Genomic DNA, 90,376 nt, shown 5'->3' on the forward strand with positions numbered 1-90,376 from the left:
TCCTTTGTACTCACCCTCTCGGGCTTTCCTCCGGGCTTCCCTTCGGTCTTGCGTTTCCGACTCTATCAGACCGTTTTCCGATCCGATTTCCTCGGCGCTTTCCAGGTTTCCGCTCTCGCGTTTCCCTTTCCGGCGGCTCCGACTCTATCAGATCCTTTCGGCGTCCGATTCCCGGTCGGCGGGATTGTCTGAGGCTTTCCGGCTTTCGCCTGTCGGCCTTTCGACATTCACTACGTTAGCCGATTCCCAGCGAGACTCATAATCGAGTTCCATGAGTTCGAATTCGGGCATGCGGGCATGACGAATTCGACCCCGCCAAGGGAAGTCGTAGTAGTGGGTGGCCGCTTCCGGCTGCTGGCGAATGCCGTACCCGGTTCAAGCGGCTCGGGCTACGTTACGCACCTTCCAGGGACGCGTCAACTTGAGCGGCGCCGGGGCGCATGGGCCCTATAGGGGCTGACCGTCGGGTCATCGGCAATCCAGTACCGCCAGGGATGGACGTCGCCATTGCCTCCCTCGCCGGCGACTCCGGTGCGTGGACCGTTCCGGACCTGGTCGGGAGGCACGGGGGTGCCGGTCAGCATCCGCAGGGGTGTCTCGCCGGCGGCGCACGCGTCCGTGCCGTCCAGGGCCCGGTCGACGCCCAGGGCAGTGGCCAGGCGGGCCGGGCCTTTGGCCAGTTCTCTGTCATATCGGGCCGAAAGCCGACGTTTGCGTGCGAGCTCGGCGCCCTCGACGATCTCGCCAGCGCGGAGCAGGACCGCACTCGCCCTGCCCTCTGGGCCACAGACGAGGTTCATGCAGAACCACATGCCGTAGGTGAAGTAGACGTACACGTGTCCGGGTGGACCGAACATCACCCCGTTGCGGGGTGTGTGGCCGCGATAGGCGTGCGACCCCGGGTCGTTCGGGCCGTCGTACGCCTCCACCTCCGTGAGGCGCACCGCGATCGGACCGTCCGGGGTGGTGCGGAGGAGGATGCGGCCGAGGAGGTCGGGGGCGACCTCCAGTACAGGGCGGTCGAAGAAGTCCCTGGGGAGTGGCGTACGGTCCGGGGGCGCGATCATGGCGTCCGAGCCTAGTCCAGGCCGGGCGTGCCAAGGGGTGGTCAAGGATTCGTCTCCTTGCCAGGGTGTGGGCCGGAACCGGTCGCGGCCGGATCGCGTTTGTAGGGATCAAGGGTCCGTACGTAAAGGGAGAGTCATGGGGTTCAAGAAGCTGCTCGCGAGCCTGGGGGCCGGTGGGGCTTCCGTCGAGACGGTGCTCACCGAGGTCAACGTCGTGCCGGGCGGTGTCGTCCAGGGCGAGGTGCGGATCCAGGGCGGCTCGGTGAACCAGGAGATCCAGGGGCTGTGCGTGGGTCTTCAGGCGCGGGTCGAGGTGGAGCGCGGCGACGAGGAGTACAAGCAGAACGTCGACTTCGGCAAGGTGCGGCTCGGCGGTGCCTTCGAGCTTCAGGCCGGGGCGGTGCACGCGGTGCCGTTCGGGCTGGAGATCCCGTGGGAGACGCCGGTCACGATGATCGACGGGCAGGCGCTGCGCGGGATGCACATCGGGGTGACCACCGAGCTGGAGATCGCGCGTGCCGTGGACTCCGGTGACCTGGACCCGATCAACGTGCACCCGCTGCCGGCGCAGAAGGCGGTCCTGGACGCCTTCATCCAGCTGGGCTTCCGCTTCAAGAACGCGGACCTGGAGCAAGGTCACATCCGGGGGACCCGGCAGACGCTGCCGTTCTACCAGGAGGTCGAGTTCCACCCGCCGTCCCAGTACCGGGGTCTGCACCAGGTCGAGCTGAGCTTCGTGGCGGACGAGCACGCCATGGACGTCATCCTCGAAATGGACAAGAAGCCGGGGCTCTTCAGCGAGGGCAGTGACACCTTCCGGTCGTTCCAGGTGGGTCTGCACGACTTCCAGGGGACCGACTGGGCGGCTTATCTCAACCAGTGGCTGTCCGAGGTCGGCAGCAAGCGCAACTGGTTCTAGGCTCGGGAACCACGGAGTCCGTTACGGCTTCCGTAAGCGATCAGTATCGATCAGGAGGTACCGAGGTGACCGAGCTCAAGCGGCGGCCTCTCCCCCATGACTTCCACCCGCCCGTCCCGTCGTTCACGGTGACGAGCGAGGACGTCGAGGAAGGGGCGACGCTCAAGGACGCTCAGGTCTACGCGAAGGGCAACACCTCGCCGCAGCTGCGGTGGGAGGGCTTCCCGGCCGGGACCAAGAGCTTCGCCGTGACCTGCTACGACCCGGACGCCCCGACAGGGAGCGGGTTCTGGCACTGGACCGTGTTCGACATTCCGGCCTCGGTGACCGAGCTGCCGGCAGGCGCGGGCAGCGGGAAGTTCGAGGGCCTGCCCGAGGGCGCCGTACAGGTGCGCAACGACTACGGGTCGAAGGACTTCGGCGGTGCCGCGCCGCCGCCCGGGGACGGCCCGCACCGGTACGTCTTCACGGTGTACGCGGTGGACCAGGAGAAGCTCGGCCCGGACGCCGATGTGTCGCCTGCCGTCGTCGGGTTCAATCTCCGGTTCCACGCGATCGCCCGCGCGCAGTTGATCGGCGAGTACGAGAACCCCGAGAAGGGCTGACGCACCACGCGAAATCAGCCAAGCGTTCATTGAACGTTTGCCCGTCCCTGGTCTTGGAAGTGATCAGGGGCGGGCAGTTTTTATTGCGTTGTCCATCTCGGCGCGCCCGTCCAGAGTTGATCCAAGCCCGCCGGGGGTGGGCACGGTGCACATGGGAGGTGGGCTGGATGCGTGACACGCTGGTGCTGAACGCGAGCTTCGAGCCGCTGTCTACGGTGACTTTGAACCGAGCCGTCGTCCTGGTGCTCCAGGACAAGGCCGTCGTCGAGCAGGCCCACCCCGAACTGCGCATGCGCGGTGCCGATGTGGACATACCTGCGCCTCGGGTGATCAGGCTCTGCAGGTATGTACGGGTGCCGTTCCGGAGACAGGCGCCCTGGTCGCGGCGTGGGGTGCTGGTCAGGGACCGGCACCGGTGTGCCTACTGCGGGCGGCGGGCGACGACCGTCGACCACGTGGTGCCGCGGGCCCAGGGCGGTCAGGACTCCTGGCTGAACACGGTGGCCTCGTGCGCGGAGGACAATCACCGCAAGGCGGACCGGACGCCTGAGCAGGCGGGGATGCCGTTGCTTCGGAGGCCGTTCGAGCCTTCGCCGCAGGATGCGATGCTGCTGGCGATGGGGGCGGAGGATTTGGCGGCGCTTCCTGAGTGGCTGTCCGGAGATGTTGCGGCCTAGTCGTCTGCCTGGCTGAGTCCGGCGGGCGGCCTCAGGTCGTTCGTGGCTGCTCGCGCAGTTCCCCGCGCCCCTGAAAAGGTGGGCACGGGGAACGTTTGTCTTCAGGAACCGTCAGTCGATGTTCGGCTTCTCGCGGCGTTCCTGGGCCGGGACGCTGCCGCTGCCGCTGCCGCCCGAACCGCCGCCCAGGTTGCCGAAGTTGCCCATCGCGCCGGACAGGCCCTTGAGGGCGTCGCCGATCTCGCTGGGGACGATCCAGAGCTTGTTGGCGTCGCCCTCGGCGATCTTCGGGAGCATCTGGAGGTACTGGTAGGAGAGGAGCTTCTGGTCCGGGTCGCCGGCGTGGATCGCCTCGAAGACCGTGCGGACCGCCTGGGCCTCACCCTCGGCGCGCAGGGCGGCCGCCTTGGCCTCACCCTCGGCGCGCAGGATCTGGGACTGCTTCTCACCTTCGGCGGTGAGGATCGCGGCCTGCCGCGTACCTTCCGCGGTGAGGATCGCGGCGCGCTTGTCACGGTCGGCGCGCATCTGCTTCTCCATCGAGTCCTGGATGGAGGTCGGCGGCTCGATCGCCTTGAGTTCGACGCGGTTGACGCGGATGCCCCACTTGCCGGTGGCCTCGTCGAGGACGCCGCGCAGGGCCGCGTTGATCTCCTCGCGGGAGGTCAGGGTGCGCTCCAGGTCCATGCCGCCGATGATGTTGCGGAGCGTGGTGACCGTGAGCTGCTCGATGGCCTGGATGTAGCTGGCGACCTCGTAGGTGGCCGCTCGCGCGTCGGTGACCTGGTAGTAGATGACCGTGTCGATGTTCACGACCAGGTTGTCCTGGGTGATCACCGGCTGGGGCGGGAACGGTACGACCTGTTCACGCAGGTCGATGCGGTTGCGGATGGTGTCTATGAACGGCACCACGATGTTCAGACCCGCGTTCAGGGTCCGCGTGTAGCGGCCGAAGCGCTCCACGATGGCGGCGCTTGCCTGTGGGATGACTTGGATCGTCTTGATCAAGGCGATGAAGACCAACACCACCAGAATGACCAGGACGATGATGACCGGTTCCATCGTCGCTCCCCGTACCCTTCTCCGCCTCGGCGCTCGGCAGATCTTATGGTTGTTGAAGATCTTGCTGGACGAGCATGACAGACCCTCGCCCAACTCGGGAGTCCTTCCGCTGAGTTGCGTCGTACGAGGTCAGATGACGATGGCCGTGGCCCCCTCGATCTCCACGACATCCACTTCCTCTCCGGCTTCGTAGGCGCGCCCGGTGTCGAGCGAGCGTGCCGACCAGACCTCGCCGGCCAGCTTGATCCGGCCGCCGGAGCCGTCGACGCGTTCCAGTACGACGGCCTGCTTGCCCTTCAACGCGTCTATGCCCGTGGCGAGTTGGGGTCGCTGGGCGGCGTGCCTGGCCGCGATGGGCCGTACGACGGCGATCAGGGCGACGGAGACGACGACGAAGACGAAGACCTGGAGCACGACGCCCGCGCCGAGTCCGGCGGTGGCCGCGGCGGCCAGCGCGCCGACCGCGAACATGCCGAATTCCGGCATCGCGGTCACCACGAGCGGGATTCCGAGCGCCGCCGCGCCGACGAGCCACCACACCCATGCGTCGATGCTGTTCACATTGTCATGGTAGGGCCGCGGGTGCCGACCCCGACAGGGCGCTTTCCCGGGGCGGAACGCCCGTCAGGACCCGTCAAGGCCCCTCAGGACAGGGGGAGTCCGTGGGCCGTCCAGCGGTCGCCGAGCTGTTCGACGACGAGCGGGAGGCCGAAGCAGAGGGAGAGGTTGCGGGAGGAGAGTTCGAGCTCCAGGGGGCCGGCGGTGAGGACCTTGCCCTGGCGGATCATCAGGACGTGGGTGAAGCCGGGGGCGATCTCCTCGACATGGTGGGTGACCATGATCATGGAGGGGGCGATCGGGTCGCGGGCGAGCCGGCCGAGGCGGCGGACCAGGTCCTCGCGGCCGCCGAGGTCGAGGCCGGCGGCGGGCTCGTCGAGCAGCAGCAGCTCGGGGTCGGTCATCAGGGCGCGGGCGATCAGGGTGCGCTTGCGCTCGCCCTCGGAGAGGGTGCCGAACTTCCGGTCCACGTAGTCGGTCATGCCGAGGCGGTCGAGGAAGGCGCGGGCGCGCTGCTCGTCGACCTCGTCGTACTCCTCCTGCCAGTGGGCGGTCATGCCGTAGGCGGCGGTGAGTACGGTCTCCAGGACGGTCTGACGCTTGGGGAGCTTCTCGGCCATGGCGATGCCGGCCACGCCGATGCGGGGGCGCAGGTCGAAGACGTCGACCTTGCCGAGGGTGTCGCCGAGGATGGTGGCGGTGCCCTTGCTGGGGAAGAGGTAGCTGGAGGCGATGTTCAGGAGGGTGGTCTTGCCGGCGCCGTTGGGGCCGAGGATGACCCAGCGCTCGCCCTCCTTCACCGACCAGGAGACCTGGTCCACCAGAGCCCGGCCCTCCCGGACCACGGATACGTCCTGAAGCTCCAGAACATCGCTCATGAGCGCGTTGTCTCCCCTTGCAGTGTGGCCGGTCTCGGCTGGCGCGTACGCCTGTGGCTCGGGCGGCGGCGCCGGTGGGCGCGGCCCTTATGAAATCTACGCCACGAGTGCGTCGCTCCATTCCATCGGTCCGGTCCTTAGGGTGGAGGCATGCTTTCGGAACCGCGTTCAGGACGCCTTGCAGCTTGGGGAAATGCCCTGTTGGCCGGACTTGTCTCCCCGGATGACGCCGTGCTCGCCATCGTCGGCGAGGACACGGTGCATCGGGTGGAGGGGCTGCCCGGGGAGTCCGCTCCGGTCGGACTCACGCTGGCGCTGGGGCGGCTGCGGTCGCTGGGGGCGACCGGGCTGCGGGTCGCACTGCCGGCGTCGGGGCATCCGCTGGGGCTGAGTGGTCCGCCGGAGTTCAACGCGCGGGCACTGGAGGCCGAGGAGGCCGTGATCGGTTACGGCACCGCGTTCGGGCTGGTGCCGGAGGTGTACGAGGCCGGTCCCGCCGGTGATGTGCATGTCGAGGTGGTCTGGCATGTGCTGCCGGTGCGGGAGGCGCCGCCCGCGGACGTGCCCTCGCTGGGCGAGGCCGAGCGGGAGCTGGCGGAGGCGCTCAGGGACGCGACGGAGATGCTGTCGAAGCTGGATGTGGCCGGGTCGGGTCCGGTGGCGGAGGCGGCGATCGACGCGTACCGGGCGCGGGCCGAGCGGGGGCGGGAGGTACTGGCTCCCGGGTATCCCCCTCGGGCGGTGCGGGTCCTCGAGTTGGCGCAGCGGGTCGGATTGCTGATCTCGCTGGCCTACGAGAACGGGCACGGGGGCGCGGTGAGCGCGTCGGAGATGGCGGCGCGGTCGCTGGCCCTGCGGCCGGTGGAGCGGACGGCCCGGCGGGCGCAGGTGGCGGCGTACAACTCGGTGGTGGAGGAGCGCGAGCGGGGGCGTTAGAACGCCCGAGGGCTACGCCGGACGGCGTAGCCCTCGACGGTGGCGCCGGTCCTACTTGTTGACCGCGGTGTTGCCGAACGCGGGGTTCAGGAGGCCGACCACGTTGGCGGAGAGACCGCTGACGTTGACCGGGACGTTGGCCGGGATCTGGGCGACCAGGCCGGAAGCGACGCCCGGGGAGGCGACAGCGTCGCCGTCGGCAACCGCGTCGGCGACGGCGGCACCGGCGGAGGCGCCCGCTGCGATACCGGCGACGGTGAGGGCGACGGCGGCCTTCTTGGCGATGTTCATGGGAAGGGTTCCTCCTGCGTGTGCGTGTCCGACCCGGCCCTGGGCCGCGCGCTGATCAACGCCGGAGGGGTCCTCGGTGGTACGGGGCGCCGGACCCTGACTGCCCATTCGGATCATTGGCCGTAAGAGTCGTTGGAAGTAAAAGCCGACCGGCCTTCCGGGGGCGCCCGGAAGGCCGGAGGTCGATGCCGCCGTGCGGCGCGGTCTCAGTGGTTGAGGCCGAGGTTGCCGAAGGCGGGGTTCAGCACGCCGATGACGTTGACGCTGTTGCCGACGGCGTTGACCGGGATGTGTACCGGGGCCTGGATGACGTTGCCCGAGACGACGCCCGGAGAGCCCTGGGCCTGGCCGTCGGCGTGCGAGCCACCGGTGTGGGCGGAGGCCATCCCCGCGCCCGCGGCCATGATCCCGCCGGCCACCATCGTCACGGCCGCTGCCTTCTTCAGGTTCTTCACTTCTTGAGCCCTCCTTGGCGATCGCCGCGGCGATCGCCGCGGCACGCACTGAAGAACGCCGGTGGCCGGGAGAGGATGCGCCGTCCGGGTGACATTCCCACGACGGTATGAATCTCAGCCCGTAGGACGACCCTTCATGTTGCCGTCGGTGAAGCGTTACGGAGGACGTTTCAGCCGGTCACGCCATGGCGTACGGCCCACAGGGCGGCCTGGGTGCGGTCGGCGAGGTCGAGTTTCATCAGGATGTTCGAGACGTGCGTCTTGACGGTCTTCTCGGAGAGCACCAGGGCGCGGGCTATCTCGCGGTTGGAGCGGCCGTCGGCGATCAGCCCGAGCACCTCGCGCTCCCGCTCGGTGAGCGAACCGCCCCTGCCCTGGCCGGAGTTGGCCTCCTCCTGGGAGAGCAGGGCGCCGGCCACCTCGGGCTGGAGCAGGACGTGTCCGGCGTACACCGAGCGGATGGCGGTGGCGAGCGCGTCGGGATCGACGTCCTTGTAGACGTACCCGGCGGCGCCGGCGCGCAGGGCCGGGACCACCGTGCGCTGCTCGGTGAAGCTGGTGACGATGAGCACGCGCGCGGGGTTGTCGAGTTCGCGGAGTTTGCGCAGGGCCTCCACGCCGTCCATGCCGGGCATCTTGACGTCCATGAGGACGACGTCGGGGCTCAGCTCCTGGGCGCGCTCGACCCCTTCGGCGCCGTCGGCGGCCTCGCCGACGACCTCTATGTCGTCCTGGACCTCCAGGAAGGTGCGCAGGCCCCGCCGGACGACCTGGTGGTCGTCCACGAGCAGGACCCTGATCGTGTCAGCCACCGGGGGCCTCCATCTCGATCGTGGTGCCCTTGCCGGGCGCCGATTCCACGGTCAGCGTGCCGCCGACCCCGCTCGCCCGGTCCCGCATGGAGACCAGGCCGAGGTGGCGTCCGGCACTGCGGGTGAGGTGCGGGTCGAAGCCGCTGCCGTCGTCCGTGACCCGCAGCACGGCCCCGGCGCCGCGCCGGTTCACGGTCACGTCGACGTGCTCGGCACCGGAGTGCCGCAGGGCGTTGTGCAGGGCTTCCTGGGCCACCCGGAGCAGTGCCTCCTCCTGGGCCGCGGGCAGGGCGCGGAAGCCGCTGGCGGCGAAGGTCACGCGCGCGCCGTGGGCGCGGTCGAGGACCTGGACCTGGGTGCGGAGGGTGGCGACCAGGCCGTCCTCGTCGAGGGCGGCGGGGCGCAGCTCCACGACGGCCGCGCGCAGTTCGTCGGTGGCCTCGGCGGCGAGCGCGGCCACCTGCTGCATCTCGCCCTTGGCGCGGGAGGGGTCGCGGTCGACCAGGGCGGCGGCGGCCTGGGCGGTCAGGCGCAGGGAGAACAGTTTCTGGCTCACCGCGTCGTGCAGCTCGTGGGCGAGCCGGGAGCGTTCCTCGGCGATGGTCAGCTCGCGGCTGCGCTCGTAGAGGCGGGCGTTGGTGAGGGCGATCGCGGCGTGCTGGGCGAGGATGGAGAGCAGTTCCTCGTCCTCCGCGGTGAAGCCGCACCTGCCCTCGGGCTCGGGGCACGGGGGGTGTGGGGAGCCTGCCTCCACCGGGCGCACCTTGTTCGCCAGGAACAGCGCGCCGATGATCTCGTCGCCGTCCCGGATCGGCAGGCCCAGGAAATCGGACATCTCGGGGTGGGCCGAGGGCCAGCCCTCGAAGCGGGGGTCCTTGCGGACGTCGGCCAGCCGCTCGACCTTCGCCTCGTGGAGCATCGCGGCGAGGATGCCGTGCTGGCGCGGGAGCGGGCCGATGGCCTTCCACTGGGCGTCGGTGACGCCGTCGACGACGAACTGGGCGAAGCCGCCGTGGTCGTCGGGGACCCCGAGCGCGGCGTACTGCGCGTCGAGCAGCTCACGGGCGGAGGCGACGATCGTCTTGAGGACGTCGCGCACCTCCAGGTGCCTGCTCATGGCCAGCAGCGCGGAGCTGACCGCGGCGAGGCCGGACCGGGGACCTTGACTCATGCCCTCACGGTACCGGCGGGGTGTGACAGCGCGGATCGGCCGATGGTGGCGGGACCCGGGCCGATGGCCGTAGGACCCGGGTCCTAGGGCGCAGGCCCCGGACCGGCGGCGTAGTCCGAAGGGCCCCGCCGGATTGCGGCCCGCGTCCGAGGCGGCCGGGGCGGTGCGGTTCCTAGGTTGAGTTCACCGCCGACGGAGGCGGACGGAGCCGAGGGGACGGTTGTCATGCCGGTAGCGATCATCACGGGGGCGTCGAAGGGGCTGGGGCGGGCGCTGGCGGAGGCGCTGGCCGCGCGCGGCTGGGACCTGGTGCTGGACGCCAGGGGCGCCGGGGCTCTGAAGGAGGCGGCGGAGGCCGTCGCGGGGCCGGGGACACGGGTGGCGGCGCTGCCCGGCGATGTCACGGACGCCGGGCACCGGGCCGAGCTGGTGGCGGCCGCGCGTCGGCTGGGCGGCCTTGACCTGCTGGTGAGCAATGCCAGCGCGCTGGGTGCCGAGCCGCTGGTGCGCCTCGGTGAGCTGCCCCTTGCGGGGCTGCGCCGGGCGCTGGAGGTGAATGTGGTGGCCGCGCTGGGCCTGGTCCAGGAGGCGCTGCCGCTGCTGCGGGAGTCGGCGGCGGGGGCGGTGATCGCGGTGAGCTCGGACGCGGGCGCGGAGGCGTACGAGACGTGGGGCGGCTACGGCGCCTCGAAGGCGGCCCTGGACCAGCTGGCGGCCGTGCTCGGCGTGGAGGAGCCGGGGCTGCGGGTGTGGGCGGTGGATCCCGGGGACATGGCGACCGGCCTGTACGCGGCGGCGGTACCGGACGACGACGATCCACGGCCGGCACCGGAGAGCGTCGTACCGGCGTTCCTGCGGTTGCTCGACGAGCGGCCGGCGAGCGGGCGGTACGGGGCGCCGGCTCTGGTGGCGGGGCGATGACGACGGCTCTGCGGGTGCCGGAGGAACTGTCCGCGCGGGTGCCGGCCGAGCAGCGCGGGCCGGGTCTTGAGCGGGATGCCGTACGGCTGCTGGTGTCGCGCGGGACGGCGGTGTCGCATCACGCCTTCGCCGAGCTGCCGGTGCTGCTGCGGGCCGGGGACCTGCTGGTGGTGAACACCTCGCCGACGCTGGCGGCCGCCGTGGACGGGCGGATCGGGCACGCGCGCGTGGTGGTGCACTTCTCCACGCGCGGGGACGACGGCCGCTGGGCGGTCGAGCTGCGGGAGCCGGACGACACGGGGACGACACGCGCGCGTGCGGGCGCGTACGCGGGGAGCGAGGTACGGCTGCCCGGGGGCGGGCGGCTGGTCCTGGCGGAGCCGCTGAGTGCGCGGGGCGAGCGGCTGTGGTGGGCGCGGGTCTCGGGGAACGTGCCGGGGATGCTGCGGGAGCACGGGCGGCCCATTCGTTACTCCTATACGGAGCGGGACCAGCCGTTGTCGGTGTACCAGACGGTGTTCGCGCTGCCCTCGGCCGACGGGTCCGGGAGTGCGGAGATGCCGAGTGCGGCACGGCCCTTCACCGCGCGGCTGGTGGCGGAGCTGGTGAGCCGGGGTGTGCAGTTCGCGCCGATCACGCTGCACACGGGGGTGTCGTCGGCGGAGGCGCACGAGCCGCCGTACGCGGAACGTTTCGCCGTGCCGGCGGCGTCGGCGCGGCTGATCAACGCGGCCAGGGCGGGTGGCCGGCGGGTCGTCGCCGTCGGGACGACCGCCGTGCGGGCCGTGGAGTCGGCCGCGGGCGCCGACGGGGTGGTGCGGGCGGCCGAGGGGTGGACGGAGCTCGTCGTGACGCCCGAGCGCGGGGTGCGGGTGGTGGACGGGCTGCTGACCGGGCTGCACGAGCCGGAGGCCTCGCATCTGCTGATGCTGGAGGCGGTCGCGGGACGGGCCGCCGTCGACCGCAGCTACGAGGAGGCGCTGCGCGGGCTCTACCTGTGGCACGAGTTCGGGGACGTGCACCTCATCCTCCCGGAGGAGGAGCCTCACACAGAGCATTGCGCCAGCAACTCCGGGTGAGATTCATATGCGGCCGATGTGAGGCCGCACATAGGGCGCACATCACGTACGAACGGACATAGGAGATAAAGGCTCCCACGATGAACGGGGCAGACTGCCTAGTCTGTCCCGTTTTGCCCTTCCGGGCGCTACTACCGGGGATCGTACGTCACACCTTTGCCAGGGAATTTTGCGGCCGCTAACAATGGCTCCCGTCGCTCGGCACCGCGGGTTCCCCCCGCGGTGTTCGTGCAGGAGGAGCCGGTCTCCCCCACGGACAACGAGCGACCTCCGCGCTATTCGAAGAGGTCCACTGCTATGCCCAAGCACTCTCACAGTCCCACGCTGACCAAGCATCACAAGATCGCGCTCGCCGGTGTCGCCACGCTCGGCGCCGCCGCCCTCGCCTTCTCCGCCGTGCCCAGCAGCGCGGAGACCGTCGCGGCCGGGTCCCCCCAGGCCGCGGCCCAGGTGGCCTACGGCACGGAGCAGATCAAGGACGTCAAGGGCACGGTCACCGACCAGCTCGCGTTCCAGAACGTCAAGGTCGAGGCGATCGCCGCCAAGAAGAAGGCGGCCACGCCCCACACCCGGCACCTGGCCCACGTGAAGCAGGCGCACGCCCTGCACGCGGCTCACGTCAAGAAGGTCCAGGCGGCGCACGCGGCCCACACGGCGCACGTGAAGAAGGCCCACGCGGCCCACACCGCCAAGGTCAAGGCCGCACACGCCGCCCACGTGAAGCACGTCGAGGCAGCCGCCAAGCAGGCCGCCCACGCCGCCCACGTGAAGCACGCCGCCAAGCAGGCCGCGAGCCGGTCCGCGCTGCGCCCGCAGATCCAGCAGGTCGCCGCGAAGACCTACTCGAACACCCTCGACGGCTGGATCCGCCAGTCCCTCGACATCATGAAGGCCAAGGGCATCCCGGGCTCCTACAACGGCCTGCACCGCAACATCATGCGGGAGTCGTCCGGCAACCCGAACGCCATCAACAACTGGGACATCAACGCCATCAACGGCGTTCCGTCCAAGGGCCTGCTCCAGGTCATCCCGCCGACCTTCGCCACGTACCACGTCAACGGCACGTCCTGGAACATCTACGACCCGGTAGCCAACATCACCGCCGCCGCCAACTACGCGGCCAACCGGTACGGCTCGATCGACAACGTCAACAGCGCGTACTGAGGCCTGCGCGGACCTCTTCACGCACACGCCGAAGGGCGGCACCCCACTGCGGGGCGCCGCCCTTCGGCGTCGTACGGGCGACTACTTGCGCATGACCTCGGGCTCGTGGCGGCGCAGGAAGCGGGCCACCAGGAAGCCGCAGATCACCCCGAGGACGATCAGCGCGGCCATGTCCATGGTCCAGGCGCCGGCCGTGTGGTTCCACAGCGGGTCCGTGTTGGTCGGGTCGTCGGTGTTGGGCGCGATGTTGTTGAAGTCCAGCGTGGCGCCGTCGGCGCCCACCGCCCAGCGGGACGGCATCAGGTACGAGACCTGGTTGACGCCGACCGCTCCGTTCAGGTTGAACAGGCAGCCGGTGAAGACGACCTGGATGATCGCGAACATCACCAGCAGCGGCATGGTCTTCTCGGAGGTCTTCACCAGCGAGGAGATGACCAGGCCGAACATCATCGAGGTGAAGCCGAGCCCCATGATCGGGATACACAGCTCCAACAGGGTGGAGTGGCCGAGGACCACGCCCTCACCCGGGATCTCGCGGCTGGAGAAGCCGATCAGGCCGACCATCAGGCCCTGCAGCACGGTGATCACGCCGAGCACGACCACCTTGGACATCAGATACGCCGACCGGGACAGGCCGGTCGCCCGCTCCCGTTCGTAGATGACCCGTTCCTTGATCAGCTCACGCACGGAGTTCGCGGCGCCCGCGAAACAGGCGCCGACGGCGAGGATCAGCAGGACCGTCGTCGCCGTGCCGTTCGGGACGGGCACCCCGGTCTTCGAGCTCACCGGGTTGACCAGCAGACCCTTGTCGCTGTCGATCAGCAGGCTGACCGCGCCGAGCACCGCCGGCAGGATCACCGTCAGCGCCAGGAACCCCTTGTCCGAGGCGATGACCGACACATACCTCCGGATGAGGGTCAGCAGCTGCGACCCCCAGCTCTGCGGCTTCTTCGGCCGCATCGCCTGCATCGCGGGCATCTGTACGGACTGCGGGGCAATGGCGTCGATGTCCGCGGCGTACATCTGGTAGTGCTGCGAGCCCTTCCAGCGGCCCGCCCAGTCGTAGTCACGGTAGTTCTCGAAGGCGGAGAAGACATCGGCCCAGGTGTCGTAGCCGAAGAAGTTCAGTGCCTCCTCGGGCGGGCCGAAGTAGGCGACCGCACCGCCCGGCGCCATCACCAGGAGCTTGTCGCACAGCGCCAGCTCGGCCACCGAGTGGGTGACGACGAGGACCGTACGGCCGTCGTCGGCGAGGCCGCGCAGCAGCTGCATGACATCGCGGTCCATGCCCGGGTCGAGGCCCGAGGTGGGCTCGTCGAGGAAGATCAGCGACGGCTTGGTGAGCAGCTCCAGGGCCACCGAGACCCGCTTGCGCTGGCCGCCCGACAGGGACGTGACCTTCTTGTCCTTGTGGATGTCGAGCTTCAGCTCGCGCAGCACCTCGTCGATGCGGTCGTCGCGCTCCTGCCCGGTGGTGTCGGCGGGGAAGCGCAGCTTGGCCGCGTACTTGAGGGCCTTCTTGACGGTCAGCTCCTTGTGCAGGATGTCGTCCTGCGGGACCAGACCGATGCGCTGGCGCAGCTCGGCGAACTGCTTGTAGAGGTTGCGGTTGTCGTACAGCACCTCGCCCTCGTTGGCCGGGCGGTAGCCGGTGAGCGCCTTGAGCAGGGTCGACTTGCCGGACCCCGAGGGGCCGATGACCGCGATCACGGACTTCTCCGGGACACCGAAGGAGACGTCCTTGAGGATCTGCTTGCCGCCGTCGACCGTGACCGTCAAGTGCCGTGCGGAGAAGGAGACTTCGCCGGTGTCGACGAACTCCTCCAGCCGGTCGCCGACGATCCGGAAGGTGGAGTGGCCGACGCCGACGATGTCGTTCGCGTCGAGCAGCGCGGTGCCGCCCTTGGCGATCGCGACACCGTTGACGTACGTGCCGTTGTGCGAGCCCAGGTCGCGGATCTCCATACGGCCGTCCGGCGTGGAGTGGAACTCCGCGTGGTGGCGCGAGACCTGCAGGTCGGACACGACCAGCTCGTTCTCCAGGGCACGGCCGATGCGCATCACGCGGCCGATGGAGAACTGGTGGAACGTGGTCGGGCTGCGGTCGCCGTAGACCGGCGGCGCCCCCGCGCCACCGCCGGAGGCCATGGCCGGGGCACCCTGCTGCTGCGGGATCGCCGACGGGGCCTGCTGCCAGTCCTGTTGGGGAGCCGACTGTTGCGGAGCCGCCGGCTGGGACCAGCCGGCGCCGCCCGCGCCCTGCGCCGCGTACGGCTGCTGCTGGGGCTGCGGTCGGGCGGCGGCGGCCGCGGTGCCGGACAGGCTCAGCAGCGGTCCGTCGTTCGCGTTGCCGAGGTGCACGGCCGAGCCCGGGCCGACCTCCGTCCGCTGGACCCGCTGGCTCCGCACGAAGGTGCCGTTGGTACTGCCGTGGTCCTCGATGACCCAACTGCGGCCGTCGAAGCTGATCGTGGCGTGCCGCCAGGAGACCCTGGCGTCGTCGAACACGAGGTCCCCCTGCGGATCGCGTCCGAGGGTGTAGGACCTGGACGGGTCGAGCGTCCAGGTACGTCCGTTTGATTCCAGTACGAGTTCCGGCACTCCAAGCCCCATGAGTAGTCCCCCGAGTTACCCCCATCACGGGGAGTCTAGGGATGTCGAACATCGTCGGGAACTATTTCAGGCTCGGCCCTCTGACCGAAAGCCGGGCCTTGCGGAGGCCGTGCACGAGCGCTTCAACTCTTTCCGTTGACGGGGTTGAAACCGGGCCGGAGAGTGGTAATCCACGCGAGGGGGACAAGCGCGGCGGAGCGGCCCGACGCGTCCGCGGATCGGGGGGTCAGCCATGGGTTCTGGCACGTCCGGCACGGGAGTCGAGAACGGGAGGCACGGCGCGCGGCTGCCGTGGGGCGACATCCTGCTGTCCGCGATCGCCGCGGTGAGCTGGGCGTTGATCGGCATGGCGGGCACGGCGGCGCTGGGTCTGCACCTGCTGCAGGCCGACGCGGCGGGCTCACTGGGCCCGATGACAGCGGCGGTTGTGGCACTCGGGGCGGGTGGTTCGGTCACGCCGCACGGAGATCTGTCCGCATTCGGTCTGAACGGAGCGGAGGCCACCACAGCCATCGAGATCACGCCATTGGGTGTGAGCCTGGTGGGAGCCCTCCTGCTGTCCTGGTTCTTCTTACGGTCCCTGCGCACGGCCGGAGTTGTGATCGCACCGGCCGAACTGCTCGCCCGCGCGGGCTCGGTGGTGGTGCTGTTCGTGGCGACGCTGGGCGGACTGGCCTGGGCCGGGCACTCGGTCGTGACCATCGACGGCGGTGCGCTGGGGCTGGACAAGCTGCCGGGCACCGGCGGAGGAGGCGGAGGGGGCGGCGGTCTCAAGATCCCCGGCATCGGGGATGTCGGCGGGCTGCTGCCGGACCGCCTCGGCGACCTCGTGCACGCGAACGCGGCGGTCGGTTTCAGCGTGGACACGGCGGCGACCCTGCTCGGCGGCCTCGGCTGGTCGGTCGGTGTCCTGCTGATCGCCCTGCTGGCCTCGCGCCGAACTCCGCTGCCGCGCGGCTGGGAGGCGGTGCACGGGGTGGTACGGCCGGCGGTCTCGGCGCTGGTGACGGTCCTGCTGGTGGCGGTCGCGGCGGGCTGGGCGGCGGCCGCCTTCGCCGCGGTCGGCGACCCGCACCCGGCCCGGATCATGGGCGCGGCGCTGCTCGGCGCCCCGAACGGTGTCTGGCTCGGCATCCCGATCGGCCTCTTCGTGCCGTTCGACGGCAGGGCGACGGGCGTCCTCACCATGTTCCTGCCGCATCCCCTGGACGACCTCCTGAACTCGCCGTCCGACCAGTCGGTGACGCTGGGGCATCTGGCCGACCTGGACGGACGGGTGTGGCTGCTGGGCATCGCCGCGGCCCTGCTGATGCTGCTGGCCGGGGTTTTCACGGCGGTCCGGACGCCGGTGGCCGGCCGCGGGGCCGGGGCGGGCGCCGGCGGGGGCGGAGCGGCGGGTGCGCCGCGGGGCTCACGCGGCGACGCCGACGGCGGAGGCGGGTGGGGTTCACGCGGTGGCGCCGACGGCACGGGCGGACCGGGCTCGCGTCCGGGCGCGCTCGGGTTCGCCGGGCGGTGTGCGGTGCGGCTGGGGATCGCGACCGCGCTCACCCTGCCGCTGCTGGCCTGGCTGACGAACGTGTCCGTGAGCGCCTCGCTGTCGGTGCTGGGCTTCGACGCCTTCGGCGCCGGCATCGAACTGCACGGGCAACTGGGCATGGCCCTGCTCCTCGGCGCGGCCTGGGGTGCGGCGGCGGGGGCGGCGGGGGCCCTGCTGGCATGGGCGACCGGCGCGGCCGGCACCCGCACGGCACGACTGGCACCGGGTGACGCGGGGGCCGGTGACGCGAGCGGCGGGCCGGCGTACCCGGCAGGGCCTGGGGCGGCAGACCGGGCCGGAAGCGGCGGGGCGGCAGGGCCTTACGCACCGGTGACCCCGCACCGCCCGCCGAATCCGCAGACGAACCCCTATCTCCGGGTACCGGACGAGCTACGCGAGCCGGGGAACGCCGACCGGAAGGCCCGGCCCGAGAGCCCGGGGGAACGGCGGGGCCCGGGGCGGTACGACGGAGGGGCACCCTGGCCCGATGCGCCGCAGGAACCGCAGGCCCAGGCGCCGTACGACAGCCGGACGCCCCGGCCCGACGCGCCGTGGCAACCGCAGGCGCCGGGCCCGTACGACCGGCAGACGCCCCGGCCCGACACGCCCCGGGAACGGCAGTCCCCGGGCCCGTACGACGGACTGGCGCCCTGGCCCGACACGCGGCAGGAACCGCAGGACTCCAGGCCCGCTGACGAGCGGGGCGGCCGGCCCGGGGGCGTGCGGGAGCCGCGGGACGCGGCGGGGCCGTACGGCGCTCCGGGGCCGGGGGTGGCGCCGGCGGGTGGTCCGGGCCATCGGTCGCCGGCGGGCGCGTCGTCCCCGGCGGACGGTCGGTCCCCCGACAGCCGGTCCCCCGACGACCGGCGGTCGGCGGAGGAGTGGCGGCACGGTAGCGGCGGTGACTCCTCCGACGTACCGCCCGGGGCCGGCGACGTGTACGGCGCTCCCACCATGGCCCGGCCGGTCGACCCGCCGCCCCGCTCCTCGCGGCGCGGCCGAAGGACCCCGGACGGTCCGGCCGCGGGCCCTCCACCTCCTCCTCCCCCGCCGCCTCCGCCGCCGCCACCACCCAGGCGGCCCCATGGGTGAGGTCGCCCATCGGGACGGGCACGGCGGTGGGGCCGGTGTCGCCTGCCCCCTGCGTGGAGCGGCACTGAACTGTGCGTGAAGGCGCGGCCAGGGAGTGTCTCCTTCCCGGCCGCCGACATCGCACGCAGTTCGGCCGTTGTACGGAAGCAAGGCCTCCGACACCGATCCGACACTTATTGTTCCGTGTCCGTCAGGCGGACCACCTGCGCCGCAGGCACTGCGTGCCGGTTACGGTGGTTACACCATGAGCGATCCTCAGACCTCCGAGGTCCCCACTCTCCTCGTCAAGATTTTCGGCAAGGACAGGCCGGGCATCACGGCCGGCCTCTTCGACACCCTCGCCGCGTACATGGTCGACGTGGTCGACATCGAGCAGGTCGTCACGCGAGGCCGTCTGGTGCTGTGCGCGCTCGTGACCCACCCCGCGGCCGGGCTTGAGGGCGACCTCAGGGCGACCGTGCACAGCTGGGCCGAGTCCGTGAAGATGCAGGCGGAGATCATCTCCGGTCACGGCGACAACCGCCCGCGCGGACTCGGCCGTTCCCTGGTCACCGTTCTCGGCCACCCCCTGACCGCCGAGTCGACGGCCGCCATCGCCGCCCGGATCGCCAAGGCGGGCGGCAACATCGACCGTATCTTCCGGCTCGCCAAGTACCCGGTGACGGCAGTGGAGTTCGCGGTCTCCGGTGTGGGGACCGAGGCGCTGCGCACCGCCCTGGTCTCGGACGCGGCGGAACTCGGCGTGGACATCGCGGTCGTCGCGGCCGGCCTGCACCGTCGGGCCCAGCGTCTGGTGGTCATGGACGTGGACTCGACGCTCATCCAGGACGAGGTGATCGAACTCTTCGCCGCGCACGCCGGCTGCGAGGACAAGGTCGCCGAGGTGACGGCGGCCGCGATGCGCGGGGAGCTGGACTTCGAGCAGTCGCTGCACGCACGCGTGGCGCTGTTGAAGGGGCTGGACGAGTCGGTCGTGCAGAAGGTGCGCTCCGAGGTGCGGCTGACGCCGGGCGCCCGTACCCTGATCCGCACACTGAAGCGGCTCGGCTACCAAGTCGGCGTCGTCTCGGGCGGTTTCACCCAGGTCACCGACGATCTCCAGGAGCGGCTCGGGCTGGATTTCGCCCAGGCCAACACGCTGGAGATCGTCGACGGGAAGCTCACCGGCCGGGTGACCGGCGAGATCGTGGACCGTGCGGGCAAGGCGCGGCTGCTGCGCCGGTTCGCCGCCGCGGCGGGCGTACCGCTGTCACAGACGGTGGCCATCGGTGACGGCGCCAACGACCTGGACATGCTGAACGCGGCCGGTCTCGGTGTCGCCTTCAACGCCAAGCCGGTCGTCCGCGAGGCCGCGCACACGGCGGTGAACTTCCCCTTCCTGGACACGGTCCTGTATCTGCTGGGTGTCACCCGCGAAGAGGTAGAGGCGGCGGACACCCACGACGAGAGCTGAACCGCTCCGCGGTCCTGTCGGAAGGGGCCCGGCACCGAGGCCGAGGAGGTCGGTGCCGGGCCCTTTGCCGTCCCGTACCGGAGAGCGGCGGTCGTGCGGTGTCTCAGTCGGAGGGCGCCCAGTAGTCCGCGAGCGTGGCCGCGCCGGGTTCCAGGCTCTTCCAGGAGCCCTCGAAGGTCATGACGGCGAAGGCGGCGGCGGGAAAGCCCCGGCTGTTCATCCGGTCGCGTGCGTCGTCCTCGGAGCTGCCGGCCAGGATCTCGGTCACGCCGTGCACGCCGGGGTTGTGGCCGATGAGGATAACGTCCTGTGCGTCGTCGGGCACCTCGTTGAGCACGGCGATCAGCTCACCGGGAGAGGCGTCGTACACCCGCTCCTCGTAGACTGTTTTCGGCCGGTGCGCGAGCTCATGGACGGCGAGCTTCCAGGTCTCCCGGGTGCGCACGGAGGTGGAGCACAGGGCCAGGTCGAAGGCGATACCGCTGTCCGCCAGCTTGCGTCCGGCGATGGCCGCGTCCATTCGGCCCCGCTCAGCGAGCGGTCGCTCGTGGTCGGTCACCTGTGGCCAGTCGGCTTTCGCATGGCGGAAGAAGACGATCCTGCGGGATTCTGCGACGCTCATGTCACCCAGCTTCGCATGAAACAGGCCATCGGGCGCAGGGAGTTGACATGCGGCTTCGCCCGGCCCGGAGGCTTTGGGGCTAACGCGTGACGATCTGCTGGACCCGCTCGACGAGATGGGTGACGGCCGGGTCACCGGTGGTCGCGTGGGCGTCCACCGGGTTCAGTATCAGCACCAGCAGGGCGACGAAGGCGAGCGCGGGCAGGGCGAGGGCCCACCAGGGCAGCCGGACGTCGACGCTGCCCGGGGTGGCGGGGTGGGGCAGGGTGTGCGTACGGGCCGGCATGATCGCCTCCGCTGGTCTCCGGGCTTCGGTGACCGCCTCTCGCGGCCACAACTCGAAATTACGGAATCCGCGGCCGTCAACCCATCCGGTGATCCACCCACTTGACCCTGACCCTCACCCCCTAGGGGATGGTGGTGCTAGCCCCACCATCGGCCGCGGGGGCGGTGGTCAGGGTGACGCGAGGGTCGCGATGACGGCGATGACGATGAAGATGGCGAAGAACGAGCCGAAGACGATCAGCATCTTCTTCTGACCGTTCTGGGGGTTCGGGTCGAGCACTGGCATGCGACCAGTCTGGCACCCCTCGAAGGGGACGGATCGGGCGGGGTGGCCACAACACGCCGCCGGAACGCAACACGCGGCGGGGACGCCGACAGGACCGGGCGCCGACGGGACCGGGGCAGCATCCTGGCGGGCCACGTCGGCATCAGCCGGCCTCGGCCGGTCGGTACCGGCGTCAGCGTTGGCGTCGGCCAGCCGGCTACGGCCCAGTCGGTATCGGCGTCCGCCCCAGCAAGCCACCGCCAGTCGGTATCGGCGTCCGCCCCAGCAAGCCACCGCCAGTCGGTATCGGCCTCAGCCGGCCGCCGCCGCCTCGTCCTCGACCGTGCGGTCGCGGCCCGCCAGGACGCCGACGGCCATCTGCGGGATCATCAGGCCGGCCATGAGGGCGATCGGCAGGCCCCAGCCGCCGCTGTGCTGGTAGAGCACGCCCACCAGCAACGGGCCCGGGATGGAGATGAGGTAGCCGACGCTCTGGGCGAAGGCGGAGAGCTGCACGACGCCCGCGCCGGTCCGGGAGCGCATCCCGACCATGGTGAGGGCCAGCGGGAAGGCACAGTTGGAGACGCCGAGCAGCAGGGCCCAGGCCCAGGCACCGCCGGCGGGGGCGGCCCACAGGCCGGCGTATCCGGCGAGGCCGCAGACGCCGAGCGCGATCACGATCGGGCCCTGGCGCGGCAGCCGGGTGGCCACGCGCGGGATGACGAAGGCCAGCGGTACGCCCATCACCATGGTGACGGCCAGCAGCAGTCCGGCGGTGCCCGCGGGCACGCCCGCGTCCCGGAAGATCTGCGCCATCCAGCCCATCGTGATGTAGGCGGCGGTGGCCTGCAGCCCGAAGAACACGGCGAGCGCCCAGGCGGTACGGCTGCGGGTGATCCGCAGGGCGGACGCGTGCCGGTCCGCACCTGCGCGTGCCTCGGCCACCGGCGTCGGCGCAGGTCCCCGCTCCCGGACCAGCGGAAGCCACGGCAGCACCGCGACCGCCGCCAGCCCCGCCCACACCGCGAGCCCCGACTGCCAGCCGCCGCCCAGCGCGTCCGTCACGGGCACGGTCACCGCGGCGGCGATCGAGGTACCGGCCGCGAGGGCCATCGAGTACAGGCCGGTCATGGAGCCGACCCGGTCGGGGAACCAGCGCTTGACGATGACCGGCATCAGCACGTTGCTGACCGCGATGCCCATGAGGGCGAGCGCGCTGCCGGCCAGGAATCCGGCGGTGCCGCCGACGTACGGGCGTATCAGCAGGCCGGCCGTGATGGCGACCATGCCGGCGCAGACCACCGCCGGCGGGCCGAAGCGGCGGGCCAGACGGGGGGCCATGACGCCGAAGACGGCGAAGCAGAGCGGCGGCACAGAGGTGAGCAGTCCGGCCACGCTGCCGCTCATGCCGAGCCCGTCGCGGACCTCCTCCAGGAGCGCGCCGAGGCTGGTGATGGCGGGCCGGAGGTTGACGGCGGCCAGCAGGATGCCGACGACGAACAGCCGTGCCGTCCACGCGCGCGTGCCGTTCGCCGGACCCCCGCCGGGTTCCGTCGGACGTGCTGTCGTGGATGTCGTCGTGGTGGTGTCCTCGGCTCCCATGCCGCCCATCATAGAATCATGGGATGATTGGTTGTCCAGTCCCGGGTACCGGACCACGGCGGACCCCGCCGTCCTCTCCCGGCCCTCGCGTGCGAAGGTGTGTCATGCCTCTGAGCCACCCGCGCCGCTCGGCGCTGTCCGAGCAGGTCATCGCCGAGCTGCGGAACCAGATCGCCTCCGGCGAGTGGCCGGTCGGCTCGCGCATCCCCACCGAGCCGGAGCTGGTCGAGCAGCTCGGGGTGGCCCGCAACACCGTCCGGGAGGCCGTCCGCGCGCTGGCGCACAACGGCCTGCTGGACATCCGGCAGGGGTCAGGCACGTACGTCGTGGCGACCAGTGAGCTGGCCGGCGTGATGCACCGCCGGTTCGCCGGGGCCGACCCCCGGCACATCGCCGAGCTGCGCTCCACGCTGGAGTCGTCGGCGGCGCGGCTGGCCGCGGTCCGGCGCACGGAGAAGGACCTCAGGCAGCTGGACGCGATTCTGGCGCACCGGGAGCGGGCCTGGGAGTCCGGCGAGGCGGAGGCCTTCGTGACGGCGGACGCGACCTTCCACCTGGCCGTCGTGGCCGCCTCCCACAACGACGTGATGACGGCGATGTACGCCGACCTGGGCGAGGTGCTGCGGGACTGGCTGCGCGCGGACGTCGGCGCCGAGCTGACCCCGGAGACGTACATGGACCATGCCCGGCTGGTCGACGCGATCCGCGCGGGCGACGCGGACGCGGCCGCCAAGGAGGCGGCCAGCTACCCGTACCTGTGCCGTCCGGGCAGGCTCAGCTCGCCTTCTGGTGGCTGATCCACACCGAGCCGACGTCCTGCCAGCAGCGGCCGGTGAGCCGTACGGTCATCGCGGGCCCGGTGTCGACCGGGGAGCCGTCGGTGTCGATGTCCCACCATTGGGCGCACTCGATGTGCAGCCGTACCCGGTCGGTGTCCACATAGGGGTTGTGGCAGTAGGCCACCACATGGGAGCCGCGGACGGTCGTCCGGCACGACGCGCCGAACAGCTGCGGGGCCGGCTGGTGACCGCCGGGCACGCGCGCGTGGGACACGGCGTCGTACGGCAGGGCCAGCACGAGGGCGAGGGCCACGGTCACTGGGGCCAGGCTGCGGGACAGGCGCACAAGGGGACCTCCTCGGCCGGGCTGGGGAGGGAATCGCGCGGTGAACGCGTAATCCGACGCGTATCCCCAGGGTGCGCCGCCCGGGCGACGAGGGCCCGGCCGGTGGGCCGAACGGGTGAGGCCCGCACCCCTCACGGGATGCGGGCCTCGGAAAATCCGTGCCGACGGTGCCCGTACGGATGGTGCTTGTACGGATGGTGCCTGTGCGGGTCAGGCGCCGATGGCGTGCAGACCGCCGTCCACGTGGACGATCTCGCCGGTGGTCTTCGGGAACCAGTCGCTCAGCAGGGCGACGATGCCCTTGCCGGCCGGCTCGGGGTCCTTGAGGTCCCACTCCAGGGGCGAGCGGTGGTCCCAGACCGAGGCCAGCTCGGTGAAGCCCGGGATGGACTTGGCGGCCATGGACCCGAGCGGGCCCGCGGAGACCAGGTTGCAGCGGATGTTCTGCTTGCCCAGGTCACGCGCGAGGTAGCGGCTGGTGGCCTCCAGGGCGGCCTTTGCCGGGCCCATCCAGTCGTACTGCGGCCAGGCGTACTGGGCGTCGAAGGTGAGACCGACGACCGAGCCGCCGTTCTGCATCAGCGGCAGGCAGGCCATGGTCAGCGACTTCAGGGAGTACGCCGAGACGTGCATGGCGGTGGCGACGGACTCGAAGGGCGTGTTGAGGAAGTTGCCGCCGAGCGCGTCCTGGGGAGCGAAGCCGATGGAGTGCACGACACCGTCGAGCCCGCCGAGCTCCTCACCGACGAGGTCGGCCAGCCGCCCGAGGTGCTCGTCGTTGGTGACGTCGAGCTCGATGACCTTGGTCGGCTTGGGGAGCTTCTTGGCGATGCGCTCGGTCAGCGTGGGCCGCGGGAACGCGGTGAGGATGATCTCGGCGCCCTGCTCCTGGGCCAGCTTGGCCGCGTGGAAGGCGATGGAGGACTCCGTCAGCACACCCGTGATCAGGATGCGCTTGCCCTCGAGGATTCCACTCATGGTGATCAGTGACCCATTCCCAGTCCGCCGTCAACGGGGATGACGGCTCCAGTGATGTACGAGGCGTCGTCCGAGGCGAGGAACCGCACCGTCGCGGCGACCTCCTCGGGCTCCGCGTACCGGCCGAGCGGCACCTGCGACACGATGGTGGCGCGCTGCTCGTCGGTGAGCACCTTGGTCATGTCGGTGTCGACGAAGCCGGGCGCGACGACGTTGAAGGTGATGTTGCGCGAGCCCAGCTCACGGGCGAGGGAACGCGCGAAGCCGACCAGCGCGGCCTTGGAAGCGGCGTAGTTGGCCTGACCGGGACCACCGTAGAGGCCGACGACCGAGGAGATGAGGACGACACGGCCCTTCTTGGCGCGCAGCATGCCGCGGTTGGCGCGCTTGACCACGCGGAAGGTGCCGGTGAGGTTGGTGTCGACGACCGAGGTGAAGTCCTCCTCGGACATACGCATCAGAAGCGTGTCCTTGGTGATGCCCGCGTTGGCGATCAGGACCTCGACCGGGCCGTGGGCGTCCTCGATCTCCTTGTAGGCCTGCTCCACCTGCTCGGAGTCGGTGATGTCGCACTTGACGGCGAGGCAGCCCAATTCCTTCAGGACGGCCGGCGGCTCGCCCGAGCGGTACGTGATGGCAACCTTGTCGCCGTTGTCGGCGAAAGCGCGGGCGATGGCGAGGCCGATGCCCCGGTTGCCTCCAGTGACGAGAACCGAGCGGCTCAACGGATCACCCTTTCGTTCGGTCTGACCACCCGCCCGAGCAGCTGGCACGACAGGCGGCTTCATCGAAAACCTATCGGTCCCGCCATCACCGCGAGCAAGCGGGCACCGACAGTGGCTCGGCGGTGTCGCTGTCGGGTCCCTACAGAAAGGCCCGGCGCCGGACCGAAACCTGTGGTCCGCACACCCGCGGGCGCGACATGATCGGACGGACAGGCCACGACAGCAGGGAGACCTCCGTGCCTCATTCCATCGACGAAGCCTTCACGGCGCTTCCGCTACGGGCCCTGGCCGACGCCGCGCTGGCGCGCGCGCGTGCGCTGGGGGCCCAGCACGCGGACTTCCGGTTCGAGCGGGTGCGCAGCGCGTCCTGGAGCCTCAGGGACGCCAAGCCCGCCGGATCGTCCGACACCACCGACCTCGGCTACGCGGTCCGGGTCGTGCACGGCGGTACCTGGGGCTTCGCCTCCGGGGTGGACCTGACCCTGGACGCGGCCGCCAAGGTCGCCTCCCAGGCGGTGGCGATGGCCAAGCTCTCGGCGCAGGTGATCAAGGCTGCCGGGTCCGAGGAGAGGGTCGAGCTGGCCGACGAGCCGGTGCACGCGGAACGGACGTGGATCTCGTCGTACGAGATCGACCCGTTCACCGTGCCCGACGAGGAGAAGGCCGCGTTGCTCACGGACTGGAGCGCCCGGCTGCTGGCGGCGAACGGCGTCAACCATGTCGACGCCTCGCTGCTCACCGTGCACGAGAACAAGTTCTATGCCGACACGGCGGGGACCGTGACCACCCAGCAGCGGGTGCGGCTGCACCCGCAGCTGACCGCCGTGTCCGTGGACGAGTCGAGCGGCGAGTTCGACTCGATGCGGACCATCGCGCCGCCGGCTGGCCGCGGCTGGGAGTACCTCACCGGCACCGGCTGGGACTGGGACGCCGAGCTGGAGCGGATCCCGGAGCTGCTCGCCGAGAAGATGCGGGCGCCGAGCGTGGAGGCAGGGCTGTACGACCTGGTGGTCGACCCGTCCAACCTCTGGCTGACCATCCACGAGTCCATCGGCCACGCCACCGAGCTGGACCGCGCGCTCGGCTACGAGGCCGCCTACGCCGGTACCTCGTTCGCCACCTTCGACCAGCTCGGCAAGCTCAGGTACGGCTCCGAGCTGATGAACGTCACCGGCGACCGCACCGCCGAGCACGGCCTGGCCACCATCGGCTACGACGACGAGGGCGTCGAGGCCCAGTCCTGGGATCTGGTGAAGGACGGCACGCTCGTCGGCTACCAGCTGGACCGCAGGATCGCGAAGCTGACCGGCTTCGAGCGCTCCAACGGGTGCGCGTACGCCGACTCCCCCGGGCATGTGCCCGTGCAGCGCATGGCCAACGTCTCGCTCCAGCCCGACCCGGGCGGCCTGTCCACCGAGGACCTGATCGGTGGGGTCGACCGCGGGATCTACGTCGTCGGCGACCGTTCCTGGTCGATCGACATGCAGCGCTACAACTTCCAGTTCACCGGTCAGCGGTTCTTCAGGATCGAGAACGGGCGGATCACCGGACAGCTCCGGGATGTCGCCTACCAGGCGACGACCACCGACTTCTGGGGCTCCATGGCGGCCGTCGGCGGCCCGGGTACCTACGTCCTGGGCGGCGCCTTCAACTGCGGCAAGGCCCAGCCGGGACAGGTCGCCGCCGTGTCCCACGGCTGCCCCTCGGCCCTCTTCAAGGGCGTCAACATCCTCAACACCACGCAGGAGGCCGGTCGATGAGCGCCCGTGACAACAAGCCGCACGAGATCGTCGAGCGGGCCCTGGAACTCTCCCGGGCCGACGGCTGTGTGGTCATCGCCGACGAGCACTCCACCGCCAACCTGCGCTGGGCCGGCAACGCGCTCACCACGAACGGCGTCACGCGCGGCCGTTCGCTCACCGTCGTCGCGACCGTCGACGGCAAGGAGGGCACGGCCTCGGGGGTCGTGTCCCGGTCCGCGGTGACCGCCGACGACCTGGAGCCGCTGGTGCGGGCCGCCGAGGCCGCAGCCCGCGGCGCCGGTCCCGCCGAGGACGCGCAGCCGCTGGTCACCGGCGTACCGGAGGCGCCGGACTTCACGGACGCGCCCGCGGAGACCTCCTCCGCCGTGTTCGCCGACTTCGCCCCGGCGCTCGGCGAGGCCTTCGCACGCGCGCGTGCCGGCGGCCGCGAGCTGTACGGCTTCGCCAACCACGAGCTGGTCTCGACGTACCTGGGCACCTCGACCGGACTGCGGCTGCGCCACGACCAGCCCACCGGCACCCTGGAGCTGAACGCCAAGTCGCCGGACCGTACCCGGTCGGCCTGGGCCGGGCGGTCCACCCGGGACTTCAAGGACGTCGACCCGGGCGCGCTCGACGCCGAGCTGGCCGTCCGGCTGGGCTGGGCGGAACGCCGGGTGGACCTCCCGGCGGGCCGGTACGAGACGCTGCTGCCGCCGACCGCCGTGGCCGACCTGTTGATCTACCAGCTGTGGTCGGCGTCCGGGCGGGACGCGGCCGAGGGCCGGACGGTGTTCTCCAAGCCGGGAGGCGGTACCCGCGTCGGCGAGCGGCTGACCGAGCTACCACTGACCCTGCGCAGCGACCCGAACGAGCCGGGCCTGGAGTCCGCGCCGTTCGTCGTGGCGCACTCCTCCGGCGGTGACCAGTCGGTCTTCGACAACGGGCTGCCGGTCGCCGCCACCGAGTGGGTCGCGGGCGGCGAGCTGAAGCACCTGACCACCACCCGGCACACGGCGGGTCTGACCGGGCTGCCGGTCGCCCCGGCGGGCGGGAACCTGATCCTGGACGGCGGGCAGGACCGCTCTCTGGAGGACATGGTCGCCGCGACCGAGCGCGGGCTGCTGCTGACGTGCCTCTGGTACATCCGCGAGGTCGACCCGGCGACGCTGCTGCTCACCGGCCTGACCCGGGACGGCGTGTACCTGGTGGAGAACGGCCAGGTCACCGGCCAGGTGAACAACTTCCGGTTCAACGAGTCGCCGGTGGACCTGCTGGGGCGGGCCACGGAGGCCGGGCGCACGGAAAAGACGCTGCCGAGGGAGTGGAGCGACTGGTTCACTAGGGCTGCGATGCCCGCGCTGCGCGTGCCCGACTTCAATATGAGCTCTGTCAGTCAGGGCGTATAACCTCGTAGCCGGTGGTCGCACGACTGCCCCGAGATCATCCATGGCTCATCCGAGATCGCCCAAGGAGATACGAGAACCGTGACGGACATCGTCGACGAGCTGAAGTGGCGGGGGCTCATCGCCCTCTCCACGGACGAGGACGCATTGCGCAAGGCGTTCGCGGACGGTCCTGTCACGTTCTATTGCGGCTTCGACCCGACCGCGCCCAGCCTGCACCTCGGCAACCTCGTGCAGATCCTGACGATGCGCCGGATCCAGCAGGCGGGCAACCGCCCGCTGGGCCTGGTCGGGGGCGCCACGGGCCTGATCGGCGACCCGAAGCCGAATGCCGAGCGCACGCTGAACGCACCCGAGGTCGTCGCCGAGTGGGTCGAGCGGCTGCGTGCGCAGATCGCCCCGCTGCTGGACTTCGAGGGGCCGAACGCGGCGGTCATGGTCAACAACCTGGACTGGACGCAGGGCCTGTCGGCCATCGAGTTCCTGCGGGACATCGGCAAGCACTTCCGCGTGAACAAGATGGTCGCGAAGGAGGCCGTCGCCCGGCGCCTGGAGTCCCAGGAGGGCATCAGCTACACCGAGTTCAGCTACCAGATCCTCCAGGGCATGGACTTCCTGGAGCTGTACCGGCGGTACGGCTGCACGCTGCAGACCGGCGGCAGCGACCAGTGGGGCAACCTCACCTCGGGTACCGAACTGATCCACAAGGTCGAGCCCGGCGCCGTGGTCCACGCGCTGGGCACGCCGCTGATCACCAAGGCCGACGGCACCAAGTTCGGCAAGACGGAGTCCGGCACGGTCTGGCTCGACCCGGAGATGACCACGCCGTACGCCTTCTACCAGTTCTGGCTGAACGCGGACGACCGGGACGTCTCCAAGTTCCTGCGGATCTTCAGCTTCAGGTCGCACGAGGAGATCGAGGACCTGGAGAAGCAGACCGAGGAGCGTCCGCAGGCGCGGGCGGCCCAGCGGGCGCTGGCCGAGGAGCTGACGACGCTGGTGCACGGCGCCGACCAGACGGCCGCGGTGATCGCCGCGAGCCGTGCGCTCTTCGGGCAGGGGGAGCTGGCGGAGCTGGACGAGAGGACCCTGGCCGCGTCGCTCTCCGAGGTGCCGCACATCCAGGTCGCCGAACTGGGGCCGGTGGTCGACCTGTTCGCCGAGGTCGGGCTGGTGGCGAGCAAGTCCGCCGCGCGGCGGACCGTGAAGGAGGGCGGGGCCTACGTGAACAACGTCAAGGTGACCGCCGAGGACGCGGTGCCCTCCACCGAGGAACTGCTGCATGGGCGGTGGCTGGTGCTTCGGCGGGGCAAGAAGAATCTGGCGGCTGTGGAGGTCGTCGGTTCGTAAGCGCGGGGGGTGCGGGTGTTCTGCGGACCGCGCGTGCGTCGTGGCTGGTCGCGCAGTTCCCCGCGCCCCTTTGGGGCGTTCGCGCTCAGCTCAGACCCGGTGCTTTCGCTTGCCCAGCGTTGCCATGTACAGCATGTCGCCCAGGAAGACGATGATGATCGCGGCGACGAGCTGGAAGATGTGGCGGCTCCAGTCGATGCCCCTCGTCTCCGCCACGCCCACCGCGCGGGCGATCGCGTTGCCGGCGATCGCGCCCAGCATGCCGAAGATGGTCGTCAGCCAGAGCGGGCTGTGCTGCTTGCCTGGGATGACCGCCTTCGCGATCAGGCCCAGCACGAATCCCACGATGATCGCCCACAACCAGCCCATGGCTGCCTCCTCGTACGGCTCGACGTGAGCATTACGCCAAGTCTCGGCCCGTACGCCGTACGGCGCATGTCGGTACGCCCGTACGCGGTACAGCGCAGGACGTTCACGCAGGCGGGAGGGCGACCCGCTCTCGAAGGCGGCGCAGGCGCGGCGTAACGTAAGAGGCGTCCCGGCCCGGTTCCCCGTACGGGTGCGGACAGGGTAGGGGCCGGGGAGAGTCCGATGCGGGCGGATGGTGGAATGTGATGCGGAAGCAGCGCGGCGGCAGCGGCGTCCAGGTGTTCCGGATCACCGGGGCCCGCACCGGCCTTGCGGAGGACGTGCGCGGCCGGCAGCGGCGGTATGTCATCTCGATGACCGTCCGGACCATGTCGGTGATCCTCGCGGTCGCGTTGTGGAACGTGGAACGGTATGTCGCCGTCGTGGCGTTGGTGCTGGGGGCTCTGCTCCCCTATGTCGCGGTGGTCATCGCCAACGCGGGCCGAGAGCGTCCGCCCTCGCTCCCGTCGACGTTCGGTGTCGCGCCGACCCGGCTGATGATCGCGCCGCCGCGCGCGGAGGACCCGCATATGGAGTCCGTCCCGGAGGACGCGGTGGCGGATCCGGCGGCGGGGGTACGCGACGAGCAGCCGGGGCCGGTCTGAGCGTCGGGAATGCGGCTCAGGCGGACGGCTGCCACGTACAAAGCTCAAGAAAAGCTCAGATCAATCGTGCAGTTCCGGTGCCGGGCGGCGGGTGACCCGTGACATACTGCGTACGCGCTCCGCATCCCCCGTCGGAGCGACGGACCGACGCCGGGCAGCTCCCCCCGTGGCTGCTCGGCGTCGCCTTGTTTGCGGGGCTTCTTGCAGGACGAAGCAGTGAGTGACGTTATCTGTTCAGCGAAGGGCTGCCGGGCCGACGCCGTGTGGGTGCTGGCGTGGAACAACCCGAAGATCCACACGCCGGAGCGGCGGAAGACCTGGCTCGCGTGTGAGGAGCACCGGGAGCATCTCTCGCAGTTCCTGAGCGTGCGGGGGTTCTTGAAGGACGTCGTGTTGTTGAAGGAGTGGGATCCGTCCCAGTAGGGCTCCGGTAGAGCGGCCGCCGGGCGGCGGCTCCGGTAGCGCGGCCGCCGAGCGGCCACTAGCCCCCGATCGCGGACATCGGCCGGTCCGGCTGCACGAACGACGGGTCGTCCAGGCCCGCCCCCGCCTTCTTCCCCCACATCGCCAGGCGCCAGATGCGGGCGATCTCCTCGTCGGATCCGCCCGAGCGCAGTGCGCCGCGCAGGTCCGTCTCCTCCCTGGCGAACAGGCAGTTGCGTATCTGGCCGTCGGCCGTGAGACGGGTGCGGTCGCAGGCCGCGCAGAACGGGCGGGTGACCGAGGCGATGACGCCGACGCGGTACGGGCCGCCGTTCACCAGCCAGCGCTCCGCCGGGGCGGCACCGCGCTCGCCCGCGTCCTCGGGGGTGAGGTCGAAGCGGGTGTGGAGCGAGGCGAGGATGTCCCCCGCCGTCACCATGCCGTCGCGCCTCCAGCCGTGCTGGGCGTCCAGCGGCATCTGCTCGATGAAGCGCAGTTCGTAGTCGTGCTCCACCGCCCAGGCCAGCAGGTCGGGGGCCTCGTCCGCATTCAGGCCCGGCATCAGGACCGTGTTGACCTTGACGGGGGTGAGGCCGGCGTCGCGGGCCGCCTGGAGGCCGTCGAGGACGTCCTGGTGGCGGTCGCGGCGGGTGAGGGTCTTGAAGACCTCCGGGCGGAGGGTGTCGAGGGAGACGTTGACCCGGTCCAGACCGGCCGCCTTCAGGGCCGTGGCGGTGCGCCGCAGACCGATGCCGTTGGTCGTCAGGGACATCTGGGGGCGCGGGGCCAGGGCCGCGACCCGCTCCACGATGGAGACCAGGCCGGGGCGCAGCAGGGGCTCGCCGCCGGTGAAGCGGACCTCCTCGATGCCCAGCAGGCGGACGGAGATGTCGATCAGGCGGACGATCTCGTCGTCCGTGAGCAGGTCGGACTTGGTCAGCCACTGCAGGCCCTCCTCGGGCATGCAGTACGTGCAGCGCAGATTGCACCGGTCGGTCAGCGAGACCCTCAGGTCGGTGGCCACCCGGCCGTAGGTATCGATGAGCACGTGGGCCCCCTCCCTCGTTACGGATCCGTTCTCTTCCGTCACCTGCGAGCCTACGTGACCGCGCTGACATCGCGCGGGGGCCCGATGCCACGAGGTACGACGCGGCCGCGTCGTAGGACCCTACGATCCCGTCGACGCGGCCAGTCGTACGAAGGTCAGTGCGCTCCGGTGCCGGTCAGGGACCGCACCTCCAGTTCCGCGTACTTCGCGGCGTCCGGGACCTCCTTGGACAGGTAGGTGCCCACGACGCCGAGGAGGAAGCCGACCGGGATCGAGATGATGCCGGGGTTCTCCAGCGGGAACCAGTGGAAGTCGACGTCGGGGAACATCGACGTCTCCTTGCCGGACACCACCGGTGAGAAGAGGACCAGGCCGACCGCGGTGACCAGGCCGCCGTAGATCGACCAGAGGGCGCCCGCGGTGGTGAAGCGCTTCCAGAAGAGGCTGTAGAGGATGGTCGGCAGGTTCGCGGAGGCGGCGACCGCGAAGGCGAGCGCGACCAGGCCTGCGACGTTGAGGTCGCGGGCCAGGGCGCCGAGCACGATCGAGACCGCGCCGATGCCGACGGTGGCGTAGCGGGCCGCGTTGATCTCCTGCTTCTCGGAGGCCTGGCCCTTCTTGATCACGTTGGCGTAGATGTCGTGCGCGAAGGAGGACGACGAGGCCAGGGTGAGGCCCGCGACCACCGCGAGGATCGTCGCGAAGGCGACCGCCGAGATGGTGGCCAGCAGGATCGCGCCCCAGTTGGAGTCGACGCCGCCCAGATGGAGGGCGAGGAGGGGGGCCGCGGTGTTGCCCGACTTGTTGGAGGCGATGATCTCGTCCGGTTTGATCAGCGCGGCGGCGCCGAAGCCGAGGGCGAGGGTCATCAGGTAGAAGGCGCCGATCAGGCCGATCGCCCAGAGCACGGACTTACGGGCGGCCTTCGCGGTGGGCACGGTGTAGAAGCGGATCAGGATGTGCGGCAGACCGGCGGTGCCGAGGACCAGGGCGATGCCGAGGGAGAGGAAGTCCAGCTTGCTGGTGCCGGTGGCGCCGTACTTCAGGCCGGGCTCCAGGAAGGCGGTGCCCTTGCCGCTGTTGTCGGCGGCCTTGCCGAGCAGGTCGGAGATGTTGAAGTTGAACTTGGCCAGGACCATGAAGGTCAGCAGCAGGGCGCCCGCGATGAGCAGCACGGCTTTGACCATCTGCACCCAGGTGGTGCCCTTCATGCCGCCGATGGTGACGTAGACGATCATCAGGACGCCGACCAGGGCGACGATGGCGATCTTGCCGCCGTCGCTGGTGATGCCGAGGAGGAGGGAGACGAGGACGCCCGCTCCCGCCATCTGGGCCAGCAGGTAGAAGATCGACACCACGATCGTCGACGTGCCGGCCGCCGTGCGGACCGGGCGCTGGCGCATGCGGTACGCCAGCACGTCGCCCATGGTGTAGCGGCCGGAGTTGCGCAGCGGCTCGGCGACCAGGAGCAGGGCGACCAGCCAGGCGACCAGGAAGCCGATGGAGTAGAGGAAGCCGTCGTAGCCGAAGAGGGCGATGGCGCCGGCGATGCCGAGGAAGGACGCGGCGGACATGTAGTCGCCGGAGACGGCGAGGCCGTTCTGGAAGCCGGTGAACTGGCGGCCGCCCGCGTAGAAGTCGGCGGCGTCCTTGGTCTGGCGGCCGGCCCAGATGGTGATGACGAGGGTCGCGGCGACGAACACCGCGAACAGGGTGATGATCAGCGTCCGGTGCTCGCTGGCCTCGCCGGCCGCCAAGGTGATCGCGGGGCTCATGCGCCGCCCTCCATCCGGGACTTGATGGCCTCGGCCTTGGGGTCGAGCTTGGCGGCGGCGTGGTGCGCGTACCACCAGGCGATGAGGAACGTGGTGAGGAACTGGGCGAGGCCGAGGACCAGGGCCACGTTGATGTTGCCGACCACCTTGGTGCCCATGAAGTCGCCCGCGTAGTTGGAGAGCAGGACGTACAGCAGGTACCAGGCGATGAAGCCGACGGTCAGCGGGAAGGCGAAGGAGCGGTAGGAGTGCCGCAGTTCGGCGAACTCCGCACTCTGCTCCACCTCGGTGAACTCCTCGCTGGAGGGGAGCCGGGTCTGCGCTTTCGAGGGCGGTGGTGTCTCGGTAGCCACGGAGTCTCCTCGCGATACGGACATGCGGATTCTGACCTCACAGACATGTGGATCACCTACCCGGAGTGATACGGCGGCTCCGGTAAGTGATTCCGACGGGGGGCCTCGATCCTGCTGTGGCTCCCTCCTCAAGGTCACGGCGCCACGCGTGGACAGGTTCAACTCGCCGGAGTTCTTTCGGAAGTCGTCCGTGTGACCCGACTCCGGTCATTGCTGGCCGGCGAGTGCGGGAGATAGCTTCGCCCTGCACCACCCGTCATGTACCTGCCCAAGCAGCACGCACGGCTCGGGCGGGCCCGTTCTCGGTTGATGTTCCGGATGATGTGGAGACCCCATGGCTCATCTGCGTTCCAGACGCACGCTGGCGCTCGCCGTACCGGTTGCCCTGTCGCTGACCGCCTCGCTCGGCCTGCTGCCGGCGGCGGCCTCGGCTGCACCGCTGACGGCCTCGGCGACGCCGGCGGCGGACAGGCCGAACCTGGCCTATGTCGTCAACACCAGGACGGATCACCGCACGATCGAGTCGGTGCAGCGGGCGATCACCCGCAACGGCGGCACGATCGTCGTGTCGTACGACAGGATCGGCGTGATCGTCGCGCACTCGGCGGACCCGGACTTCGGCGCCGCGATGCGCGCGGTGCGCGGGGTTCGGTCGGCGGGGGCGACGCGGACGGCTCCGCTGAGCGCGGCGGGGACCACGGCCGAGGGGACCGTGCAGGTCCTGTCGAAGGCGGAGGCCGCGCAGGTCGAGAAGAGGTCGGCGGCGGGCCAGGAGCCCCTGGAGGCCGACCAGTGGGATCTGCGGACGATCGGCGCCGACAAGGCCGCCGCGGTCAACCCGGGGAGCCGGTCGGTGACGGTCGGTGTCATCGACACCGGCGTCGACGACACCCATCCGGACATCGCCCCCAACTTCTCCGCCGCGCAGTCCGCCAACTGCGTGAGCGGCAAGGCCGACACGACGTACGGCGCCTGGCGGCCGGTGGACGCCGACCACTACCACGGCACGCATGTCGCCGGTGAGATAGCCGCCGCCCGCAACGGCATCGGCGTGGCGGGCGTGGCACCGGGGGTGAAGGTCGCGAGCATCACCGTGGCCCAGCCCGACTCGACGCAGCTGTTCTACCCGGAGAGTGTCGTCTGCGCCTTCGTGTTCGCCGCCGACCACGGCGTCGAGATCACCAACAACAGCTACTACGTGGACCCGTGGCTGTACAACTGCATGGACGACCCCGACCAGCGGGCGATCGTCGACGCGGTGAACCGGGCCCAGCTGTACGCCCAGAAGAAGGGCACCCTCAATGTGGCGGCGGCGGGCAACTCGAACGACGACCTCGACGCGAACGCCCTCACGGACGCCTCCAGCCCCGACGACTCGACGGCCACGACCCGCACGGTCGACCCGCACGAGTGCCTCGACGTGCCGACCCAGCTGCCCGGTGTGGTCACCGTGAGCGCGGTCGGCGTCAACAACACGAAGTCGTACTTCTCCAGCTACGGCCAGGGCGTCGTCGACGTGGCGGCGCCGGGCGGCGACAAGTACCAGATCCCGGACACGCCGTCGCGGAACGGCCGCATCCTGTCCACCCTGCCGAACGACCAGTACGGCTTCCTCCAGGGCACCTCGATGGCGTCCCCGCACGTGGCCGCGGTCGCCGCGCTGCTGAAGTCGGCCCACCCGCACGCCTCCCCGGCCCGGCTCCAGGCGCTGCTGAAGGCCGAGGCGGACAACCCGGGCTGCCCGGCGGGCCCCTACGACGGGGACGGCGACGGCGTCGTGGACGCCACCTGCGTGGGCGGCAGACACGTCAACGGCTTCTACGGCTCAGGGGTCGTGAACGCGCTCCGCGCGGTCAAGTGACCACCCCTCAGCAGGACTTCCCGCACGGCATGCTCGTTTCGCGAACGAACCGGAGGCTCACCCACATGACAGCGCCCCAGTCGCGCCACCGCCGCGCGCTCGCCATCCCGCTCGGCATGGCCATGGCCACGGCCCTGGCGTTCCTGCCCGACGTCTCGGCGTCCGCCGCCGACACCACGGTCACGGCCACGGCCGGCGCGGCCACGGGCGCTTCGGACGCGAGTGACGCGACGTCCCTCAGCTATGTCGTCAACGTCCGCCCCGGCCAGGGCACCTCGCAGCGCGTCCAGCGGGCGATCGGCCGGGCCGGCGGTTCGGTGGTGATCGCGTACGACGAGATCGGCGTGATCGTCGTCCACTCGTCCAACCCCGACTTCGCCAAGACCCTGCGCAAGGTGCCCGGCGTGGACTCGGCCGGTGCCACCCGGAACGCGCCGCTGCCCGCCCAGTCGACCACCGACGTCGGCACGCCCAAGGTGCTCAGCTCGGCGCAGGTCACGGAGGCGGACGCAGAGGCGGCCGACGGACAGGACCCGCTGGAGCCCCTGCAGTGGGACCTGCCCGCCATCAAGGCCGACAAGGCGCACGAGAAGACCCTGGGCAGTTCGAAGGTCACCGTCGCCGTCATCGACACCGGCGTCGACGACACCCACCCGGACATCGCCCCCAACTTCTCCGCCGCGCAGTCCACCAACTGCGTGTCGGGCAAGCCGGACACGACGTACGGTGCCTGGCGGCCCAGCGCCGCGGAGAGCCCGCACGGCACCCATGTGGCGGGTGAGATCGCGGGCGCCAAGAACGGGATCGGCATCACCGGTGTGGCGCCGGGCGTCAAGGTGGCGGGCATCAAGGTCGCCACCACCGCCGGGTACTTCTACACGGAGGCCGTGGTCTGCGGCTTCGTGTGGGCGGCCGAGCACCACATCGACGTCACCAACAACAGCTATTACACCGACCCCTGGTACTTCAACTGCACCGACGACCCGGACCAGAAGGCGCTCGTCGACGCCATCACCCGGGCCTCCCGGTTCGCGGAGAAGAAGGGCACCGTCAACGTGGCGGCGGCCGGCAACGAGAGCTACGACCTGGCCTCCGACTCGATCACCGACCCGGTCTCGCCGAACGACGGCACGCCCAGCGACCGGGTGATCGACCCGCACAAGTGCTACGACATACCGACCCAGTTGCCGGGCGTGGTCACCGTCGCGGCCACGGGCGCGAAGGGCCTCAAGTCGTCCTTCTCCAACTACGGCCTCGGGGTGATCGACATCGCCGCGCCCGGCGGCGACTCGACCGCGTACCAGGCCCCCGCGCCCCCGGCGACCAGCGGCCTGATCCTGGGCCCGCTGCCGGGCGGCAAGTGGGGCTACATGGCCGGTACGTCGATGGCGACCCCGCATGTCGTCGGTGTCGCGGCATTGATCAAGTCAACCCATCCGCACGCCTCCGCCGCCCTGGTGAAGGCCCTGCTGTACGCCGAGGCGACCGCCACGCCGTGCACCGACCCGTACGACATCAACGGCGACGGCAAGGTCGACGCGGTGTGCGAGGGCTCGAAGAACCACAACGGGTTCTACGGCTGGGGCACGGCGGACGCACTGGCGGCGGTGACCCGGTAATATATTGATTCAGTCAATACTGCATAGTGCAGTCATGACTGGAATCAACTACGCGTGGTCCGCGCTGGGCGGCGATCCCTCACTGCCCGCGCGGATCACGACCGTGGCACGCGCGGGCACGCTCCCGGCACGCCTTCCCGTACGACGGCTCGCACGCGCGTGTGTCGGAGCGTGCGCGCTGGCCGCCGCCGAGCTGGGAGCGCGGCGGACCGGAACGGTGGAGGTGCCCGCGGTCCGGGTGGACGACGGGGCCCTGGCGGCGGCGTTCACCAGCGAGCGGCAGTTGCTGGTCGACGGGCGGCCACCGGTGCCGTTCGCCCCGCTGTCCCGCTTCTGGCGCACGGTGGACGGCTGGGTGCGCACCCACGCCAACTACCCGCACCACCAGGCCCGGTTGCTGGCCTCGCTGGGGCTGTCGGAGGGCGCTTCGCCGGAGGAAGTCGCGGCCCGGATCGCCGGACTGCCGGCACGGGAGGTGGAGGAAGCGGCCTACGGCGCCGGCGGGCTCGCCGTGGCGCTGCGCTCGCCCGAGGAGTGGGCGGCGCACGAGCAGGCGGTCGAGGTGGCCGCACGCCCCCTCGTCGAGCGGGGCCGCCTGGACGCGGCCCACGCGCGCGTGCTCCCGCCGCTGGACGCCGGCGCCGCTCCCCTGCTGCCCGCCGCCGGGCTGCGCGTCCTGGACCTGACCCGGGTCCTGGCCGGCCCGGTCGCCACCCGCACCCTGGCCCTGCTGGGCGCGGACGTCCTGCGCCTGGACGCGCCCTGGCTGCCCGAACTCCCCGACCAGCACGCCGACACGGGCTTCGGGAAGCGCTCGGCGACGCTCGACCTCACGACCGGCCGGGCAGCCTTCGAGGAGCTGCTGGCCTCGGCGGACGTCGTGGTCACCGGCTACCGGCCAGGCGCCCTGGACCGGTTCGGCCTCTCCCCCGAGGCACTGGCCGAACGGCGGCCGGGACTGGTCGTGGCCCAGGTGTCGGCGTGGGGTGCGTACGGGCCGTGGGCCGGGCGGCGTGGCTTCGACAGCCTGGTGCAGGTCGCCACCGGCATCGCGCAGACCGAGGGCTCGGCGGAACGGCCGGGTGCGCTGCCCGCGCAGGCGCTCGACCACGGCACGGGGTATCTGCTGGCGGCCGGCGTGCTGCGAGCGCTGACCGAGCAGTCCTACGACGGCGGCAGCAGGGTCGTGCGGCTGGCGCTGGCGCGCACCGCGCGGTGGCTGACGGCGGAGACGGAGCCGGGGCCCGAGGGCGGCGAGCCGTACGAGGGGCCGGACACCTGGCTCGCCGAGACGGACAGCGCGCTGGGGCGACTGCGGTACGCACGGCCGCCGGTGTCCTTCGCGGGCGGCCCGGCCGACTGGGCGCGACCGCCGGCGCCGTGGGGGTCGGATCCGGCCACATGGGCATGACCGGACCGCCCGTCCGGCCGGAAACGTACGAAGAGCCGGAATGACGCTCCGTCAGTTGTTTTCCGCTACTTGCCCGGTTCTGTCATGACTGGCGAAGATCGTGGGGTGACGGCGACACGACCGACCACCGAAGCGGCCGACGCGAACGGCCCCGCGAGACGCCCCGGTACCGGCCGGGCCGTCGCCGTCCTGGTTCTGGTGGCGCTGGGCGCGCTGGTGGTGCCGCTGCTCGGACCGTCCGTCGCGTTGCACGACACCGGGGAGGCCGCGGCACCGGGGGTGGGCGGCATCGCCTTGCTGCGCGGGGTGCTGTTCGCCGCTCTGTGCGTGCCGTTGGGCGAGCTGTGCGTGGACCGGCTGGCCCGCCGGCTGCCGGACCCGCCGCCCGAACGGCCTTCCAGTTGGGCGGTGTTCGCGGCCACCGCCGGTTTCGTCGCCGCGCTGGGGCTCGCCTCGGTCGTGTCGACGGGCAATCTGGTGCCGCGCTCTCTCGCCGACGTCGACGTGGGCGGCCTGTACCAGTCGCGTGACGGCACGTTGGCGCTGATCGAGGTCAACGCCTTTCTGCTGGCCGGTCTGTGCGCCCGCGCGCGCCGCCCGGTGCTCCAGGTGTGGCCGCTGACCGCGGTGGTCGTCGCCGAGGCGTTGCGCGCCCATCCCGCGCCCGAGCACAGCCCGTGGCTCGGCTCGGCTCTGACCCTGGTGCATCTGAGCTGCGCGACGCTGTGGGCGGGTGGTCTGCTGCACGCGCTGCGCCTGCTGCGCCGGTGGCGCGGCAGGGAGGCCGGGGCGGTGCTGCTCGGTCTCTACGCGCGGGTGGCCGCCGTGCTGCTCGCGGCCATCACCGCGACGGGCGTGTGGAGTTCGCTGCGGCGGATGCCCGCGGACACGATCCTGGACCAGCTGACGACGACGGCGTACGGTCGCACCCTGCTGGCCAAGGTGATTCTCGTCGCCGCCGTCGCCGCGCTCGCGCTGTGGGCGCGGTTCCGGCTGCGCCGGGCGGCCGACCCGCTCACCGCGTACCTCCCCGCGCGGGCCGAGGTGGCCGTGCTGGGGGTGGTGGTCGCGGTGTCGGGGGTGCTGACGGCGCTGCCGGTGCCGATCAGATGGACTTGATCAGATGGACTTGATCAGGTCGACCCGATCAAGTGCGCCCAGTCAAGTGGACCTGATCAACCATTGACCGGGACGTTGATTCAGTCGTTGGTGACGAGCACCTTGAGGGCGGTGCGCTCGTCCATCGCCTTGTAGCCGTCGGGTACGCCCTCGATGCCGACGGTCAGGTCGAAGACCGGCGAGGGGTCGACGGTGCCGGCGAGGACGTCGGGCAGCAGGTCGGGGATGTAGGCCCGGACCGGGGCGACACCGCCGCGCAGGGCGATGTTCCGGTCGAACATGACGGAGAGGTCCAGACCGGTGCCGCTGCCGTGCGGGACGCCGACGAAGCCGATCGCACCGCCGTCCCGGGTGATCTCGACGGCCGTCCGCATGGACTGCTCGGTGCCGACTGCCTCCACGACGGAGTGCGCGCCCTGGCCCCGGGTGAGCTCGCGGACGGCCGCCACGGCCGCGTCCCCGCGCTCGGCGACGACGTCGGTGGCGCCGAAGCGACGCGCGATGTCGGTGCGGACCTCGTGCCGGCCCAGCGCGATGATCCGCTCGGCACCCAGCCGCTTGGCGGCCAGCACGGCGCACAGGCCGACGGCGCCGTCCCCGACGACGGCGACCGTGGCACCGGGACGGACGCCCGCGCCGAGGGCCGCGTGGTGGCCGGTGCCGAGGACGTCGGAGAGGGTCAGCAGGCCGGTCAGCAGGTGGTCGTCGGAGGCCGCATCCTTGGGCAGCTGGACCAGGGTGCCGTCGGCGAACGGGACGCGCACGGCCTCGCCCTGGCCGCCGTCGTACCCCACCGAGCCCCAGAAACCGCCGTGCTCGCAGGACGTGGTCAGGCCCTCGCGGCAGTAGTCGCAGACGCCGTCGGACCACATGAACGGGGCCACCACGAGGTCACCGCGCCGGACGGTGCCCACCTCGGAGCCGGTCTCCTCGACGACGCCCAGGAACTCGTGCCCGATGCGCTGCCCCGGCTGCCGGGACGCCTCGCCCCGGTAGGCCCACAGGTCGCTGCCGCAGATACAGGCGCGCAGCACGCGTACGACGGCGTCGGTGGGCAGTTGCACCACCGGCTCGGGCACGTCCTCCACACGCATGTCGTAGGGGGCGTGGATGGTGGTGGCGCGCATGGCGAGGATCCTTCTCGTGCGAGGTCGTGAGTGCGCTCAGGGGGTGGTCGGGCGCACTTCACGGTACGCCGTGGCCGGCGCGGGCCGCGCGTCGAGGGTGCCCCGGACCAGCAGGAACTGTCCGGCCACGTAGGTCAGCATGATCCAGAAGTCGGGTCCGGGCAGCTGCGGCCAGTCGGCGACACCGGTCGCGATGAGGGTGTCGGAGAGCATGAAGAGCGCACCGCCGAGCCCGGCGACCGGGCCGAGCCGGGTGACCGCCGTGTACGCCATGGCGGTGAGCAGGGTGCTGTAGCCGGCGACGGGGAGACGGAGGCCTGCGGGCAGATCGGGCCACAGCAGGACGACCAGGATGACGAGGGCGGCGGCGTAGGCGACGGCGAGAACACCGGCACGCGCGTGTGGCGGTCCGTGGCGGCGGAACAGGGCGAGGTAGCAGACGTGTCCGGCGGCGAAGCAGGCCATCCCCGCCATGAAGGCGGGGTCGGCGTCCGAGAGCAGCAGCACATCGCCGCCCCAGCCGCACAACAGGGCGGCGACGAGCAGCCGCGGGCCGCCCGCGCGGGCGGTCCAGGCGGCCAGCAGCGGCATCAGGAGCACCTTGGCGACGATGTGCCCGGGGTGGAAGCCGGCGGCCAAGCAGCCGAGGTCGGCCGCGACGGCCAGGGCGAAGGCGGCGAGCAGTGCCCGGGACGCTCTCACGCGGCCACGGACTCCTCGGTCTGCTCCACGGCGGCCGGCGGTGCCCAGCCGGGCCCCCCGAACACCCGCCCGGCCCGCTCCCGCCAACTGCGGGCGGCCTTCAGGTCCCTGCCGATGGCCAGGTACTCATGGGTGGCCACCTTGATCGGGTTGAACGTGTTGATGTTCTTGGTCAACCCGTACACCGGCCGCTCGACCTCCGGCACCCACGAGCCGAACAACCGGTCCCAGATGATCAGGATCCCGCCGAAGTTGCGGTCCAGATAGCCGCCCTGGGAAGCGTGGTGCACGCGGTGGTGGGACGGCGTGTTGAACACGAACTCGAACCACCGGGGCATCTTGTCGATGCGTTCGGTGTGGATCCAGAACTGGTAGACGAGGTTCGCGGAGGAGCAGAAGGCGAGCGCGGCCGGGTGCACACCGACGGCGACGAGCGGGACGTAGAACGGCCAGACCGTCAGCGAGGTCCAGGGCTGGCGCAGTGCGGTGGTGAGGTTGAACTTCTTGCTGGAGTGGTGGACGACGTGGCAGGCCCACAGGATGCGGATGACGTGGTGGCCGCGGTGGGACCAGTAGTAGAAGAAATCCTGCGCGAACAGCATCAGCGGGACCGTCCACCACAGGACGGGAACGCGCAGCGGGGTGAGTTCGTAGACCGCCCAGTAGATCGCGACGATCGGGATCTTCCAGACGAAGTCGAAGACGAGCGACCCGAGCCCCATGCCGACGCTGGTGGCGGCGTCCTTGGCCTCGTACCCGTCGCTGTCGTCGTCGGGATGGATGCGGTAGCTGATCACCTCGATCACGGTGAGCAGCACGAAGGCGGGTATCGACCACAGCACGACATCGGGCAGGTTCGGCATGGGGGCACCGTAGAACCGCTGGTCGACTGCGGCTAGACGTTGTTACCCACAAGTATTGCCCGCGGTATGCGCTTGCTTGTTGGCGATCTCCGCCAACGGCCGGGGCGCCGCTAGACCCCCACCGCCCCCAGCAGACTCCCCGCCGCGTAGGTGACGCCCATGGCCAGCGCGCCGCCCACCACGTTCCGTAGCATCGCCGGACCCACCGCCGCCGCCCCCAGCCGCGCGCTGCTCCATCCCGTCAGGACCAGCGCGGCCAGCACCGACCCCACGGTCACCGGAAGCCGCCAGTCGGCGGGCGGCAGCACGATCGCCAGCAGCGGCAGCAGCGCCCCGACCGTGAACGCCAGGAAGCTCGCCAGCGCCGCGTTCCACGGGTTGGTCAGCTCGTCCGGGTCGATGCCCAGCTCCACGCTCGCGTGGGCCTTCAGCGCGTCCCGCTCGGTGAGCTGGACCGCCGCCTCCCGTGCCACCTCCCGGGACAGCCCGCGCCGCTCCAGCAGTTCGGTCAGCTCCTCCAGTTCCGCCTCGGGCTGCTCCTTCAGCTCGCGTTTCTCCAGCGCGAGGGCGGCCAGTTCCGAGTCGCGTTGGGTGGACACCGACACGTACTCGCCCGCCGCCATGGACATCGACCCGGCGAGCAGCCCCGCCAGGCCGGCCGTCAGCAGGGCGCTGCGGTCCCCGGTGGCGCCCGCGACGCCGACGACGATGCCCGCCGTCGACACGATGCCGTCGTTGGCGCCCAGTACGGCCGCCCGCAGCCAGTTCAGCCGGGAGCCGAGCGCTCCCCCGTGGGCCTCGTTGTCGTGCGTCTGTTCCGTCACGACAGGGAGGATCGCACCCCGCTCCCGGTGAGGGGAGTACCGGCGTCACCAGACCCGTACCGAGGCCCCGCGCGCGAACACCGGACTCGTGGCGTCCGCCGGCGGCTCCCGCAGCGGTTCCGCGATCTCCGCGACCGTCGGTCCCACCCTGGCCGCGATCGGGTCGAGGAGGTCGAGGTCGAAGCCGTACACGCGGGCCGCGTTGCCGCCGAGCATCGCCGCGACCTCGTCGCGCGGGACACCCGCGTAGGCGAAGCGCAGGCCCTCACGGGTGTAGGGGTAGGTGCCCTCGTCGTGCGGGTAGTCGCTGCCCCACATGATCTTGTCCAGGCCGATGCGGTCGCGCAGCGGCACCTCGTGCGGGCGCATGAAGCTGGCGCCGACGAAGCAGTTCGACCGCCACACCTCGGAGGGCGACCTGCCCATGCCCTCGGCCAGCCCCGCCCCGAACTTCGCCTCCGCGGTCGTCGCCGTCGAGGCCGCGGCCAGCAGGCGGCCGTGGTAGTAGTCCAGCATGGCCAGGACCCCGGGGATCCAGCCGGAGCCCTGCTCGGTCAGCACGAGCCTCAGGTCCGGGTGGCGGCGGAAGGCGCCGCCGAAGACCAGGTGCCACAGCGCCCGGTGCGAGAACCAGGTCGTCTCGACCATGAAGACCGCGCGGGCGGCCGGTTCGTCGCCGAGCGGCGGGGACGCCGAGCCCGCGTGGTGGTTGACGGGGACGCCGAGTTCCGCGCAGACGGCCCAGATCGGGTCGTACGCGCGCGCGTGCAGTTCGGGCAGGCCCGAGCTGGGCGGGGTGCCGGGCAGCATGAGGCCGCCCGTCAGGCCCGCGGCCGCGGCCCGGCGGATCTCCTCGACGGCCTCGTCGACGTCGTTGAGGAGGATCTGGAAGACACCGGCCCGGCGGCCGGGCGCGTCGGCGCAGAAGTCGGCCAGCCAGCGGTTGTGGGCGCGCAGGCCCGCCCAGCGCAGCTCGGTCTCCGCACCCGTCGGCGCGGGGGCCATCAGGGAACCGGACGGGAAGAACGGCGGGATGGTGTTCGGGAAGATCACCTCCGCGACGATCCCGTCCTGCTCGAGCTCCGCGAGCCGCCGCGCGGAGTTCCAGTTCCGGTCGGCGGAGTCGGAGAGCAGGTCCTCGTACGGGTTGACGTAGGTTGCCGCCCAGTCGTCGAAGTCGTCGTGGTACCGCTTCTCCAGGTACGGCTTGTAGTCGAGGAGATCGGCGCCCGCGTGGCAGTCGGCCGAGATCACCGTGTAGCGGTCGGTCACCGCGTCACCCCCAGAACCGGGAAGTCGTTGTCCGTCAGCCAGTGGCGGCCCACCTCGCGCGAGCGCGCCCAGGAGGCCGCCACGGCCGTCTGGTCGGCCGGCTGGCCCAGGTCGGCGGGGGTGGGGCCGATACGGCGGGCCAGCGGCGTCAGGCGCGCCACGTCGAAGCCGAAGACCTCGGCCGCCGCAAGGCCCAGCATCCGGCGGGTCTCGGCCACCGGGATGTCGTGGAAGGTGCGGCGCAGCCACGCGCGCGTGTCGGGCCAGGTGCCCTCCGGGTGCGGGAAGTCGCTGCCCCAGAGGATGTTGTCGACGCCGATCTCGTAGCGCTGGGCGAGTTCACGGCGTTTGGTGTTGGTGGCGCAGACGAAGACCTGCCGGTCCAGGTACTCGTGCGGCGGCCGCTTCAGCTCCTCGAAGGGGGACAGCTTCTTGCCGCCGTGCGCGCCGAGGTAGAGGCGGTCCATGAACCAGAGCAGGTTCGGCAGCCACCAGCAGCCCGACTCCGCGACGCCGAACCTGAGCCTGGGGTGGCGTTCGAAGACCCCCGACCAGAGCAGGAACCACAGCGGCCGGGCCGGCCACCAGGTCACCTCGCTGACGTAGATGCCGAGATGGTCGCCGTACTCGTGGCGCGGGGCGGCCCCGGAGTGGGTGAGGACCGGCATCCCGCACTCGGCGGCGGCCGCCCACACCGGGTCGTAACGGCGGTCGTGGTACGGCTCCTTGTCGACCCACATGGCGGGGATCATCAGCGCGCCGAGGCCGGTCTCCTTCGCGCGGTGCACCTCGGCGACGACGCGGTCCACCGGGGCCGTGACCGGCAACAGGGCGACCCCGCAGTGCCGTTCGGGGTGCTCGGAGACGAAGTCGGCCAGCCAGCGGTTGTGGGCCTGCGCGCCCGCCATGCCCAGCTCCGGGTCGTGGTCGCCGGAGAGGCCGAGGCCCACCCCGAAGGGTGCGGCCGTCCGGCTGTCGACCGCGTCGGCGTCCGGGAAGACCACCTCGGCGGCCACGCCGTCGCCGTCCAGCTCCTTCAGCCGCTGCGCGCTGTCCCAGCCTCCGCGCAGGCCCTCCTCGTTGTCCTGGAACCACTTGCTCGCGAACGCCTCGTTGCGGATGCCGAGCCGGGTCATCTCCTCCCGGCGGCGGTCCCGCCCGGCGAGGAACTCGTCGAAGTCCCGGTGGAAGCGGGCGTCCAGATACGGCCGGTACTCCTCGGTGGGCAGCCCGGCATGACAGTCGGAGGAGATGATCAGATACGGATCGTCGAACGAGGTCACGACAGCCCCCTGTCGGTCCAGGTGCTCAGTCCAGGATGAAGCTCTCGAGGTACGACGGGTTGGCCCGGTCCAGCATCGAGCGCGCCCGCGCCCGGATCCGGTCGTCGCTGTGGTCGCTCTCCGGCAGCAGCCAGAAGCGGTCCGCGCGGATGCCCGCCACGACGAACTCGGCGACCTCCTCGACGGGTGTGAAGGCGACCTCCTTGCCCGCCGCGCGCATCGCCGCCTCCCACTGGTCGAGGCTGCGGTACGGCGTCCTGCGCGGCCGCTGTTTGGCGTAGCGCTCGGGCCGGTTGCGGTGCGACTCCCACAGACCCGTGCGCAGCATGTGCGGCCCCGGGAAGAGCACCGAGGCGCCCACGCGCGCGTGCTCCGCCCTGAGATGGGCGTACAGGGACTCGGTGAGCGTGACCACGGCCGCCTTGGTGACCGCGTAGACGGAGGCCGTCGGCAGCGGCGCGATACCGCCGTCGGCGGAGGATGTATTGACCACATGACCGGGTTGACCCGACTTGATCATCCTCGGCAGGAAAGCCTGTACACCGTGGAAGACACCCCACACATTGACCTCGAACGCCCACTTCCAGTCGTTGGGTTCGTGCTCCCACATGCGGCCCTCGGCGCCCGAACCGACCCCGGCGTTGTTGCACAGGACGTGCACCGCGCCGTAGGTGTCGTAGGCCGACTCGGCGAGTTCCACGACCTGTTCGCGCACGCCGACGTCGACCACGCGCGTGTGCACGTCGGCACCGGCCGCGCGGAGGTCCGCCGCGGCCTTCTCCAGGGCGGCCGGCTCCACGTCGGCGAGGACCACCTTCAGGCCTTCGGCGGCGAACCGCCGGGCCATCGCGAGCCCGATCCCGCTCGCCGAGCCGGTGACGACGGCGACCTGTCCGGCACCGAGTTCCATCAGGCCTCGCTCCGTTCCGGGGGCGCGTCGACGATCTGGCGGGCGTCGTCGTAGCGCTGGTGGGCGTAGGGCAACAGGGCCTGGGGGTCGACCCGTTCGGCGATCCGGCCGCGCTGGTCGCTGGTCTTCTCGCCGAGGGTGATGTCCAGCAGGCGCAGCACCGGGAGGTCGGCGACCGGGTCGTACGCCGACTCACGGAGGATCACCTCTCCCGTCACGCGCTCCAGCCGGCGGACCTTCTCCTCGCGGACGCAGTGCACCAGCAGCGGGTCACCGTCGAAGCCGGAACCGTCGACCGCGGGGAGGAACTTGAAGTAGAAGTCGGTCTTCGGCGCGGGTTCCGGCAGCGGCAGCGGGGGGCCGACCGTGCCGCGCACCTCCACGAAGGCGACGCCGTGCCGGGCCAGTACCGCGCGGACGTGGTCGCCCTCGCGCTCCACGGTCACCTCGCCGAGCTTCTTGGGCTCACCGAAGACCTCACGGCCGCCGGTGAGGGCGCGTTCGTGGGTCATCGGCATCACCAGCGGATACCAGCCCTCGGCCGCGCCGTGCGCGGCGGCGACCGCGAACGAACCCGCGCCCAGCGGGTATCCGGGCAGCCGGACCTGGCTGATGCTGACGCGGACCAGGGGGCGGCCGGTGGGTTTGAGCGGGGGCGGCAGCACCGCCGCGACCGCGTCCGGGTCGCTCTCCCAGACGGCCACCACGCCGGTGGACCAGACGTCCGGGAGTCTCGTGGTGCGCGCGGCCGCGATCTCCGCCTCGGTCCGAGCGCCGTACCGTGCGCGTGCCATCCGCCGTACCGCCCTTCCGTCGACCGTCCGAGCGCCGCGCCGCCGCGGAGTCGTCGCCGCGTCAGCGCCGGGCGGGGTGCACGGTGGCACCGGGCGGCGAAAAGGTCCATAGCCACGCGAAGGGCAATCAGGACATGCGAACGGGCGGTGGCGGCGGGCGACCTGACGGACCGGACTGTCGGCCGGGGCCCGTATCCTCAATGACCATGCTCGAAGACCTGACGACCGCAGTCTCCGCCGGCACCCCGTGGCCCGCCGCGTATCCCGAGGGGTACGCGGTCGTCGACGTGGAGACCACCGGCCTTGCCCGGGACGACCGGATCATCTCCGCGGCCGTCTACCGGCTGGACGGGCGCGGCGAGGTCGAGGACCACTGGTACACGCTGGTCAATCCCGAGCGCGACCCGGGCCCGGTGTGGATCCACGGTCTGACGAGCGAGGTCCTCGAAGGGGCGCCGCTCTTCACCGACGTCGCAGACGAGTTCGCGGCCCGGCTCGACGGCCGGGTGCTGGTCGCGCACAACGCGGTCTTCGACTGGCAGATGATCGCGCGCGAGTACGCGCGCGCGAAGAGCGAGCCCCCGGTGAAGCAGCGGCTGTGCACGATCGCGCTCTCCAAGGAGCTGGGGCTGCCGCTGCCCAACCACAAGCTGGAGACCCTGGCCGCGCACTTCGGTGTCGTGCAGCGGCGGGCGCACCACGCGCTGGACGACGCGCGGGTGCTCGCGGAGGCGTTCCGGCCCAGCCTGCGGGCCGCGGCGGCGGGCAACGTACGGCTGCCGCTGCTCGAGTGCCGGCCGCTGACGGAGTGGTCGGAGACGCCCCGGATCGGGCAGCAGGCGAGCGGCGGCTACGGCGGCGGCTACCGTGCGAACAGCTGGCGTCCGTCCCGCAAGCGGCCGGCCTGCCCGTATCCGAACCCGGGACGGTACGAGGACGGCAGCCCGCTCAGGCAGGGCATGCGGGTGGCGTTCTCCGGGGACACCTCGACCGAGCGGGAGCTCCTGGAGGACCGGGCCGTCGAGGCCGGCCTGCACGTGTCGACGAGCATCTCGCGGCTCACCAGCCTGCTCGTCACCAACGACCCGGACTCGGGCACCTCGAAGGTGCTCAAGGCACGCCAGTTCGGCACGCCGGTCGTCGACGAGGCGGCCTTCGGGCAGTTGCTGCGGGACGTGGCGCCGGCATCGGAGAAGTGACCGCGCGAGGAGACTTCCACGGGGCGACGGGCTGACTTCGGGCCGTGGACAAGAGCGTCTGGATGCGGCACGGCACCGCCTCGGGGAGACACTGGGCGGCTTCGCCGAAGAGCAGGACGGCTGAGTCTGTTCACTCGACGGACGCCCGCACAAGGCGCTCGGCCGGAAAGCCCCGGCCGAGCGCAGCGGCACGCCCGGCGTCACCGCGTCCCAGGCCTACACCTATGACGCGGCGGGCCGTCTCACCCAGGTCCAGGACGCCGGAGCCGACGCCTACTGCACCACCCGCACCCACACCTACGACAAGAGCGGAAAGCCCTGGCTGCACGCGGATCGCGTCTACGCCTACCCCGGCAAGCTCGAGGACGTGATGGCCCACTACTCGAAGGAGGCCACGGCGGCCGGCTGGCAGTTCGAGCACAATCCGTCTCCTGATGCGGCGCCCGACACCGTGGAGGGAGCCTGCTGGACGAGGACCGAAAAGGGCCGGCACCTGCTGCTCAACGTCGACAACCGCATCGAGGCCTACTCCCCGGCACCCGAGGTGGGCACCGGAATCGCCTACGAGGTGTCGATCGGCACCACTTCCGACGGCAGCAACGACGACGGCGAGGCCACCTGCTGGCACTGAGTCTCCGTCGTCGCGGCCCTGCGTCTGCCCGGACCGGTGTTGACGAGCCGTGGGCCGCCAGGGACGTCGGGATCGTCCTGTGCCCCAGCCGGGCTGGTTGTCCCTCGTCCGGAGTCACCCGGTCCGACCAGCCCGGTCTCGTAGGCGGGTACCACGGCCCGGGCCCGGTCGCGGAGCCTCCACGTGGCGGCCGGGCCGGCCATTCGAGCACGACCCGGACTCCGGAGCACAGCCCGCCACCGCGGCAGGCGCCTGCTGGGCCAAGATCGGACAGGGCCGGGTCCGGGTCGTCCGGAAGGTGCTCCGGGCCGTGGTCATCCACCCCGCCCAGAGGCCCGTCGGCTACACAGCGGAGCCGACCTTGGCCACGATGCCGACCTTGCCCTCCGTGCGGGCACAGTGCGCGCCGCAGTACCAGTGACCGTCCGCGTCGACGCCCTGGCCGATGATCTGCACCTGGCAGTGCTCACAGATGGGAGCCATACGATGGATCGCACAGGCGAACGAATCGAAGACGTGACGTGCCCCGTCCCGGGTCTCGACAGTGAACGCCAGCTCGTAGTCGTTCCCACACACTTCGCAACGTGTCATAAGCCGCATCGTCGGGCGCGGGGCGGGCGCTCGCAAGCCGACGGCGCTACGCCGACCAGGTGCGACACCTGGTCGGCGTAGCGCCGACGCCGAGCACGACCGGCGGGGTTGTCGGCTCTCCGAGGGGGCCCTCCTTCGGAGAGCCGGCACGCGAGGGGTACGGTCTCTGTTCGTGTACCGCTTCCTGTTGACCCGGCAGTGGGTGATCCTCACCCTGATCTCCCTGCTCCTCATCCCCACGATGATCCGGCTGGGGTTCTGGCAGAAGCACCGGTACGAGGAGCGCAGTGCCCGTAACGCCCTGGTGGCCCAGGCGCTCGACGCCAAGGCGGTGCCCGTGGAGCGGGTGACCGAGCCGGGGCACGCGGTGACCCGCAAGGAGCGGTACCACACCGTCACCGCGACCGGCACCTTCGACACCGCCGACGAGGTCGTCGTCCGCCGCCGTACCAACTCCGACGACGAGGTCGGCTACCACGTCCTCACCCCCTTCGTGCTGGCCGACGGCAGGGTGCTGCTGGTCAACCGGGGCTGGATCCCCTCGGACGGCCCGAGCCAGACCGCGTTCCCCAAGATCCCGGCCCCGCCGGCCGGCCGGGTCACCGTCCAGGGCCGGCTGATGCCCGACGAGACCACCGCGGCGAGCGGCATCAAGGACCTCAAGGGCCTGCCCGACCGGCAGATCATGCTGATCAACAGCGAGGAACAGGCGCGCCGGCTCGGCAAGCAGGTGCTCGGCGGCTACGTCCAGCAGACCGCGCCCGAGCCCAAGGGCGACACCCCGGAGCAGATCTCCGACCCGGGCAAGGAAGACGCCCCGCTGAACTACGCGTACATGATCCAGTGGTGGCTGTTCGCCGCGGGCGTCCCCTACGGCTGGTTCGTGCTGGTCCGCCGTGAGGCCCGCACCCGCGAGGAGGCGGCCAAGGAAGAGCCCGCGACGGAAGCGGAACCGGCGGCCGCCGTCTGAGCCCGGTGTCACTCCCCCGGCGCACCCCCTGATTGGCCCACCGACCCGGCGGGAAACCGGAACCCGTGGACCGACGCATCGAGGACTACGCCCTCATCGGCGATGAACAGACCGCCGCCCTGGTCGGCCGGGACGGCTCCGTCGACTGGCTGTGCGTGCCCCGGTTCGACTCGGCCGCCTGCTTCGCCAGGCTCCTGGGCGACGAGGACAACGGCCACTGGCGGATCGCCCCGAAGGACGCCACCACATGCACCCGGCGCGCCTACCGGCCCGACACACTGGTCCTGGACACCGAGTGGGAGACCCCCGAGGGCACGGTCCGCGTCACCGACCTGATGCCCCAGCGCGACCGCGCGCCCGACCTGGTACGCATCGTCGAGGGCGTCAGCGGCCGCGTCACCGTGCACAGCACGCTCCGACTCCGCTTCGACTACGGCTCGGTCGTCCCCTGGATGCGCCGCTCGGGCGGCAACCGGGTCGCCGTCGCCGGTCCCGACTCGGTGTGGCTGCGCAGCGAACCGTCCGTACGGACCTGGGGCGAGGACTTCGGCACGCACTCGGAGTTCACCGTCGCGGCGGGCGAGCGGGTCGCGTTCGTGCTCACCTGGCACCCCTCGCACGAGCCGCGGCCGCCGCTGGTGGACCCGTACGAGGCGCTGCGCTCCAGCGTCACCGGCTGGCGGCGCTGGAGCGCCCGTTGCACCTACGACGGCCCCCACCGGGACGCGGTGATGCGCTCCCTGATCACGCTCAAGGCGCTCACGTACACGCCTACCGGCGGTATCGTCGCCGCCGCCACCAGCTCGCTGCCCGAGGAGCTGGGCGGGGTGCGCAACTGGGACTACCGCTTCTGCTGGCTGCGCGACTCCACCCTCACCCTCGGCGCCCTGCTGTCGGCCGGCTACCACAAGGAGGCCGAGGCCTGGCGCGACTGGCTGGTGCGCGCGGTCGCCGGCGACCCGGCCGACCTGCAGATCATGTACGGCCTGGCCGGTGAGCGCCGGCTGCCCGAGTTCGAACTGCCCTGGCTGCCCGGCTTCGCCGACTCGGCGCCGGTGCGCGTCGGCAACGGCGCCGTCGACCAGCTCCAGCTGGACGTGTACGGCGAGGTCATGGACTCGCTGTCGCTGTCCCGCAACGCCGGCCTGTCCACCAGGCCGCACATGTGGGCCATCCAGTGCTCGCTGATGAAGTTCCTGGAGAAGATCTGGCGCCAGCCGGACGAGGGCCTGTGGGAGGTGCGCGGCGGCCGCCGGCACTTCGTGCACTCCAAGGTGCTGGTGTGGGTGGCCGCGGACCGCGCGGTACGCACCCTGGAGGAGCACGCGGAGCTGGAGGGCGAACTGGAGCGCTGGCGCGCGCTCCGCGACGAGGTGCACCGGGAGGTGTGCGACAAGGGGTTCGACCCGAAGCGCAACACCTTCACCCAGTACTACGGCTCGCGTGAACTCGACGCCGCCCTGCTGCTGATCCCCCGCTTCGGTTTCCTGCCGCCGGACGACCCGCGGGTGATCGGCACGGTGGACGCGATCCGCGACGACCTGGGCCACGACGGCTTCGTGCGCCGCTACGACACCGACGCGATCGGCGTCGACGGCATGCCGGGCGGCGAGGGCGCCTTCCTGGCCTGCTCGTTCTGGCTGGCCGACGCGTTGCACATGACGGGCCGTACCGACGAGGCGAAGGAATTGTTCGAACGGCTGGTGGGACTCGTCAACGACGTGGGGCTGCTCTCCGAGGAGTACGAACCGGAACTCGGGCGTCTGCTGGGCAACTTCCCTCAGGCGTTCAGCCACATCGGGCTGGTGAACACCGCCCTCACACTGTTCGGCGGCGAAGAGGCAGGATAGGGCGCATGGATCTTGGACTGAAGGACCGGGTGTACGTCGTCACCGGAGCGACCCGCGGGCTGGGCAACGCCACAGCGCGCGAACTGGTCGCCGACGGGGCGAAGGTCGTGGTGACCGGACGGGACGAGAAGACGGTCGCCGAGGCGGTGGCCGAGCTGGGGCCGAACGCGGCGGGCATCGCCGTCGACAACGCGGAGGCGGACGCACCGGAGCGGGTGATCGCGGCCGCCCGTGAGCGGTTCGGGCGTTTCGACGGCATTCTCGTGAGCGTGGGTGGACCCCCGGCCGGGTTCATCGCCGACAACACGGACGAGCAGTGGCAGACCGCCTACGAGGCGGTGTTCCTGGGGGCCGTACGGCTCGCGCGGGCGACCGCGGCCGAGTTGGAGCACGGCGGTGTCATCGGCTTCGTGCTGTCCGGGTCGGTGTACGAGCCGATTCCCGGACTGACGATCTCGAACGCGCTGCGGCCGGGGCTCGCCGGGTTCGCCAAGTCGCTCGCGGACGAGTTGGGGCCGCGCGGGATCCGGGTGGTGGGACTGCTGCCGTCGCGGATCGACACGGACCGGGCGCGGGCGCTGGACGCGCTGTCGGCCGACCCCACGGCCACCCGGATGGAGAACGAGTCCCGGATTCCGCTGCGGCGGTACGGGACGCCGGAGGAGTTCGGGCGGGTGGGCGCGTTTCTGCTGTCGCCGGCGGCGTCCTATCTGACCGGGATCATGGTGCCGGTCGACGGAGGTATGCGGCACGGATTCTGACGGTCGGAACGCCATAGGGGTTCCCTATGGCAGCCGCTGCTATTTCGTCTTTGCCTCTGGTTCTTCTCCCTCCGTACCGTGAACAACGAACCGAAACGCGAGGGAAAGGAACGGTGGCATGGCCACAATCGAGAACGGATCGGGAACGCGGGAACTCGCCGGAAAGCGGGCCCTCGTCACGGGTGGTTCTCGCGGAATCGGCGCGGCTGTGGTGCGCCGGCTCCTGGACGCGGGCGCCGAGGTGCTCACCACCGCCAGGTCGGCGACGGGCACGGTGCCGGAGGGGGCCGCCTTCGTGACGGCCGACGTACGGACCCGGGCCGGCGCCGAGGCCCTGGCCACGGCCGCGCGGGAGGTGCTCGGCGGGGTGGACGTCCTGGTCCACAACGCGGGCGGGGGGCGGCCGTACGAGGGCAGCTCGGCCATCCCCGACGAGGAGTGGCAGGAGGCGCTGGACCTGAACTTCCTGGCGTCGGTGCGGCTGGACTCGCTGCTGGTGCCGGGGATGCGGGAGCGGCGTTCGGGGGTGATCGTGCATGTCTCCTCGGCCGCGGTACTCGCCCCGGTGGCGCCGTTCCTGCACTACACGGCGGCGAAGGCGGCACTGGAGAACTACAGCCGGGGACTGGCTTCGGAGCAGGCCCCGTTCGGGATCCGGGTCAACACCGTGACCCCCGGCAGGGTCACCACTCCCGGCGGTGAGGAGGCGCGGGAGCGGTGGGCACGCCTGGACCTGAAGCCGGGCGCGGTCAACGCCGCCGACACCGCGCCGCTGGGGCGGGACGGCCGGCCCGACGACATCGCCCACGCGGTGCTGTTCCTCGCCTCCGAACGGGCGAGCTGGCTGACCGGGAGCAATCTCATCGTGGACGGCGGCGAATTCCCCCGGGGCTGACGCCTGCTGAATTCGGGCGTGATTCCGATGGGATTCCGGTGTGATTCCGGTGGGATTCCGGAACGCTGTTTTCCGCAGAAGTAATTCGGTGGCGCCCGCATCCTTCTCGGGACTCAGGAAACCGGCGTGAAGAAAACGGACTCGGACCAGGTCTCCTTGCGCAGGAATTCGAGCAGGGCCGCCTCCGCCGGGCCCGCGCCGGGCCGGAGGACGGCGACGACGGGCTGGGTCACGGCCGGGAACACCGGGCGTACGAGATGCTCGTGGCCCTGAGGCACCGCGGAGGCCGGGACGAGCGTCACCCCGAGCCCGTGGGCGGCCCAGCGCACGGCGGTCGCCGTCTGGGACACCCGGGCCGCCGTGGCCGGGGCCAGTCCGTTGGTCCGCTCCACGTCCAGCAGGACGGCGTCGAGCGCGCTGTCGCGGTCGAAGCGCACCCACGGCTCCCCCGCCAGCTCCCGCAGGTCGACGCGGTCCGCGGCGAGTTGCGGGTGCCCGGCGCCCAGCACCACGACGAACTCCTCGTCACCGAGGTGGTGGGCGTCGGAGGCGGTCCGCTCGCACGCGGCCATCAGGGCGAGGTTCAGCACGCCCTGGCGGCACAGCCGTTCCAGCTCGGCGGAGCCCGGCTCCTCGAAGACGGTGATCTCCAGGCGCGGGTAGCGGTGGCGCAGCTCGCCCAGCGCGCGCGGCAGCTGCCGGGTGCCGAAGCCCATCTGCACGGCGACCACCAGCTCGCCCACCAGCTCGTCGGCGCCGGCCCGCGCCGTCGCCCGCGCCCGCCGTGCCGCGGTCACCGCGGTCTCCGCCTCCCGCAGGAACGCACGGCCGACGACGGTGGGCACCAGTCCGGTCGGCGTACGGGCGAACAGCTCCACGCCGAGCTCCCGCTCCAGGGCACGGATCTGCTGGGACATCGACGGCTGGGCGACGTGCAGCCGCTCCGCGGCCGCGGTCACCGAGCCCTCCTCGGCGACGGCCAGGGCGTACTCGAACTGACGAAGGCTCATCGGCGCCCGTCCTCTTCCCGTCTTCCCGTCGTCATGACAACGGCAAGCAACCCGGTTCCGCGGGTGGAGATTCCCGTGGCCGGAGCCGGTCCGTCGGACGGCGTGTCAGGTGACCCGCTCCGCGCGGTGTTTCACCGACGTCAGCCGGACCTCCGCCGGGAGCTTCTTCAGGGCCGCCGAGTCCCGGGCGTGGGCCAGTGCCTGCGTGGTGAGGTCGTCCAGGGCCTCGCGCGGTGGCATGTCCGGGTCCAGCTGGAGCCAGACCCGTACCTCCGGAGCCGTCCGCCTGCCCCGCAGGACCGCCTGGGCATGGGTGACGCCCTGCTGGTGAGCCGCGTCGTTCGCCAGGACCGTCTCCAGGGCCCTGCCGCGCAGCAGCGCGCTCTCGCCGTCCCCGGTGTCCACCAGGACCTCGGTCAGACGGCGTCGGCGCAGTTGCGCGGTCAGCCACCACAGGGACAGCAGGAGCAGGACCGCCAGGGCGGCCAGGACCGTCGGCCACCACCAGCCCGCCGCACGCCAGTGGGTGCGTTCGGCGGTGCTGAGGAGGACGTCGTGACGGCCGTCGTGGATCCACCAGGAGGGGGCCGGGGCGCCGAGGCCGACGGCCAGGACCGCGCCGCCCAGGGCGAGGAGCACCAGGCCCACCAGACCGGTCAGTACGCGGTTGATCGCCGTGAGCATCGCTCATCCCTTCCGGCCGGGGCGGACGACGTGCAGGGTCAGCCTGGGCGGGTGGGCCAGCCCCAGGCCGTGGATCGCGTCGGCGAGTGCCGCTTTCAGGTCGGCCCGCACCTCGTCGAGTTCACGGAAGTGGGAGACGGCGAGGACATGGACACGGGAGCGGTGCAGTCGTACCCGCACCCGGCGTACACCGGAGATCTCCATGGCCCGGTCGCGCAGCGCCATCGCTGCGGCGTCGCGGCGCAGCCCGGCGCGCACGTCGGGTTGGCTGCGGCGCATCGGCAGCACGTCCCGCAGGCCGGGCGTGACGGCCAGGGTCAGCAGCCACACGCCGAGGGCCGCGGCGATGCCCGCGCCGAACAGGACCCAGGGGTCGTCGAGGGACTGCCGTGCGAGTTGCCGGGCCAGTTCGCGGCGCCAGTGCATCGCGGGATGGTGGGCCCGTACGGCCGTGATGTCGTACAGGAAGGCGGCCGCCGTCACCAGGAGCAGGACGGCGATCAGGGCCGCGGGGGTGCGGCGCGGCGACCAGAAGCGGGCCTCGTGGCCGGCCGGGGGCGGCGCGGCCTCGGGTGGCTTCTCGACGACCTGTGTCTGCTCAGTGCTCATCAAGCCCTCCCCTGCGTCTGGGCCGGATGCAGCCGTTCGACGTACACGGCGACCTCCCGCACCTCCATATCCACCAACGCGCCTACCCGCTCGACCACATGCCGACGCACAGCCGCGCAGCGGGCTGCGATGTCGGACGGATAGTCCAGTTCCAGGTGGACCCGGACGCGGGCGGTGCCGTGGTGGACCGCCACCGTGGCGTGCGGGGCCACGGCGTCCTTCGGGAGGGGGCCGAGCACCTCGCGGGCCGCCTGTGCCGCGATCTTCGCCACCACCCGGTCGGCGATCCGGACGGCACCGCGCTCGCCGGGCGCCACGGCCGTCGCAGGCCTGCGCGTCGCACTGCTCGCGGTGGTCATCGCCGCCGGTCACGCCGGTCGTCGCGGTTGCGGAAGAAGTCGCCGAGTTCGAGGTCTCCCTCCGCGAACCTGCCGACGACGAACCCGACGGCGCCCAGCGCCGCCACCAGCAGGAAGGCGCCGAACCCGCCGAAGTATCCGGCGAAGCCCAGTGCCATGCCGGCGATCATGCCGACCACGGCCAAGTTCATGGTGCGTTCCCCTCAGCCGTCACTGAAGCCGGGACTCCGGCTCCTCTTCCTCTTCTTCGGGCAGCTTCACATCACTCACCGCGATGTTGACCTCGACCACTTCGAGTCCGGTCATGCGTTCCACGGCCGCGATCACGTTCTCCCGCACCGCGCGGGCCACGTCCGCGATCGAGACGCCGTAGTCCACGACGATCTCCAGGTCGAGCGCGGTCTGCACCTCGCCGACCTCGGCCTTCACACCCCGGGTGACCGACTTGGAGCCGCCCGGCACCCGGTCGCGGACCACACCGAAGGTGCGGGCGAGTCCGCTGCCCATCGCGTGCACGCCGACCACGTCCCGGGCCGCCAGTCCGGCGATCTTCTCCACCACACCGTCGGCGATCGTGGTCCGGCCCCGGGTCGACGGGTCACCGCCGCCTCGTCTGACGGTCTTCCGGGTACTTACCGTCGGGTCCTTCGGGTCCTTCTCCGGCTCCGCAGCCATCTCCGTCATCGCCGTGCGCCCCTTCCGGTGGTCGTCCTGCGACCAAGGTAGGTGCGGATGCCCTGTGATGCCCCGGAGATGCGGCAGGCTGGAGCAATGACGTCGGACCGATGGACAGAAGCGGGACGGCACCGGCTGGGCTTCGGCAGACTGCTCCCGCTGGGCGGACCGCACGACGGGACCTGGCTCACGGAGGCGGCGGCCGACGCGGTGCTGCGCCGGGCGGCGGCCGGGGTGCCGGGGGTGCGGCTGGGGGCGGTGCGGATCGAGCCGGCGGATCCGGAGGACGTGACGGAACCCGTCGTGCCGCCACCGCCCGGTGCCGTGCCGCCGGGGCCGCTGCGGGTGTCGGCGGACTTCGCGGCGACCGCCGCCGAGCCGCTGCCGGCCACGGCGGCACGGCTGCGCCGGGCCCTGGCGGCCGCGGCGACGGCGCGGCTCGGGCTGGCGGTGACCGAGGTGGACCTGCGGGTGACCGACCTGCTGGCGGCGGACCGGGCGGAGCCGGAGGTGGTACGTCCGCCTCGGCCGCCGTCGGTCCGGGAGGGCTCCGATCCGGACGGGGCTCGGGTGACGGCGGTGGCGCTGGCGGTACCGGGCGTGGCGCGGGTGACGGGGGCGCTGAGCCGGGAGGTGCACTTCGAGGCCGCGCTGCCGCGCCGGCATGTGCGGGTGGAGGTGGCGCTGGCCGACGTGCCCAGGGCCGTGGACGTGGCGAGGACGGTCCGTGCCGCGGTCGGCGCGGCGCTGGGGGATCACCCCACGGTGGCGGTGCTGGTGACGGACGTCAGCTGAAGCGCCCCGAAAGGGGCGCGGGGCTGTATCGGCACGCGGCTGTCGGCGCGTGGGCGCGACCAGCCCCCGCCCACACCGAACTACTCGCCCACGCCCGCCAGGTCCCGCAGCCGCCGAGCCTGAGACTGCCGCTCAGCAGCCCGCTGCTCCTCGTAGGTACGGTCGCCGGCGCCCCGTAGCAGCGCCTTGGTCTCCACCACCGCGTCCCGGGGCGCGGCCAGCAGCGCCGCGGCCAGGTCCCGCACGGCGGCGTCGAGTTCGGCACCGGGCACCGCGAGGTTGGCGAGCCCCGACGTCACCGCCTCCTCGGCCTGTACGAACCGTCCGGTCGCGCAGATCTCCAGCGCGCGGGCGTAGCCGACGAGGGAGACCAGCGGGTGCGTACCGGTGAGGTCGGGCACCAGGCCCAGGCTGGTCTCGCGCATGGCGAACTGCACGTCGTCCGCGACGACGCGCAGGTCGCAGGCGAGGGCCAGCTGGAAGCCGGCCCCGATGGCGTGACCCTGAACGGCGGCGATCGACACGATGTCGTTGCGCCGCCACCAGGTGAACGCCTGCTGGTATTCGGAGATGGTCGCGTCGAGTCCGGCGTCGTCACGGCGCGCGAGCTCGACGAAGGTCGGCTCGCCCGGGATCCCCTCCGGCGAGAACATCTGCCGGTCGAGGCCCGCGGAGAAGGACTGGCCCTCACCGCGCAGCACGACAACCCGGACCGACCCCGGCAGCGACCGCCCGGCCTCCGCCAACGCCCGCCACAGCGCGGGGCTCTGGGCGTTGCGCTTGGTCGGGTTGGTCAGCGTCACCGTGGCGAGCGCGTCGTCGACGGTGAGCCGTACGCCGTCCTTGTCGAGAACAGGAACGAGATCCTGGTCGGGCGAAGCCATGGGGCGCCTCCGATGTGTGCGGTCATCACGCATTGCCGTACGGCATGCTAAGTGACTGCACAGTAACCACCCGGCCGATCAGTCGGCCGACCGGGTGGCCACCATCGAAGCCGGTGGACCGCCCGGGGTCAGGACGCGGCTTTCTTGCCCCGCGTCGCCCCGCCACGCCCACGCAGCGTGACACCCGACTCGCTGAGCATCCGGTGGACGAAGCCATACGAGCGGCCGGTTTCCTCGGCCAGTGCCCGAATGCTCGCACCGGAGTCGTACTTCTTCTTCAGGTCTGCCGCGAGCTTGTCGCGCGCGGCGCCGGTTACCCGGCTGCCCTTCTTCAGAGTCTCGGCCACCCGTGCCTCCTCATGGGAAGTGCGCTCTGGTCCCCTCATGATCACCCCTCCGGGGCGCGATGGCCACCCATTCGGCAAGGTCCGTGAGACATCGTTGTGACGACAGGAGTGCATCCCCACAAGCGGAATCCATGATTCCTGCGGGTGTGGTCCATGAGGCCGAACGGGTTCTTCCGCGAAGTGCCAGGTCAGACATGGGAAGCGGCCGACCCCTTGTCGACAAAGGGATCGGCCGCGAAATCGGTGCAGGACACACCTCGATACGAGGAGATCTCACACAGATGATGGATCACCGATAAGCCGAATGATCCATAGCCAGTGGATCAGGCATTCGATCAAACGAGGACGACGAGACCGGCACGTGAGGGCAAGGGCGCCGGTTCCCCCGGTTCTCAGGCGAGCGCGACCAGATCCGCGTAGTCGGCGCCCCACAGGTCCTCGACACCGTCGGGGAGCAGGATGATCCGCTCGGGCTGGAGCGCCTCGACGGCGCCCTCGTCGTGGGTGACGAGGACGACCGCGCCCTTGTAGGTGCGCAGGGCGCCGAGGATCTCCTCGCGGCTGGCGGGGTCGAGGTTGTTGGTCGGCTCGTCGAGGAGCAGGACGTTCGCCGAGGAGACGACCAGGGTGGCGAGGGCGAGCCGGGTCTTCTCGCCGCCGGAGAGGACACGGGCCGGCTTGTCGACGTCGTCGCCGGAGAACAGGAACGAGCCCAGCACCTTGCGGACCTCGACGAGGTCCATGTCGGGGGCGGAGGAGCGCATGTTCTCCAGGACCGTGCGGTCCGGGTCCAGGGTCTCGTGCTCCTGGGCGTAGTAGCCGAGCTTGAGGCCGTGGCCCTCGAGCACCTCGCCGGTGTCGGGCTGCTCGACACCGCCGAGCAGCCGCAGCAGGGTGGTCTTGCCGGCGCCGTTGAGGCCGAGGATGACCACTCGGGAGCCCTTGTCGATGGCCAGGTCGACGTCGGTGAAGATCTCCAGCGAGCCGTACGACTTCGACAGGCCCTCGGCGGTCAGCGGGGTCTTGCCGCAGGGCGCGGGGTCCGGGAAGCGGAGCTTGGCGACCTTGTCGGAGACCCTGACGGCGTCCAGGCCGGCCAGCAGCTTGTCCGCGCGGCGCGCCATGTTCTGCGCGGCGACCGTCTTGGTGGCCTTGGCGCGCATCTTGTCGGCCTGCGAGTGCAGCGCGGCCGCCTTCTTCTCGGCGTTGGCGCGCTCCCGCTTGCGGCGCTTCTCGTCGGCCTCGCGCTGCTGCTGGTAGAGCTTCCAGCCCATGTTGTAGACGTCGATCTGGGAGCGGTTGGCGTCCAGGTAGAAGACCTTGTTGACGACCGTCTCGACCAGGTCGACGTCGTGGGAGATCACGATGAAGCCGCCGCGGTAGGTCTTCAGGTAGTCGCGCAGCCAGACGATCGAGTCGGCGTCCAGGTGGTTGGTCGGCTCGTCGAGCAGGAGCGTGTCCGCGTCCGAGAACAGGATCCGGGCCAGCTCGATACGGCGGCGCTGACCGCCTGAGAGCGTGTGCAGGGGCTGGCCGAGCACCCGGTCGGGCAGGTTGAGCGCGGCGGCGATGGTGGCGGCCTCGGCCTCGGCGGAGTACCCGCCCTTGGTGAGGAACTCGGTCTCCTGGCGCTCGTACTGCCGCAGCGCCTTCTCGCGGGTGGCGCCCTGGCCGTTGGCGATGCGCTGCTCGTTCTCGCGCATCTTGCGGATCAGCACGTCGAGGCCGCGTGCGGAGAGGACGCGGTCACGGGCGAGCACGTCGAGGTCGCCGGTACGGGGGTCCTGCGGGAGGTAGCCGACCTCGCCGGAGCGGGTGACGGTGCCCGCGGCGGGGACGCCGTCGCCGGCCAGGACCTTGGTGAGGGTGGTCTTGCCTGCGCCGTTGCGGCCGACCAGACCGATGCGGTCACCCTTGGCGACACGGAAGGTGGCGTTCTCGATGAGGATGCGCGCACCGGCGCGCAACTCGATACCGGAGGCGGAGATCACGGACAGACTCCAGGGCGTACGGGATTGACGGGTGGGCGGCTGAGGACGTTCCCGCCGTCTATTGCGCGAGGAGAATGGCCATGGGCCAAGTCTAACGGGGCGGCGCAAGCGCTTTTTCGGTGCGCGGGTGTTCGGGGCGGGTGCCGGGGAGGCCGTTGCCGAGGGGCGCGCGGTGCGGGGCGATCCGGCCGAGGTCGTCCACGGCGATGAGCTGCGCGGTCCAGGCGCCGTCCGCGCAGGGCTGGGCGACGAGCAGGGCCGGGCCGTGACGTACGGCACGTTCGGGACGGAACGCGCAGCCCGCGCGGGCGGGCAGCACCCAGCGCAGGTCGCCGTCGGCGGTGCGGTACGCGGCGATGCGGGCCGGGGTGACGACCGCGAGGATGCCGCGGCCGAGGGGGCGCAGGACGCCGGTGCCGCCCTGTCGCCGGAGCCAGCCGGTGGCCGCGGGCAGGGCGCGGTGCCAGCGCACGGAACGGCCGTCGGTGTCGGTGACGAGCCCGTCGTCCCAGACGGCGATCGCATGCCCGCGCGCGGGCAGCACGCTCAGCGGACGCCGCCCCACGCGCGCGTACCGCCACCGCAGGGTCCGCCCGTCGTACGCCTCGACCACGGCCCCGCGCGCGCGTGCGCTGTGCGCCGCCGGACCGGGGGTGAGGTGGTCGCCATAGGGGGCTGGGCGGACCTGCTGAACCACGCAGAGGAGGGCACCGGCCAGGAGCAGGACGAGGGTGAGGGGGAGGAGGTGGCGAGCGAGGGCGACGGGGAGGGGGTGGCGGATGGGGGGTTGGCGTGAGGGGAGGGGTGATAGGGATGCCGGGTGGAGGTCGGCGGGAGGGGGCGATGGAGATGGCGATGGCGCGAACATGCGGGGACCGTCGGGTGCGGAGGCCAGGGGCCGGAGGCTGTCGGGAGCGGGGGCCGGAGAGCGGAGGCTGTCCGGAGCGGAGGCCTGGGATCTGAGGGTGGCGACTACAGCGGCCTGGCTCCGGATGCCGTCGGCGGGGGCCCGGGGGCAGTCCGTGGCGGGGGGCGCTTCCAGAAGGCCGCCGAGCGCGGGGGCCGGGGTGCGGGGGCCGTCGACTGTGGCGACCGGGGCCCGGTGGGCGTCCGTGCCGGGGAAGCCGTCGGCGGTGGTGGGCGGTGGGGTCGTCCCGTGTGGCAGAACGGGCACCGCTCCCCCCTTCGGCGCCCGGGCGGGCGTCCTTGTCCCATGGATCAGGCGCAGAGCGTAGTCACGGCCGCGAGGCGGGGGCAGGCGTGACGCGGGGGTGGGGCGGGACGTCGCCCGATCGGGCGTTCGCCGGGCCATCGGCGCGAAGTGACGGCCGGGATGGCGCAAGGTGGATGCAGGGGACGGTGCGAGCAGAGGGCGGTGCCCCATGCAGTTCGACGACGATGCGAACCTGGACACCTCCGAAGTCCAGGACGTGCGCGGCAGCCGCGTCCCGGGCGGGAAGGCGACCATCGGCGGCGGCCTGGCCGGCCTGATCGCGCTGCTCCTCGCCCTGTTCTTCGGTATCGGCCCCGATCAGCTGGGCCTCTCCTCCGGCGACAGCTCGCCCGCGCCCGCCTCCTCCTCACTCGCGCAGGTGCAGCAGAGCTGCCGTACCGGACGGGACGCGAACACCAAGGACGACTGCCGGATGGTGGCGGTGGTCAACAGCGTGCAGGACTTCTGGAAGCAGGAGTTCCAGCAGCGCCGGGGTACTTACACGAACGCCCCGACCGTCTTCTTCAGCGGGCGGGTCGGCACCGCGTGCGGGACGGCGACCTCGGCGGTCGGGCCGTTCTACTGCCCGGGCGACCGGAAGGTCTATCTGGACCTCGGCTTCTTCGACGAGCTGCGGTCCAAGTTCGGCGCGACCGGCGGCCCGTTCGCCCAGGCGTACGTCGTGGCGCACGAGTACGGGCACCATGTGCAGGACCTGACGGGCACGTTGAGCAGGTCGCAGGACAACCTGACCGGAGTGAACAGCAACGCGGTACGGGTGGAGCTCCAGGCCGACTGCTACGCCGGGGTGTGGGCGCGGCACGCGACGACCACGAAGGACGAGTCGACCGGCCGGCCCCTCATCACCAGCCTGACGGACGCCGACATCCGGGACGGTCTCGACGCGGCGGCGGCCGTGGGCGACGACCGGATCCAGGAGCGGTACCAGGGACGGGTGACGCCGGAGACCTGGACGCACGGGTCGGCGCGGCAGCGCCAGCAGTGGTTTTACCAGGGGTACCGGACCGGCGACATGGCGCAGTGCAACACCTTCCGATGAACCGCCGAGACGAACCGCCGAGATGAGCCGCCGAGATGAGCCGATGAACCGCTGAGCGGATGAGCCGCTGGGTCGCCGGCCTGCACCGATGGTGCGGGCCGGGGTCGTTGTCAGTGCCGGGTGCCAGACTGTGCAACAGGCCGGACGACGGCTTTCGGGGCACCGGCACACAAGGGGAGTGATCGGCATGGCAGGCACGACCGGCGGACGGCCGAGCATCTATCCGTCGCTGCTGTACGCGGACGCGAAGGTGGCGATCAGGCAACTGACGGAGGCCTTCGGCTTCACCGAGCTGTCGGTGTACGAGGGCGAGGACGGCATGGTGCTCCATGCCGAACTGGTGCAGGGCAACGGCGCGATCATGCTGGGTTCCCAGGGCCGCGGCGGCCGTTTCGACGCGGCGATGGAGGGCGCGGGCCCGACCGGGGTGTACATCGTCGTGGACGACGTCGACGCACACCACCAGCGGGCCGTGGACCACGGCGCCGAGATCCTGATGCCCCCCACGGACCAGGACTACGGCTCGCGGGACTACATGGCCCGCGACGTCGAGGGCAACATCTGGAGCTTCGGTACCTACGCCCCGGAGATAGCGGCCTGACCCTCCCGACCCGCCTGACCCTCCCGCCCCACCTGGGCCGTCAGCCGCCGGTGTGCACCTGGAAGGCGGCCCGGCGGACTGCTTTGGCCAGCGCCGGGTCGGGGTGGGCGGCGGCGAGGGCGACCAGGACCTGCACGGTGCGCGGGTGACCGACGGCGCGCACCTCGTCGAGCAACGCGGGGACGGTGGGCTGCAGCGCCGACTCCAGATGGCGGACCAGCAGCGGTGCCTCGCCGTGGTCGGCGACCGCGGCGGCCGTGTCCACCCAGAGCCAGGTGGCCTCTTCGCGGGTGAGCACCTCGTGGGCGTCCTCCGGATCGACCCCGTCGTGCTCGGCCAGCCACAGCAGGGCGTACGGCCGCAGGGTCGGCTCGTCGACGACCGCGCGGACGTCCGGTTCGGCGGGGGCGCCGACCACGCGCAGCGCCTCGAAGGCGAGACCGCGCAGCAGAGCGTCCTCGCCCCGGGCGGCGGCGACGAGTTCGGCGACGGCGCTGCCGACGGGGCGGGCGGCGAGCCAGGCGCGGTACTCGGCGCGGGCCGCGTTGGGGCGGAGCTGGGCGCAGCCGCGCAGCATCTCCTCGGCGGCGACCTCGATGTTCCCGGCGGGGCTCTGCGCGGCCACGCAGATCTGCTCCAGCTTGACCCAGACCGCCCAGCTGCCCAGCGGGGTGAGGGTGGCCTGGCCGACGCCGTAGGTCAGCGCGCCGACGGAGGCGAGCGCGTGCAGGGACCAGTCGAGGAGGGGAGCGAGCTCGGCGTCCTCCGCGGGGGCGGGGTCGTCGGCCGGTGCGCGGTCCGCCAGGTCGGTGCGGGCGGCGGGCACGGCGACGACGGGCACGGCGGACCCGGATCCGCCACCGATCCCGGTCTCCGTCTCGTAGGGGACCTCGCAGCGCTCGGTACGCAGTTCGGTGACCCGCTGTCGCAGCAGGTCCAGGAGCTGCTCGACCGGGACGGGACCGGCGGACAGCTGAAGGAAGGAGAGCACCTGGGGCATGGCCGAGACCACCTCGGCGACGGCGGCGGCCTCGAACTCCGCCGGCTCCGGATGGGCGAGCGACCAGGCGTCGAAGAGGGCGACCCAGCCGCGCAGCACGGCGCTGTCGTCACGGTCCCAGGCGCGCAGGCGCCAGCCGGGGCGTGCGCTGTCGCCGTGCACCTCGACCAGGCCGGCGAGTCGGGCGGTGTCCCAGTCGGCGCGGATCTGAGCCGGGGTCAGGCCGAGATCGCCGGACGCGCGTTCGGCGGACGCCTCGGAGAGAGTGGCCTTGCCGTCGGCGGTCGCGCCGTCGCTGCCCGGACCGAGGGCCGTGTCGGCCCAGTGGGCGACTCGGGCCGCTCCGGCCAGCCCGGACCGTGCCATTCTGGCCAGTTCGGCGGGGGCCGGGGTGCCCTCGGGCGGGCGGGGTGCGGGGCGGCGCGCGGGCCGCTGGTTCATCGCTCGGGGGGCGGCGGCCAGGGGTCGCGTTCGGACGAGTCGAAGCCTTGAGTCGCGCGGGATACGGGACGTCACGGGTGCAGTCTTCCGGTTGACGGTCCGAAAACCCAAACGGAATGTCACGGGGGGCGACGGGGCTGGCCAACGCACGGGGCCCGAGGGGAGGCGGGGAGACATGTTCAGGCCAGTGGTACGGCCTTAAACGGAACCCTCGGGACCGACTGGAATCGGGGCTTCCGGCTTGCCTCGGGGCGAGGTCAGGGAGGTGCCGCACGCGCGGAGAAAATCAGATCAAAGGAGTCATCTCACAAGAGAGGAGATATTCAGGGGCATCACATCAGAGGTGTGAGGAATCGGCGCAGCCGCTCCTCGTACTGCCGGGGGTCGGCGTTCCACATCGCGCCGTGCGGGGCGTCCGGCACGGTGTGCAGGGCGACGCGGTCGGGACGCCGGGCGGCGAGCCGGCGGGAGTACGTCCAGGGGGCCACCGTGTCGTCGGGGCCGTGGACGATCAGGGTGGGCACGGTGAGCCGCTCCGGGTCGACGGGGTCACCGACGTGGTCGGCGTGCAGGCCGGCGCGGCCCTGGGCGGCGCGCACCGCGAGCGGCAGCAGCGGCTCGGGGGTGTGCCGGGCCTGCGCGAGGGCCCGCAGGGTGGCCTCCCAGCTGAGCACCGGCGAGTCCAGGACCAGCCCGGAGACGCGCTCACGCAGCGCCGAGTGGGCGGCGGCGCGCAGCGCCATGGTGGCGCCGGTGGACCAGCCGTACAGGACGACGCGGCGGGCGCCGTAGCGGACGGCGTAGCGGATCGCCGCGTCCAGGTCGCGCCACTCGCTCTCGCCGAGGTGGTTCAGGCCGTCCGGGGAGCGCGGGGCGCCGAGATCGCCGCGGTAGGCGAGGGCGAGGACGGGCAGGCGCCGGCCGTGCAGGAACCGCATCACGTTCATGGGGAGCTCGCGGGTGGTGCCGAGGCCGTGCACCGCGATCACCCAGGTGTCCCGGTAGCCGGGCACGAACCAGGCGGGCAGCGAACCGAGTTCGCCGGGCAGGTCGACGTCGGCGTGGTCCAGGCCCAGGGCGGCGCCGGGGTTGCCGATGTGCACGTTGGGGGTGAGCCAGACCTTGTCGCCGGTTTCGAGGGTGCCGTGGGTCACGCGCTCCAGCCGCCGTACGACGGTGTCGGGGGTGTTCGCGGCGGACTCCAGGACGGCGCCGACGACCGCGTGCGAGCCGTCGCCGGCCAGGCCGTAGGTGCCGGGGCGCAGCGAGGCGAGGTCCCGGGTGAGGGCGATGCTGTCGGCCGTGGTGCCGTGCACGGTGAGCCGGGGCTCGGTGGGCAGCGGCCGGCCCGGCGCCGCCTTCAGGGCGGCGTCACTGGCGAACCGCCCCGCGGCCACGCCGGCCGCACCGGCGGCGAGTACGGCACCGACGGCGGCAGCCGTGACTTTGACTGGGCGCACCTGTCCAGTGTCGGGGCGGACCGGGACGGCGGCCAGTGGAGGCGGGGGCCGCCTGTCGCACGGGCGGAGCTTTCGGGAGGGGGATCGCCGGTCCGGCACCGCCGGAACGGTACGTCGTGGGTTGGCGCCGGCGCGGCGGAGCGAAGTCGGGCGGCGCGGAAAGGAGAAGCACGAAGAGCGGCACGCGAGGAACTCAAGGGACGCGACGCGAGGAAGGCCGCCCCGGCTACGAGAGGGGGCCGCCCCGGCTACGCCTGCCCCTTCCGCTGGCCGTACCCCCGCAGCCGCTCCCCCACCTCCGCCACCTGTTCCGGTGACAGCAGGCTCGGGGTCAGGCCGGGGACGGCGGACGCCGTCAGCCACAGGTGGCACATCCACTCCAGTTGGGCGGTGCGGTCGTAGGCCTGGGTCAGGGTGGTGCCGTAGGTGATCGTGCCGTGGTTCTGGAGGAGGCAGCCGGAGCGGTCGGTCAAGGCGCGGAGCATGTTCTCGGCCAACTCCTCGGTGCCGTATGTCGCATACGGGGCAACCCGGACGGCACCGCCGAGCGCGGCGGACATGTAGTGGATCGCGGGAAGCTCGGGGACGAGCGTCGAGACGGCCGTGGCGTGGACGGCGTGGGTGTGCACGACGGCGCCGGCGTCCGTACCGCCGTAGATCGCGAGATGCATCGGCAGTTCGCTGGTCGGGACCAGGGTGCCGAGGACCTGGCGGCCGGCGAGGTCGACGCCCGTCACGTCGTCGGGGGTGAGCCGGTCGTAGGGCACGCCCGACGGTGTGACCAGCACGGTGTCGCCGACCCGGACCGAGACGTTGCCGGAGGTGCCGACGACCAGGCCGTCGGTCACCGTGCGGCGGGCGGTGGCGACGAGTTCGCGCCAGGCGCTCGCCTCCTCCGCGCGTACATCGCGCCTTCGCGGCTCCGACACACCCTGTGCGCCACCGCGTCCATCCCGTGCGTCACGGTCGTGCCGCTGTTGCTCAGCCATGGCCCGATCCTGTCAGGCAGCGCCCCAACCGGCTTGTACGGCAGGGCACTTTAGGCCGGACATCCCGAATCCAGTAGAGCGCAAAGCGGCACAAAGAGCCCCATTTCATGGCTTGGCCGAAGATCGCCGATGATACGCCGATCTTCCAATAATCTCTGGACGATTTTTCGTACACGTCGCCATTCCGGGGGGAAACATGGCCCGTGACCGCTCTCCGTCGCGCCACCACCGCCACCACGACCGCCATCGTCACCACGCCCGCGTCCTCGTGGCGGCCGTGGCCGCGCTCGCCCTCTCGTGGGCCCCGACCGCGTTCGCCGGGACAACGGCGTCCGCGGCGAGCCTGCCGAAGGGGCACGACGTCTCCTCGCACCAGAAGAACGTCGACTGGCCGGACGCCAGGGCGAAAGGCGCCAAGTTCGTCTACATCAAGGCGACCGAGTCCACCACCTACCGCAACCCGTACTTCGGCCAGCAGTACAACGGTTCGCACGAGGCCGGAATCATGCGGGGCGCCTACCACTTCGCCCTGCCGAACAAGTCGTCGGGCGCCCGGCAGGCCGCGTACTTCGCGAGCCACGGCGGCACCTGGACCGCGGACGGCTGGACACTGCCGCCCGCACTCGACATCGAGTACAACCCGTACGACAGGAAACACAGGTGCTACGGGCTGAGCCACTCCACGATGGTCAAGTGGATCAAGTCCTTCAGCGACGAGCTGAAGCGGGAGACCGGTCAGCGGCCGGTGATCTACACGACCACCCACTGGTGGAACCTCTGCACCGGCGGCAGCAGCGCATTCGCCGCGAACCACGCCCTGTGGATCGCCCGCCACGGCTCGGCGGACGCGGGAGCGCTGCCGGCCGGATGGTCGCACTGGACCTTCTGGCAGTACGACAACAGCGGCAGCCTGCCGGGTGACCAGAATCTCTTCAACGGGTCGGCGAGCCGGCTGAAGTCGTTCGCCAAGGGCTCCTAGCCAAGGGGCGCACGGGCCGCCGGACCGGAGACGGGACGGCGGCCTCGCCCGTGCCCGCGCACACATACCCTGAAGTCGATCACAGACACCACAGAGACCACCTCAGTTCACCTTCCGTTCATCCAGGTTGCCTACGGTCCAACGGCCGATGACCTCTATAGATTGTCTGGGTAAATGGAAAACTTCTCGCTGATCCTCGCGATTGTGGTGGTGACCGCACTCGCGTTTGATTTCACGAACGGTTTCCACGACACCGCCAACGCGATGGCCACGACCATCTCGACCGGCGCGCTCAAGCCCAAGATCGCGGTGGCCATGTCCGCCGCACTGAACCTGGTGGGCGCCTTCCTCTCCGTGGAGGTCGCCAACACGATCTCCAAGGGCCTCGTCGACGAGAACGGCATCCGCCCCGAGGTCATCTTCGCCGCCCTGGTCGGCGCGATCCTCTGGAACCTGGTGACCTGGCTGGTGGGCCTGCCCTCAAGTTCCTCGCACGCCCTGATGGGCGGTCTGATCGGCGCCACCGTCGCCTCCGCCGGCTTCGGCGCGGTCCACGGCGACGCGCTGGTCACCAAGGTCCTGCTCCCGGCGGTCGCCGCCCCCGTGGTCGCGGGCCTCGCGGCGATGCTCTCCACCCGCCTGTCGTACGCGATCGGCAAGAACGCCGAGGGCGCCGAGGACGAGGCCACCCGCAAGGGCTTCCGCGCCGGTCAGATCGCCTCGGCCGGCCTGGTCTCGCTCGCGCACGGCACCAACGACGCGCAGAAGACGATGGGCATCATCACCCTCGCGCTGATCGCGGGCGGCACCATCGCCCCCGGCTCGAACCCTCCCACCTGGGTCATCCTCTCCGCCGGCCTCGCCATCGCGCTCGGCACCTACATCGGCGGCTGGCGCATCATCCGCACCATGGGCAAGGGCCTGACCGACCTCCAGCCGCAGCAGGGCTTCGCCGCCCAGACCAGCGCGGCCACCGCCATCCTGGCCTCCTCCCACCTCGGCTTCTCGCTCTCCACCACGCATGTCGTCTCCGGTTCCGTGATGGGCGCGGGCCTGGGCCGCAAGGGCGGGACGGTCCGCTGGTCCACCGCGACCCGCATGATGGTCGCCTGGGTGCTCACCCTGCCCGCGGCCGCGGTCGTCGGCGCGCTCGCCGAGTCCGTGACGGACCTCGGCGACTGGGGCACGGCGGTCGTCGCCGTCTTCCTCGTCGCCTCCAGCGCCGCGATCTGGAAGCTCTCCCGCCGCGAGGTCGTGGACAGCGCCAACGTCAACGACACCGACGGCATCGAGCCGGCCGGCGTGGTGACCGCGGCGATGGCCGCCGTGACCCCGCCGCCCGCGGGCCCGGTGACCGACGACCTCACCGCCACGATCCCGTCCCCCGCCCCGTCACCCGCGCCGGTCACCGCCACCGACCCGGCCGCGACCGTCTGACCCCCGAGGAAGAACCGACATGAACATCGACTGGGCAGCCATCGGCTCCGTCTTCGGCGTCAGCCTCGTGGTCACCGTGGGCATGGTGGCCCTCTTCACCCTCGGCATCAAGGGCCTCTCCGCCCGTGAACGCGCCACGGCCCAGGGCAACTCCGCGGCCCTGGCAGTGACCGCCGCCTACCTGTGTTTCGCGGCCTGCGCGGCCGCCGTGGCCTACGGCATCCACCTGATCGTGGCCAAGCCCTGACCGTGGCCAAGGCCTGACCGGGCCGGTCGCTCGCGGCAGGCGAAGGCTCCTCCCCGACCCGCTCGGGAGGAGCCTTCGGCATGCCCCACGGGCCCCGCTGGACCACCGGTGTGGGCCTTCCCACACACTCCCCTCGCAGGTCAACGGCAAGTTGACGGGTCTTCCGGGGGCGTGGTGGACTTCCGGAGCCAAGTACGGCGGCAAGAGAGGAAGCCGGTGCGAATCCGGCGCGGTCCCGCCACTGTCACCGGGGTAGCCATCCCCGGGAGCCAGGAACTCTCACCGCCGGTCTCGTCGAACCAGGGCGTGGACACCCTGAGTGAGGACATATCGCCATGCGCGGCTGCCGTTCGAGGTTGAGTACCCGGCCCCTTCCCGCTCCCGCGGCGGGCTGAGCCGATGGGTGCCGGTCGCGTCTTCGCGTACGGCGCCGCCGCCGGCCTTCTCGGCGATCTGCTGCTCGGCGATCCGCGCCGGGGGCATCCGGTCGCCGCGTTCGGCCGGGCGGCCGGGTCCGTCGAACGGGCGCTGTGGCGGGACCACCGCGGGTGGGGCGCGCTGCACACCGCGGTGTGCGCCGGCGGCGCCGTGACTCTGGGTGCCCTGGCCCAGCGGTTCGTACGACCGTCCACCGCCGCGTCCGTCGCGCTCACCGCGACCGCCACCTGGGCCGTCGTCGGGGGCACTTCACTCGCCCGTGAGGCCGGTGCCATCGGGCGCGCCCTGGAGACGGGGGACGTCGAGGCCGCGCGGGCCCGGCTGCCGCATCTGTGCGGAAGGGATCCGCAGGCCCTGGACGCCGACGGGATCGCCCGGGCGGTCGTGGAGTCCGTCGCCGAGAACACGAGCGACGCGGTCGTGGGTGCGCTGGTGTGGGGGGCCGTGGGCGGGGTGCCGGGGCTGCTCGGGTTCCGGGCCGTCAACACCCTGGACGCCATGGTGGGCCACAAGTCGGCCCGGTACCGGCGGTACGGGTGGGCCTCGGCGCGGCTGGACGACGTGGCGGGGTGGCCGGGGGCGCGGCTCACCGCCGTACTGGCCGCCGTCGCCGGGGATGACACCAAGGGAGCCGTACGGGCCTGGCGGGCCGACGCGGCGAAGCATCCGAGTCCCAACGCCGGGCCGGTGGAGGCGTCGTTCGCGGGGGCGTTGGGGGTACGGCTCGGCGGGACCTTGTCATACGGCGGGCGGGTCGAGCATCGGCCGGTGCTGAACGGGGAGGGGCGTGCAGTGGAAGTCACGGACATCGAACGGGCGGTGCGGTTGTCGCGGCGGGTGGGGTGGCTGGCGTGGGGGGTGAGTGCGGCCGGGGCCCTGCTGCGGGGGCGGGTTGCAAAGAACCCGGCGCCGTCGGCCGTGCGGCTCCCGGGGAGTTCCTCATGAACAACGGAGGTCTCCTCGTCGCCGGTACCACCTCCGACGCCGGCAAGAGCGTGGTCACCGCCGGTATCTGCCGGTGGCTGGTGCGGCAGGGCGTCAAGGTCGCGCCGTTCAAGGCGCAGAACATGTCCCTCAACTCCTTCGTCACGCGCGAGGGCGCCGAGATCGGGCGGGCGCAGGCCATGCAGGCGCAGGCCTGCCGCGTCGAGCCGACCGCGCTGATGAACCCCGTGCTGCTCAAGCCGGGCGGCGAGCAGAGCAGTCAGGTCGTGCTGCTCGGCAAGCCGGTCGGTGAGCTGAGTGCGCGCGGCTATCACGGTGGACGGCAGCAGAAACTGCTCGGGACCGTGCTCGACTGTCTCGCCGAGTTGCGGGGCACGTATGACGCGGTGATCTGTGAGGGGGCGGGCAGTCCGGCGGAGATCAATCTGCGCCGGACCGACATCGTGAACATGGGGATCGCGCGCAACGCGCGGATTCCGGTGCTCGTCGTCGGCGACATCGACCGCGGGGGCGTGTTCGCCTCGTTCTTCGGCACCGTCGCCCTGCTCTCGCCGGAGGACCAGGCCCTCGTCGCCGGGTTCCTCGTCAACAAGTTCCGGGGCGACGTCTCCCTGCTGGAGCCGGGCCTGGACATGCTGCACGGCCTCACCGGGCGGCGCACGTACGGCGTGCTCCCCTTCCGGCACGGGCTCGGGATCGACGAGGAGGACGGGCTGAGGGTCTCGCTGCGCGGGACCGTCCGGGAGTCGAACACGGCCCCGCCCGTCGGGGCGGACGTGCTGCGGGTCGCCGTCTGCGCGATCCCCCTGATGTCCAACTTCACGGACGTGGACGCGCTGGCCGCCGAACCCGGTGTCGTGGTGCGGTTCGTGGACCGGCCCGAGGAACTCGCCGACGCCGATCTCGTCGTGATCCCCGGGACCCGGGGGACGGTCCGGGCCCTGGACTGGCTGCGGGAGCGGGGGCTCGCGGACGCGCTGCGGCGCAGGGCCGCCGAGGGGCGGCCGGTGCTCGGCATCTGCGGTGGCTTCCAGGTCCTCGGGGAGCACATCGAGGACGAGGTCGAGAGCCGGCGCGGCCGGGTGGCCGGTCTCGGGGTCCTGCCCGTACGGGTGCGGTTCGCCCGGGAGAAGACCCTCACCCGGCCCGTCGGCGAGGCCCTCGGCGAGCGCGTCGAGGGGTACGAGATCCATCACGGAGTCGCCGAAGTCACCGAAGGGGAACCCTTCTTGGACGGCTGCCGGGTCGGGCAGACCTGGGGCACCCACTGGCACGGCTCCCTGGAGTCGGACGGTTTCCGGCGGGCCTTTCTGCGCGAGGTGGCGGCCGCCGCGGGCCGCCGGTTCGTGCCGGCCCCCGACACCTCGTTCGCCGCGCTGCGCGAGGAGCAGCTCGACCGGCTCGGCGACCTGATCGAACAGCACGCGGACACCGACGCGCTCTGGCGGCTCATCGAGTCGGGCGCGCCGCAAGGACTGCCCTTCATTCCACCGGGAGCGCCCGCATGAGCACTGTGTTGTTGTTGTCGACCGCCGACACCGATCTGCTGGCGGCCCGGGCCGCCTCCGGTGCCGACTACCGGATCGGCAATCCGACGCGCGTCGATGTCGCGGAGGAGCTGCCCGCGCTGATCGAGGGCGCGGACATCGCCGTCGTACGGCTGCTCGGCGGCAAGCGGGCCTGGGAGGACGGGCTCGCCACGCTCAAGGCCGCCGGGATCCCCACCGTGCTCCTTGGCGGCGAGTCCGTGCCGGACGCCGAGTTGATGGCCGAGTCGTCGGTGCCGGCCGGTGTGGTCGCGGAGGCGCTGCGCTATCTCGTCGAGGGCGGGCCCGCGAACCTCCTTGAACTGTCCCGGTTCCTGTCCGACACCGTGCTGCTGACCGGCGAGGGGTTCGCCGAGCCGCAGAAGATGCCCGAGTTCGGGGTGCACGGCTCGTACCGGATCCGGCCCGGCCGTCCCACGGTCGGGGTGCTCTTCTACCGAGCCCACGAACTGAGCGGCAACACCGCCTTCGTGGACACCCTGTGCGACGCGATCGAGGCGCGGGGCGCCAACGCCCTTCCGGTGTACTGCGGTTCGCTGCGCGGCGCGGACGCCGGGCTGTACGAGACCCTCGCCGGGGCCGACGCGCTGGTCGCCACCGTGCTGGCGGCCGGCGGCACCCACGCCTCGCAGGCCTCGGCCGGCGGTGACGAGGAGGCCTGGGACATCGGGGCGCTCGCCGATCTGAACGTCCCGGTGCTGCAGGGCCTCTGTCTGACCTCCTCCCGGCAGGCCTGGGGCGAGTCCGACGCCGCCCTCTCCCCCATGGACGCGGCGATGCAGGTCGCCATCCCGGAGTTCGACGGCCGTCTGATCACCGTGCCGTTCTCCTTCAAGGAGCAGGGCCCGGACGACGTCCCGGTGTACGTCGCCGACCCCGAGCGGGCCGCACGGGTGGCCGGGATCGCCGTACGGCACGCGCGGCTGAAGCACAAGCCGAACGCCGAGAAGAAACTCGCGCTGGTCTTCACCGCCTATCCCACCAAGCACTCGCGCGTCGGCAACGCGGTCGGGCTCGACACCCCTGCCTCGGCGGTACGCGTACTGGACGCGCTGCGGGATGCCGGGTACGGGGTCGAGGGACACCCAGACAACGGGGACGAGTTGATCCACCGGCTCATCAACGCCGGTGGCCACGACGTCGAATGGCTCACCGAGGAGCAGCTGGCCGCCGCGCCCGCGCGGGTGCCGCTCGGCGACTACCGGGCGTGGTTCGACAAGCTGGACCCTGACCTCAGGGCAGGCATGCTGGAGGCGTGGGGCGAGCCGCCGGGCAGCCTGTACGTGGACGGCGACGACATCGTCCTCGCCTCCCTGCAGTTCGGGAACGTCGTCGTCATGATCCAGCCGCCGCGCGGCTTCGGCGAGAACCCGATCGCGATCTACCACGACCCGGACATGCCGCCGTCGCACCACTACATGGCGGCCTACCGGTGGCTCGAGAACTCTTTCGGCGCGGACGCAATCGTGCACATGGGCAAGCACGGCACGATGGAGTGGCTTCCCGGCAAGGGACTCGGGCTGAGTGCCGGCTGTGCACCGGACGCGGTCCTCGGCGAGCTGCCCCTGATCTACCCGTTCATCGTCAACGACCCCGGCGAGGGCACCCAGGCCAAGCGGCGCGGGCACGCCACCGTGGTCGACCATCTGGTCCCGCCGATGGCCCGTGCCGACACCTACGGCGACCTGGCCAAGCTGGAGCAGCTGCTCGACGAGTACGCGCTGGTCTCCGACCTGGACCCGACGAAGGCGCCGGCCGTGCGGGCGCAGATCTGGACGCTGGTCAAGGCGGCCGAACTCCACCACGACCTGCATGTGGACGACCAGCCGGACGACGCCGACTTCGACGAGTTCGTCATGCACATCGACGGCTACCTGTGCGAGATCAAGGACGTGCAGATCCGCGACGGCCTGCACATCCTCGGCGGCGGCCCGGTCGGCGAGGCGCGTGTGAACCTGGTGCTGGCCGTGCTGCGGGCCTCGCAGGTGTGGGGCGGGCAGGCCAACGCGCTGCCGGGGCTCAGGGCCGCGCTGGCCGCGCACTTCGGCCTGGCCGAGAAGGAGTTGCTCGCCGAGCCCGGTGCGCCGGTGAAGGTGCCGGTCGAGCTGTCCGATCTCGTGGAGGGTCCGTCCCGCACGGCCGCCGACGCCATCGACCTGCTGGAGCAGCTCTGCCGACGGATCGCGGAAGGGATGGAGGAGCGCGGCTGGGCGGTCGCGGACAGCCGTTCTCTCATCCGTGACGTCCTCGGCACCGAACTCCCGGACGCCGTCGCGGTGCTGGAGTTCGCCTGCGCCGAGGTCGTGCCCCGGCTGGCCCGCACCACGGACGAGATCAGCCACATCCTCAGGGCACTCGACGGCGGTTACGTCCCGGCGGGACCGTCCGGCTCCCCCACCCGCGGGCTGGTCAACGTCCTGCCGACCGGCCGCAACTTCTACTCGGTCGACCCCAAGGCCATTCCCTCCCGGCTGAGCTGGGAGGTCGGCCAGTCCCTCGCCGACTCGCTGGTGCAGCGGTACCTCCAGGACACCGGCGCGTACCCGAAGTCCGTCGGGCTGACGGTGTGGGGCACCTCGGCGATGCGCACCCAGGGTGACGACATCGCGGAGATCCTGGCGCTGCTGGGCTGCCGTCCGGTCTGGGACGAGGCGTCGCGGCGCGTGACCGGCTTCGAGGTGGTCCCGCTGGACGAGCTGGGCCGGCCGCGCATCGACGTCACGGTCCGGATCTCCGGCTTCTTCCGGGACGCGTTCCCGCACGTGGTCGGGCTGATCGACGACGCCGTGCGCAAGGTCGCCGAGCTGGACGAACCCGCCGACCGCAACTACGTGCGCGCCCACGCCGACGAGGACACCGCCGAACACGGCGACCGGCGGCGTGCCACCGCCCGTGTCTTCGGCTCCAAGCCGGGCGCGTACGGCGCGGGGCTGCTGCCGCTGATCGACGCCCGCAACTGGCGCTCCGACGCCGACCTCGCCGAGGTCTACGCGGTCTGGGGCGGTTACGCCTACGGGCGCGGGCTCGACGGGCGGGCGGCGCGCGGGGACATGGAGACCGCGTTCAGGCGGATCGCGGTCGCCGCGAAGAACGTGGACACCCGCGAGCACGACCTGGTCGACGCCGACGACTACTTCCAGTACCACGGCGGCATGGTCGCGATGGTGCGCCATCTGACCGGCACCAACCCCGAGGCGTACGTGGGTGATTCGGCCACCCCCGACCAGGTGAGGACCCGGACCCTCGGCGAGGAGACGCACCGTGTCTTCCGGGCCCGGGTGGTCAACCCGCGCTGGATGGCGGCCATGCGCCGGCACGGCTACAAGGGCGCCTTCGAGATGGCGGCGACCGTCGACTACCTCTTCGGCTACGACGCCACGGCCGGGGTCGTGGACGACTGGATGTACGAGAAACTCAGCGCGGAGTACGTCTTCGACCCTGAGAACCGGGACTTCATGAAGAAGTCCAACCCGTGGGCGCTGCGCGGCATCACCGAACGGCTCCTGGAAGCCGCCGACCGGGGCCTGTGGGCCGAGCCGGACGCGGACACCCTGGAGCGGCTGCGCGCCACCTACCTGGAGCTCGAAGGCGACCTGGAGGGCGACCAGTGACCACCCCCTTTCCCTTTACGGCCGTCGTCGGCCAGGACGACCTGCGGCTGGCGCTGCTGCTGAACGCCGTGTCGCCGGCGGTCGGCGGCGTGCTGGTGCGCGGCGAGAAGGGCACCGCCAAGTCCACGGCGGTACGCGCCCTTTCGGTGCTGCTGCCGACCGTGGACGTCGTCGCGGGCTGCCGTTTCTCCTGTGACCCGGCCGCCCCGGACCCGGCCTGCCCGGACGGGCCGCACAACCCGCCCGGTGCCTTCGAGTCCCGCCCGGCGCGCATGGTCGAACTGCCGGTCGGCGCCTCCGAGGACCGGCTGGTCGGCGCCCTCGACATCGAACGGGCCCTGGCCGAGGGCGTGAAGGCCTTCGAGCCGGGTCTGCTGGCCGACGCCCACCGGGGCATCCTCTACGTCGACGAGGTCAACCTCCTCCACGACCACCTGGTCGACCTGCTGCTGGACGCGGCCGCGATGGGCGCCTCGTACGTGGAGCGCGAGGGTGTCTCGGTACGGCACGCGGCGAAGTTCCTGCTCGTCGGCACCATGAACCCCGAAGAGGGCGAGCTGCGCCCGCAGTTGCTGGACCGGTTCGGGCTGACCGTGGAGGTGGCCGCCTCACGCGAGCCCGACCAGCGGGTGGAGGTGGTCCGCCGGCGGCTCGCGTACGACGACGACCCGGCCGGTTTCGCGACGCGCTGGGCCGGTGAGGAGGCCGCCGTACGGCAACGGATCGTGGCGGCGCGGGCGTTGCTGCCGTCGGTGCGGCTAGGTGACGGGGCGCTGCGGCAGATAGCGGCGACCTGTGCGGCCTTCGAGGTCGACGGTATGCGCGCCGACATCGTGATGGCGCGGACGGCTACCGCGCTGGCCGCGTGGGCCGGGCGGACCGAGGTGCTGGCGGAGGACGTCCGGCAGGCCGCGCTGCTCGCGCTGCCGCACCGCAGGCGCCGTAACCCCTTTGACGCGCCCGGGCTCGACGAGGACAAGCTGGACCAGACGCTGGAGGAGTTCTCCGGGGAGTCCGAGTCCGAGGACGACGATCCCGATCCGGACGGTCCCGGCGGGGGCGGCGGCCGGCCGGCGCCCGACGACGGTGACCCGCAGGGCGGCGACACGGGGGCGCGGCCCGAGGCCGGGGAGGACGGCGAGCCGCAGGCCTCCGGCGGCTCGGGCGAGCAGGCGCCGACCCGGTCCGCCGAGCCCTTCCGCACCAAGGTGCTGACCGTGCCGGGGATCGGTGCGGGCGCCGCCGGCCGGCGGTCCCGGGCACGCACCGAGCACGGCCGTACGACGGGTGCGCGGCGGCCCCGGGGCGCCCTGACCAAGCTGCACCTGGCGGCGACCGTGCAGGCCGCCGCCCCGCATCAGCGGGCGCGCGGGCGGTCCGGTCCCGGCCTGGTGGTCCGGCGGGACGACCTGCGGCAGGCGACCCGGGAGGGGCGCGAGGGGAACCTCGTGCTGTTCCTGGTCGACGCGTCCGGGTCGATGGCGGCCCGGCAGCGGATGAGCGCCGTGAAGGGGGCCGTGCTGTCGCTGCTGCTCGACGCCTATCAGCGGCGGGACAAGGTGGGGCTGGTGACCTTCCGGGGCTCGGCCGCCGAGGTCGCGCTGCCGCCGACCTCGTCCGTGGACGCGGCGGCGGCCCGCCTGGAGGCGCTGCCGACCGGGGGGCGTACGCCCCTCGCCGCCGGGCTACTCAAGGCGCACGACGTGCTGCGGGTGGAGCGGTTGCGGGACCCCGCGCGGCGGGCCCTCGTGGTCGTGGTGACCGACGGACGGGCCACCGGCGGTCCGGAGCCGGTCGCGCTCGCCGGGCGGGCGGCGCGGCTGTTCGCGGCCGACGGGGTCGCCTCGGTGGTCGTGGACTGCGAGTCGGGGCCGGTACGGCTCGGACTCGCCGGGCAGTTGGCCGGTGAGCTGGGCGGTGCGGCGGTGACGCTCGACGAGTTGCGGGCGGACTCGATCGCCGGGCTGGTCAAGGACGTGCAGAGTCGTTCAAGGAGGGCCGCGTAGTGCCGCAGGGACAGCCGAGTGTCGTACCGGACGACGGACTGACGACTCGTCAGCGTCGTAATCGGCCTCTTGTCGTCGTGCACACGGGCGTCGGCAAGGGCAAGTCCACCGCCGCGTTCGGGCTCGCGCTGCGCGCCTGGAACCAGGGGTGGCCGATCGGGGTGTTCCAGTTCGTCAAGTCGGCGAAGTGGAAGGTCGGCGAGGAGCGGGCGCTGCGCGTCCTCGGGGACTCCGGGGAGGGCGGGACCGTCGCCTGGCACAAGATGGGCGAGGGCTGGTCCTGGGTGCAGCGCGATCTCCAGGGGGACAACCTCAGCAACGAGGAGAAGGCCCGGGAGGGCTGGGAGCAGGTCAAGCGGGACCTGGCGGCCGAGACGTACCAGCTGTACGTGCTCGACGAGTTCGCGTACCCCATGCACTGGGGGTGGGTGGACACCGACGAGGTCGTCGAGGTGCTGCGGAACCGGCCCGGCAACCAGCATGTCGTGATCACCGGGCGGAACGCGCCCGAGAAGCTGGTGGACCTCGCCGACCTCGTTACCGACATGTCCAAGGTCAAGCACCCGATGGACGTGGGGCAGAAGGGGCAGAGGGGCATCGAGTGGTGATGTCTTCCGTCCCACGGCTGGTCATCGCCGCGCCGTCGTCCGGCAGCGGCAAGACCACCGTTGCCACGGGGTTGATGGCCGCGTTCGCCGCGCGGGGGCTCGCCGTGTCCCCGCACAAGGTCGGACCGGACTACATCGACCCCGGGTACCACGCGCTCGCGACCGGGCGGGTGGGGCGGAATCTCGACGCGTATCTGTGCGGTCCCGAGCTGATCGGGCCGCTGTTCGCGCACGGTGCGCGGGGCTGCGACATCGCCGTGGTCGAGGGCGTGATGGGGCTGTACGACGGGGCCGCCGGGGAAGGCGAACTCGCGTCCACCGCGCATGTCGCCAAGCTGCTGCGGGCGCCGGTGGTGCTGGTCGTGGACGCGTCGTCGCAGTCGCGGTCGGTGGCCGCGCTGGTGCACGGGTTCGCGTCCTGGGATCCGGAGGTGCGGGTCGGGGGCGTGATCCTGAACAAGGTGGCGTCGGACCGGCACGAGGAGTTGCTGCGGGAGGCGCTGGAGTCCTCCGGGGTGCCGGTGTTCGGGGTGCTGCGGCGGGTGGCCCGGGTGGACACGCCGTCGCGGCATCTGGGGCTGGTGCCGGTCGCCGAGCGGCGGGGCGAGGCGGTGGAGGCGGTGGCGGCGATGGCCGCGCAGGTCTCCGACGGGTGTGACCTGGAGGGGCTGCTGAGGTTGGCCCGGGGGGCCGGGGTGGTGCCGGGTGCGGCGTGGGATGCGGGTGCGGCCTTGGCTTCCGTGGTTTCCTCGCCCCCGCCGCCCCTGCCCGTCCCTTCACCAGGGGCGGGCGCCCCTTCGACCCCGGCTTCGGGGGCTGCCGCCCCCGGACCCCCGCTTCGGCCTGAACGGCCTCGTCCTCAAACGCCGGACGGGCTGAATGATGGGGGTGCGCGACCTGTAGCGGACGGGCTGCATGACGCGGGTGCGCGATCTGTACCGGGCGGGCTGCATGACACGGGTGCGCGATCGGTATCGGACGGACTGGATGGCAGGGGTGCGCGGCCTGTGGTCGCCGTCGCGTCCGGGGCCGCCTTCACCTTCTCCTATGCCGAGCACACCGAGCTGCTGGCCGCCGCCGGGGCAGACGTCGTGCCGTTCGATCCGTTGCGGGACGAACAACTGCCGGACGGGACGCGGGGATTGGTCGTCGGCGGGGGTTTTCCCGAGGTGTACGCCGCCGAGCTGTCCGCCAACGAGCCGCTGCGCAAGGCCGTCGGCGCCCTCGCTCACAGCGGCGCTCCGGTGGCCGCCGAGTGTGCGGGGCTGCTCTATCTGTGCCGGGAGCTGGACGGGCTGGCGATGTGCGGTGTGCTGGACGTCCGCGCGGAGATGACCGAGCGGCTGACTCTCGGCTACCGGGACGCGGTCGCCGTGAGCGACAGTGTGCTGGCGGTCGCCGGGACGCGGATGCGGGGGCACGAGTTTCACCGGACCGCGGTCGAGCCGGGGGCCGGTGCGGCGCCCGCGTGGGGTGTGCGTACCCCCCGGCCGCGGGTCGAGGGTTTTGTACAGCAGGGTGTGCACGCGAGTTATCTGCACACGCACTGGGCGTCCGAGCCCGGTGTGGCCCGAAGGTTCGTGGAGAGGTGCCGGACGTCATGAGCAGCAGCAGGCTGATCGGAGTCGGGGTGGGTCCGGGTGACCCCGAGCTGGTGACCGTGAAGGGCGTCAACGCCCTGCGTGCCGCCGATGTGGTCGTCGTACCCGTCATGGCTGGGCCTGATGGAAAAGACGTCGGTGAGCGGGGGCGTGCCGAGGCCACCGTGCTGCACTACGTCGGCGCGGAGAAGGTCGTCCGGGTCGTGTTCGCGCTGAACGAGCGCAGTGACCGGGGGCGGCGCGAGGCAGCCTGGGACGCGGCGGGTGCCACGGTCGCCGGGTTGCTGCGCGAGCACGGCTCCGTCGCCTTCGCCACCATCGGGGATCCGAACGTCTACTCGACCTTCACCTATCTCGCGCAGACCATCGCCGGGCTGGTGCCGGACGTGGTCGTGGAGACCGTGCCCGGCATCACCGCCATGCAGGACCTCGCAGCCCGGTCCGGTGCCGTGCTCACCGAGGGGACCGAGCCGTTGACGCTGGTGCCGGTGACGGCGGGTGCCGAGGTGCTGAAGGACGCGCTGAGCGGGCCGGGGACGGTCGTGGCGTACAAGTTCGGGCGGCAGGCCGGCGCGGTCGCCGAGGCACTGCGGGAGACCGGTCGGATCGAGGACGCCGTGTGGGGGTCGGCGCTGGGCCTTGACGAGGAGTCCATCAGGCCCGCCGCCGAGCTCGACGGCTCCCCGCTGCCATATCTCTCCACGCTCATCGCGCCGCCGCGCCGGGACGGTGGCAGAGGCGGGAAACTGTGAGCGCCTCAGCCCGAGATGCCCACCACCAGCCAGATGAAGGCGGCTCCGGCCACCGTGCACAGCAGGGTGGAGCGGGCGGGGTGTTCGTGGTGGGCCTCGGGGAGGATCTCGGCGGCGGCCAGATACAGCAGGACGCCGCCGAAGAGGCCGAGATAGCCGCCGAGCACGGTCTCCGGGATGGTGAAGAAGACGGTCGACAGGGCGCCCAGGACGGGTGCGCAGGCGTCGGCGATCAGCATGCCTATCGCCCGGCGGCGCGCGTTGCCGTAGAGGCTCGTGATGGTGAACGTGTTGAAGCCGTCGGCGAAGTCGTGCGCGATCACGGCCAGCGCGACCGCCGTGCCCATGCCGCCGCCCACCTGGAAGGCCGCGCCGATCGCCACGCCGTCCATCGCGCTGTGCCCGACCATCGCGCCGGCCGCCGTCAGGCCCACCTCGGGCGCCCGGTGACCGTGTTCGTCGCCGCCGTGCGCGGCCTGGCGCAGGGCCAGCGTGCGTTCCACCAGATGGGCCAGCAGGAAGCCGGCCACGAAGAGCAGCAGGGCGGCCGGTACGCCGAAGATCTCCCGGCCGGCCGCGTGCAACGCCTCCGGCAGCAGGTCGAGGCCGACCACCCCGAGCATCAGGCCGCCGGCCAGGCCCAGGACCAGATGGCGACGGTCGGTCACGCGCTGTGCCGTCCAGCCGCCGGCCAGCGTCATCAGGAACGCGCCGAGCGCGACGAAGACCGCCATGTGCCCTTGCTATCCGATCGACCCGCCCCAGCGCACATCCAGCAGCACCCGTAACACCGTTTGTCCAGAGAGGACCGATTTTTCATGGCCGATGCCGCTGCCGCCGCCACTGCCTTCGGCGCCGCCCCCACCGGCAAGGTGACCTTCGTCGGTGCCGGCCCCGGCGCCGCCGATCTGCTGACGTTCCGGGCCGCGCGCGCGATCGCCGAGGCCGACGTGGTGATCTGGGCCGCGAGCCTGGTCCAGGCGGAGGTCCTCCAGCACGCGCGCGAGGACGCGGAGATCCTCGACTCGGCCACGATGTCGTTGGAGGACGTCGTCGCCGTCTATGAGCGGGCCGGGGCGCAGGGGCTGCGGGTCGCCCGGATCCACTCCGGCGATCCGGCCCTGTGGGGCGGTACCCAGGAGCAGGTCGACCGGTGTGCCGGGATCGGTGTCGAGGTCGAGATCGTGCCGGGCGTGTCCTCCTTCTCGGCCGTCGCCGCGCTCGCCCAGCGCGAGCTGACCATTCCCGAGGTCGCCCAGTCCGTCGTCCTGACCCGGCTCGGCGGCGGCAAGACGCCGATGCCGCCGGGCGAGGAGGTACGGGAGTTCGCCCGGCACGGCACCACCATGGCGATCTTCCTGTCCGCCGCACGCAGCGGGCAGCTGGTGCGGGAGCTGCTGGAGGGCGGCTATCCGACGTCGACGCCGGTGGTCGTCGCCTACCAGGCGACCTGGCCGGAGGAGCTGGTCGTGAAGTGCACGATCGAGACGCTGGAGGAGACGGTCAAGGAGCACAAGCTCTGGAAGCACACCCTGTTCCTGGTCGGCCCCGCCCTGGACGCCCACGGCACCCGCTCGCACCTGTACCACCCCGGCCACTTCCATGGCTTCCGCAAGGCCGATCCGGAGGCGCGGAAGGCGCTGCGCGAGCGGGGGGCCAGTACATGATCACAGTCATCGGTACGGGGACGGGGGCGCCCCTGGCTCCGGAGGCGCTGGCCGGGGCCGAGCTGGTGGTCGGCGGGCGGCGGCACCTGGACGCCGTGCGGCTGCCGGAGGGCGCCGAGCGGATCGTCCTCGGGCCGCTGGCGCCCGCGCTCGACGCCATCGAGGAGTACGCCGGCAAGGACCGTTCCGTGGCCGTGCTGGCCTCCGGCGACCCCGGGTTCTTCGGGATCGTGCGGGCGCTGGCCGAGCGGTTCGGGCCGGAGCGGCTGGAGGTGCGGGCCGGAGTGTCGTCCGTCGCCGCCGCGTTCGCACGGGTCGGGCTGCCCTGGGACGACGCGGTGGTGGTGAGCGCGCACGGGCGGGAGCCGCGTACGGCGGTCCATGTCTGCCGGGCGCATCCGAAGGTGGCGGTGCTGACAGGTCCGGGGGCGGGCCCGGCGGAGCTGGGGGCGGCGGTGCCCGCGGACCGGCGGCTCGTCGTCGCGAGCGCGCTCGGTGATCCCGAGCGGGAGCGCGTCGAGTGGGTCACGCCCGCCGAGGCCGCCGGCCGGGACTGGGGCGCGGACGTCAGCGTGGTGCTGTGCCTGGACCCGGCGCGGGCGCTCGGGGCGGTGCGCACCGTCGCCGGGGTGCCCGCCGGGCCTGCCCGATGGGCCCTGGACGAGCGGGAGTTCGCGCACCGGGACTCGATGATCACCAAGTTCGAGGTGCGGGCGCTGGCGCTGGCCCGGCTCGGGCCGCGGATCGGCGACCTGGTCTGGGACGTCGGCGCGGGTTCCGGGTCGGTGGCGGTGGAGTGCGCGCGGCTGGGTGCGGCCGTCGTCGCGGTGGAGAAGGCCGCGGACGGGGCCGAGCGGATCGCCGCCAACGCGCGGGCGCACGGCGTGTACGTGGACGTGGTGCACGGGACGGCGCCGGATGCCCTGGCCGGACTCCCCGATCCCGACGCCGTGTTCGTCGGCGGGGGCGGAGGCGAGTTGCCCGCCGTGGTCGGCGCCTGTGCGCTGCGGGCCCGGCGGACGGTGGTGGTCGCGCTGGCCGCCCTGGACCGGGTACCGGCGGCGCGCGAGGCGCTGACCGGTGCCGGGTTCTCCTGCGACGGGGTGCTGCTGCAGTCCTCGCGTCTCGCGCCGCTGCCGGGTGACGTGACCCGGCTGGCGGCGGCCAATCCCGTGTTCCTGCTGTGGGGGACCCGAATCCCCCTTTCCGAAGAAGGAGTTGCTCAGTGATCGGCCTCATTTCCGCCACCGCGGCGGGGGCGGCGGCACGCGACCGGCTGGCCGCGGCGTGGCCGGACCGCACGCGGGTGTACGACGGTCCGGTCGGGGACGCCGTGCGGTCCGCGTTCGCGGAGTGCGGGCAGCTGGTGTGTTTCCTGGCCACGGGTGCGGTGGTCCGGCTGATCGCCCCGCTGCTGGGCGAGAAGACGGCCGACCCGGGTGTGGTGTGCGTCGACGAGGGCGGCCGGTTCGCCGTGTCCCTGGTCGGCGGACACGCGGGCGGCGCGAACGAACTCGCCCGGGAGGTGGGCGAGGTACTGGCCGCGCAGCCGGTGGTGACCACGGCCACGGACTCCGTCGGACTGCCCGGCCTCGACGCCCTGGGTTTCCCGGTCGAGGGCTCGGTGGCGACCGTGTCACGGGCCCTGCTGGACGGCGAACCGGTCGCCCTGCGCACCGAGTTGACGTGGCCGCTGCCCCCGCTGCCGTTGGCCGGGGAGGGCGCGTACACGGTCCGGCTGACCGACCGCGCGGTCGAACCCGCCGAGCGCGAGGTGCTGTTGCGCCCGCCGTCCCTCGTCGTGGGTGTCGGCGCCTCCAAGGGTGCTCCCGCCGACGAGGTGCTCACCCTCGTCGAGGGGGCCTTGCGGGACGCGGGACTCTCTCCGCGCAGCATCGCCGAACTCGCCACCGTCGACGCCAAGGCCGAGGAGGCCGGCATCGTCGAGGCGGCCGCCCGGCTCGGGGTCCCCCTGGTGACGTACACCGCGGAGGAGTTGGCCGCGGTGGCGGTCCCCAACCCCTCCGACGCGCCCCTGGCCGCCGTCGGCACCCCGTCCGTCGCGGAGGCCGCTGCCCTGGTGCGGGGCGGCGAACTGCTCGTCCCCAAGCGGAAGTCGGCCCCGCGCGACGGCCGGCCCGCGATGGCGACCTGCGCGGTCGTACGACGGCTCGCGCGCGGCCGGCTCGCGGTCGTCGGGCTCGGACCCGGCGCGCGTGACCTGCTCACCCCGCGCGCCAAGGCCGAACTCCGGCGCGCCTCCGTGCTCGTCGGGCTCGACCAGTACGTGGACCAGATCCGTGACCTGCTGCGGCCCGGTACCCGCGTCCTGGAGTCGGGGCTCGGTGCCGAGGAGGAGCGGGCCCGGACCGCGGTCGCCGAGGCGCGGGCCGGGCATGCCGTCGCGCTGATCGGCAGCGGGGACGCCGGTGTGTACGCGATGGCCTCGCCCGCGCTCGCCGAGGCCTCCGACGACATCGACGTGATCGGCGTCCCGGGCGTCACCGCGGCGCTCGCCGCCGGGGCGATCCTGGGTGCGCCGCTCGGCCACGACCATGTCTCCATCAGCCTGTCCGACCTGCACACGCCGTGGGAGGTCATCGAGCGCCGGGTGCGCGCGGCAGCCGAGGCCGACATCGTGGTGACCTTCTACAACCCGCGCTCCCGGGGCCGCGACTGGCAGCTGCCGAAGGCGCTCGCGATCCTCGCCGAGCACCGCGCGCCGACGACGCCGGCCGGTGTCGTACGCAACGCCTCGCGCCCCGACGAGTCGAGCCGGGTGACCACCCTGGGCGCGCTGGACCCGGCGTGGGTCGACATGATGACCGTCGTGACCGTGGGCAACACCGCGACCCGGAACATCGCCGGGCGCATGGTCACCCCGCGCGGTTACCGCTGGCAGGAGAGCGCTCCGGAGGGGGCCGAGTGAACCGGGTCGTCCACCCCATCGAGGAGGAGTCCTTCCGGCGGCTGCGGGCCCGCCTGGACACCTCGCACTTCCCGCCGCTGACCCGTGCCGTCGTGGAGCGGGTCATCCACTCCGCCGCCGACCTGGAGTACGCGACCGACCTCGTGACCGACGAGGGCGACCTGGTGAAGGCGCATGCCGCACTGCACGCCGGAGCGCCGGTCGTCGTGGACGTGGAGATGGTCGCCGCCGGGATCACCCGCCGGGAGACGGTGTGCCGGCTGCGTGACGCCAGGTCCGTTGCCGGGCTCACCCGCTCCGCGCACGCGATCCGTCTCGCGTACGAGCAGGTGGGCCCCGGCGCGCTCTGGGTGATCGGCAACGCGCCGACCGCCCTGGAGGAGCTGCTGACGCTGGACGCCTCCCCCGCGCTCGTCATCGGCCTGCCCGTCGGCTTCGTCGGCGCCGTCGAATCCAAGGCCGCGTTGCGGGAGAGCGGGCTGCCCGCCGTCAGCAACGTGTCCGAGAAGGGCGGCTCGGCGGTCGCCGCCGCCGCGCTCAACGCCCTGCTGTACCACCCCACTTCCGAGGAGACGCTGTGACCACCCCGCCCGCCCTGCTCATCGCCGGCCATGGCACCCGGGACGAAGCCGGGGCCGAGGCGTTCCGTGACTTCGTACGGCAGCTGGGGCGCCGCCACCCCGAACTGCCCGTCGCCGGCGGCTTCATCGAGCTGTCCCCGCCCCCGCTGGGCGAGGCCGTGGCCGATCTCGTCGAGCGCGGGGTACGACGGTTCGCCGCCGTACCGCTGATGCTGGTCTCCGCCGGGCACGCCAAGGGCGACATCCCGGCCGCGCTGGCCCGGGAGAAGGAACGGCACCCGGGGATCTCGTACACGTACGGGCGTCCGCTGGGCCCGCACCCCGCGCTGCTGGCCGTCCTGGAGCGGCGGCTGGACGAGGCACTGGGCGCCGGCGAGGGACGTGCCCCGATGGACCGGGCGGACGTGACCGTGCTGCTGGTGGGCCGGGGTTCCACGGACCCCGACGCCAACGCCGAGGTGCACAGGGCGGCGCGGCTGCTGTGGGAGGGGCGCGGGTACGCCGGGGTGGAGACGGCGTTCGTGTCGCTGGCCGCGCCGGACGTGCCGAGCGGACTCGACCGGTGCCTGAAACTGGGGGCGCGCCGGATCGTCGTGCTCCCGTACTTCCTGTTCACCGGGATCCTGCCGGAGCGGGTGCGGCACCAGACCGAGGGCTGGGCGGCCGCGCACCCCGAGGCCGAGGTGCGCTCGGCGGATGTCATCGGGCCCGAGCCGGAGTTGCTCGACCTGGTGATGGAGCGGTACCGGGAGGCGGCCGCGGACGAGGTGCGGATGAACTGCGACTCGTGTGTGTACCGGATCGCGCTGCCCGGTTTCGAGGACAAGGTGGGGCTGCCGCAGCAGCCGCACTTCCATCCCGACGACGACGGCGACCACCACGGCCACCATCATCACCACGGCGGGCACGCGCATGCGCACTGAGGGCGGCTCCGGCGGCTCCGGAGGCGGGCACGATCTGCGGCACCACGGCGACGCCGAGGTCCGTGACAGCGGTTCCGCGCTGGTCGACCTCGCGGTCAATGTACGGGCCGACACTCCCCCGGCCTGGCTGCGGGAGCGGATCGCCGGGTCGCTGGGCGGTCTGGCGGCCTATCCCGACGGGCGGGCGGCGCGGGCGGCGGTCGCGGCGCGGCACGGGCTGCCGGTGGAGCGGGTGCTGCTGACGGCGGGTGCGGCGGAGGCGTTCGTGCTGCTGGCGCGTGCGCTGAAGGTGCGCCGGCCGCTGGTGGTGCATCCGCAGTTCACCGAGCCGGAGGCGGCGCTGCGGGACGCGGGGCACACCGTGGACCGGGTGCTGCTGCGGGAGTCGGACGGGTTCCGGCTCGATCCGGCGGCCGTTCCGGAGAACGCCGACCTGGTGGTGATCGGTAATCCGACCAACCCCACGTCGGTGCTGCATCCCGCCGAGGTGATCGCCCGGCTCGCCCGACCCGGGCGGACGCTGGTGGTGGACGAGGCGTTCATGGACGCGGTGCCGGGTGAGCGGGAGGCGCTGGCCGGACGGACCGATGTGCCGGGTCTTGTGGTGCTGCGCAGTCTGACGAAGACCTGGGGGCTGGCCGGGTTGCGGGTCGGCTATGTGCTGGCCGCGCCGGAGATCATCGCGGAGCTGGCGCGGGCGCAGCCGTTGTGGCCGGTGTCGGCGCCGGCGTTGGTGGCGGCCGAGGCGTGTGTGGCGCCGCGGGCGCTGGCGGAGGCGGCGCACGCGGCGCACCGGGGGGCGGCCGACCGGGCTCATCTGGTGGCGGGTCTTGAGGAGTTCGCGCCGGAGGGGGTCCGGGTGGCGGGGCCCGCGGAGGGGCCGTTCGTCCTCGTCCGGATGGCCGGGGCGGCCGCGGTGCGGCGGCAGTTGCGGGTGTTGGGGTACGCGGTGCGTCGGGGGGACACGTTTCCGGGGCTGGACGAGGAGTGGGTGCGGATCGCCGTGCGGGACCGGGGGACGGTGAACGGGTTCTTGCAGGCGCTGGATCAGGCGTTGATGTTGGTACGCGGCTGAAGGGAGGGGAACTGCGCGCCGTTGTCGGGTGCCGGATGTCTGTGGCTGGTCGCGTCCGCGGGGCGGTAGCCGGGGATCGACTACCGCCCCGGGGCCCCGACGGGGGGCTGCAGTCCTCGGGGGGTGTTTTGGACCACCCCCCCCCACGGGGGTTCGGGGCAGTGACCCGTGGAGAGGCGGTTGGCCAAACCGGCCGCACGACGACAAAAAAAAACAAAAGTGGCT

Annotated in this window: 86 protein-coding genes, 2 pseudogenes and 1 riboswitch; of the genes and pseudogenes, 45 read left to right on the plus strand and 43 right to left on the minus strand. The window is 71.9% G+C overall.

Annotation, left to right across the window (positions count from 1 at the left end):
* Positions 1–192: hypothetical protein (locus ACZ5K7_RS43335; RefSeq protein WP_468923092.1), on the plus strand; the 192-nt coding region annotated here is incomplete at its 5' end.
* Between the two features lie 224 nt (positions 193–416).
* Here ACZ5K7_RS43335 and ACZ5K7_RS43340 read toward each other — a convergent pair.
* Positions 417–1,067, minus strand: a complete 651-nt coding sequence (locus ACZ5K7_RS43340; RefSeq protein WP_468923095.1) for a DNA-3-methyladenine glycosylase — start codon at positions 1,065–1,067, stop codon at positions 417–419.
* Between the two features lie 136 nt (positions 1,068–1,203).
* Between ACZ5K7_RS43340 and ACZ5K7_RS43345 the strand changes: the two genes are divergently transcribed.
* From ACZ5K7_RS43345 to ACZ5K7_RS43355, 3 genes are all read left to right on the plus strand, one after another.
* Positions 1,204–1,986, plus strand: coding sequence for a sporulation protein (locus ACZ5K7_RS43345; RefSeq protein ID WP_468923098.1), 783 nt, complete (start codon positions 1,204–1,206; stop codon positions 1,984–1,986).
* A 65-nt stretch (positions 1,987–2,051) separates the two neighbouring features.
* Positions 2,052–2,591: a YbhB/YbcL family Raf kinase inhibitor-like protein gene (locus ACZ5K7_RS43350; RefSeq protein ID WP_351694567.1), complete on the plus strand. Its 540-nt coding sequence runs from the start codon at positions 2,052–2,054 to the stop codon at positions 2,589–2,591.
* Between the two features lie 167 nt (positions 2,592–2,758).
* Positions 2,759–3,268 carry an HNH endonuclease gene (locus ACZ5K7_RS43355; RefSeq protein ID WP_351694568.1) on the plus strand — a complete coding sequence of 170 codons (510 nt, stop codon included), beginning with the start codon at positions 2,759–2,761 and terminating at the stop codon, positions 3,266–3,268.
* 111 nt (positions 3,269–3,379) lie between these two features.
* Here ACZ5K7_RS43355 and ACZ5K7_RS43360 read toward each other — a convergent pair whose 3' ends face one another.
* The 3 genes from ACZ5K7_RS43360 to ACZ5K7_RS43370 form a co-directional block, all read right to left on the minus strand.
* Positions 3,380–4,330, minus strand: a complete 951-nt coding sequence (locus ACZ5K7_RS43360) for an SPFH domain-containing protein (RefSeq protein WP_351694569.1) — start codon at positions 4,328–4,330, stop codon at positions 3,380–3,382.
* 129 nt (positions 4,331–4,459) lie between these two features.
* On the minus strand, positions 4,460–4,891 hold the full coding sequence (locus ACZ5K7_RS43365; RefSeq protein ID WP_468923104.1) for an NfeD family protein: 432 nt from the start codon (positions 4,889–4,891) through the stop codon (positions 4,460–4,462).
* An 83-nt stretch (positions 4,892–4,974) separates the two neighbouring features.
* Positions 4,975–5,766, minus strand: coding sequence for an ABC transporter ATP-binding protein (locus tag ACZ5K7_RS43370; RefSeq protein WP_351694571.1), 792 nt, complete (start codon positions 5,764–5,766; stop codon positions 4,975–4,977).
* Between the two features lie 150 nt (positions 5,767–5,916).
* On the opposite strand from ACZ5K7_RS43370, the gene ACZ5K7_RS43375 reads away from it, so the two are divergent.
* Complete coding sequence (locus ACZ5K7_RS43375; protein ID WP_351694573.1) at positions 5,917–6,702, plus strand: hypothetical protein; 786 nt, start codon at positions 5,917–5,919, stop codon at positions 6,700–6,702.
* Between the two features lie 51 nt (positions 6,703–6,753).
* Here the strand turns inward: ACZ5K7_RS43375 and ACZ5K7_RS43380 are convergent, their stop codons facing one another.
* The 4 genes from ACZ5K7_RS43380 to ACZ5K7_RS43395 form a co-directional block, all read right to left on the minus strand.
* The gene (locus ACZ5K7_RS43380; protein WP_351694575.1) at positions 6,754–6,993 is read right to left on the minus strand and encodes a chaplin; all 240 of its coding nucleotides are present in this window, start codon (positions 6,991–6,993) and stop codon (positions 6,754–6,756) included.
* 206 nt (positions 6,994–7,199) lie between these two features.
* Entirely contained in the window at positions 7,200–7,448 is a 249-nt protein-coding gene (locus tag ACZ5K7_RS43385) for a chaplin (RefSeq protein WP_351694577.1), read from the minus strand.
* A 170-nt stretch (positions 7,449–7,618) separates the two neighbouring features.
* Positions 7,619–8,260, minus strand: a complete 642-nt coding sequence (locus ACZ5K7_RS43390; RefSeq protein WP_351694579.1) for a response regulator transcription factor — start codon at positions 8,258–8,260, stop codon at positions 7,619–7,621.
* Complete coding sequence (locus tag ACZ5K7_RS43395) at positions 8,253–9,431, minus strand: GAF domain-containing sensor histidine kinase (RefSeq protein WP_351694581.1); 1,179 nt, start codon at positions 9,429–9,431, stop codon at positions 8,253–8,255. Before ACZ5K7_RS43395 ends, ACZ5K7_RS43390 begins: the two co-directional genes overlap by 8 nt.
* Positions 9,432–9,656: 225 nt before the next feature.
* On the opposite strand from ACZ5K7_RS43395, the gene ACZ5K7_RS43400 reads away from it, so the two are divergent.
* The 3 genes from ACZ5K7_RS43400 to ACZ5K7_RS43410 all read left to right on the plus strand — a co-directional run bounded on the left by ACZ5K7_RS43400 (position 9,657) and on the right by ACZ5K7_RS43410 (position 12,595).
* Entirely contained in the window at positions 9,657–10,352 is a 696-nt protein-coding gene (locus tag ACZ5K7_RS43400) for an SDR family NAD(P)-dependent oxidoreductase (RefSeq protein WP_468923113.1), read from the plus strand.
* Positions 10,349–11,431, plus strand: a complete 1,083-nt coding sequence (locus ACZ5K7_RS43405; protein ID WP_468923116.1) for an S-adenosylmethionine:tRNA ribosyltransferase-isomerase — start codon at positions 10,349–10,351, stop codon at positions 11,429–11,431. Before ACZ5K7_RS43400 ends, ACZ5K7_RS43405 begins: the two co-directional genes overlap by 4 nt.
* Positions 11,432–11,728: 297 nt before the next feature.
* Complete coding sequence (locus ACZ5K7_RS43410; protein ID WP_351694587.1) at positions 11,729–12,595, plus strand: transglycosylase SLT domain-containing protein; 867 nt, start codon at positions 11,729–11,731, stop codon at positions 12,593–12,595.
* An 81-nt stretch (positions 12,596–12,676) separates the two neighbouring features.
* Here ACZ5K7_RS43410 and ACZ5K7_RS43415 read toward each other — a convergent pair whose 3' ends face one another.
* Positions 12,677–15,208, minus strand: a complete 2,532-nt coding sequence (locus ACZ5K7_RS43415) for an ABC transporter ATP-binding protein/permease (protein WP_468923119.1) — start codon at positions 15,206–15,208, stop codon at positions 12,677–12,679.
* Positions 15,209–15,440: 232 nt separating this feature from the next.
* Here ACZ5K7_RS43415 and ACZ5K7_RS43420 point away from each other — a divergent pair.
* Positions 15,441–17,024: pseudogene (locus ACZ5K7_RS43420) on the plus strand (streptophobe family protein); the annotation flags it as partial.
* Between the two features lie 1,060 nt (positions 17,025–18,084).
* The gene (gene serB / locus ACZ5K7_RS43425) at positions 18,085–19,293 is read left to right on the plus strand and encodes a phosphoserine phosphatase SerB (protein WP_468923122.1); all 1,209 of its coding nucleotides are present in this window, start codon (positions 18,085–18,087) and stop codon (positions 19,291–19,293) included.
* Between the two features lie 103 nt (positions 19,294–19,396).
* Here serB and ACZ5K7_RS43430 read toward each other — a convergent pair whose 3' ends face one another.
* The 4 genes from ACZ5K7_RS43430 to ACZ5K7_RS43445 all read right to left on the minus strand — a co-directional run bounded on the left by ACZ5K7_RS43430 (position 19,397) and on the right by ACZ5K7_RS43445 (position 22,067).
* A complete protein-coding gene (locus ACZ5K7_RS43430; protein ID WP_351694595.1) occupies positions 19,397–19,915 on the minus strand; it encodes a SixA phosphatase family protein in 519 nt (172 codons plus the stop codon).
* A 79-nt stretch (positions 19,916–19,994) separates the two neighbouring features.
* On the minus strand, positions 19,995–20,201 hold the full coding sequence (locus ACZ5K7_RS43435) for a hypothetical protein (protein WP_351694597.1): 207 nt from the start codon (positions 20,199–20,201) through the stop codon (positions 19,995–19,997).
* A 168-nt stretch (positions 20,202–20,369) separates the two neighbouring features.
* A complete protein-coding gene (locus ACZ5K7_RS43440; RefSeq protein WP_089107830.1) occupies positions 20,370–20,486 on the minus strand; it encodes an SGM_5486 family transporter-associated protein in 117 nt (38 codons plus the stop codon).
* Positions 20,487–20,777: 291 nt separating this feature from the next.
* Complete coding sequence (locus ACZ5K7_RS43445; RefSeq protein WP_468923127.1) at positions 20,778–22,067, minus strand: CynX/NimT family MFS transporter; 1,290 nt, start codon at positions 22,065–22,067, stop codon at positions 20,778–20,780.
* A 104-nt stretch (positions 22,068–22,171) separates the two neighbouring features.
* Here ACZ5K7_RS43445 and ACZ5K7_RS43450 point away from each other — a divergent pair, with 104 nt between their 5' ends.
* Positions 22,172–22,864, plus strand: a complete 693-nt coding sequence (locus tag ACZ5K7_RS43450; RefSeq protein ID WP_351694601.1) for a FadR/GntR family transcriptional regulator — start codon at positions 22,172–22,174, stop codon at positions 22,862–22,864.
* Here the strand turns inward: ACZ5K7_RS43450 and ACZ5K7_RS43455 are convergent.
* The 3 genes from ACZ5K7_RS43455 to fabG all read right to left on the minus strand — a co-directional run bounded on the left by ACZ5K7_RS43455 (position 22,842) and on the right by fabG (position 24,895).
* Positions 22,842–23,192, minus strand: coding sequence for a hypothetical protein (locus tag ACZ5K7_RS43455; RefSeq protein WP_351694603.1), 351 nt, complete (start codon positions 23,190–23,192; stop codon positions 22,842–22,844). The genes ACZ5K7_RS43450 and ACZ5K7_RS43455 overlap by 23 nt on opposite strands.
* 210 nt (positions 23,193–23,402) lie before the next feature.
* On the minus strand, positions 23,403–24,170 hold the full coding sequence (gene fabI / locus ACZ5K7_RS43460) for an enoyl-ACP reductase FabI (protein ID WP_351694605.1): 768 nt from the start codon (positions 24,168–24,170) through the stop codon (positions 23,403–23,405).
* 5 nt (positions 24,171–24,175) lie between these two features.
* The gene (gene fabG / locus ACZ5K7_RS43465) at positions 24,176–24,895 is read right to left on the minus strand and encodes a 3-oxoacyl-[acyl-carrier-protein] reductase (protein ID WP_351694607.1); all 720 of its coding nucleotides are present in this window, start codon (positions 24,893–24,895) and stop codon (positions 24,176–24,178) included.
* A gap of 197 nt (positions 24,896–25,092) precedes the next feature.
* Between fabG and ACZ5K7_RS43470 the strand changes: the two genes are divergently transcribed.
* From ACZ5K7_RS43470 to tyrS, 3 genes are all read left to right on the plus strand, one after another.
* Positions 25,093–26,655, plus strand: coding sequence for a TldD/PmbA family protein (locus ACZ5K7_RS43470; RefSeq protein ID WP_450971661.1), 1,563 nt, complete (start codon positions 25,093–25,095; stop codon positions 26,653–26,655).
* A complete protein-coding gene (locus ACZ5K7_RS43475; protein WP_468923134.1) occupies positions 26,652–28,046 on the plus strand; it encodes a metallopeptidase TldD-related protein in 1,395 nt (464 codons plus the stop codon). The genes ACZ5K7_RS43470 and ACZ5K7_RS43475 overlap by 4 nt, the downstream gene beginning before the upstream one ends.
* Positions 28,047–28,124: 78 nt before the next feature.
* On the plus strand, positions 28,125–29,393 hold the full coding sequence (tyrS, locus tag ACZ5K7_RS43480) for a tyrosine--tRNA ligase (protein WP_468923137.1): 1,269 nt from the start codon (positions 28,125–28,127) through the stop codon (positions 29,391–29,393).
* Positions 29,394–29,483: 90 nt separating this feature from the next.
* Here tyrS and ACZ5K7_RS43485 read toward each other — a convergent pair whose 3' ends face one another.
* A complete protein-coding gene (locus ACZ5K7_RS43485) occupies positions 29,484–29,762 on the minus strand; it encodes a GlsB/YeaQ/YmgE family stress response membrane protein (protein ID WP_351694615.1) in 279 nt (92 codons plus the stop codon).
* Positions 29,763–30,007: 245 nt separating this feature from the next.
* Here ACZ5K7_RS43485 and ACZ5K7_RS43490 point away from each other — a divergent pair, with 245 nt between their 5' ends.
* Both ACZ5K7_RS43490 and ACZ5K7_RS43495 read left to right on the plus strand, forming a co-directional pair.
* Complete coding sequence (locus ACZ5K7_RS43490) at positions 30,008–30,406, plus strand: DUF3099 domain-containing protein (protein ID WP_351694617.1); 399 nt, start codon at positions 30,008–30,010, stop codon at positions 30,404–30,406.
* Positions 30,407–30,622: 216 nt separating this feature from the next.
* Entirely contained in the window at positions 30,623–30,829 is a 207-nt protein-coding gene (locus tag ACZ5K7_RS43495) for a hypothetical protein (RefSeq protein WP_351694619.1), read from the plus strand.
* A gap of 58 nt (positions 30,830–30,887) precedes the next feature.
* On the opposite strand, the gene moaA is transcribed toward ACZ5K7_RS43495, so the two are convergent.
* The 3 genes from moaA to ACZ5K7_RS43510 form a co-directional block, all read right to left on the minus strand.
* Entirely contained in the window at positions 30,888–31,877 is a 990-nt protein-coding gene (gene moaA, locus ACZ5K7_RS43500; protein WP_468923141.1) for a GTP 3',8-cyclase MoaA, read from the minus strand.
* A gap of 155 nt (positions 31,878–32,032) precedes the next feature.
* Positions 32,033–33,652, minus strand: a complete 1,620-nt coding sequence (locus ACZ5K7_RS43505; protein ID WP_351694623.1) for a solute symporter family protein — start codon at positions 33,650–33,652, stop codon at positions 32,033–32,035.
* The gene (locus ACZ5K7_RS43510; protein ID WP_351694625.1) at positions 33,649–34,005 is read right to left on the minus strand and encodes a DUF485 domain-containing protein; all 357 of its coding nucleotides are present in this window, start codon (positions 34,003–34,005) and stop codon (positions 33,649–33,651) included. The genes ACZ5K7_RS43505 and ACZ5K7_RS43510 overlap by 4 nt, the downstream gene beginning before the upstream one ends.
* Before the next feature lie 334 nt (positions 34,006–34,339).
* On the opposite strand from ACZ5K7_RS43510, the gene ACZ5K7_RS43515 reads away from it, so the two are divergent.
* The 4 genes from ACZ5K7_RS43515 (at position 34,340) to ACZ5K7_RS43530 (ending at position 40,015) form a co-directional block, all read left to right on the plus strand.
* On the plus strand, positions 34,340–35,866 hold the full coding sequence (locus ACZ5K7_RS43515; RefSeq protein WP_468923145.1) for a S8 family serine peptidase: 1,527 nt from the start codon (positions 34,340–34,342) through the stop codon (positions 35,864–35,866).
* 65 nt (positions 35,867–35,931) lie between these two features.
* Positions 35,932–37,485, plus strand: a complete 1,554-nt coding sequence (locus ACZ5K7_RS43520) for a S8 family peptidase (RefSeq protein WP_468923148.1) — start codon at positions 35,932–35,934, stop codon at positions 37,483–37,485.
* Between the two features lie 34 nt (positions 37,486–37,519).
* Entirely contained in the window at positions 37,520–38,896 is a 1,377-nt protein-coding gene (locus ACZ5K7_RS43525; protein ID WP_468923151.1) for a CoA transferase, read from the plus strand.
* 105 nt (positions 38,897–39,001) lie between these two features.
* Positions 39,002–40,015 carry a CopD family protein gene (locus ACZ5K7_RS43530; protein ID WP_468923154.1) on the plus strand — a complete coding sequence of 338 codons (1,014 nt, stop codon included), beginning with the start codon at positions 39,002–39,004 and terminating at the stop codon, positions 40,013–40,015.
* 80 nt (positions 40,016–40,095) lie between these two features.
* On the opposite strand, the gene ACZ5K7_RS43535 is transcribed toward ACZ5K7_RS43530, so the two are convergent.
* From ACZ5K7_RS43535 to ACZ5K7_RS43570, 8 genes are all read right to left on the minus strand, one after another.
* On the minus strand, positions 40,096–41,142 hold the full coding sequence (locus ACZ5K7_RS43535) for a zinc-dependent alcohol dehydrogenase family protein (protein WP_351694635.1): 1,047 nt from the start codon (positions 41,140–41,142) through the stop codon (positions 40,096–40,098).
* A 36-nt stretch (positions 41,143–41,178) separates the two neighbouring features.
* Positions 41,179–41,844 carry a lysoplasmalogenase gene (locus tag ACZ5K7_RS43540; protein ID WP_468923158.1) on the minus strand — a complete coding sequence of 222 codons (666 nt, stop codon included), beginning with the start codon at positions 41,842–41,844 and terminating at the stop codon, positions 41,179–41,181.
* The gene (locus ACZ5K7_RS43545; protein ID WP_468923161.1) at positions 41,841–42,707 is read right to left on the minus strand and encodes a sterol desaturase family protein; all 867 of its coding nucleotides are present in this window, start codon (positions 42,705–42,707) and stop codon (positions 41,841–41,843) included. The genes ACZ5K7_RS43540 and ACZ5K7_RS43545 overlap by 4 nt, the downstream gene beginning before the upstream one ends.
* A gap of 110 nt (positions 42,708–42,817) precedes the next feature.
* Positions 42,818–43,531: a VIT1/CCC1 transporter family protein gene (locus tag ACZ5K7_RS43550; protein WP_351694641.1), complete on the minus strand. Its 714-nt coding sequence runs from the start codon at positions 43,529–43,531 to the stop codon at positions 42,818–42,820.
* A gap of 45 nt (positions 43,532–43,576) precedes the next feature.
* Positions 43,577–44,803: an amidohydrolase family protein gene (locus tag ACZ5K7_RS43555; protein ID WP_468923165.1), complete on the minus strand. Its 1,227-nt coding sequence runs from the start codon at positions 44,801–44,803 to the stop codon at positions 43,577–43,579.
* The gene (locus ACZ5K7_RS43560) at positions 44,800–46,086 is read right to left on the minus strand and encodes an amidohydrolase family protein (protein ID WP_468923168.1); all 1,287 of its coding nucleotides are present in this window, start codon (positions 46,084–46,086) and stop codon (positions 44,800–44,802) included. The genes ACZ5K7_RS43555 and ACZ5K7_RS43560 overlap by 4 nt, the downstream gene beginning before the upstream one ends.
* A gap of 25 nt (positions 46,087–46,111) precedes the next feature.
* A complete protein-coding gene (locus tag ACZ5K7_RS43565; protein WP_468923171.1) occupies positions 46,112–46,996 on the minus strand; it encodes an SDR family NAD(P)-dependent oxidoreductase in 885 nt (294 codons plus the stop codon).
* Positions 46,996–47,790: an acetoacetate decarboxylase family protein gene (locus ACZ5K7_RS43570; RefSeq protein ID WP_468923174.1), complete on the minus strand. Its 795-nt coding sequence runs from the start codon at positions 47,788–47,790 to the stop codon at positions 46,996–46,998. The genes ACZ5K7_RS43565 and ACZ5K7_RS43570 overlap by 1 nt, the downstream gene beginning before the upstream one ends.
* A 206-nt stretch (positions 47,791–47,996) precedes the next feature.
* On the opposite strand from ACZ5K7_RS43570, the gene ACZ5K7_RS43575 reads away from it, so the two are divergent.
* Positions 47,997–48,989 (plus strand): DEDDh family exonuclease, encoded by a 993-nt coding sequence (locus ACZ5K7_RS43575; protein WP_351694651.1) that lies wholly within the window; start codon positions 47,997–47,999, stop codon positions 48,987–48,989.
* 370 nt (positions 48,990–49,359) lie between these two features.
* A complete protein-coding gene (locus ACZ5K7_RS43580; protein WP_468923177.1) occupies positions 49,360–49,620 on the plus strand; it encodes a hypothetical protein in 261 nt (86 codons plus the stop codon).
* A 342-nt stretch (positions 49,621–49,962) separates the two neighbouring features.
* Here ACZ5K7_RS43580 and ACZ5K7_RS43585 read toward each other — a convergent pair whose 3' ends face one another.
* The gene (locus ACZ5K7_RS43585; protein WP_351694655.1) at positions 49,963–50,211 is read right to left on the minus strand and encodes a hypothetical protein; all 249 of its coding nucleotides are present in this window, start codon (positions 50,209–50,211) and stop codon (positions 49,963–49,965) included.
* 172 nt (positions 50,212–50,383) lie between these two features.
* Here ACZ5K7_RS43585 and ACZ5K7_RS43590 point away from each other — a divergent pair, with 172 nt between their 5' ends.
* The 4 genes from ACZ5K7_RS43590 (at position 50,384) to ACZ5K7_RS43605 (ending at position 54,687) form a co-directional block, all read left to right on the plus strand.
* Positions 50,384–51,181 (plus strand): SURF1 family cytochrome oxidase biogenesis protein, encoded by a 798-nt coding sequence (locus tag ACZ5K7_RS43590; RefSeq protein ID WP_468923181.1) that lies wholly within the window; start codon positions 50,384–50,386, stop codon positions 51,179–51,181.
* Between the two features lie 65 nt (positions 51,182–51,246).
* Entirely contained in the window at positions 51,247–53,031 is a 1,785-nt protein-coding gene (locus ACZ5K7_RS43595) for a glycoside hydrolase family 15 protein (protein ID WP_468923184.1), read from the plus strand.
* 5 nt (positions 53,032–53,036) lie between these two features.
* A complete protein-coding gene (locus tag ACZ5K7_RS43600; RefSeq protein WP_468923187.1) occupies positions 53,037–53,792 on the plus strand; it encodes an SDR family oxidoreductase in 756 nt (251 codons plus the stop codon).
* Positions 53,793–53,910: 118 nt separating this feature from the next.
* Positions 53,911–54,687, plus strand: a complete 777-nt coding sequence (locus ACZ5K7_RS43605) for an SDR family oxidoreductase (RefSeq protein WP_351694662.1) — start codon at positions 53,911–53,913, stop codon at positions 54,685–54,687.
* 113 nt (positions 54,688–54,800) lie between these two features.
* On the opposite strand, the gene ACZ5K7_RS43610 is transcribed toward ACZ5K7_RS43605, so the two are convergent.
* From ACZ5K7_RS43610 to ACZ5K7_RS43635, 6 genes are all read right to left on the minus strand, one after another.
* Complete coding sequence (locus ACZ5K7_RS43610; RefSeq protein ID WP_468923190.1) at positions 54,801–55,697, minus strand: LysR family transcriptional regulator; 897 nt, start codon at positions 55,695–55,697, stop codon at positions 54,801–54,803.
* Positions 55,698–55,802: 105 nt separating this feature from the next.
* The gene (gene amaP / locus ACZ5K7_RS43615) at positions 55,803–56,381 is read right to left on the minus strand and encodes an alkaline shock response membrane anchor protein AmaP (protein ID WP_351694666.1); all 579 of its coding nucleotides are present in this window, start codon (positions 56,379–56,381) and stop codon (positions 55,803–55,805) included.
* A 3-nt stretch (positions 56,382–56,384) separates the two neighbouring features.
* Positions 56,385–56,990, minus strand: a complete 606-nt coding sequence (locus ACZ5K7_RS43620) for a DUF6286 domain-containing protein (protein WP_351694668.1) — start codon at positions 56,988–56,990, stop codon at positions 56,385–56,387.
* Positions 56,990–57,349 carry an Asp23/Gls24 family envelope stress response protein gene (locus ACZ5K7_RS43625; RefSeq protein ID WP_351694670.1) on the minus strand — a complete coding sequence of 120 codons (360 nt, stop codon included), beginning with the start codon at positions 57,347–57,349 and terminating at the stop codon, positions 56,990–56,992. The genes ACZ5K7_RS43620 and ACZ5K7_RS43625 overlap by 1 nt, the downstream gene beginning before the upstream one ends.
* Positions 57,346–57,540, minus strand: a complete 195-nt coding sequence (locus tag ACZ5K7_RS43630; RefSeq protein WP_351694672.1) for a hypothetical protein — start codon at positions 57,538–57,540, stop codon at positions 57,346–57,348. Before ACZ5K7_RS43630 ends, ACZ5K7_RS43625 begins: the two co-directional genes overlap by 4 nt.
* A gap of 19 nt (positions 57,541–57,559) precedes the next feature.
* Positions 57,560–58,033, minus strand: coding sequence for an Asp23/Gls24 family envelope stress response protein (locus ACZ5K7_RS43635; protein ID WP_450971668.1), 474 nt, complete (start codon positions 58,031–58,033; stop codon positions 57,560–57,562).
* A gap of 87 nt (positions 58,034–58,120) precedes the next feature.
* Here ACZ5K7_RS43635 and ACZ5K7_RS43640 point away from each other — a divergent pair, with 87 nt between their 5' ends.
* Positions 58,121–58,819 carry a nucleopolyhedrovirus P10 family protein gene (locus ACZ5K7_RS43640; RefSeq protein ID WP_351694673.1) on the plus strand — a complete coding sequence of 233 codons (699 nt, stop codon included), beginning with the start codon at positions 58,121–58,123 and terminating at the stop codon, positions 58,817–58,819.
* An 80-nt stretch (positions 58,820–58,899) separates the two neighbouring features.
* On the opposite strand, the gene ACZ5K7_RS43645 is transcribed toward ACZ5K7_RS43640, so the two are convergent.
* From ACZ5K7_RS43645 to ACZ5K7_RS43660, 4 genes are all read right to left on the minus strand, one after another.
* Positions 58,900–59,703, minus strand: coding sequence for an enoyl-CoA hydratase/isomerase family protein (locus tag ACZ5K7_RS43645; protein ID WP_468923197.1), 804 nt, complete (start codon positions 59,701–59,703; stop codon positions 58,900–58,902).
* Positions 59,704–59,831: 128 nt separating this feature from the next.
* The gene (locus ACZ5K7_RS43650; RefSeq protein WP_046727957.1) at positions 59,832–60,050 is read right to left on the minus strand and encodes a helix-turn-helix domain-containing protein; all 219 of its coding nucleotides are present in this window, start codon (positions 60,048–60,050) and stop codon (positions 59,832–59,834) included.
* A gap of 392 nt (positions 60,051–60,442) precedes the next feature.
* A complete protein-coding gene (locus ACZ5K7_RS43655) occupies positions 60,443–62,041 on the minus strand; it encodes an ABC-F family ATP-binding cassette domain-containing protein (protein WP_351694677.1) in 1,599 nt (532 codons plus the stop codon).
* 91 nt (positions 62,042–62,132) lie between these two features.
* Positions 62,133–62,738 (minus strand): hypothetical protein, encoded by a 606-nt coding sequence (locus ACZ5K7_RS43660; protein WP_468923202.1) that lies wholly within the window; start codon positions 62,736–62,738, stop codon positions 62,133–62,135.
* 685 nt (positions 62,739–63,423) lie between these two features.
* Here ACZ5K7_RS43660 and ypfJ point away from each other — a divergent pair.
* Entirely contained in the window at positions 63,424–64,314 is an 891-nt protein-coding gene (gene ypfJ / locus ACZ5K7_RS43665) for a KPN_02809 family neutral zinc metallopeptidase (RefSeq protein ID WP_351694681.1), read from the plus strand.
* Positions 64,315–64,501: 187 nt separating this feature from the next.
* Positions 64,502–64,915: a VOC family protein gene (locus ACZ5K7_RS43670; protein ID WP_468923205.1), complete on the plus strand. Its 414-nt coding sequence runs from the start codon at positions 64,502–64,504 to the stop codon at positions 64,913–64,915.
* A 40-nt stretch (positions 64,916–64,955) separates the two neighbouring features.
* Here ACZ5K7_RS43670 and ACZ5K7_RS43675 read toward each other — a convergent pair whose 3' ends face one another.
* From ACZ5K7_RS43675 to ACZ5K7_RS43685, 3 genes are all read right to left on the minus strand, one after another.
* Complete coding sequence (locus ACZ5K7_RS43675; RefSeq protein ID WP_450971671.1) at positions 64,956–66,356, minus strand: hypothetical protein; 1,401 nt, start codon at positions 66,354–66,356, stop codon at positions 64,956–64,958.
* 332 nt (positions 66,357–66,688) lie between these two features.
* Complete coding sequence (locus ACZ5K7_RS43680; protein WP_468923207.1) at positions 66,689–67,816, minus strand: alpha/beta hydrolase; 1,128 nt, start codon at positions 67,814–67,816, stop codon at positions 66,689–66,691.
* A gap of 248 nt (positions 67,817–68,064) precedes the next feature.
* Positions 68,065–68,805 (minus strand): class II aldolase/adducin family protein, encoded by a 741-nt coding sequence (locus ACZ5K7_RS43685; protein WP_468923209.1) that lies wholly within the window; start codon positions 68,803–68,805, stop codon positions 68,065–68,067.
* 196 nt (positions 68,806–69,001) lie between these two features.
* On the opposite strand from ACZ5K7_RS43685, the gene ACZ5K7_RS43690 reads away from it, so the two are divergent.
* The 10 genes and pseudogenes from ACZ5K7_RS43690 (at position 69,002) to cobI (ending at position 82,976) form a co-directional block, all read left to right on the plus strand.
* Positions 69,002–69,784 carry a lysozyme gene (locus tag ACZ5K7_RS43690; RefSeq protein ID WP_468923212.1) on the plus strand — a complete coding sequence of 261 codons (783 nt, stop codon included), beginning with the start codon at positions 69,002–69,004 and terminating at the stop codon, positions 69,782–69,784.
* A 174-nt stretch (positions 69,785–69,958) separates the two neighbouring features.
* Complete coding sequence (locus ACZ5K7_RS43695) at positions 69,959–71,221, plus strand: inorganic phosphate transporter (protein ID WP_351694693.1); 1,263 nt, start codon at positions 69,959–69,961, stop codon at positions 71,219–71,221.
* A 19-nt stretch (positions 71,222–71,240) separates the two neighbouring features.
* Positions 71,241–71,468 (plus strand): hypothetical protein, encoded by a 228-nt coding sequence (locus tag ACZ5K7_RS43700; RefSeq protein ID WP_351694695.1) that lies wholly within the window; start codon positions 71,241–71,243, stop codon positions 71,466–71,468.
* A 158-nt stretch (positions 71,469–71,626) separates the two neighbouring features.
* Positions 71,627–71,766: riboswitch (cobalamin riboswitch) on the plus strand.
* A gap of 101 nt (positions 71,767–71,867) precedes the next feature.
* Positions 71,868–72,851, plus strand: a complete 984-nt coding sequence (locus tag ACZ5K7_RS43705; RefSeq protein WP_468923216.1) for a cobalamin biosynthesis protein — start codon at positions 71,868–71,870, stop codon at positions 72,849–72,851.
* The gene (locus ACZ5K7_RS43710) at positions 72,848–74,359 is read left to right on the plus strand and encodes a cobyric acid synthase (RefSeq protein WP_468923219.1); all 1,512 of its coding nucleotides are present in this window, start codon (positions 72,848–72,850) and stop codon (positions 74,357–74,359) included. The genes ACZ5K7_RS43705 and ACZ5K7_RS43710 overlap by 4 nt, the downstream gene beginning before the upstream one ends.
* Entirely contained in the window at positions 74,356–78,009 is a 3,654-nt protein-coding gene (gene cobN, locus ACZ5K7_RS43715) for a cobaltochelatase subunit CobN (RefSeq protein ID WP_468923221.1), read from the plus strand. The genes ACZ5K7_RS43710 and cobN overlap by 4 nt, the downstream gene beginning before the upstream one ends.
* Positions 78,006–80,015, plus strand: a complete 2,010-nt coding sequence (locus ACZ5K7_RS43720; RefSeq protein ID WP_468923222.1) for a putative cobaltochelatase — start codon at positions 78,006–78,008, stop codon at positions 80,013–80,015. Before cobN ends, ACZ5K7_RS43720 begins: the two co-directional genes overlap by 4 nt.
* Positions 80,015–80,623 (plus strand): cob(I)yrinic acid a,c-diamide adenosyltransferase, encoded by a 609-nt coding sequence (cobO, locus tag ACZ5K7_RS43725; protein WP_351694705.1) that lies wholly within the window; start codon positions 80,015–80,017, stop codon positions 80,621–80,623. The genes ACZ5K7_RS43720 and cobO overlap by 1 nt, the downstream gene beginning before the upstream one ends.
* Positions 80,624–80,625: 2 nt before the next feature.
* A pseudogene (locus ACZ5K7_RS43730) lies at positions 80,626–82,227 on the plus strand (cobyrinate a,c-diamide synthase); the annotation flags it as partial.
* A complete protein-coding gene (cobI, locus tag ACZ5K7_RS43735; RefSeq protein WP_468923225.1) occupies positions 82,212–82,976 on the plus strand; it encodes a precorrin-2 C(20)-methyltransferase in 765 nt (254 codons plus the stop codon). The pseudogene ACZ5K7_RS43730 and the gene cobI, both read left to right, overlap by 16 nt.
* Positions 82,977–82,981: 5 nt before the next feature.
* Here the strand turns inward: cobI and ACZ5K7_RS43740 are convergent, their stop codons facing one another.
* Entirely contained in the window at positions 82,982–83,710 is a 729-nt protein-coding gene (locus ACZ5K7_RS43740) for a ZIP family metal transporter (protein WP_351694711.1), read from the minus strand.
* Positions 83,711–83,794: 84 nt separating this feature from the next.
* On the opposite strand from ACZ5K7_RS43740, the gene cobM reads away from it, so the two are divergent.
* The 6 genes from cobM to cobC are packed head-to-tail and all read left to right on the plus strand — an operon-like array spanning position 83,795 to position 90,151.
* A complete protein-coding gene (cobM, locus tag ACZ5K7_RS43745; RefSeq protein WP_468923229.1) occupies positions 83,795–84,643 on the plus strand; it encodes a precorrin-4 C(11)-methyltransferase in 849 nt (282 codons plus the stop codon).
* Complete coding sequence (gene cbiE, locus ACZ5K7_RS43750; RefSeq protein ID WP_468923232.1) at positions 84,640–85,872, plus strand: precorrin-6y C5,15-methyltransferase (decarboxylating) subunit CbiE; 1,233 nt, start codon at positions 84,640–84,642, stop codon at positions 85,870–85,872. Before cobM ends, cbiE begins: the two co-directional genes overlap by 4 nt.
* On the plus strand, positions 85,869–87,572 hold the full coding sequence (gene cobJ, locus ACZ5K7_RS43755; RefSeq protein ID WP_468923234.1) for a precorrin-3B C(17)-methyltransferase: 1,704 nt from the start codon (positions 85,869–85,871) through the stop codon (positions 87,570–87,572). Before cbiE ends, cobJ begins: the two co-directional genes overlap by 4 nt.
* The gene (locus tag ACZ5K7_RS43760) at positions 87,569–88,153 is read left to right on the plus strand and encodes a precorrin-8X methylmutase (RefSeq protein ID WP_351694719.1); all 585 of its coding nucleotides are present in this window, start codon (positions 87,569–87,571) and stop codon (positions 88,151–88,153) included. Before cobJ ends, ACZ5K7_RS43760 begins: the two co-directional genes overlap by 4 nt.
* Positions 88,150–89,076 carry a sirohydrochlorin chelatase gene (locus ACZ5K7_RS43765; protein ID WP_468923237.1) on the plus strand — a complete coding sequence of 309 codons (927 nt, stop codon included), beginning with the start codon at positions 88,150–88,152 and terminating at the stop codon, positions 89,074–89,076. The genes ACZ5K7_RS43760 and ACZ5K7_RS43765 overlap by 4 nt, the downstream gene beginning before the upstream one ends.
* Positions 89,066–90,151, plus strand: coding sequence for an Rv2231c family pyridoxal phosphate-dependent protein CobC (cobC, locus tag ACZ5K7_RS43770; protein WP_468923240.1), 1,086 nt, complete (start codon positions 89,066–89,068; stop codon positions 90,149–90,151). Before ACZ5K7_RS43765 ends, cobC begins: the two co-directional genes overlap by 11 nt.
* The last annotated feature ends 225 nt before the right edge of the window (positions 90,152–90,376 follow it).

It is taken from the genome of Streptomyces sp. NPDC031497 (assembly GCF_055580905.1).

Coding starts and splice junctions, on each gene's coding strand:
- ACZ5K7_RS43340 (WP_468923095.1), bottom strand. CDS start 1,067: ATGATCGCGCCCCCGGACCGTACGCCACTCCCCAGGGACTTCTTCGAC.
- ACZ5K7_RS43345 (WP_468923098.1), top strand. CDS start 1,204: ATGGGGTTCAAGAAGCTGCTCGCGAGCCTGGGGGCCGGTGGGGCTTCC.
- ACZ5K7_RS43355 (WP_351694568.1), top strand. CDS start 2,759: ATGCGTGACACGCTGGTGCTGAACGCGAGCTTCGAGCCGCTGTCTACG.
- ACZ5K7_RS43360 (WP_351694569.1), bottom strand. CDS start 4,330: ATGGAACCGGTCATCATCGTCCTGGTCATTCTGGTGGTGTTGGTCTTC.
- ACZ5K7_RS43370 (WP_351694571.1), bottom strand. CDS start 5,766: ATGAGCGATGTTCTGGAGCTTCAGGACGTATCCGTGGTCCGGGAGGGC.
- ACZ5K7_RS43375 (WP_351694573.1), top strand. CDS start 5,917: ATGCTTTCGGAACCGCGTTCAGGACGCCTTGCAGCTTGGGGAAATGCC.
- ACZ5K7_RS43380 (WP_351694575.1), bottom strand. CDS start 6,993: ATGAACATCGCCAAGAAGGCCGCCGTCGCCCTCACCGTCGCCGGTATC.
- ACZ5K7_RS43395 (WP_351694581.1), bottom strand. CDS start 9,431: ATGAGTCAAGGTCCCCGGTCCGGCCTCGCCGCGGTCAGCTCCGCGCTG.
- ACZ5K7_RS43400 (WP_468923113.1), top strand. CDS start 9,657: ATGCCGGTAGCGATCATCACGGGGGCGTCGAAGGGGCTGGGGCGGGCG.
- ACZ5K7_RS43405 (WP_468923116.1), top strand. CDS start 10,349: ATGACGACGGCTCTGCGGGTGCCGGAGGAACTGTCCGCGCGGGTGCCG.
- ACZ5K7_RS43410 (WP_351694587.1), top strand. CDS start 11,729: ATGCCCAAGCACTCTCACAGTCCCACGCTGACCAAGCATCACAAGATC.
- ACZ5K7_RS43415 (WP_468923119.1), bottom strand. CDS start 15,208: ATGGGGCTTGGAGTGCCGGAACTCGTACTGGAATCAAACGGACGTACC.
- serB (WP_468923122.1), top strand. CDS start 18,085: ATGAGCGATCCTCAGACCTCCGAGGTCCCCACTCTCCTCGTCAAGATT.
- ACZ5K7_RS43430 (WP_351694595.1), bottom strand. CDS start 19,915: ATGAGCGTCGCAGAATCCCGCAGGATCGTCTTCTTCCGCCATGCGAAA.
- ACZ5K7_RS43435 (WP_351694597.1), bottom strand. CDS start 20,201: ATGCCGGCCCGTACGCACACCCTGCCCCACCCCGCCACCCCGGGCAGC.
- ACZ5K7_RS43440 (WP_089107830.1), bottom strand. CDS start 20,486: ATGCCAGTGCTCGACCCGAACCCCCAGAACGGTCAGAAGAAGATGCTG.
- ACZ5K7_RS43445 (WP_468923127.1), bottom strand. CDS start 22,067: ATGGGAGCCGAGGACACCACCACGACGACATCCACGACAGCACGTCCG.
- ACZ5K7_RS43450 (WP_351694601.1), top strand. CDS start 22,172: ATGCCTCTGAGCCACCCGCGCCGCTCGGCGCTGTCCGAGCAGGTCATC.
- fabI (WP_351694605.1), bottom strand. CDS start 24,170: ATGAGTGGAATCCTCGAGGGCAAGCGCATCCTGATCACGGGTGTGCTG.
- ACZ5K7_RS43470 (WP_450971661.1), top strand. CDS start 25,093: ATGATCGGACGGACAGGCCACGACAGCAGGGAGACCTCCGTGCCTCAT.
- ACZ5K7_RS43475 (WP_468923134.1), top strand. CDS start 26,652: ATGAGCGCCCGTGACAACAAGCCGCACGAGATCGTCGAGCGGGCCCTG.
- ACZ5K7_RS43485 (WP_351694615.1), bottom strand. CDS start 29,762: ATGGGCTGGTTGTGGGCGATCATCGTGGGATTCGTGCTGGGCCTGATC.
- ACZ5K7_RS43490 (WP_351694617.1), top strand. CDS start 30,008: ATGCGGAAGCAGCGCGGCGGCAGCGGCGTCCAGGTGTTCCGGATCACC.
- ACZ5K7_RS43505 (WP_351694623.1), bottom strand. CDS start 33,652: ATGAGCCCCGCGATCACCTTGGCGGCCGGCGAGGCCAGCGAGCACCGG.
- ACZ5K7_RS43515 (WP_468923145.1), top strand. CDS start 34,340: ATGGCTCATCTGCGTTCCAGACGCACGCTGGCGCTCGCCGTACCGGTT.
- ACZ5K7_RS43520 (WP_468923148.1), top strand. CDS start 35,932: ATGACAGCGCCCCAGTCGCGCCACCGCCGCGCGCTCGCCATCCCGCTC.
- ACZ5K7_RS43525 (WP_468923151.1), top strand. CDS start 37,520: ATGACTGGAATCAACTACGCGTGGTCCGCGCTGGGCGGCGATCCCTCA.
- ACZ5K7_RS43535 (WP_351694635.1), bottom strand. CDS start 41,142: ATGCGCGCCACCACCATCCACGCCCCCTACGACATGCGTGTGGAGGAC.
- ACZ5K7_RS43545 (WP_468923161.1), bottom strand. CDS start 42,707: ATGCCGAACCTGCCCGATGTCGTGCTGTGGTCGATACCCGCCTTCGTG.
- ACZ5K7_RS43565 (WP_468923171.1), bottom strand. CDS start 46,996: ATGGAACTCGGTGCCGGACAGGTCGCCGTCGTCACCGGCTCGGCGAGC.
- ACZ5K7_RS43570 (WP_468923174.1), bottom strand. CDS start 47,790: ATGGCACGCGCACGGTACGGCGCTCGGACCGAGGCGGAGATCGCGGCC.
- ACZ5K7_RS43575 (WP_351694651.1), top strand. CDS start 47,997: ATGCTCGAAGACCTGACGACCGCAGTCTCCGCCGGCACCCCGTGGCCC.
- ACZ5K7_RS43580 (WP_468923177.1), top strand. CDS start 49,360: ATGGCCCACTACTCGAAGGAGGCCACGGCGGCCGGCTGGCAGTTCGAG.
- ACZ5K7_RS43585 (WP_351694655.1), bottom strand. CDS start 50,211: ATGACACGTTGCGAAGTGTGTGGGAACGACTACGAGCTGGCGTTCACT.
- ACZ5K7_RS43600 (WP_468923187.1), top strand. CDS start 53,037: ATGGATCTTGGACTGAAGGACCGGGTGTACGTCGTCACCGGAGCGACC.
- ACZ5K7_RS43605 (WP_351694662.1), top strand. CDS start 53,911: ATGGCCACAATCGAGAACGGATCGGGAACGCGGGAACTCGCCGGAAAG.
- ACZ5K7_RS43610 (WP_468923190.1), bottom strand. CDS start 55,697: ATGAGCCTTCGTCAGTTCGAGTACGCCCTGGCCGTCGCCGAGGAGGGC.
- amaP (WP_351694666.1), bottom strand. CDS start 56,381: ATGCTCACGGCGATCAACCGCGTACTGACCGGTCTGGTGGGCCTGGTG.
- ACZ5K7_RS43620 (WP_351694668.1), bottom strand. CDS start 56,990: ATGAGCACTGAGCAGACACAGGTCGTCGAGAAGCCACCCGAGGCCGCG.
- ACZ5K7_RS43625 (WP_351694670.1), bottom strand. CDS start 57,349: ATGACCACCGCGAGCAGTGCGACGCGCAGGCCTGCGACGGCCGTGGCG.
- ACZ5K7_RS43630 (WP_351694672.1), bottom strand. CDS start 57,540: ATGAACTTGGCCGTGGTCGGCATGATCGCCGGCATGGCACTGGGCTTC.
- ACZ5K7_RS43635 (WP_450971668.1), bottom strand. CDS start 58,033: ATGACGGAGATGGCTGCGGAGCCGGAGAAGGACCCGAAGGACCCGACG.
- ACZ5K7_RS43640 (WP_351694673.1), top strand. CDS start 58,121: ATGACGTCGGACCGATGGACAGAAGCGGGACGGCACCGGCTGGGCTTC.
- ACZ5K7_RS43645 (WP_468923197.1), bottom strand. CDS start 59,703: ATGGCTTCGCCCGACCAGGATCTCGTTCCTGTTCTCGACAAGGACGGC.
- ypfJ (WP_351694681.1), top strand. CDS start 63,424: ATGCAGTTCGACGACGATGCGAACCTGGACACCTCCGAAGTCCAGGAC.
- ACZ5K7_RS43670 (WP_468923205.1), top strand. CDS start 64,502: ATGGCAGGCACGACCGGCGGACGGCCGAGCATCTATCCGTCGCTGCTG.
- ACZ5K7_RS43675 (WP_450971671.1), bottom strand. CDS start 66,356: ATGAACCAGCGGCCCGCGCGCCGCCCCGCACCCCGCCCGCCCGAGGGC.
- ACZ5K7_RS43685 (WP_468923209.1), bottom strand. CDS start 68,805: ATGGCTGAGCAACAGCGGCACGACCGTGACGCACGGGATGGACGCGGT.
- ACZ5K7_RS43690 (WP_468923212.1), top strand. CDS start 69,002: ATGGCCCGTGACCGCTCTCCGTCGCGCCACCACCGCCACCACGACCGC.
- ACZ5K7_RS43695 (WP_351694693.1), top strand. CDS start 69,959: ATGGAAAACTTCTCGCTGATCCTCGCGATTGTGGTGGTGACCGCACTC.
- ACZ5K7_RS43700 (WP_351694695.1), top strand. CDS start 71,241: ATGAACATCGACTGGGCAGCCATCGGCTCCGTCTTCGGCGTCAGCCTC.
- ACZ5K7_RS43705 (WP_468923216.1), top strand. CDS start 71,868: ATGGGTGCCGGTCGCGTCTTCGCGTACGGCGCCGCCGCCGGCCTTCTC.
- ACZ5K7_RS43710 (WP_468923219.1), top strand. CDS start 72,848: ATGAACAACGGAGGTCTCCTCGTCGCCGGTACCACCTCCGACGCCGGC.
- cobN (WP_468923221.1), top strand. CDS start 74,356: ATGAGCACTGTGTTGTTGTTGTCGACCGCCGACACCGATCTGCTGGCG.
- ACZ5K7_RS43740 (WP_351694711.1), bottom strand. CDS start 83,710: ATGGCGGTCTTCGTCGCGCTCGGCGCGTTCCTGATGACGCTGGCCGGC.
- cobM (WP_468923229.1), top strand. CDS start 83,795: ATGGCCGATGCCGCTGCCGCCGCCACTGCCTTCGGCGCCGCCCCCACC.
- cbiE (WP_468923232.1), top strand. CDS start 84,640: ATGATCACAGTCATCGGTACGGGGACGGGGGCGCCCCTGGCTCCGGAG.
- cobC (WP_468923240.1), top strand. CDS start 89,066: ATGCGCACTGAGGGCGGCTCCGGCGGCTCCGGAGGCGGGCACGATCTG.